Annotated in this window: 115 protein-coding genes, 1 tRNA gene, 1 pseudogene and 1 riboswitch (1 of these 118 running past the window's edge); of the genes and pseudogenes, 71 read left to right on the top strand and 46 right to left on the bottom strand. The window is 37.2% G+C overall.

The features are described 5' to 3' along the window. Positions 1–292, top strand: the final stretch of a protein-coding gene (locus QMN76_RS09490) for a 4-(cytidine 5'-diphospho)-2-C-methyl-D-erythritol kinase (protein WP_282024542.1). The gene continues 584 nt to the left of window position 1, outside the view; the window shows 292 of its 876 coding nt (coding positions 585–876); its start codon lies off the left edge, out of view; it ends in the stop codon at positions 290–292. 72 nt (positions 293–364) lie between these two features. After that, positions 365–739: a hypothetical protein gene (locus tag QMN76_RS09485; RefSeq protein ID WP_051462090.1), complete on the top strand. Its 375-nt coding sequence runs from the start codon at positions 365–367 to the stop codon at positions 737–739. 63 nt (positions 740–802) lie between these two features. Here QMN76_RS09485 and QMN76_RS09480 read toward each other — a convergent pair whose 3' ends face one another. The 3 genes from QMN76_RS09480 to QMN76_RS09470 form a co-directional block, all read right to left on the bottom strand. Then, entirely contained in the window at positions 803–1,381 is a 579-nt protein-coding gene (locus QMN76_RS09480) for a YqaA family protein (RefSeq protein WP_282024541.1), read from the bottom strand. Positions 1,382–1,469: 88 nt separating this feature from the next. Beyond that, positions 1,470–2,861: an ATP-binding protein gene (locus QMN76_RS09475; RefSeq protein WP_034340535.1), complete on the bottom strand. Its 1,392-nt coding sequence runs from the start codon at positions 2,859–2,861 to the stop codon at positions 1,470–1,472. After that, on the bottom strand, positions 2,854–3,573 hold the full coding sequence (locus QMN76_RS09470) for a response regulator (protein ID WP_034340531.1): 720 nt from the start codon (positions 3,571–3,573) through the stop codon (positions 2,854–2,856). Before QMN76_RS09470 ends, QMN76_RS09475 begins: the two co-directional genes overlap by 8 nt. 296 nt (positions 3,574–3,869) lie before the next feature. On the opposite strand from QMN76_RS09470, the gene QMN76_RS09465 reads away from it, so the two are divergent. After that, positions 3,870–4,283: a rhodanese-like domain-containing protein gene (locus QMN76_RS09465; RefSeq protein WP_282024540.1), complete on the top strand. Its 414-nt coding sequence runs from the start codon at positions 3,870–3,872 to the stop codon at positions 4,281–4,283. Between the two features lie 2 nt (positions 4,284–4,285). Here the strand turns inward: QMN76_RS09465 and QMN76_RS09460 are convergent, their stop codons facing one another. Then, on the bottom strand, positions 4,286–5,173 hold the full coding sequence (locus QMN76_RS09460; protein WP_034340525.1) for a DUF2272 domain-containing protein: 888 nt from the start codon (positions 5,171–5,173) through the stop codon (positions 4,286–4,288). 231 nt (positions 5,174–5,404) lie between these two features. Between QMN76_RS09460 and panC the strand changes: the two genes are divergently transcribed. Beyond that, positions 5,405–6,226, top strand: coding sequence for a pantoate--beta-alanine ligase (gene panC, locus QMN76_RS09455; protein ID WP_034340522.1), 822 nt, complete (start codon positions 5,405–5,407; stop codon positions 6,224–6,226). 59 nt (positions 6,227–6,285) lie between these two features. On the opposite strand, the gene dksA is transcribed toward panC, so the two are convergent. Next, positions 6,286–6,717 carry an RNA polymerase-binding protein DksA gene (gene dksA, locus QMN76_RS09450; RefSeq protein ID WP_034340519.1) on the bottom strand — a complete coding sequence of 144 codons (432 nt, stop codon included), beginning with the start codon at positions 6,715–6,717 and terminating at the stop codon, positions 6,286–6,288. Positions 6,718–7,152: 435 nt separating this feature from the next. On the opposite strand from dksA, the gene speD reads away from it, so the two are divergent. The 4 genes from speD to QMN76_RS09430 all read left to right on the top strand — a co-directional run bounded on the left by speD (position 7,153) and on the right by QMN76_RS09430 (position 9,848). Beyond that, entirely contained in the window at positions 7,153–7,617 is a 465-nt protein-coding gene (gene speD, locus QMN76_RS09445; RefSeq protein ID WP_034340517.1) for an adenosylmethionine decarboxylase, read from the top strand. Positions 7,618–7,719: 102 nt separating this feature from the next. Beyond that, positions 7,720–8,580: a polyamine aminopropyltransferase gene (speE, locus tag QMN76_RS09440; protein WP_282024539.1), complete on the top strand. Its 861-nt coding sequence runs from the start codon at positions 7,720–7,722 to the stop codon at positions 8,578–8,580. 530 nt (positions 8,581–9,110) lie between these two features. Then, on the top strand, positions 9,111–9,266 hold the full coding sequence (locus QMN76_RS09435) for a hypothetical protein (protein ID WP_161631862.1): 156 nt from the start codon (positions 9,111–9,113) through the stop codon (positions 9,264–9,266). 30 nt (positions 9,267–9,296) lie between these two features. After that, positions 9,297–9,848: a histidine phosphatase family protein gene (locus tag QMN76_RS09430; RefSeq protein ID WP_282024538.1), complete on the top strand. Its 552-nt coding sequence runs from the start codon at positions 9,297–9,299 to the stop codon at positions 9,846–9,848. On the opposite strand, the gene cobS is transcribed toward QMN76_RS09430, so the two are convergent. From cobS to QMN76_RS09415, 3 genes are read right to left on the bottom strand one after another with little or no spacing between them, the layout of a single operon-like run. Beyond that, complete coding sequence (cobS, locus tag QMN76_RS09425; RefSeq protein ID WP_282024537.1) at positions 9,838–10,614, bottom strand: adenosylcobinamide-GDP ribazoletransferase; 777 nt, start codon at positions 10,612–10,614, stop codon at positions 9,838–9,840. The genes QMN76_RS09430 and cobS overlap by 11 nt on opposite strands. Then, positions 10,611–11,630, bottom strand: coding sequence for a nicotinate-nucleotide--dimethylbenzimidazole phosphoribosyltransferase (locus QMN76_RS09420; RefSeq protein ID WP_282024535.1), 1,020 nt, complete (start codon positions 11,628–11,630; stop codon positions 10,611–10,613). Before QMN76_RS09420 ends, cobS begins: the two co-directional genes overlap by 4 nt. Further along, on the bottom strand, positions 11,627–12,943 hold the full coding sequence (locus tag QMN76_RS09415) for a cobyrinic acid a,c-diamide synthase CobB (protein WP_282024532.1): 1,317 nt from the start codon (positions 12,941–12,943) through the stop codon (positions 11,627–11,629). The genes QMN76_RS09420 and QMN76_RS09415 overlap by 4 nt, the downstream gene beginning before the upstream one ends. 22 nt (positions 12,944–12,965) lie before the next feature. On the opposite strand from QMN76_RS09415, the gene QMN76_RS09410 reads away from it, so the two are divergent. Further along, a complete protein-coding gene (locus tag QMN76_RS09410; RefSeq protein WP_282024531.1) occupies positions 12,966–14,054 on the top strand; it encodes a cobalt-precorrin-5B (C(1))-methyltransferase in 1,089 nt (362 codons plus the stop codon). A gap of 10 nt (positions 14,055–14,064) precedes the next feature. Here QMN76_RS09410 and QMN76_RS09405 read toward each other — a convergent pair whose 3' ends face one another. The 4 genes from QMN76_RS09405 to cbiE all read right to left on the bottom strand — a co-directional run bounded on the left by QMN76_RS09405 (position 14,065) and on the right by cbiE (position 17,008). After that, positions 14,065–14,361, bottom strand: a complete 297-nt coding sequence (locus tag QMN76_RS09405) for a hypothetical protein (protein WP_282024529.1) — start codon at positions 14,359–14,361, stop codon at positions 14,065–14,067. Positions 14,362–14,637: 276 nt separating this feature from the next. Continuing rightward, positions 14,638–15,393 carry a precorrin-4 C(11)-methyltransferase gene (gene cobM / locus QMN76_RS09400; protein ID WP_034340502.1) on the bottom strand — a complete coding sequence of 252 codons (756 nt, stop codon included), beginning with the start codon at positions 15,391–15,393 and terminating at the stop codon, positions 14,638–14,640. Next, positions 15,390–15,782, bottom strand: a complete 393-nt coding sequence (locus QMN76_RS09395) for a cobalamin biosynthesis protein (RefSeq protein WP_282024527.1) — start codon at positions 15,780–15,782, stop codon at positions 15,390–15,392. Before QMN76_RS09395 ends, cobM begins: the two co-directional genes overlap by 4 nt. Next, positions 15,779–17,008 carry a precorrin-6y C5,15-methyltransferase (decarboxylating) subunit CbiE gene (cbiE, locus tag QMN76_RS09390; protein WP_282024526.1) on the bottom strand — a complete coding sequence of 410 codons (1,230 nt, stop codon included), beginning with the start codon at positions 17,006–17,008 and terminating at the stop codon, positions 15,779–15,781. Before cbiE ends, QMN76_RS09395 begins: the two co-directional genes overlap by 4 nt. A 334-nt stretch (positions 17,009–17,342) precedes the next feature. On the opposite strand from cbiE, the gene QMN76_RS09385 reads away from it, so the two are divergent. Beyond that, positions 17,343–18,098, top strand: coding sequence for a cobalt-precorrin-6A reductase (locus QMN76_RS09385; RefSeq protein ID WP_282024525.1), 756 nt, complete (start codon positions 17,343–17,345; stop codon positions 18,096–18,098). On the opposite strand, the gene QMN76_RS09380 is transcribed toward QMN76_RS09385, so the two are convergent. Next, positions 18,099–18,587, bottom strand: a complete 489-nt coding sequence (locus QMN76_RS09380) for a nuclear transport factor 2 family protein (RefSeq protein ID WP_282065993.1) — start codon at positions 18,585–18,587, stop codon at positions 18,099–18,101. Then, positions 18,566–19,231 carry a nucleoside/nucleotide kinase family protein gene (locus QMN76_RS09375; protein ID WP_282065992.1) on the bottom strand — a complete coding sequence of 222 codons (666 nt, stop codon included), beginning with the start codon at positions 19,229–19,231 and terminating at the stop codon, positions 18,566–18,568. Before QMN76_RS09375 ends, QMN76_RS09380 begins: the two co-directional genes overlap by 22 nt. A 260-nt stretch (positions 19,232–19,491) precedes the next feature. Between QMN76_RS09375 and QMN76_RS09370 the strand changes: the two genes are divergently transcribed. Continuing rightward, on the top strand, positions 19,492–20,562 hold the full coding sequence (locus tag QMN76_RS09370) for a hypothetical protein (RefSeq protein WP_282065991.1): 1,071 nt from the start codon (positions 19,492–19,494) through the stop codon (positions 20,560–20,562). Positions 20,563–20,840: 278 nt separating this feature from the next. Here the strand turns inward: QMN76_RS09370 and QMN76_RS09365 are convergent, their stop codons facing one another. Then, positions 20,841–22,253 (bottom strand): carbohydrate porin, encoded by a 1,413-nt coding sequence (locus QMN76_RS09365; protein ID WP_034340482.1) that lies wholly within the window; start codon positions 22,251–22,253, stop codon positions 20,841–20,843. Between the two features lie 515 nt (positions 22,254–22,768). Between QMN76_RS09365 and QMN76_RS09360 the strand changes: the two genes are divergently transcribed. The 9 genes from QMN76_RS09360 (at position 22,769) to cobJ (ending at position 31,705) form a co-directional block, all read left to right on the top strand. Further along, positions 22,769–23,005: a hypothetical protein gene (locus QMN76_RS09360; protein ID WP_282024516.1), complete on the top strand. Its 237-nt coding sequence runs from the start codon at positions 22,769–22,771 to the stop codon at positions 23,003–23,005. Positions 23,006–23,032: 27 nt separating this feature from the next. After that, complete coding sequence (locus QMN76_RS09355; RefSeq protein WP_282024515.1) at positions 23,033–23,326, top strand: hypothetical protein; 294 nt, start codon at positions 23,033–23,035, stop codon at positions 23,324–23,326. A gap of 94 nt (positions 23,327–23,420) precedes the next feature. Continuing rightward, a complete protein-coding gene (cobW, locus tag QMN76_RS09350; protein ID WP_034340479.1) occupies positions 23,421–24,452 on the top strand; it encodes a cobalamin biosynthesis protein CobW in 1,032 nt (343 codons plus the stop codon). An 80-nt stretch (positions 24,453–24,532) separates the two neighbouring features. Further along, complete coding sequence (locus QMN76_RS09345; protein ID WP_034340477.1) at positions 24,533–24,742, top strand: hypothetical protein; 210 nt, start codon at positions 24,533–24,535, stop codon at positions 24,740–24,742. Between the two features lie 293 nt (positions 24,743–25,035). After that, the gene (gene cobN / locus QMN76_RS09340; RefSeq protein ID WP_282024512.1) at positions 25,036–28,389 is read left to right on the top strand and encodes a cobaltochelatase subunit CobN; all 3,354 of its coding nucleotides are present in this window, start codon (positions 25,036–25,038) and stop codon (positions 28,387–28,389) included. Beyond that, a complete protein-coding gene (cobG, locus tag QMN76_RS09335; RefSeq protein ID WP_282065989.1) occupies positions 28,382–29,587 on the top strand; it encodes a precorrin-3B synthase in 1,206 nt (401 codons plus the stop codon). Before cobN ends, cobG begins: the two co-directional genes overlap by 8 nt. Positions 29,588–29,600: 13 nt before the next feature. Then, positions 29,601–30,236 (top strand): precorrin-8X methylmutase, encoded by a 636-nt coding sequence (locus tag QMN76_RS09330; protein ID WP_282024510.1) that lies wholly within the window; start codon positions 29,601–29,603, stop codon positions 30,234–30,236. Between the two features lie 3 nt (positions 30,237–30,239). After that, on the top strand, positions 30,240–30,947 hold the full coding sequence (locus QMN76_RS09325) for a precorrin-2 C(20)-methyltransferase (protein ID WP_034340468.1): 708 nt from the start codon (positions 30,240–30,242) through the stop codon (positions 30,945–30,947). 5 nt (positions 30,948–30,952) lie between these two features. Further along, the gene (gene cobJ, locus QMN76_RS09320; RefSeq protein WP_282024508.1) at positions 30,953–31,705 is read left to right on the top strand and encodes a precorrin-3B C(17)-methyltransferase; all 753 of its coding nucleotides are present in this window, start codon (positions 30,953–30,955) and stop codon (positions 31,703–31,705) included. 38 nt (positions 31,706–31,743) lie between these two features. On the opposite strand, the gene QMN76_RS09315 is transcribed toward cobJ, so the two are convergent. Then, positions 31,744–32,778 (bottom strand): HoxN/HupN/NixA family nickel/cobalt transporter, encoded by a 1,035-nt coding sequence (locus QMN76_RS09315; protein WP_282024507.1) that lies wholly within the window; start codon positions 32,776–32,778, stop codon positions 31,744–31,746. A 98-nt stretch (positions 32,779–32,876) separates the two neighbouring features. Further along, positions 32,877–33,057, bottom strand: a riboswitch (cobalamin riboswitch). 51 nt (positions 33,058–33,108) lie between these two features. On the opposite strand from QMN76_RS09315, the gene QMN76_RS09310 reads away from it, so the two are divergent. Beyond that, a complete protein-coding gene (locus QMN76_RS09310; protein WP_282024505.1) occupies positions 33,109–33,510 on the top strand; it encodes a hypothetical protein in 402 nt (133 codons plus the stop codon). Between the two features lie 57 nt (positions 33,511–33,567). Then, positions 33,568–34,470, top strand: a complete 903-nt coding sequence (locus QMN76_RS09305) for an alpha/beta hydrolase family protein (protein ID WP_282024504.1) — start codon at positions 33,568–33,570, stop codon at positions 34,468–34,470. Between the two features lie 151 nt (positions 34,471–34,621). Here the strand turns inward: QMN76_RS09305 and QMN76_RS09300 are convergent, their stop codons facing one another. After that, entirely contained in the window at positions 34,622–35,554 is a 933-nt protein-coding gene (locus QMN76_RS09300) for a 2-hydroxyacid dehydrogenase (RefSeq protein ID WP_282024502.1), read from the bottom strand. A 116-nt stretch (positions 35,555–35,670) separates the two neighbouring features. Here QMN76_RS09300 and cobU point away from each other — a divergent pair, with 116 nt between their 5' ends. Genes cobU through QMN76_RS09285 form a run of 3 tightly spaced genes read left to right on the top strand, consistent with a single transcriptional unit; the run spans position 35,671 to position 38,249 of the window. Beyond that, complete coding sequence (gene cobU / locus QMN76_RS09295; protein ID WP_034340460.1) at positions 35,671–36,171, top strand: bifunctional adenosylcobinamide kinase/adenosylcobinamide-phosphate guanylyltransferase; 501 nt, start codon at positions 35,671–35,673, stop codon at positions 36,169–36,171. Between the two features lie 15 nt (positions 36,172–36,186). Next, entirely contained in the window at positions 36,187–36,795 is a 609-nt protein-coding gene (gene cobO, locus QMN76_RS09290; RefSeq protein WP_034340457.1) for a cob(I)yrinic acid a,c-diamide adenosyltransferase, read from the top strand. Then, positions 36,795–38,249: a cobyric acid synthase gene (locus tag QMN76_RS09285; protein ID WP_282024500.1), complete on the top strand. Its 1,455-nt coding sequence runs from the start codon at positions 36,795–36,797 to the stop codon at positions 38,247–38,249. Before cobO ends, QMN76_RS09285 begins: the two co-directional genes overlap by 1 nt. A gap of 415 nt (positions 38,250–38,664) precedes the next feature. Here QMN76_RS09285 and cbiB read toward each other — a convergent pair whose 3' ends face one another. Continuing rightward, positions 38,665–39,672 (bottom strand): adenosylcobinamide-phosphate synthase CbiB, encoded by a 1,008-nt coding sequence (cbiB, locus tag QMN76_RS09280; RefSeq protein ID WP_282024498.1) that lies wholly within the window; start codon positions 39,670–39,672, stop codon positions 38,665–38,667. 52 nt (positions 39,673–39,724) lie between these two features. On the opposite strand from cbiB, the gene QMN76_RS09275 reads away from it, so the two are divergent. Next, a complete protein-coding gene (locus tag QMN76_RS09275; protein WP_282024496.1) occupies positions 39,725–40,729 on the top strand; it encodes a threonine-phosphate decarboxylase in 1,005 nt (334 codons plus the stop codon). On the opposite strand, the gene QMN76_RS09270 is transcribed toward QMN76_RS09275, so the two are convergent. Then, positions 40,711–42,195 carry a S10 family peptidase gene (locus QMN76_RS09270; RefSeq protein ID WP_282024494.1) on the bottom strand — a complete coding sequence of 495 codons (1,485 nt, stop codon included), beginning with the start codon at positions 42,193–42,195 and terminating at the stop codon, positions 40,711–40,713. The genes QMN76_RS09275 and QMN76_RS09270 overlap by 19 nt on opposite strands. 300 nt (positions 42,196–42,495) lie before the next feature. On the opposite strand from QMN76_RS09270, the gene QMN76_RS09265 reads away from it, so the two are divergent. Next, complete coding sequence (locus QMN76_RS09265; RefSeq protein ID WP_034340443.1) at positions 42,496–42,987, top strand: hypothetical protein; 492 nt, start codon at positions 42,496–42,498, stop codon at positions 42,985–42,987. 199 nt (positions 42,988–43,186) lie between these two features. Continuing rightward, positions 43,187–43,675 (top strand): hypothetical protein, encoded by a 489-nt coding sequence (locus tag QMN76_RS09260; RefSeq protein WP_282024491.1) that lies wholly within the window; start codon positions 43,187–43,189, stop codon positions 43,673–43,675. Between the two features lie 115 nt (positions 43,676–43,790). Here QMN76_RS09260 and QMN76_RS09255 read toward each other — a convergent pair whose 3' ends face one another. Then, positions 43,791–45,770, bottom strand: a complete 1,980-nt coding sequence (locus QMN76_RS09255; RefSeq protein WP_282024490.1) for a DEAD/DEAH box helicase — start codon at positions 45,768–45,770, stop codon at positions 43,791–43,793. 290 nt (positions 45,771–46,060) lie between these two features. Between QMN76_RS09255 and QMN76_RS09250 the strand changes: the two genes are divergently transcribed. Further along, entirely contained in the window at positions 46,061–46,741 is a 681-nt protein-coding gene (locus tag QMN76_RS09250) for a D-lyxose/D-mannose family sugar isomerase (protein ID WP_282024489.1), read from the top strand. A 227-nt stretch (positions 46,742–46,968) separates the two neighbouring features. Then, positions 46,969–47,208 carry a hypothetical protein gene (locus QMN76_RS09245; RefSeq protein ID WP_282024487.1) on the top strand — a complete coding sequence of 80 codons (240 nt, stop codon included), beginning with the start codon at positions 46,969–46,971 and terminating at the stop codon, positions 47,206–47,208. Positions 47,209–47,396: 188 nt separating this feature from the next. Here QMN76_RS09245 and QMN76_RS09240 read toward each other — a convergent pair whose 3' ends face one another. From QMN76_RS09240 to QMN76_RS09225, 4 genes are all read right to left on the bottom strand, one after another. Next, the gene (locus QMN76_RS09240; RefSeq protein ID WP_282024486.1) at positions 47,397–47,834 is read right to left on the bottom strand and encodes a hypothetical protein; all 438 of its coding nucleotides are present in this window, start codon (positions 47,832–47,834) and stop codon (positions 47,397–47,399) included. 13 nt (positions 47,835–47,847) lie between these two features. Continuing rightward, positions 47,848–48,642, bottom strand: coding sequence for a DODA-type extradiol aromatic ring-opening family dioxygenase (locus tag QMN76_RS09235; RefSeq protein WP_282024485.1), 795 nt, complete (start codon positions 48,640–48,642; stop codon positions 47,848–47,850). Continuing rightward, positions 48,639–49,328, bottom strand: coding sequence for a DUF4145 domain-containing protein (locus QMN76_RS09230; protein WP_282024484.1), 690 nt, complete (start codon positions 49,326–49,328; stop codon positions 48,639–48,641). Before QMN76_RS09230 ends, QMN76_RS09235 begins: the two co-directional genes overlap by 4 nt. A 95-nt stretch (positions 49,329–49,423) precedes the next feature. Beyond that, entirely contained in the window at positions 49,424–50,059 is a 636-nt protein-coding gene (locus QMN76_RS09225) for a class I SAM-dependent methyltransferase (protein WP_282024483.1), read from the bottom strand. Positions 50,060–50,134: 75 nt separating this feature from the next. Here QMN76_RS09225 and dapF point away from each other — a divergent pair, with 75 nt between their 5' ends. Genes dapF through ftsY form a run of 3 tightly spaced genes read left to right on the top strand, consistent with a single transcriptional unit; the run spans position 50,135 to position 53,180 of the window. Beyond that, entirely contained in the window at positions 50,135–50,959 is an 825-nt protein-coding gene (dapF, locus tag QMN76_RS09220; protein ID WP_034340421.1) for a diaminopimelate epimerase, read from the top strand. Then, on the top strand, positions 50,956–52,215 hold the full coding sequence (mtaB, locus tag QMN76_RS09215; protein ID WP_282024481.1) for a tRNA (N(6)-L-threonylcarbamoyladenosine(37)-C(2))-methylthiotransferase MtaB: 1,260 nt from the start codon (positions 50,956–50,958) through the stop codon (positions 52,213–52,215). Before dapF ends, mtaB begins: the two co-directional genes overlap by 4 nt. Beyond that, positions 52,215–53,180, top strand: a complete 966-nt coding sequence (gene ftsY / locus QMN76_RS09210) for a signal recognition particle-docking protein FtsY (RefSeq protein WP_034340415.1) — start codon at positions 52,215–52,217, stop codon at positions 53,178–53,180. The genes mtaB and ftsY overlap by 1 nt, the downstream gene beginning before the upstream one ends. A gap of 116 nt (positions 53,181–53,296) precedes the next feature. On the opposite strand, the gene recA is transcribed toward ftsY, so the two are convergent. Further along, entirely contained in the window at positions 53,297–54,340 is a 1,044-nt protein-coding gene (gene recA, locus QMN76_RS09205; RefSeq protein WP_034340412.1) for a recombinase RecA, read from the bottom strand. Between the two features lie 130 nt (positions 54,341–54,470). Then, positions 54,471–55,982: a gamma-glutamyltransferase gene (locus tag QMN76_RS09200; protein WP_282024480.1), complete on the bottom strand. Its 1,512-nt coding sequence runs from the start codon at positions 55,980–55,982 to the stop codon at positions 54,471–54,473. A 173-nt stretch (positions 55,983–56,155) separates the two neighbouring features. Here QMN76_RS09200 and QMN76_RS09195 point away from each other — a divergent pair, with 173 nt between their 5' ends. After that, a complete protein-coding gene (locus QMN76_RS09195; protein ID WP_282024478.1) occupies positions 56,156–56,923 on the top strand; it encodes a DsbA family protein in 768 nt (255 codons plus the stop codon). Positions 56,924–57,003: 80 nt separating this feature from the next. Here QMN76_RS09195 and hemA read toward each other — a convergent pair whose 3' ends face one another. Both hemA and QMN76_RS09185 read right to left on the bottom strand, forming a co-directional pair. Continuing rightward, positions 57,004–58,206: a 5-aminolevulinate synthase gene (gene hemA / locus QMN76_RS09190; RefSeq protein ID WP_034340706.1), complete on the bottom strand. Its 1,203-nt coding sequence runs from the start codon at positions 58,204–58,206 to the stop codon at positions 57,004–57,006. Positions 58,207–58,306: 100 nt separating this feature from the next. Continuing rightward, positions 58,307–58,756: a hypothetical protein gene (locus QMN76_RS09185; protein ID WP_034340406.1), complete on the bottom strand. Its 450-nt coding sequence runs from the start codon at positions 58,754–58,756 to the stop codon at positions 58,307–58,309. 488 nt (positions 58,757–59,244) lie between these two features. Here QMN76_RS09185 and gap point away from each other — a divergent pair, with 488 nt between their 5' ends. The 7 genes from gap to QMN76_RS09150 all read left to right on the top strand — a co-directional run bounded on the left by gap (position 59,245) and on the right by QMN76_RS09150 (position 65,735). After that, on the top strand, positions 59,245–60,264 hold the full coding sequence (gene gap, locus QMN76_RS09180; protein WP_034340404.1) for a type I glyceraldehyde-3-phosphate dehydrogenase: 1,020 nt from the start codon (positions 59,245–59,247) through the stop codon (positions 60,262–60,264). Positions 60,265–60,266: 2 nt separating this feature from the next. Then, positions 60,267–61,496 (top strand): phosphoglycerate kinase, encoded by a 1,230-nt coding sequence (locus QMN76_RS09175; RefSeq protein ID WP_282024475.1) that lies wholly within the window; start codon positions 60,267–60,269, stop codon positions 61,494–61,496. Positions 61,497–61,826: 330 nt separating this feature from the next. Further along, a complete protein-coding gene (locus QMN76_RS09170; RefSeq protein WP_282024472.1) occupies positions 61,827–62,420 on the top strand; it encodes a GIY-YIG nuclease family protein in 594 nt (197 codons plus the stop codon). A 100-nt stretch (positions 62,421–62,520) separates the two neighbouring features. Continuing rightward, complete coding sequence (locus QMN76_RS09165; RefSeq protein WP_282024470.1) at positions 62,521–62,967, top strand: MarR family winged helix-turn-helix transcriptional regulator; 447 nt, start codon at positions 62,521–62,523, stop codon at positions 62,965–62,967. Next, a complete protein-coding gene (locus tag QMN76_RS09160) occupies positions 62,964–63,425 on the top strand; it encodes a hypothetical protein (protein ID WP_034340393.1) in 462 nt (153 codons plus the stop codon). Before QMN76_RS09165 ends, QMN76_RS09160 begins: the two co-directional genes overlap by 4 nt. A gap of 128 nt (positions 63,426–63,553) precedes the next feature. Then, the gene (locus QMN76_RS09155) at positions 63,554–64,372 is read left to right on the top strand and encodes a carbon-nitrogen hydrolase family protein (protein ID WP_282024468.1); all 819 of its coding nucleotides are present in this window, start codon (positions 63,554–63,556) and stop codon (positions 64,370–64,372) included. Between the two features lie 46 nt (positions 64,373–64,418). Continuing rightward, positions 64,419–65,735: an APC family permease gene (locus tag QMN76_RS09150; protein WP_282024467.1), complete on the top strand. Its 1,317-nt coding sequence runs from the start codon at positions 64,419–64,421 to the stop codon at positions 65,733–65,735. 80 nt (positions 65,736–65,815) lie between these two features. On the opposite strand, the gene QMN76_RS09145 is transcribed toward QMN76_RS09150, so the two are convergent. Both QMN76_RS09145 and QMN76_RS09140 read right to left on the bottom strand, forming a co-directional pair. After that, positions 65,816–66,277, bottom strand: coding sequence for a RidA family protein (locus tag QMN76_RS09145; protein ID WP_034340384.1), 462 nt, complete (start codon positions 66,275–66,277; stop codon positions 65,816–65,818). Between the two features lie 11 nt (positions 66,278–66,288). Further along, on the bottom strand, positions 66,289–67,836 hold the full coding sequence (locus QMN76_RS09140) for a TSCPD domain-containing protein (RefSeq protein WP_282024465.1): 1,548 nt from the start codon (positions 67,834–67,836) through the stop codon (positions 66,289–66,291). A 340-nt stretch (positions 67,837–68,176) separates the two neighbouring features. Here QMN76_RS09140 and QMN76_RS09135 point away from each other — a divergent pair, with 340 nt between their 5' ends. From QMN76_RS09135 to QMN76_RS09110, 6 genes are all read left to right on the top strand, one after another. Further along, on the top strand, positions 68,177–68,545 hold the full coding sequence (locus QMN76_RS09135) for an NADH-ubiquinone oxidoreductase subunit NDUFA12 family protein (RefSeq protein WP_034340378.1): 369 nt from the start codon (positions 68,177–68,179) through the stop codon (positions 68,543–68,545). Between the two features lie 18 nt (positions 68,546–68,563). Beyond that, positions 68,564–69,085, top strand: a complete 522-nt coding sequence (mlaD, locus tag QMN76_RS09130; protein WP_034340376.1) for an outer membrane lipid asymmetry maintenance protein MlaD — start codon at positions 68,564–68,566, stop codon at positions 69,083–69,085. 12 nt (positions 69,086–69,097) lie between these two features. Beyond that, the gene (locus tag QMN76_RS09125; RefSeq protein WP_034340373.1) at positions 69,098–69,304 is read left to right on the top strand and encodes a hypothetical protein; all 207 of its coding nucleotides are present in this window, start codon (positions 69,098–69,100) and stop codon (positions 69,302–69,304) included. Continuing rightward, complete coding sequence (locus QMN76_RS09120; protein ID WP_282024462.1) at positions 69,301–69,843, top strand: DUF2155 domain-containing protein; 543 nt, start codon at positions 69,301–69,303, stop codon at positions 69,841–69,843. The genes QMN76_RS09125 and QMN76_RS09120 overlap by 4 nt, the downstream gene beginning before the upstream one ends. A gap of 158 nt (positions 69,844–70,001) precedes the next feature. Further along, positions 70,002–70,523 (top strand): disulfide bond formation protein B, encoded by a 522-nt coding sequence (locus QMN76_RS09115; RefSeq protein WP_282024460.1) that lies wholly within the window; start codon positions 70,002–70,004, stop codon positions 70,521–70,523. 57 nt (positions 70,524–70,580) lie between these two features. Next, positions 70,581–72,617, top strand: a complete 2,037-nt coding sequence (locus QMN76_RS09110) for an NAD(+) synthase (protein ID WP_282024457.1) — start codon at positions 70,581–70,583, stop codon at positions 72,615–72,617. A 65-nt stretch (positions 72,618–72,682) separates the two neighbouring features. On the opposite strand, the gene QMN76_RS09105 is transcribed toward QMN76_RS09110, so the two are convergent. From QMN76_RS09105 to QMN76_RS09095, 3 genes are all read right to left on the bottom strand, one after another. Then, entirely contained in the window at positions 72,683–73,378 is a 696-nt protein-coding gene (locus QMN76_RS09105; protein ID WP_051462073.1) for a tetratricopeptide repeat protein, read from the bottom strand. Between the two features lie 349 nt (positions 73,379–73,727). Beyond that, on the bottom strand, positions 73,728–73,925 hold the full coding sequence (locus QMN76_RS09100; protein ID WP_034340364.1) for a hypothetical protein: 198 nt from the start codon (positions 73,923–73,925) through the stop codon (positions 73,728–73,730). Positions 73,926–74,002: 77 nt separating this feature from the next. Continuing rightward, a complete protein-coding gene (locus QMN76_RS09095) occupies positions 74,003–76,954 on the bottom strand; it encodes a glycosyltransferase (RefSeq protein ID WP_282024452.1) in 2,952 nt (983 codons plus the stop codon). Positions 76,955–77,430: 476 nt separating this feature from the next. Here QMN76_RS09095 and QMN76_RS09090 point away from each other — a divergent pair, with 476 nt between their 5' ends. The 4 genes from QMN76_RS09090 to QMN76_RS09075 all read left to right on the top strand — a co-directional run bounded on the left by QMN76_RS09090 (position 77,431) and on the right by QMN76_RS09075 (position 84,242). Further along, complete coding sequence (locus tag QMN76_RS09090; RefSeq protein WP_282024450.1) at positions 77,431–78,798, top strand: beta strand repeat-containing protein; 1,368 nt, start codon at positions 77,431–77,433, stop codon at positions 78,796–78,798. Positions 78,799–79,004: 206 nt separating this feature from the next. Further along, entirely contained in the window at positions 79,005–80,531 is a 1,527-nt protein-coding gene (locus QMN76_RS09085) for a calcium-binding protein (RefSeq protein ID WP_282024448.1), read from the top strand. A gap of 141 nt (positions 80,532–80,672) precedes the next feature. Next, complete coding sequence (locus tag QMN76_RS09080) at positions 80,673–83,507, top strand: glycosyltransferase (RefSeq protein ID WP_282024446.1); 2,835 nt, start codon at positions 80,673–80,675, stop codon at positions 83,505–83,507. A gap of 69 nt (positions 83,508–83,576) precedes the next feature. Then, complete coding sequence (locus QMN76_RS09075; RefSeq protein WP_282024444.1) at positions 83,577–84,242, top strand: type VI secretion system amidase effector protein Tae4; 666 nt, start codon at positions 83,577–83,579, stop codon at positions 84,240–84,242. A gap of 4 nt (positions 84,243–84,246) precedes the next feature. On the opposite strand, the gene QMN76_RS09070 is transcribed toward QMN76_RS09075, so the two are convergent. From QMN76_RS09070 to QMN76_RS09035, 8 genes are all read right to left on the bottom strand, one after another. After that, positions 84,247–85,155 (bottom strand): rhamnan synthesis F family protein, encoded by a 909-nt coding sequence (locus QMN76_RS09070; protein ID WP_282065986.1) that lies wholly within the window; start codon positions 85,153–85,155, stop codon positions 84,247–84,249. Beyond that, positions 85,148–86,878 (bottom strand): SulP family inorganic anion transporter, encoded by a 1,731-nt coding sequence (locus QMN76_RS09065; protein ID WP_282024440.1) that lies wholly within the window; start codon positions 86,876–86,878, stop codon positions 85,148–85,150. Before QMN76_RS09065 ends, QMN76_RS09070 begins: the two co-directional genes overlap by 8 nt. Before the next feature lie 34 nt (positions 86,879–86,912). Further along, complete coding sequence (locus tag QMN76_RS09060) at positions 86,913–87,644, bottom strand: M48 family metallopeptidase (protein ID WP_282024439.1); 732 nt, start codon at positions 87,642–87,644, stop codon at positions 86,913–86,915. A 179-nt stretch (positions 87,645–87,823) separates the two neighbouring features. Continuing rightward, positions 87,824–87,898, bottom strand: a tRNA-Gln gene (locus tag QMN76_RS09055). Between the two features lie 74 nt (positions 87,899–87,972). After that, complete coding sequence (locus QMN76_RS09050) at positions 87,973–88,605, bottom strand: hypothetical protein (protein ID WP_051462063.1); 633 nt, start codon at positions 88,603–88,605, stop codon at positions 87,973–87,975. Between the two features lie 58 nt (positions 88,606–88,663). Then, complete coding sequence (gene proC / locus QMN76_RS09045; protein ID WP_282024436.1) at positions 88,664–89,461, bottom strand: pyrroline-5-carboxylate reductase; 798 nt, start codon at positions 89,459–89,461, stop codon at positions 88,664–88,666. A 70-nt stretch (positions 89,462–89,531) separates the two neighbouring features. After that, on the bottom strand, positions 89,532–89,864 hold the full coding sequence (locus QMN76_RS09040; protein WP_282024434.1) for a tRNA-binding protein: 333 nt from the start codon (positions 89,862–89,864) through the stop codon (positions 89,532–89,534). 65 nt (positions 89,865–89,929) lie between these two features. Continuing rightward, positions 89,930–90,202: an accessory factor UbiK family protein gene (locus QMN76_RS09035; RefSeq protein ID WP_034340346.1), complete on the bottom strand. Its 273-nt coding sequence runs from the start codon at positions 90,200–90,202 to the stop codon at positions 89,930–89,932. A gap of 125 nt (positions 90,203–90,327) precedes the next feature. Here QMN76_RS09035 and rfaD point away from each other — a divergent pair, with 125 nt between their 5' ends. From rfaD to QMN76_RS09000, 7 genes are read left to right on the top strand one after another with little or no spacing between them, the layout of a single operon-like run. Continuing rightward, the gene (gene rfaD, locus QMN76_RS09030) at positions 90,328–91,311 is read left to right on the top strand and encodes an ADP-glyceromanno-heptose 6-epimerase (RefSeq protein WP_282024430.1); all 984 of its coding nucleotides are present in this window, start codon (positions 90,328–90,330) and stop codon (positions 91,309–91,311) included. 43 nt (positions 91,312–91,354) lie between these two features. Continuing rightward, the gene (gene lgt / locus QMN76_RS09025; RefSeq protein ID WP_282024429.1) at positions 91,355–92,182 is read left to right on the top strand and encodes a prolipoprotein diacylglyceryl transferase; all 828 of its coding nucleotides are present in this window, start codon (positions 91,355–91,357) and stop codon (positions 92,180–92,182) included. Next, the gene (locus tag QMN76_RS09020) at positions 92,175–93,212 is read left to right on the top strand and encodes a class I SAM-dependent methyltransferase (protein ID WP_282065985.1); all 1,038 of its coding nucleotides are present in this window, start codon (positions 92,175–92,177) and stop codon (positions 93,210–93,212) included. The genes lgt and QMN76_RS09020 overlap by 8 nt, the downstream gene beginning before the upstream one ends. Further along, entirely contained in the window at positions 93,213–93,986 is a 774-nt protein-coding gene (gene pgeF, locus QMN76_RS09015; RefSeq protein ID WP_282024425.1) for a peptidoglycan editing factor PgeF, read from the top strand. 8 nt (positions 93,987–93,994) lie between these two features. Further along, entirely contained in the window at positions 93,995–94,966 is a 972-nt protein-coding gene (locus QMN76_RS09010) for a hypothetical protein (RefSeq protein WP_282024424.1), read from the top strand. A gap of 52 nt (positions 94,967–95,018) precedes the next feature. Next, on the top strand, positions 95,019–95,954 hold the full coding sequence (locus tag QMN76_RS09005) for a ribose-phosphate pyrophosphokinase (RefSeq protein WP_034340332.1): 936 nt from the start codon (positions 95,019–95,021) through the stop codon (positions 95,952–95,954). A 29-nt stretch (positions 95,955–95,983) separates the two neighbouring features. Next, positions 95,984–96,595: a histidine phosphatase family protein gene (locus QMN76_RS09000; protein ID WP_034340330.1), complete on the top strand. Its 612-nt coding sequence runs from the start codon at positions 95,984–95,986 to the stop codon at positions 96,593–96,595. Between the two features lie 676 nt (positions 96,596–97,271). Here QMN76_RS09000 and QMN76_RS08995 read toward each other — a convergent pair. Then, positions 97,272–97,904: a response regulator transcription factor gene (locus QMN76_RS08995; protein ID WP_282024419.1), complete on the bottom strand. Its 633-nt coding sequence runs from the start codon at positions 97,902–97,904 to the stop codon at positions 97,272–97,274. Next, positions 97,894–98,871 carry a sensor histidine kinase gene (locus QMN76_RS08990; RefSeq protein ID WP_282024417.1) on the bottom strand — a complete coding sequence of 326 codons (978 nt, stop codon included), beginning with the start codon at positions 98,869–98,871 and terminating at the stop codon, positions 97,894–97,896. The genes QMN76_RS08995 and QMN76_RS08990 overlap by 11 nt, the downstream gene beginning before the upstream one ends. Positions 98,872–99,405: 534 nt before the next feature. Here QMN76_RS08990 and mgtA point away from each other — a divergent pair. The 10 genes and pseudogenes from mgtA to QMN76_RS08945 all read left to right on the top strand — a co-directional run bounded on the left by mgtA (position 99,406) and on the right by QMN76_RS08945 (position 109,413). Further along, positions 99,406–102,159 (top strand): magnesium-translocating P-type ATPase, encoded by a 2,754-nt coding sequence (mgtA, locus tag QMN76_RS08985; RefSeq protein ID WP_282024416.1) that lies wholly within the window; start codon positions 99,406–99,408, stop codon positions 102,157–102,159. A 244-nt stretch (positions 102,160–102,403) separates the two neighbouring features. Beyond that, positions 102,404–103,120 (top strand): MgtC/SapB family protein, encoded by a 717-nt coding sequence (locus tag QMN76_RS08980; protein ID WP_282024414.1) that lies wholly within the window; start codon positions 102,404–102,406, stop codon positions 103,118–103,120. Positions 103,121–103,198: 78 nt separating this feature from the next. Continuing rightward, a pseudogene (locus QMN76_RS11020) lies at positions 103,199–103,896 on the top strand (IS6 family transposase). Positions 103,897–104,168: 272 nt separating this feature from the next. Next, positions 104,169–104,831 carry a 50S ribosomal protein L25/general stress protein Ctc gene (locus tag QMN76_RS08975; RefSeq protein ID WP_084051590.1) on the top strand — a complete coding sequence of 221 codons (663 nt, stop codon included), beginning with the start codon at positions 104,169–104,171 and terminating at the stop codon, positions 104,829–104,831. Positions 104,832–104,860: 29 nt separating this feature from the next. After that, positions 104,861–105,433 (top strand): aminoacyl-tRNA hydrolase, encoded by a 573-nt coding sequence (pth, locus tag QMN76_RS08970; protein ID WP_034340319.1) that lies wholly within the window; start codon positions 104,861–104,863, stop codon positions 105,431–105,433. Between the two features lie 6 nt (positions 105,434–105,439). Then, a complete protein-coding gene (ychF, locus tag QMN76_RS08965) occupies positions 105,440–106,534 on the top strand; it encodes a redox-regulated ATPase YchF (RefSeq protein WP_034340316.1) in 1,095 nt (364 codons plus the stop codon). Between the two features lie 61 nt (positions 106,535–106,595). Continuing rightward, positions 106,596–107,858 (top strand): glutamate-5-semialdehyde dehydrogenase, encoded by a 1,263-nt coding sequence (locus tag QMN76_RS08960; protein WP_282024412.1) that lies wholly within the window; start codon positions 106,596–106,598, stop codon positions 107,856–107,858. Further along, positions 107,859–108,461 (top strand): nicotinate-nucleotide adenylyltransferase, encoded by a 603-nt coding sequence (locus QMN76_RS08955; protein ID WP_034340310.1) that lies wholly within the window; start codon positions 107,859–107,861, stop codon positions 108,459–108,461. Between the two features lie 44 nt (positions 108,462–108,505). Beyond that, entirely contained in the window at positions 108,506–108,955 is a 450-nt protein-coding gene (rsfS, locus tag QMN76_RS08950) for a ribosome silencing factor (RefSeq protein ID WP_282024410.1), read from the top strand. Continuing rightward, complete coding sequence (locus QMN76_RS08945; protein WP_282024408.1) at positions 108,955–109,413, top strand: 23S rRNA (pseudouridine(1915)-N(3))-methyltransferase RlmH; 459 nt, start codon at positions 108,955–108,957, stop codon at positions 109,411–109,413. Before rsfS ends, QMN76_RS08945 begins: the two co-directional genes overlap by 1 nt. 11 nt (positions 109,414–109,424) lie before the next feature. Here QMN76_RS08945 and QMN76_RS08940 read toward each other — a convergent pair whose 3' ends face one another. Next, the gene (locus QMN76_RS08940) at positions 109,425–110,162 is read right to left on the bottom strand and encodes a CHAP domain-containing protein (RefSeq protein WP_034340671.1); all 738 of its coding nucleotides are present in this window, start codon (positions 110,160–110,162) and stop codon (positions 109,425–109,427) included. A gap of 373 nt (positions 110,163–110,535) precedes the next feature. On the opposite strand from QMN76_RS08940, the gene QMN76_RS08935 reads away from it, so the two are divergent. After that, positions 110,536–111,210, top strand: coding sequence for an MBL fold metallo-hydrolase (locus QMN76_RS08935; RefSeq protein ID WP_235176853.1), 675 nt, complete (start codon positions 110,536–110,538; stop codon positions 111,208–111,210). 57 nt (positions 111,211–111,267) lie between these two features. Continuing rightward, entirely contained in the window at positions 111,268–111,780 is a 513-nt protein-coding gene (locus QMN76_RS08930) for a DUF192 domain-containing protein (RefSeq protein ID WP_084051600.1), read from the top strand. Positions 111,781–111,854: 74 nt separating this feature from the next. Here QMN76_RS08930 and dps read toward each other — a convergent pair whose 3' ends face one another. Then, complete coding sequence (gene dps, locus QMN76_RS08925; protein ID WP_371827981.1) at positions 111,855–112,349, bottom strand: DNA starvation/stationary phase protection protein Dps; 495 nt, start codon at positions 112,347–112,349, stop codon at positions 111,855–111,857. A gap of 515 nt (positions 112,350–112,864) precedes the next feature. Between dps and QMN76_RS08920 the strand changes: the two genes are divergently transcribed. Continuing rightward, the gene (locus tag QMN76_RS08920; protein WP_282024407.1) at positions 112,865–113,827 is read left to right on the top strand and encodes an SDR family NAD(P)-dependent oxidoreductase; all 963 of its coding nucleotides are present in this window, start codon (positions 112,865–112,867) and stop codon (positions 113,825–113,827) included. A 107-nt stretch (positions 113,828–113,934) separates the two neighbouring features. Here QMN76_RS08920 and QMN76_RS08915 read toward each other — a convergent pair whose 3' ends face one another. Then, complete coding sequence (locus QMN76_RS08915; protein ID WP_282024406.1) at positions 113,935–114,960, bottom strand: hypothetical protein; 1,026 nt, start codon at positions 114,958–114,960, stop codon at positions 113,935–113,937. Positions 114,961–115,343 lie beyond the last annotated feature (383 nt).

Below are 115,343 nucleotides of genomic sequence, written 5' to 3'. Positions count from 1 at the left end.
TTCAAAATATATAGATTCAACACAAAATTTAACTAGTTTTGATCAATTCATTCAAGAATTAATAAAATTAACCAATGATTTGCAACCGCCTGCATGTTTGTTGAATCCTGCAATTAATACAGTATTGCAAGCAATTGAAGAGCTTCCTTTTTGTCGTTTGTCTCGAATGAGTGGTTCTGGGGCTACATGTTTTGGGCTGTTTGAAACGGAACAGCAAGCCCAAGCCGCCGCTGCGATATTAACAAAGAAACATTCTTGGTGGATTTGGGGGGGGAAAGGCGTTGCAAAATAGGTCTATATTTTTGTTAATTAAATTGTACAAAGATGTTATTAGTTAAAGAAATAATTATAGTAAGAGGGCAAGATGAGCGTTGATATTAATATAAAATTGTCAGAGGATCGAGAAAAAACCACATTAACCTTTTCTGGTGGTGGTGATCCTGAAGCAAAAATTGATTTAACACAAAAAGAATTAGAAGACTTAATCCGTGTTTTAGGAATTGTACATTGGTCAATGGCTGATGGAAAACCTATTCCTGAAATTAAAGGTGCACAATTAAAGCCAGCTTATCAAACAAAATGGGCCATACAAAGAGATAAAGACACTCTTGGAACGTTACTTGCTTTTCAACATCCTGGTTACGGTGCAGTTGGCTTTGTTTTAGCAGATGATCAAGCAAAAGAATTTGCAAAGGCTTTACAAAAAAGCGTAAGACTTAAAAAACCAATAAAAAATTAAATTACAAAAAAACCTACTTTAATAAACTAAAGTAGGTTTTTTTATAAGAATTTAAGTTAGATTTTATATATATTTGAATGCTAATAAACCACCAAGTAGCAAAATACAAAAAGCTGTTGCTACCCAAATCATACGTTTTTCGACGAAATCTTGAATAGGAGGACCAAATTTATATAGTAATGCTGCTTCTGCAAAAAACCGCACACCACGTGTCACAAGGCTGGCGATCATAAAAGGCACAAGAGAGAAGTGCGCAGCTCCAGAAGCAATGGTAACGAATTTATAAGGAATAGGAGTTAATCCCTTAATAAGAATAATCCAAACACCATAGGCTTTAAATTTTTCCTGTAAATTAATTAGCTGTTGTTCCGCGTGATAAAAATGCACAATTGGCATGGCAAGATATTCTAATAAAAATGCTCCAATTACCCATCCCAAAAGGCCACCTAAGACACTAAAAATAGTACATATGGTTGCGTAATACCAGGCTTTCTCTCTTTTTGCCAAAATCATTGGGCATAATAAAATGTCAGGAGGAATGGGGAAGAAGCTAGCTTCTGCAAAAGCAATACAAGCCAGCCATATCGTTGCAAAACGACTGCCAGCAAGTTGAATGGCACGTTGATAAAGACGGTTTAGCATGAAAAATGTTTCCAGCAATTCAAATTAATGAGTATAGCTCTGCCACTTTTATTATGACACTGCAAGGTTTTATCATCCAATTAAAGATTTATGCAACCAATGTAACTTTTGCGCATAAGCCATGTGGTGAACGATTTTCAAGAGTAATATCTCCACCTTGTTCATGAATGATATTGCGCGTAATAGATAGCCCTAGCCCTGTTCCTCCTGTTTCCCGATTGCGGCTTTCTTCCATTCTGACAAAAGGTTCAAATACACGATCTAGGGATGCTTCATCAATTCCAGGGCCATCATCTTCGATTAAAATAATAACATGTTTATCATGAAGCGGATCAAGAGTGGTCGCAATATGCTCTGTCTTTAAAGTAATAAAAACACTGCCAGCATAATGAAGCGCATTTTCCATAAGATTTTGTAAGGCGCGTTTTAAACTAATAGGTCGTGCTTTTAGGGTAATTCTTGGCGTGGGTTCATTTAATAGGATATTTTCTTTTTTATCCGGATGCGTTTCTTGAAGCTCATGAACTAAGGTCTGTAATAATTTTGTTATATCTAATGAAACAATAGGTTCGTGACGCGTGCTGTCTTTACCAAACGCAAGTGTTGCTTTGATCATACTTTCCAATTCATCTAAATCAGCAATAAATTTTCTTTGTAGCGTTGGATCCTCAATAAATTCAGAACGTAATTTCAATCGAGTGATAGGAGTACGTAAGTCATGTCCAATAGCTAGCAAAAGTTGAGTTCTATCATTAACAAATCGGTTAATACGGCGTGCCATATTATTAAATGCACGTGCAGCTCTGGCAACTTCTAAAGGTCCTGTTTCAGGTAGGGGGGGTGCATTAACATCTTGCCCGAGCCTTTCTGCAGCAGCACCCAAGGTACCAACAGGGGCAATTAATCTGCGTACTCCCCATAAAGTTAATAGTCCCGTGGCAGTTGCCATCACGAAAAAAGCAATAGGGAAAGTTGCTGATGTAAAGGGGTTAGGGGAGGATAAAGTATAGCTGATATTAAGCCATTTATTATCATCAGGTAATTGAAAGGCAATCGCGCTACGATGTGTATCGCGATCAGAGGCAGCTATAATCTCTTTTGGTCGTAATTCAGGAGGGAAAAGGATAGTCGTCAAAAGATGGGTAATGGTTTGTTCTAGTTTTTGAGAACGTGGGGAGATTTTTTGTAAATCTGGTTTATCCGAAAGAAATACTTTGAAACCTGGCATAGGATCAAGATTATTGATTTCATCAGCACGCTCTTCACCACTATCTGTTTCAGAGATGTCGCGATAAACGGCTGTGGCACGATTAGCTGCTTCTTGCTCTTGGGTTAATCGATCAAAATCCAAACGATCTAATGTATGAATCATTAACCCGCATGCTTCAACCAGCCCTATACCGATAATAAGGAGTAAGCCCGTTCTGGCGGCTAGAGAAGATGGCCATAACCGCCATTTTTTGGACGTTTTTTTAGACATGACGAACAGGTACCGCGATCAAATAACCACCTCTGTGAACGGTTTTGATGATTTGAGATTGTCTGCCATCATCTTGTAATTTTCGTCTTAAACGGCTGAGAGTAACGTCTATGGTGCGGTCTGTTGGAGGAAGTTCATGCCCATAGAGAATATCTGATAATTGATCTCGGTTTACGATCTTAGGTGCATGTTCAAGCAAAGCCAGTAATAGATCATACTCTTTACCAGTTAAAGGAACGGCGGATTTATCAATATTTAAAAGTTGACGTGATATAGGGTTAAGAACCCATTCACCAAATTGAATGGATTTGTTTTGTTGGTTAAGTGTCGATTGTACCCGACGTCGAGATCGATGCAAAACGGAATGTATCCGTGCTAGTAATTCTCGGGGGTTAAAAGGTTTGGCTAGATAGTCATCAGCACCGAGCTCTAGGCCAATAATTCTGTCGGCTTCTTCGCCCATAGCGGTAAGCATGATAATAGGAATATCATCTTGTTGTCTTAACCAATGTGCAATTTCAAATCCACTTTCCCCAGGTAGCATTAAGTCTAAAATAACTAAATTATAAGTATTTTTTTTCCATACCTGGCGTGTTTGTTCACCATTATAGGCGTAGCTCACTTCGAAGTGATGACGTTTTAAAAATTGACATAGCAATTCAACAATTTCATGGTCATCATCAATAATTAATAAATGTGCCGGATGTTCCATATCATTTAGTCCTGTTTTTAGAATGTATACTCGTATGAATTGGGTTGGAAAGCAAGGGTAAAGCTTGTTTATTTATCTTTGGAATATTTTAAGGATATGATTTGTTTTTGACTATTTTGAGTAATTTGTGCTGCTTTGATCGTAAAATAACAATTTTTTGAAATATTGTGGTTATTTACAGGATTTATGTAACGAATAATGGTGGTTATTATAGTAGGTTTTTAAAGTCTTCTATTCGTAGTATATTATGATGAATATGATTTTAAATTCACTTATAGATATAAAGGTTCTGTTTAATGATTGATGAAAAAACACCCATGGAAACTTGGAAACAATTACAAGTTGATAAAGAAGCAGTGTTGATTGATGTGCGTACACCTCAAGAATGGGAACAAATTGGTTACCCTGATCTGTCAACTTTATCTCAGGAACTTTTAAAAATCAGTGTGCAAACTATTTTTGGTGAAAGGAACGATAATTTTGTTTCTGAACTTCGCCAGGCAGGTGTAAGGCCAGAACAAACAGTATATTTTATCTGTCGTTCAGGAAAGCGCAGTATGTTGGCAGCGAGTTTAGCTCAACATAGTGGTTTTAATCATGTGGTTAATGTCAAAGATGGATTTGAAGGCCCTGCTGATCCCAATGGTATTACAGGTAAAGTAGCAGGGTGGTTGGCTGAAAAACTACCTGTTCTTCAGCCAGTTCGGTAAGCTTATTTATGTGACGCTGTTTCAGCGTCATATAAAACTTCTAATACAACACACCAAGGATAACGAGAATCATAGCTGATTCCATCAGGCCCTGCTAATTTGCCTGTTGTATCCACAGGAACATGGGTCATTGCCACAGAATCGTCTACGTTTCCACCAATAATACTGATTTGACGACCAAAAGGTTGTCCATTTTCGTTTACAGCCACAACAATTCCGCAATGGGCTGGGAACATAGACCCTGTTGGTAAGCTTGAAAAACGAATACCATCTCTATTTTTACCTCGTGCAGTACAAATCATATCCCCAAGCTTAGGTGCATAGGTTGCTGGGTCTTGAGCATGAAGGATTGGAGATTCATTAGATGCGGCTGCATTAATATAGGTCGAATGATTAGGAGAGTATGGGAAACGATTATTTGCTCCTGCAATTCTCATAACATAAGAAATGAATGCTGCTGACCATGCGTAATGTCCATCATTACGAAAGTTAAAAGCAGTACCATTAGAATTGTGTTTACCTGTATAACTGCCCTCAGACATTCCAGGATCCATACCAATCCACCAATACTCTCCAACGCGTTGCCAAAGGCCTGGCATGCGTTCAGCTTTAAAATCTGGGACTTCTGGCTCTGGGTGTTGTAATGGGTCATAATCAGCAACAGGTTGTCCAAATAAACGCCATTCGCGCAGAGCAATTGCAACAGCCTCTTGTCTTGCAAAAGGTTCAAAATTATTGGTCGCAAAATCAGGAACACGATCATCATAAATAGATCTTTGTTGCTGTTGTGGATATGCCCCCCCTGGGGTTGGGCGAACTTGATTATTAGCAGGACCACCACAAGCAGTCAGGAACCCTAATAAAATAAAAGGGGAAAGTTTGCGTATCATGTTTATATTGAACCACCCGAGAGTAAGGAGTTAAAAAGAATTAAAGCAGTATATTACTGTATTGTTATGTAAAATAATTTTGTATTTTTTGAAATCATTTTTATTTGCATAGGAAGAGTATTCCAGAAGGGTTGTTGTTTTTTAGCACTTATGCTTTTTAAGAATATAGGATTGGGTTTATTCTTATAGTAAGATGCTGATTTATTATTTTATTCATTAAGGTTCATTTCAATGATAATTGCACGTAATTTACAAGAATTTTTACAAGCTAGGGCTAGTTTTAAAGACTATTCTGTGGCGTTAGTACCAACAATGGGCGCGTTACATGATGGTCATATGGCACTGGTAAAACGTGCTAAAGAACTGGCTCATTATTGTATTGTAACAATATTTGTGAACCAGCTGCAATTTGATCAAAAAGAAGATTTTAGTCGTTATCCTAAAACGGAAGAACATGATATTAAGTTATTAGAACAACATCAGGTTGATTTGGTGTGGTTGCCTAGAGTTGGAGATATTTATCCCAAAGGTTTTGCAACACAGATTGTTGTTGATGGCCCTTCTTTATTATGGGAAGGGGAAAAAAGACCAGGGCATTTTTCGGGTGTTGCGACGGTTGTTTATCGTCTATTTTCTTTGATCAAACCGCATGTTGCTTGTTTTGGTGAAAAAGATTGGCAGCAATTACAAGTGATTCGCAGAATGGTTGAGGATTTGAATATCCCTATTTCGATTTTTGGTGTGCCAATCGTACGTGAAGTGGATGGCTTAGCAAAATCTTCGCGTAATCGTTTTTTATCACAAGAAGAGCAACAAAAGTCAGCTTTATTATATCAAGTGTTAAATAAAAGTTACCAAAGGTTACAAAATGGTGAGGTGATATCTCAGGTTTTAGAGAGTGCTGTTGATGAATTATCCCAAAAAGGATTTGAAGTGGACTATTTTAATGCTGTGGATGGTAAATCTTTGTGTAAGATTTCTGAATGGTCCAGTAATAGCCGCTTGATTACAGCCGCTAAATTAGGGTCTGTGCGCTTATTAGATAATATGTAAATAATAAAAGCCTTGTTTTATAAAACAAGGCTTTTACAAATAAAGAATAGATAGATCATTTAATCTACAGGTAGATCATCTCGATATACTTTTTCTTTTCTTTCATGTTGTTCTTGGGCTTCAACAGACATTGTTGCAACAGGACGAGCTTCAAGGCGTTTTAAGCTGATAGGTTCTCCTGTTACTTCACAATAACCATAGCTGCCGTCGTCTATTTTGCGCAATGCTTGCTCAATTTTTGATAATAATTTTCTAGCACGATCGTGGGTTCTAAGCTCTAAAGCACGATCAGTTTCAGAGCTGGCACGGTCGTTAAGGTCAATATCCGCAGGGCGATCTTGAGATAAGTGGTTTAAGGCTTCGGTAGAGTTGTTAAGTATCGAATCACGCCAGGCTTCTAGTTTAGCTTTGAAATATGCTTGTTGACGAGGATTCATAAACTCCTCATCATCAGAAGGTTTGTAGTCATTGTTAAATGATAACGTGTTCATATATTATGCACCTATTTTTGGCATATAGAAAAATAATATGGTATAAAAAACTATCCTTACTATCTGATTTTTAAGGGTTATAATATTAACAGCTCTTTACGCCAAGGAAAAAATGTATTTTAAATGAAAAAAAAATTAATATACGCAAAAAAATGAGATAAATTCACAAGGTAAACTTTTCATTCATTTTAAAAAAAATGCAACAAAGCTAAAAAAAAGCTTGTGATTCCATAGATAAGGGGTCATATAGTAACGCAAGTATGACACTAGTCATTTTTTCCATGGAATATAGAGTAACTTTGAGAAATTTGATTAAGCTACGGTTTAAATTAAATGCTCTTTAAGTTATATCGGATTATATTCTAATTTCGAATTCTTTTGGCCCAAGGGGGCATTTATGCCCAACAGGCTATCTACTGGTTAAGGGGTACGTTGATGAACGCACTTGCTCAACTGGGGATGGTCTCGGAAACTCCGAGAAATAACCAGGTTTCGGGCGATCTTGCACATGATATGGAAGATCGTAAAGATTATTTTATTGTTAGAGACGGTATGCGTTTCGCGGGGACACATTTACTTGTGGATCTATGGGATGCCACGAATCTAGATTCTCCTGAAGAAATTGATCGCGTGTTACGTGAAGCTGCTATTGTTGCAGGCGCAACAATTTTGCACAGTCATTTTCATCATTTCTCCCCAAATGGTGGGGTTTCTGGGGTGGTTGTATTGGCTGAGAGTCATATTTCGATTCACACATGGCCAGAGCGTAACTTTGCTGCTTTGGATATTTTTATGTGTGGTTCGTGTGATCCATACACATCGATTCCTGTATTGCAACGTTTCTTTAAACCAGAACGTATCGTTTTGGATGAGCAAAGACGCGGCAAAGAAAATCTCTAAGAGTTGATTATTATCAACTATATTTACAGATGAACCAAGGCTGGGTAAGTTATGATTGCCCGGCTTTTTTATGCTTTAAATTATTTTATACGGAGCAATAAGATGTCTGAAAAATGGATAGATGAAACACTTTACAATACTTGGAAGCAAAGCTTTCGTGTTGATAAAGAGTTGGCTCGTAAGAAATCTGAATTTCAAGATATTCAAATTATTGAAAACGAATTTTATGGGCGTGTGTTGTTACTTGATGGGGCTACACAAATTACTGAAAAAGATGAATTCGTTTACCAAGAAATGTTAGCACATGTACCATTACTGACGCATGGAAATGCTAAAAATGTTTTGATTATTGGTGCTGGTGATGGTGGTGTTTTACGTCGCGTATTACAACATCCTGAGGTTGAAAAAGCCACAATGGTTGAAATTGATGGAGATGTTGTCGCGTTATCAAAAGAATTTTTACCCAAGATATCTGCGGGTTGTTGGGATAATCATAGAGCAGAAGTTATCATTGGTGATGGTATTCAATATGTTGCTGATGCGAAAGACGAAAGCTTTGACGTTATTATCGTAGATAGTACAGACCCTATTGGTGTTGGAGAGGTTCTTTTTACTGATGCTTTTTATCGTGACTGTGCACGTATTTTGACACCACAAGGGTTAATTGTTAATCAATGTGGTGTTCCGTTTATGCAAGCAGATGAGTTGCGTGAGACCAGTTTACGCCGTGCTCAATTTTTTGATTATGTTTCTGCTTATGTTGTTGCAGTACCAACTTACATCGGTGGATTTATGACCTTGGGCATTGCTGGTAAAGGGGATAATCATACGAAACAGCGGGTTTCTGTTATTGAGGAACGTGCGCAAAAAGCAAATATTTTAGGTCACACTCGATATTGGTCACCCGAAGTACATACAGCATCTTTTTGTTTACCTCCTTATATTCAAGAACAGTTACCTTAATTTAAGAATAGGGTAAAATCGGAAAGTTATAGATCGTTCGAGAATTCCCTATATAGAAATTGGTTAAGAAGGTTGTATAATTTTTTAATTTGATGAGCATATCGTTTGACTCATAGAAATTGCCTAAGCACACAATCTTCTTAATATACATGCAGATTATATAGTGTTTGATTTGAACAAACCTATAAAAACTATCATAATTCATAGGTTTAAAAACTGATATTATAACTTAAGATTACAAAATCTATTGCGATTCTGAGTCAAGTAATAAACATTCAAAATTTAATCTGCCGAATTCAAATTAATATATCCATTGTAGTTATTCCTTAATTTTAATTTTGTAATTTTACAGTTTATGTCATGGTAAATTCATTTTATTGAAAAATAGAGCATATTAGCTATAGTAAATTGTAAATTAGATTAAATATTTTATAATTTAATATTATGTTTTGAAATCGTTTGGTATTTATTGAATAATATAGATTGTCGTTTTTTTCATATTGTTTTTCAAAGGATAAAAGGAGAAAATAATGAGTCAGGTAATTATCCTGTTGTCCGCATGCATTATGATTTTAGTAATGATTTCTATTTTTTATTCTTTATGGGATATTTTACTAGGTCGTTGGTCAGAAAAGAAACGAATACAAAATCAGATAGATGATCAAAACGAGTTTGATAATAATTAAATTATGTGATTTTAATATATAATGACTGATATGAATATTAGAAAAAAACAAGTCTGTTATAAAATTGGGCTTATGCGTCATCCTCCTGTCGATGTTCCTGTGGGTTTATGTTATGGGCATATGGATGTTCCTTTGAAAGAACATTGGGAGCAATATGCTATTTTACCTGATAATTTTCAAAATATAACAATTTATGCTTCCCCTTTATCTCGATGCTTAAAATTGGCACAAAAAATAGCCGAAAAATATCAACTTTTTTGTAAAACAGATAACCGTTTACTTGAGTTTCATTTTGGCCATTGGGAAGGAAAACTATGGGATGATTTACCAAAAGAATTAATTGATGATTGGGCTCAAACACCTTGGGAATGGCAGGTTCCTGGCGGTGAAAGTGGACAAATTCTCTTTGATAGAGTGTTAGAGCTTTGGACAGAAATTCAACAAAAACAAGAAAATGTATTGATTGTCTCACATGCAGGCCCATTACGGTTATTACGACAAGTTGCTCTTGGTAAATCTGTAGAGTTGCTAGGAGAGTTACCCGAGTTTGGCAAATTAGAAATCTTTGATTTTAAACTGTAAAAATTGTGCTGGTAATTAAAATACCAGTAGCAACAAGCGTTTGTATCGCCCCCAAAATATCGCCTGTATAACCCTCAATATGTTTTTGTGTGTATAGCGTGATTCCAGCAGAGATAAGTGCTGATAGTATTATATAAACTATTGCTGCCATCCATGGAGTTAATGCGAAAATAAGGAGTAATGTTGATAAAATGGCGATGAGGATAGAGGAGCGAGGAATATTAACTAACGAACTGGCAAGTCCGTTATAACGCGCAGGTTGACTGCAACAAATTGGTAATAAGATTGAAATGCGCGAAAGAACGGCCGTAATGATTAAAACCATCGTAGCATATGTTGTATTATAGCGTGCTAGAAAAGATAATGCACTAACTTGCAAACCTAATATAATAAATAAAGTTAAAACTCCATAGCTGCCTAAACGGCTATCTCGCATAATTTCTAGTTTATGCTCCTTATTTTTGCCCCCGCCAAATCCATCGGCCATATCGGCCAAGCCATCTTCATGCAATCCACCAGTAAGCAAAAATTGAATCCCTAAAATCAGGAAAGCAATAATCCAAGCGGAAGGAATAAGATGGCAAGTAAGTTTAAAAATAATGCTGATAATTAAGCCAATAATTAAGCCTATCCACGGCCATGTCCAAATGGCACGACCAAAAGAGAATGGAAAGTCTGACCGATAAAGCCATTGGACGGGTAGGCGTGTAAAAAAAGATAGCCCACAATAAAGATCAGCGTGAATTTTTCTTAGAACTATTATCATACTTGAGGAGGGGGGAGACCAGCATCTTTGAAACTGTTCATGCCTGTATAACAAGCCAAAGCCCCTTTTAAAATCGGAATAATGGTTGCTGCACCTGTTCCTTCTCCCAGACGCATATTAAAGGCGATCAGAGGGTAAAGCCCCAGATTACCAGCCAGTAATAAATGCCCTTTTTCAGCAGAAAGGTGGCTAATTTTGGTATGTTCCAACCCTGTTTGATTTAATTTTTGCAATGCGGCAACGGCTGCTGTGCAAACAAATCCATCCAGTAAAACAGGGATGTTTAAATGACGGGCGGCCAACACTGCACCGAATAGCGCTGCATGCTCGTACCCACCCAAACGTCGACAAACTTCTAGAGGATCACCAAGAGCTGTCTCATGCAAAGCAAGAGCTTTATCAACAGCTTTTTGCTTGTTATCTGTATGTTCTGTTGCCGTGCTTGTACCTTTGCTGACCCATTGAGCCCCATCTCCACCATATAAAGCTGCACTGAGTGCTGCGGCAATAGTAGTATTCCCAATGCCGACTTCACCTAAACAAAGTAAGTCAATATTAGGGGTCACTGCGTTGTATCCAGCTTTAACGGCTTGTAAAAACTGTTTTTCTGTCATCGCTGGTGCTTGGCAAATATTCTCTGTAGGGTCTAAATTATTGACGGGAATAACGCGCAATTCTACGTTGGCATTTTTTGCAAGTTGATTAATAGCAGCCCCCCCTTGATTAATTTGGGCAATCATCATTTCAGTAATATTTGAATGATAAGGGGTAACGTTTTCCGCTGTAACACCGTGATTACCAGCGAAAATGATGATACAAATACGATCCAAGGTTGGTATAGACTTTTTTTGCCATGCAGCTAACCATCCAACAAGGTTTTCTAATTCGCCCAGACTTCCAGGGGGTTTCAATAAAGTTGCCTGACGTTTATAGGTCGCTTGTTCGCTAGCGTCATCCTTAGCAGGTAGCTCGGTACATGCTTGGCGTAATTGATCTAATGTTTCAAAATTTTTCATGGTTGTAATGCAATACTATGGAAAAAACAGCCTGTAATATGGTTTCGCCGTCCACCCTCTGCCCCAATAGGGTTTCCTGTGCCGTCGGTAAGCGTAGCATAAGCAAGATCATGCCCAGGGTCAATAACAGTGGCATAATGAAACTCATGCCCGTGGATCAATTCTTGTTTAGGTGTATTCAGGGTTGCCTTACGATAGCCCAGATGCATCTTACGTTTTTCATAGCTACATGAATGGCTTAATAGCCCCAGCATGTGATGAGAAACACCATCTTTATCAACTAACCTATTTCCCATCACCATATAGCCTCCGCATTCACCGTGTACAGGACGTGTAAGGGAAAAATGCTGCATACCTTGGATGAAGTGTGTTTGATTTGCAAGTTGCCCTGCATAAAGTTCAGGATAGCCTCCAGGAAGCCAGCAAACATCACAGTGCTCGGGTGGAGCTTCGTTATTCATAGGAGAAAAAAAGTGAATGTTTGCTCCTTGGTTTATCCATCCATCAAGAATATGTGGATAGATAAAACTAAAAGCGATATCTTTGGCAATGGCGATATGCTGTCCGAGTGGTAGTAAGGCAGTAACGGGTGAAGTTTTAGGAATAGTAATTGTCGTATCAAGATTGAGTAATGCGTTAATATTAATATGTTGTTCGGCAATATCAGCAAGGTGATTTAAATGTTGATCTAAATCATGATGTTCTTCGGCTTGAATTAACCCTAAATGTCGTGCAGGCAAATGCAAAGATGGATCGCGTGGAATTGATCCCAGCACAGGAATATGAATGCGTTTTAGTGCGGCCTCGGTGCTGGCAAGGTGGCGAGGAGAGGCAACATTATTTAAAATAACCCCTTTGACTTGAATATTTGGATTAATATTGGCAAACCCATAAGCAATAGCAGCAGCAGATTGAGCTTGTCCTGTAACGTCCATTACTAAAATAACAGGCAGTTTATAACGTTCTGCTAAATCTGCTCCACAACCGCGTTTGCCATTTTCAGTTTCAATACCGTCAAAAAACCCCATTGATGATTCTATGATGGTTATGTCAGTATCGTTAAGCGTAGAAGCAAAAAGATAATCCAGTAAATCAGGTGGCATTGCCCAGCTATCTAGATTAAAAGAGGTGGCTTGTGTTGCAACACTATGAAAGGCGGGATCAATATAATCTGGCCCTGATTTTGCCGCATGTACTTTGATATTTCTGCGTCGCAAGGCAGTCAGTAACCCCAAGGTGATTGTGGTTTTGCCACTGGCAGATTTCGGGGCAGCGATAATGAACCCCTTTGCGTTTTGTTCAGAATGCGTCATAGTTTGCTTTATAGGAAATTAAATGAACCAAGAGAATAAACAATTACGATATGGATGGACAACGGGAGCTTGTGCAACAGCTGCTGCCAAAGCTGCTTATCATGCCATACATAATGGTTTTTTCTTGGATTGTGTAGAGATTACCCTGCCACAAGGTAAAAAAGTTACTTTTTTTCTGTTAAAAAAAGAAATTATTAGTGCCAATTGTGCGATTGCATCGGTGATTAAGGATGCAGGTGATGATCCTGATGTCACACACGGCGCAGAAATTATAGTGCAAATTAAAAAGATAGCCAAAGGTGAAGGTATTGTTTTTAAAGCAGGTGAGGGTGTTGGTACGATTACTAAACCTGGATTACCTTTGGCTGTTGGTGAGCCTGCAATTAACCCTGTGCCCAGACAAATGATTTGCAATGCTTTGGCAGAAATTACAGCTGATCCCGATGCTGAGGTGACCATTGGAGTGACGAATGGTAAAGAAATTGCCCTAAAGACAATGAATCCGCGTTTGGGAATCTTGGGTGGGCTGTCTATTCTAGGGACGACAGGAATTGTTGTGCCGTTTTCTTGTGCGGCATGGATTGCCAGTATTCATCGTGGGATTGATGTAGCACGTGCAGAGGGAATAGATCATTTAATTGCTTCGACAGGCAATGTATCGGAAAGAGCTGCGCAAAAACTGTACGATGCTCCTGAAAGTGCTTTGATAGAAATGGGTGATTTTGCAGGTGGAGTTTTAAAATATATTAAAACCCATCCTGTGAAAAAGCTAACATTGGCTGGCGGGGTTGCGAAAATGACTAAACTCGCCCAAGGGCATTTGGATTTACACTCTAAACGTTCCTCTGTGGATCTGAACTTGCTAGTTGAATGGGTGGTACAGCTTGGTGCTGATGAAGATCTAGTATCTCAGATAAGAAAAGCCAATACAACGGCTGAGGTATTTTTCTTATGTCAAGGGAAAATACCTTTGGGGGATTTTGTTGCTGGGAAAGCGTTTAAAATAGCTCAGCAAGTGCTTGTTCCTGTCTCAATAAAGTTAGAAATACTTTTATTTGATCGGCAAGGACAATGCCATGGTATAGTGGCGAATGGTATTCATTTATCTTGATATTTTAGATTCAAACGGATGTTGGTATCTCTCGTTTTTTAAGGTTTTCCTCTACACGTTCATGCCACTCTTTTATGACTTTTGTAGTATCGGCATCACTATTAGCACCTTTTTCCAGAGTTCCTCTTGGTTGTGGTAATTTTTCTCCCCACAGCTCGCAATCTAGAACTCTAATTGGTCGTCTATGTACAATCCATTTTGTCTTCGAATCTTCATCTTCATGTAGCTCATATGCTCCACCGATGATTTGAACTAATGCTATTAATCTAGCATCATTTTTTATTGCTACTATATCGTTTATAGACATATCATTCTTGAATTGTGATATAGCAATTTCCCCTTTTTCCCTTTTCCCATTGGCCTAGAACTATAAATTTATTATGTTCGAGAATGCTACAAAGATATTTATCAGCATAGGATGTATCATCAGGGTGCATTTGCATGTGCCAGTAAGTAATCATTTTTGCTATCCTATTAATTTGAAAAAATAAAAACAGGTTACTTTGTTGTGTTGATTACAAAACAAGTAGTATATCCTAGTGTTTTTTCAAATTTATCAATAAAAACTTGCAACTTTTACTTTTTAAATAACTTTAAACCGTCGTTGATATTCGATACTATATAGCGCACTTTCGGTTACATGTTGATCATGTAAAGCACGCCCTACCATAATCAGAGCAGTGCGCTCGATAGGTTGTTGGTTGAACTGCTCAAGTATCGTGCCGAGGGTTCCCTTTAAAATCTGTTCATTTTCCCAAGTGACTCTGGCGGCAATTACAACAGGACAATCTGTTCCATAAAATGGGACTAAGCGTTCAACGATTTCCTCTAGACGATGAATTGCCAAGTGTAAAACCAAGGTGCAACCTGTTTTGGCAAAGTTTTCTAAAGTTTCAGATGCAGGCATGGTTGAAGCTCTGCCTGAAATGCGGGTTATTACCACAGATTGAGCGACTTCTGGTACTGTAAGTTCTTTTTCTATCAAAGCAGCAGCGGCGGCAAAAGCGGGAACACCAGGCGTTAAGGTATAGGGAATATTATGCTTTTGCAGACGGCGGATTTGCTCAGAAACGGCACTATAAACGGACAGATCTCCAGAATGAAGGCGAGCAATATCTTGGCCTGCTTTATGCGCTTTGATATATTCTGCTTCAATTTGATCAAGATTTAGTGGAGCTGTGTCAATCAAAGTGGCATCGGAAGGGCAGAAATCTAACATTTCCTTGGGGACAATAGATCCTGCATAGAGGCATATAGAACTTTCAGAAAGGATTTTATGCCCACGTAGGGTTAATAAATCCACAGCACCAGGGCCAGCACCAATGAAATGAACAGTCATGAAGGGTCTCCTTTAAGGGCTACGGAAAAACTAACTTTGTTATAAATGATTTTAGGGATCAGTAAATGATCATTTTGACCCATCATTGCTAAGACACAGGCTTCGGCAACAGCGCCTAGTCCAATATGTTGTGCTGCCATAGGGGAATAGCTTTGGCATTGAGGTTGCAAATTTTTTAAGGTTTCATAGGAAATATAATGCACAGGAGCATCTATTAGAGTTTGCAATTGAAGTGTATTCTGATCTTGCTGTTTAAACGCGGCAAGCGCCAAGGTTATTAATGTATATTGATGTTGTTTTAAAAAACAATCTAAAGTTTCTTTTAGATTAATCGCAGTGCTTTTTTTGGAGAACCCCATGCCGATGATAGCAGGTTGTAAGTGCGTCATAGTGTGTCTGCCGGTTTGACAACAACATATTGAGTAATGGCACGGGCAGGTTTAAAGCCGTGATATTGCCCCAATGGTTCGTAATGCTCTATATGGAGGCGAGTAATTTCGCCGCCCCATTCTTGTTGGGCTTTAAATAGTAAGCTATCACCTTCGATTGTTACAGAGTTGATGACTAACCTTCCCAATGGTTGTAGAGCGTCCCAAACGGTTTCTAGTAATTGTGGTGAGGTTAATCCTCCACCAATAAAAATAGCATTCGGCCTAGGTAAATTCTGTAATGCTTCAGGGGCTTTGTCTTCAATGATTTGTAAGGATGGCACGCCCAGTTCAACTGCATTTTCTTTTGCACGTTTGGCACGATCAGCGTGTGGTTCTATGGCGATTGCTTTACAAGTAGGATGGCTTAAGATCCATTCAATCGCAATAGAGCCAGACCCAGTGCCAATATCCCATAATAATGCACCTGGATAGGGTTGTAGTGCAGATAACGTATTGGAACGAATAGCTTGCTTTGTCAGTTGACCATCATTGTTAAACCAATGATCTTCTCGCCCATGTGTAAAAGGTAAGGGAATAAAATTATCTAATTCAAGCGCAACCATATTTAAAGGATAGATATTATTAGGGATGGGGGTGTTTTGAGAAAGATGATGGATATTTTCGTTAGGCCCACCAAGAGCTTCTAAAATATAAAAATTTTTATAGGATATGCTCCATTCTTGTAGCTTTTGATGTATTTGATAGGGTGTTTGCGAATCAGCGGATAAGATCAATAATCGTCGATAAGGAGTTAAGGCAGGACGTAATGTTTCTATGGGACGTCCACATAAAGAAACCGTTTGGATATGTTGTCCATGCCAACCAAGTGCATTGCAAGCTAATGTATAAGAGGAAATGGCAGGAAAGCTTTCCCATTCTTTATGGGTTAAATTATTTATAGCTAGAGGGCCGATACCATACCAGAAAGGATCTCCGGATGCTAAAATTACTACGGGGCTTGGTTTTACTTCTATCATAGCTTGTAAAGAGTGTTGAATTGGATTGGACCAGGTTTGTTTTTCCCCATTTATCAACCTATCAGCAAGGGTAAGGTGACGTTTTCCGCCGATAACTAGGCTAGCTTGTTGAATACGTTTTTTTGCGGTGTGGCAAATTTGATCGATACCATTTTCACTAATGCCAATAATACTTAAAAATGCTTTAACAAAGTCATTATTTTTCATTTCAAATAAAAACGCCTCTTATTGTAACGTAAAACATGTATGGTTTATATGATGTATTATTCTATTTATCTAATTTTTAATAAAATAGCTTAATAAAAATATTAACATGTTTTTTAATAGAATATGTTCATGTCTTTTGTGCCAAACTGGACTGTCAGCTAAAGGATAATCAAGATTTTTCCAGATTTTATAAAATATCACCAATTCGCTATTTAAGCAGCTTATATGGGGATAAATTCTTCTTAGAAAGCTTATATTCTTTATTTATACACTGGTATTCGTTTTGTATATAGCTTACTATAACGTATAGTTACCTAGATATGTTATTGAATAGATGTATAAAATTCAGAAAAAAATTTTATTATTAGGAGGAACCACAGAAGCCTCTAATTTTACTAAAAACGCTGTTAATCAAGATAAATTTAATATTATTTTTTCATTGGCTGGTGTGACTAAAAATCCAGTTTTACCACCACAGGTTCAAATAAGAATAGGTGGATTTGGTGGGATGATAAAAATGGCAGAATGGATTAAAAATCATCATATAGATGCAATTATCGATGCCACTCACCCTTTTGCACAACAAATTACCCGAAATGCTTATCACGCTGCACAAATAACAAATACTGCTTTTTTACGTTTAGAACGACCAGCTTGGGTTAAAGAAAACGGGGATATTTGGTGTGAAGTTAACAGCCCACAAGATGCAGTTACAGCATTAGGTCAGTATCCTAAAAATGTTTTTGTAACAATTGGGCGTAAAGAGCTACTTACTTTTAAAGAATGCAAGATACCGCATCATTATTGGATACGCAGTGTTGATAGGCCAGAAGACATATATATCCCTGATAATGCCCAGCTTATTCAGGCTAAAGGGCCATTTAGTGAAGCAGATGAAATCGCATTTTTAAAGCAATATCAAATTGATTATATTATCAGTAAGAATTCTGGTGGTAAAACAGTTTATGCAAAGATTAGTGCAGCTCGAAAATTACATATTCCTGTTATTCTAATTCGAAGACCAAGCATGGAGCCTATGCCATGTATGTATACATGGCAAGAGGCTTATCAATGGGCTTTGAATATATAATTATAAACCCAAAGATGACAAATTAGGATAATTATCAGGTCTGACCCCTGGTTGCCATAAAAATTGACGTTCAGTTTCTTTAATCGATAAATCGTTGATACAAGCAAATCTTTTGCTCATTAAACCATATTCATCAAACTCCCAGTTCTCATTTCCATAAGAGCGAAACCAATTTCCATGATTATTATGCCATTCATATGCGAAGCGAACGGCTATTTTATGATCTGTAAAAGCCCATAATTCCTTGATTAAGCGGTAACCCAGTTCAGATTGCCATTTTCGGGTAAGAAATTGAATAATTTCTTGACGACCTGTAATAAACTCCGAGCGATTGCGCCATTGACTATCTATTGTATACACTAAGGCTATCTTTTCTGGGTTTTGGTTATTCCAGCTATTCTCTGCCATTCTTACTTTTCGGGTGGCAGTTTCTAATGTAAAAGGAGGCAAAGGAGGGCGTTGTTCAATCATTTTGCTGGATTGTTCCATTCAATAACCAGATCAGTATTTTCACGATTTTTTTCAATCAGTTGTGCGTTGGGTTCATCAGTTTGTTCAACCCAAGCTTTGGCTTCCTCTATGGAGCGGCCAAAATAATGATGGCGTTCAACCAAACGTTGTTGTCGATCAGAAACTGGAGCTGTTACAAACCATTTCTCATCAAAAATTGGAGATAAAGTTTTCCATTCGCCTTGTGAAAGTAACAGATAGTTTCCTTCGGTAATAATTAAAGGAATATCAGAAAAAATCGGGATGGATCCAGCAATAGGCTCTTCGATAGTACGATAAAATTCAGGTGCATATATAATCTCACCAGCTTGTTGTTTTTTTAACCGTTCGATTAGAGATTTATATCCCCAAACATCAAAAGTATCGGGGGCACCTTTGCGTTCTTTGCGTTTTAGACGTTCAAGTTCTTTGTTTGAAAGATGATATCCATCCATTGGAACAATCATAGAGATATCTGCAAGCGCTTCGTGCAGTAATCTTGCAACCGTTGATTTGCCAGAACCTGGCGCCCCTGCAATAGCGAGTATTGTACGCTTTTTCTTTTGTGCCAAAGTTTTGGCACGATTAATATATTCTTGAGCTAGAGCAAGTCCTTCAACAGGGTTTTCACTGATACTTCCCATGATGGTATCCTTTTCAAACGTTCAATTTGTTTTAGAATAATACAAATTTGAAAAAGTAAAAGTTATTCTTATGAAAAGTTTTAATGAAGTTGTTTGACAAGAGCTTAAGTATTTATTGTATTAAATCATATCGCAAGCAACCTAATATTTGACGTTTATAGTGTAAAATAAGGTATAATAAAATTGGAGATTACTGCTAATGAAGTATGATTTTCTAAAATAACCTTTTTTCTATTTCGTTATCTATAACAGAGGTCAATATGAATATTACCAAAAAAGAGCAAAAAATTATTCAGCGAGCTCTTACAGAGTGGGAATCTCATGGCGATCTTTCTTCTGAAAAAAGACAGCAATTATCTGACAGCTTAAATATAGCAACGTTTGATTGGAAACGTCTTAGTCGTTATAGTTTTTGGGCCGCTTCTATTTGCATAGTGGTTTCAATGGGAAGCTTGTTTGCTGATTCGTTTTTAATGGAATATTTAGGTCGATTTATCAATTATTTGAATAATTTTGTTCTCTATGTAATTGATAACGTATTCGTAATACGTATTTTGTTTCCAACCCTAATTGCTTTGGGATGTTATGGTTGGGGTTTTTACAGACAACGATCTCAAGAGCAATGGCATTATAGTACAGAAGCCATTTTATTTTTTGGTGTTGTGTTTACAGCTTTAGCAATCTCACAATTAGGCGTGGCCTTAGATAATGGCAGTGGTCATATCGCACCACTCTTTTTAATTGGATGCATAATCTATGGTTTAATAGGGTTCGTTGCACGTTCAGGGATGATATGGTTATTTTTTCTTTTATCTCTTGGTAACTGGTTTGGTTTAGAAACAGGGTATATGTCAGATGGGGGAACTTATTGGCTAGGAATGGGATATCCTATTCGGTTTGTCTTATTTGGAAGTGTATTGTTATTCCTTTGTTTTGTTACGCAATCACTATTACAACAACGTCATTTATTAACGATCAGCAAAATAATGGGATTACTTTATTTATTTGTTGCCTTATGGATATTGTCGATCTTTGGAAACTACAGTTTGAATGAGTGGCATAGGTTACATCAAACAGCATTATTGCCGTGGGTTATATTATTCTTTTTAGCATCGTTGCTTTGTATTTATATTAGCCTTAAAACAGATGACGGTATGTTAAGAGGCTTTGGATTAACCTTTTTAGGAATTAATATATATACGCGTTTTTTCGAATATTTTTGGGATAATATGCATAAAGTTATATTTTTCTTAATTCTTGGGATATCACTAGCAATTATTGGCCGTTACGCTGAGAAAATTTGGCATACACAAAGTAAAAATTGTGAATAATTATTTGGAATAAATTGTGTATAATAGGGAGCAATATGATGGATTATATGGCGCCATGCGGATTGACAAAGTAAAATTTTATACTTTGATATACATAGACTTAATCATTTTATTGAAGATCCAGCAGTTACAATATGATAAAAATGAATATGTTTTTCTGATAGAAAATAGATACAAGAACATTTATCACCAACAGTGATTATTAGTGATAAATGTTTTTTTAATAGTAATTAATTTTTGTTTTTTAAAAATTTAATAAATATAAGTTTTCTTTGTTATTAAAAGACAACATTTGTATGCACACCGAATACAACAGCATCATTATAAAGATTTTTATATGCGCCAACTTTATGAAAATATTCGAAAACGGGCATAATTTTAATTCCTTTATAAGCTGCAATTCCATAGTTTAACTCGAATACCATGGCATTTGATTGCGCTGAGATGGCGTTATTGAGTAAGCTATAACTGCCATTTTCCATGAACATGTCCCCTTGTGACATCTGATATTTTTGTGCACCTCTCAGTGAGCGGGGAATGGTGTAATATGTCATCATAAAACCAATTTGATCATAGGGTCTGGCATGCCAAAATCCACGGTCGAGAAAACCGATATTATAATAATCTTTAAAACTGCTTGTTGATGGAGATTGATGCCCCCAATTGCCTAATATATATAAACCATGAGTTTCCATAGGATCATTACGATGGATCATTTGCCCAAACATTATCCAATATTGAGTGGCACTATCTTGTTTACCTGATTCTGTGACTTGTGAAGACCAAGTATCAAATTTACTGGTATCGTAACCTCCACCAATACGGTAATATCCATCTAACTGATTTTTTCCAAATTTGGGATTGTAACCAAATTCAACAGGGATAAATGCACCTGTTGCGTGCTTTGTTCCCCATGAAACTCCTGCGGGTCCCCCTTGACCTGTATCTCCAAAAGGGGAACTTTCATAGGCACCAACTTGGAAAGTAAATTGATCAGTAATATTATATAAAATCCGTCCTGCCCATACGTTATTTGGCCATGCAGAATATCCTTGTTGTGCACCCATGCTGGTCATCTGACTACAAGTCGCTGCCGTTACATATTCACAGGCAAACGGGCTGACCGCAAAGTCGCTTCCCACGTCATAGCGGCCTATTTTAATATTGATTTTATTATTCCATAATGCTTGTTCAGCATATAAATTATATAAACGTAAAAAACGACCATTACTGCTGCCATAGATTTCTTGAGTATTCATATATGGATCGCCAACATAATCTGCACTGGTATTACGTCCAGCTAAATTCATAGCGATTAAATGGGTAGAAAACCCTTTCCAACCAATAATTTTTTCCCAGTCAATATCTAGCGTAAATTCAACTTCATGCGCGTAATCAGCCCCCTTTTTTTTGCCACCTCGAACCACGCCTGTTGTTTCAGAAATCCAATTAAGGCCAAATTGAATACCATATTGTTCTAGATATTTATTAGCACCTTCAGAAAAAAGGGCTTCATCGGGATCATAAGCTGTATCAATATGATAAGGTGTTGCTTCTGTAGGTTCATTGTTTTTTACAACTGATGTTGAATCCTTAGATTCCTTAGTCGCACTTTTGTCTGCATCAGCTTTAGATTGTGCATATGCGCTGGGAAAACTGCAGCCTAATAAAAAGGCGGAATATATATACATAGTCTTAAAACAATATTTAGTAACCATACAGAACAACCTATGAAAAAACGTAATATTTATAAATAAAGTAGTATTGTTAATAGTATTAATATAAAAGTAACATTTTCGTAATTTTTTTCAAATTTATTTTATTAAAATTTCAAAAATTAATTGCTAATTGTAATATAATTGCAATATGGATTATTCGATTTATATCGTTACAAAATTTAACGGAATAAATTCAATTAAATATATCATGTACAAACAGATTATATCGTCTGCATTATATGATTTCATATCTCTAATTAAAATGGATTGATAATGAAGTATATTTTGAATTTAAATATGCATTACCCTTTGTAATTGTTGCTTTGGTTGGGTACAGCCTACATAATTCTGGCCCTGTTATAACTTCTGCTGCATCTGCTGGTATATCTGCTTCTAATGAGACATATCGATAAGCAGAAAAAGGACGTCTGGGAACCTAATGGGGTGAAAATGTTTCTTCTGCTGTGACAAATGTCAATACACAGCGTATGACTGCTCAACCAATCGCAATAGCCAGTATATATTACAGTGAAACAACACCAAAAGATTATTGGCAAAGAGTAGATATGGTCTATTTGCAGAAAGTGAATTTAGATATTGAAAAAGAAAATGGAGGTCGTTTTAAAATGGCTTATACAGCTCCCAATACTTATCAGTTAAAAGCAAAAGAAGGCCAACGTTATAAGCTGTATTTTTATAATAGTGATGACAAACAGTCTTATTAAATTATTGCGACAGTTGATGGTATTGATGTGCTTTCAGGACTAAAAGGCTCTGTTAAAAATGCAGGGTATATTATTTATCCCAATCAGTCTTTGACGATCGAGGGTTTTCGTAAAAGCAGTTCAGATGTTGCATCCTTTCGTTTCTCTAAGCCACAAGACAGTTATGCAGCGCATTCTGTAGCAGGAGATATCAATAATACAGGTATTATTGGGGTGGCTATATATCCAACAACACAAAATGTAGTGAAAGATTGTCGCCAACAAGCTTTCCCACAAGATAATGGATATGCACCAGGCCTTATCGTAAATAATTTTTTGTGATCTAAGAATTGCATTTTTTGAGCTCTTTCCTTCAGAGAATAAAAACAGTAAGCTGTGTAATCCACAAACTTACTGATAAAGACAGGACAAACAGATGCAATCCACTCGTGTTCCAGCAACCATCATTTCTGGTTTTTTAGGTGCAGGTAAAACCACATTACTGCGTTCGTTAATGGAACAAGCTTCTCATAAAAAAATTGCGATTATTGTCAATGAATTTGGTTCTTTGGGAATTGATGGGGATATTTTAAAAAATTGTGGTGTCCCTGGTTGTACCGAAGAAAATATCGTAGAGCTGGCCAATGGATGTATTTGTTGCACGGTTGCCGATGAATTTCTACCCACGATGGAGGCTCTGCTAGACCGTAAGGATCCTCCAGAACATATTATTATTGAAACCTCTGGATTGGCATTGCCAAAACCTTTGATCAAAGCGTTTAATTGGCCCAGTATTAAAACCAGAATGACGGTTGATGGGGTCGTAACTTTGGTGGACTCTCCCGCAGTATTGGCTGGGCAGTTTGCAGATGATCCTGATGCAGTGGCACAACAACGTGCTGCTGATCCTTCTTTGGACCATGATAATCCATTGCATGAAGTATTCGAAGATCAACTTTGTTCTGCTGATTTGGTTATTTTAAACAAAATTGATTTGATTACGCCTGAACAAGCACAACAACTCACCAAAGATATTCAAAAGGAACTCCCTAAAGCTGTGAAGATTATTCATGCGTCACACGGGAAAATTGATCCAGAAATTATTTTGGGAATTAATGCCGCTGCCGAAGATGATTTGCATTCTCGACCTTCTCATCATGACGCAGAAGGCGAAGATCATGAACATGATGATTTTACAAGTTTTGTGGTGACGATCCCAACGACAGATAACCCAGAAAAGTTGGTTCACAAGTTAATTCAATTAGCGAACACACATGATATTTTGCGCATTAAAGGTTACGTGAATATTGCGAACAAACCGATGCGTTTAGAAATCCACGGTGTAGGTCAACGGTTTAACTATCATTTTGATCGCGCATGGCGTGCAGATGAAAGTCGTGAGAGTAAATTGATTATCATTGGGGAAACAGGGATAGATCAAGAAGCTATTCGATTGGCGTTACAATAGTTTTTAATCAGCTTTTGCGATTATCAAACAAACATGAAATAGCTATAATGCTTAATTTATTTGATGAAAGATTGAAGATAATGGGTAATTATGTCACTTTAGTTGTAGCTATTTCAACTTGTTTAATTGGTATCATTACTTCCATTATTGCTTATTCTCAAATGAAAATAGCGAGTGCTAAAGTAAAACTTGATTTGTATGAGCGGCGCTTTAATGTTTATGTAGCTGCATTAAATAATTATAAAGCATTGTATAGCAACCAATTAAAGAAGAAACAATATGCAAACTAGAGCTTGTAAAGGCTTATAGAGAATCAAAATTTCTTTTTAATAAGGATGATGGTATTAGTAAAATTTTAGATACAATAATCAAATCTGGTGCACAAATTGCGCCATATGTTGATTATGCATAGACGAATGGATATTTAGATCCAAACAATTCTCATAAAGAAGCGCTTTATGCTCCAACAATTATTTACGAGAACCTTATAGAGCTAGAGAAAAAACTGTATATTCAATTTGAGAATGTAAAAGGTTGGACATTATTCTAAACGAATTGCTTAATATTTTAAAAGAGACACTTAATGCATTTACTGGTTCGTGAAATTAAAACTTTGGATGAGCAAGCTCCTGCCGAGGATTTGCAACATAAACCAGCGGATATTTTATTTTTGTCTTTTTCAGATAGCGACCTGAATATTATAGCGCAATGTTTGGAACAAAGTGAGTTTCAAACAACCTCTATTCGATTGGTTCCCTTACAACGTTTGCGTCACCCAATGTCGGTGGATTTGTATATTGAGGACACACTCAAGAAATCTAAATTTGTCATCTTGCGTCTTTTGGGTGGGATTGAATATTGGCGTTATGGAACAGAAGAAGTTGTAGCCTCCTGTAAAGCACATAATATTCCTTTACTGGTGATTTCTGGTGAAGGATATGATGACCCCAAATTGGATGAGCTTTGTGCAGTTCCAATGGAACTCTTAACGCAATTCAAAGCGTTCTTTTATGAGGGAGGTGCTCATAATTATGCACATATTTTGCGTTTAACGAACCATTATTTAACTCAAAAATCCTATCAGGCTAATCCTGAAAATTTGCCGATGGTTGGGGAGCATTTTTTTCCTTTTAAGCATTATGAAAATCAACCAACTATAGTTATCTTCTTTTATCGCACACATTTATTAGCGGACAATATTGCGCCCATTACTTTACTGGCTCAGCGTTTTTCTGAAAAAAACAACAATGTAAAAGCGGTTTATCTTTCTTCGTTAAAAGATCCAACAGTGTCTTATTGGGTTTCTGATTTTTTACAAAAAACTCGTCCACAACTTTTATTAAATGCAACCTATTTCTCTATTCAGCAAGATCCAGAATGTTCGCTTTTTAAACAAATAAATGTGCCTGTTTTACAAATGCTGCAACCTGGGAATAGCAAAGCACTATGGGAACAAAGTTTTCGGGGGTTATCGCAAACCGATCTTGCTATTCAAGTTGTCTTACCTGAGCTTGACGGGAAAATCCTCACCACAGCTATCGCGTTCAAAAAAGAAGAAAATGGTCGGCTTTGTTATGAGCCGTATTCTGAGGGTATAGATCTTGTTATTGATCGTGCGTTGGGTTGGATTAACCTGTCGAGTAAAGCAAATAAAGATAAAAAAATAGCTTTGTTTTTATCAAACTATCCCGGTGTTGGCGGACAAGAAGGCCATGCCGTTGGGTTGGATAGTTTTGCGAGTTTATATTATATTTTACAATGGCTGCATGATGAAGATTACACTGTTGCGCAACATATTCCATCAAGTGATGAATTAACTGCCATTTTATGTAAAAAAGAAGCTTACAAGATATTAAGCATCAATGAGTATAAAATACTTTTTTCAGAGCTCCCAATAGGGTTTCAACAAGCAGTTTTAAAAAACTGGCCTGATGTCGAACAAGATGAAACACTTCAAAACGGATTTTTTACTTTACGTTATCTAAAGCTGGATCATATTGTGATTGCCATTCAACCCGAAAGAGCGACAATTACCGATCATAAAACTTTATATCATGATCCAGATACCCCCCCTTCACATGGATATATTGCAACCTATTTATGGTTACGAAAAATACAAGAAATTGATGCGATGATTCATCTTGGCACCCATGGCACAACGGAGTGGTTGCCGGGTAAAGCCACCGCCTTATCTGATGAATGTGCACCTGCTGTTTTATTGCGAGGCCTACCTGTAATATATCCTTTTATTGTGAATAATCCAGGCGAGGCAGCATGTGCTAAACGCAGATTGGGGGCGGTAACGATTGGACATTTAACGCCACCTGTGAATAAAGCGATTTTAAGTGGATCTGCTGCAGAGTTAGAGCGCCTTATTGATGATTATGCCGAGGCTGATGGCTTGGATCGCAGGCGTAGTCAGTTACTATTAGGCGCAATTTTAGATAAAGCTGAATCTTGTGGCCTATTGGCTGAAACAGGAATTAATCGCCAAGAAAGCGGTGATGAAATTGCCTTAAGTCATCTTGATGCCTATTTGTGTGATGTCAAAGATTTACAAATCCGTGAAGGGTTGCATATTTTCGGCATGCCTCCAGTAAAAAAACAGCAAATTTTAGATAATATCCAAGCATATGCACCTGACAAAATCGCTGAGCTTAAGGAAAAATTGGATCAGTGCGCAGATCAAGAAAAATATGCTTTATTAAATGCACTTTCTGGAAAATTTATAGAGCCAGGCCCCGCAGGTGCGCCGACCCGTGGGCGTCTGGACGTGCTTCCGACAGGGCGTAATTTATATAGCGTTGATCCCAGAGCCATTCCCACTCAAACAGCTTATTTATTGGCACAAAAAGCAGCGGACCAATTATTGTTACGATACCTGCAGGAAAATGGGGATCATTTACGTCATTTGGTGATTGATTTATGGGGCAGTACAAATCTCAGAACAGGGGGAGAAGACCTTGCCTTGGCATATATCTTAATGGGGGCAAAACCTTTATGGGATCCAACCTCAGGCAGAGTGCATGCTATTGAGATTACGCCTTTGCCAGAAATGGATCGCCCTCGTGTTGATGTAACCTTGCGTATTTCTGGTTTTTTTCGTGACGCTTTTGAAGTCCAAATTAATAATTTTGATCAAACGATCAAAGCCATTGCTTTGCGAGATGAATCAGCTGAATGGAATCCTTTGGCAGGCCTATATCAAATAACACCTCCTGAAGCACGTCAGCAAGCATTAACGCGCATTTATGGCACTGCTCAAGGTAATTATGGTACAGGTATAGAGCACCCGCTTAGTACAGGGAGTTGGCAAGATCAAAAAGAGCTTGGCGAGTTATGGTTAAAGAATTCAGCCTATGGATATGGTCAGGATAAAAATGGCGAGTATGATCAGCAAGGTTTTGCCGATCGATTAAAAACAACACAAGCTTTTTTTCATAGCCAAGATCATGCTGAAATTGATTTATTAGACAGTCCTGATTATGCTGCTCATGAAGGTGGTTTTGCTGCTGCTGCCAAGCTTTTTGATAACTATCCTGTCTTATATCATGTGGATACATCCAAAGCTGAAACGCCCAAAATTCGGTTATTAGTTGAAGAAGTAAACCGTATTACAAGAGGGAGGGTTGCCAACCCTGTATGGATTAACTTCATGATGAAACACTCTTATCGAGGTGCTGCTGAAATTGCCAGATCAGTTGATGCTTTATTTGGATTTGCTGCTACCTTATCGCATCGTTTTGATCAGCAATTCAACTTGGTTTTTGAAGCAACTTTGGGTAATGATGAGGTTAAAGATTTTTTAATAAAAACCAATAATGAGGCAAAAAAAGCCATTCAAAATCGCTTTAAAGAAGCACAAGAACGTGGATTATGGCATCCTCGTTCCAATAGTGCTGCCATGATTTTGAACGAGGATGAAGAGGATGAATAATATTCGTAGAGGATGGTGTCCTTCATTATTTAAACCGATGGAAACAGGAGATGGTTTTTTATGTCGCATTAAACCTTTTTTTGGTTCGGTTACTTCTGATCAGGCGCAATTCGTTGCGGAAATATCCGAACAATATGGCAATGGCTATATTAATCTTTCTCAAAAAGGAAATTTACAATTACGAGGGTTTACTCGCGAAAATATAGATTTGGTCATCCCCCAAGTTATTAAAGCGCAATTAAGTTCTGATACGGCGAATATGGAAGAAAAGCGTAATATTATGATATCGCCTTTATGGGATATCGATTCATTAAGACACGCCGAAGTTTATGATATTGCCCAAGAGTTACAAATTGCATTACAAAATCATCCTGATATTCATCCTTTAACAGGAAAATTTAGTTTCCTGATCTCTGGGGGCGAACAATATGGGTTACAAAAAATTTATAATGATGTGAATATTCGTGCTTATAAAGATCAATGGATTGTTCAATTAGGAAAATTTGAACAAGTGATCCTATGTGAAAAACAACAGCTTGTTCCGCTTATTTTAGAAATTATGCAATTTTGTATTCATCATCAAATCAAGCGTTTATTAGAGTCTCAAAATGCCGAGCAATATTTAAAAGAATGTGTCTACCCAACTATTTATTATAAAAATGTAGAAGATCAACATTTACTACCTCTAGGTTTTGTAGAACTTTCGACTATATCTTTCGTCCATATTGGTGTTCCTTTTGGATTGATTAATGCAGGACAATTATCTGATCTTGCAAATTTTGCTGAGCAATACGGAAATGGCACTATGCGTTTTACACCATGGCGCAGTATTATTTTGCCAGATTGCGAACAAGAGGCTTTAGAAAAGCTTGGTGACTTTATTACAGACGATCATGACCCTAGATTGCATATTACTTTATGTCCTGGAAAACCTTCTTGTATACAAGGACAACAAGCAACGATGCAGGATGTCTTTGATTTAATTCCTATTTGGAAAAATCAAAAACAGATATTGCATCTTTCGGGTTGTGCCAAAGGATGTGCTTCCCCTGGAATTAATCCTGTTACGTTGAGTGCAACGGCTGATGGATATAATTTAATTTTAAATGGGAAAGCAGATCAAAAACCATCTTATCGAAATCTCAAATTGACAGAAATACTCAATTTGCTACAAACAGAATTCTGTAATTCTCATTAAGAAAAGCTGTTTGATGTCTTTATATGATTATATCCATGATGGCCAAGCAATTTATAAGCAATCTTTTGCAACGATTCGCCATGAGGCTGATCTATCAAGTTTTACCGAGGATCAAGCGAGAATTGCGGTGCGGATCATTCATGCTTGTGGTCGTATTGAGATAACCGAACAACTGGTCTTTCATCCTCAAGTTGTAAAGGTAGTAGAGAAAGCTTTACAGCAAGGTAAGCCTATTTTTTGTGATGCAGAAATGGTAGCACACGGGATTACGAAACGTAGGCTGCCACAAAATAACGACATCATTTGTACACTCAATCATCCTGACACACCCAAAATGGCGCAAATACTGCAAAATACACGCTCCGCAGCAGCAGTTCATTTATGGGGAGATGCACTTGAAGGTGCCGTGGTTGTTATTGGGAATGCCCCGACAACGTTGTTTCATTTGATTAATTTACTAGAGGATAAAAAAATTCCTTATCCAGCAGCAATTATTGGTGTTCCTGTTGGATTTGTTGGGGCAATGGAATCAAAAGAAGCTTTGGTAGAGTGGGGTAAAATTCCTTATCTTATTGTTAAGGGTCGTCAAGGTGGCAGTGCGATGGCGGTTGCAGCGATCAATGCTTTGGCTCAAAAACAGGAAATATAATTTATGAGTGGTCATTTATATATTCTTGGCATGGGGCCTGGTGATCCTGAGTTGGTAACTCGTAAAGCCGAACGAATTTTACGTTATATTTCTTTTTATGCTTATTTTGCCAAAAAAGGTGAAGTTGGTCATGCTCGTAAAATAGCTGACGATATGATAGTATCAACGCAGCAAGAGTTACGTTTTGAATATCCAATCACGACCGAAATTCCGCATAAAACTAATGAATACAAGCAGGCTTTATCTTTGTTTTACGATGAATGTGCTGATATAATAGAACAGCATTTAAAAAACAACCAAGATGTAGCGTTGCTATGTGAGGGTGATCCTCTTTTTTATGGGTCAGCTATGTATATTTTGGAGCGTTTGCAACCCAGTTATTCGACACATATTGTACCTGGTATTTCTGCGATGAGTGGGTGTTGGAGTAATGCGCAACTTCCTATTGTGAAATATGAGCAAACATTGACCGTGTTACCTGCGACATTATCCTCAGAAGAACTGGTTACCAAACTTTGTTATTGTAATGCTGTTGTTATTATGAAAATAGGGCGAAATTTATCCAAGGTTAAGCAAGCATTACAAGAAGCCAATATGTATGATAAAGCGATCTATATTGAGAGGGGAACCCAAGTTCAAGAGAAAATTATGCCACTATCTGAGTTCACAGGTATCGCCCCTTATTTCTCTTTAATTCTGATTGCGGGATAATAATCATGAGCGGACATGTGTATATTATTGGTTTGGGCCCTGGGGAACAGAATTTACAAACAATAGAAGTGGAGGCTTTATTGCCAACTTTGACGGATATTATTGGCTATGGTCCTTATGTTAATCGTGTGCAAGTGCCAGAACATATTCTTAAACATATTTCTGATAATCGTGAAGAATTAGATCGTGCACGTCATGCGTTATTATTGGCGCAACAAGGGCAAAGGGTTGGTGTGGTATCTTCTGGTGATGCTGGTGTTTTTGCTATGGCCAGTGCAGTATTTGAAGCCATTGAACATGGTGATCCTTCATTTAAAGATATTGAGGTTACCGTTTTACCTGGTATTTCAGCAATGTTTGCCGCAGCCTCTCGGTTGGGGGCACCTTTGGGGCATGACTTTTGTGCGATTTCTTTATCGGATAACTTAAAACCGTGGGAAATCATCTTAAAACGATTACGGCTGGCAGCTCAGGCGGATTTTGTTATTGCGTTATATAATGCGGTATCTAAGGCTAGACCTTGGCAATTGGATACTGCACTTGATCTTTTAAGAGAAGAGTTACCTTTAGATATTCCTGTTGCTTTTTGTCAGGCGATCTCGCGTGATAATGAGCATATTGAGCTTACGAATTTAAAAGATGCGTGTGCTTCTATGGGAAATATGCAAACTTTGATTTTGATTGGCAGCAGGTATAGTAAATTGATGCAAACCAACCAAAAGACTTGGTTTTATACGCCCAGATCAATCAAATTATAAAATAATGCAGGATAGTTTATTTTATCCTGCATATTCAATTATTCTATATTTTGTTGTTTATAAATTAAATAAGAAATCAGCCACGCGATAATAAATAATCCAATGATGGCATAACCTAAATCATTAAAATTACTTCCCAGTGCACTAATCCAATCCCAAAATGTTCCCGTAAGTTCCAGTTGATCTGCAATTAATCCTAAAGCTTCGATACCACCAATAAATAGCGCTACGATAATAGAAACCAAGGTAATCGACATATTATAAAATAATTTACGCATGGGTTTAACAAAGGCCCAGTCATAGGCTTTGAGCATTAAAATACCATCGGATGTATCGATCAAAGACATTCCTGCTGCAAATAAAACTGGGAAAACCAAGATGGATTCAATTGGCACTCCTTGAGTGGCCTGTGCTGCAGCAACGCCAAACATTGAGACTTCGGTGGCTGTATCAAAACTCAGGCCAAATAAAATCCCAAGGGGAAACATATGCCATCCCTTGGTTACTAGTTTAAACATAGGGCGGAATAGGCGTGATAAAAATCCTCGATTATTCAATAAAAGATCCAGATCTTCATCGATATAACTGCCTCCTGCTTTTACGCGTTTATATGATTTATAAATAGAAACAAAAATACAAATGTTCATAATCGCGATAATAAGCAAAAATGCCGAGGAAACCAATGTTCCAATCACGCCAGAAATTTTCTGAAAATTGCCAAAATTATTTAATGTGCTGGCAGCAATAGCAACCAACGCAGCGGCAATAAAAACAACTGTTGAATGCCCCATAGCAAAGAAAAAACCTACTGAAACAGGTCTTTGATTCATTTGCATTAATTTACGGGTAACGTTGTCGATAGCAGCGATATGATCAGCATCCACAGCATGGCGTAACCCCAAGCCATAAATAACCAAAGAAACCCCAAGTAAAGTAGGTTTGTCATAAAAGGCAATAAATGCCCAAATCCATGCGCCGATATTAATAACAGCAAGGATTATATAAATAGTAATGATACGCGCCTTTAAATTAGGCGAGCTTTCATCAAAAAGATGTTTAAGTGCAGTAAACATGAAAAGTTCCTTGCGGTAATATTCATGTCATTATGAAAGAAAAAGAACCATCAGTGACAGATCTTTGCTGCATTGAGGCACCCCGCCCAATGTTTTCATGTTGACGATTAATGATGGCAGGTCTCCTGACTTCATAGTATTGACATAACCTCAACCTTCCCAAAGTAAAAACTTCAGTGGTATGACAGAGGTTACTAACTATTAACAGTTGCGGGGGCAGCTATAGAATTACACTATATTCCCTATTATTCCAAAGGAACCATCAAGATTGTTATAGTCGTAAATTCTTTAAAAGACTATGATTAAAATTTGCTTTTTAAAGAGATATTTATGATGATTATAAAAAGATATAGCTGTATTTTATTACTCAGTATCTTCACAGGGCTTGGTACGAACCAAACCGCTTTTGCACAACCGCACCTAGAATGTTATGCGTATGTTACCGAGATGGTCAGAAGTAGTAACTTCCCAGTGCATGAAGTAGGGAAAGATAAGATCAATTTACTGATTGATGATGATCAACCGAGTATGATTAGCGCCCAAGTCGTTTATGATGTTATCTCTCAACCAGATAATCCTAATACATCAGTGGCTATTGGATGGATTCAATATGACGTTAACAAACATATTTTATGGAATAACTCTGCTGATTTGAATGAACATCGTGTGCAATTAACATATAATAAAAAATATGCAGTTGGCTTCGACCAGTGTCATAAAAAACATCGCTAATGATAGATTATCAATATTATTAACCTTTATTATAATTTTTTCAGGATTTTATTTACGATGAACTTACTAAAATATTCTTTTTACTCTGTTGTGCTTAGTAGTTGTATGATCACTTTTGGTTTGAACACGGTCAGTGCGAAAACAATACCCTCTGTCATTTATACTGATCCTGTTGTAACTGATAGAAACTATACAGCGAATGATCAAGTTGTTCATATCCCAACACAAAATGTAAAAATTAATGGGCTATTTATGCTGGCTGCTGGTAAAGGGCTTCATCCCACCATGGTTCTTTTACACGGTGTGCCAGGGAATGAAAAAAATCTTGATCTTGCCCAAGCCGTCCGAAGAAATGGGTGGAATGTATTAACCTTTAATTATCGTGGTTCTTGGGGCAGTCCTGGTAATTTTAGTTTTGCTGGGAATATAGAGGATGCCAAAGCAGTATTATCCTTTATTCAAAATCCTGAAAATCAAAAGAAATTTAATATTAATGAAAAACAAATTGTGTTGGCAGGACATAGTATGGGGGGATGGGTTGTTGCGATGACTGCTGCCCAAGAAAAAAATATTGCGGGTGTTGTGATGTTCTCTGCTGCCAATATGGGGGGAAATGCTGTTATTGCGCCTAAACGCGCTGATACAGTGGCTTGGATGGCAGATAATTTTGAAACATTGAACACAACGCCTGAAAAAATGGCTGATGAGGTTATTCAAAACCAACAAAAATTTGATATGAATAATGCCGCGCCAGGCCTTAAAAATACACCTTTATTGGTTATTTATTCTAATGATTCTTTTGCTAAAGGGGATCAAAAATTTGCTCAGACAGTCAAAGAAGAAGGAAATAAAAACCTATCCTTGGTTCATATTCCTACCAATCATGGCTATAATGATCATCGTATTGCTTTACAATCGACGATTATCAATTGGTTAGATCAGCTTCCAATATTAAAATAAACTCTTGTAAAATGCTGCTAGTAAGGTTTTAGATGAGCAGCATTTTTATGAATATTATATGGACAGTATAAAAAGATAATTATTAAAAATTCTTAGTATGAATTAGCGTATGAAAGTTACCTAACGGATTTAGCTAACGATATAGCGTTAATCATAATTTAACCTCATCAGGTAACGATCTTCCTGCAAAATAATCATTTAGAGAATTTAATATTTTAATTGAAATATTTTTGGAGGTTTCATAAGTTGCCCCTGCAGAATGGGGGGCCATAACGATATTTGATAGATCTTTTAAAGCTTGAGGGACGTGGGGTTCATCAGCAAAAACATCTAGGCCAGCACCAGCAATTTTTTTATTTTGTAAACATTCTATCAAAGCCTCTTCATCAACAGTGACGCCACGACCGATATTAATCAGGAACCCACGTTCTCCAATAGCTTCGATGATTTCTTGGTTGACGGCTTTACGTGAATTATCCCCACCACTAGCGGCAATAATAAATATATCTGATTGTTTAGCAAGATCCAGTAATGATGGTACAAAATTCCATTTTACATCCGTATGTTGATGACGTGCGGTGTAAGAGACTTCATTATCAAATGCGCTGATCCTTTGTGCAATGGCTCGGCCAATAGGACCCATTCCCATGATGCCGACTTTTTTGTTCGAAATAGAGGTTCCTTGGTAATGACAACGTTCTGTTTCCCATTTTCCCTCTCTAATAAACTGATCGCGTAGGTTAAGTTGGCGAGCAACGTTTAGTAATAAACCAATTGCCATATCGGCAACGTCTTGGGTAGGTACATTGGTTGCAATACTGAGTTTTATATTTCTTTTTTTTAAAAGGTCAGTATCAACATTATCATAACCAACGCCGTGAACCGTGATGAGTTTAACATTTGGTAGTGCGTTAAGCATCTCAGTTGGTGCACCAATGACCCCGTTAGTAATGACCGCTTCTACTTTGTTAAGAATATCAGTTGAGGGTAAACCATCCAGAACAATATGATTAATATAGTTTTGATTGACTTGTTCTTGGACAGATTGGTTCATAGGAACAAGTTGTAAAATTTCTGGTTTCATGAGGTTAATGCTTTCATTATTTAAAGAAGAATTAAATATTCACATTGAATGTTATTGAATTATAGGCATATTGTAGGGTGATTTTATAGAATTAAATTAGAAATAAGCTGAATGTGATGATTCATTTTATCTTGGGTGGGGCTAAATCTGGTAAAAGCCATTATGCAGAGACGCAACTTATACCCTATCCACAGCCATGGATTTACTTGGCTACAGGTAGGGCGTGGGACGACGAGATGAAGAAAAAAATTAAAGATCATCAATGTCGTCGAGGGAAGGGATGGGTTACAATTGAAGAACCAATCGAAATGGCTAATTATTTATCTAAAACTACTGAAACGCCTATACTTATCGATTGTTTGACTTTGTGGTTAACCAACTTAATGATGGATAATAGAAATATTCAAGATGAAATCCAAAAGTTGGTTGCGTGTTTACAATCTTATCAAGGGGATGTTTTTATTGTTAGTAATGAAGTTGGTCAGGGAATAGTTCCCGCAGATTTTATGGCCAGGAAATTTCGCAATCATGCGGGAAACCTTCATCAAGAAATTGCTAAAATTGCAGATAAATTTACATTTATTATCGCAGGCTATCCGGTGCAACTTAAAGGCTAAAACCAAGGAAAAAAAATGACTGAAAATGATGCTGAACACCATAAAAAGAAAATGCAAAAAAGAAAGGAACTGCAAACCGAGCTAGTTGCTTCCAAAACAGAAACTAAAGGTCTGGTTATGGTTCATACAGGCACGGGTAAGGGGAAATCCACAGCAGCTTTTGGTCTCCTTTTCAGAAATCTAGGGTATGGCCGTAAATGTGCAGTTATTCAATTTATTAAGGCTCCTGAATGGCAAACAGGAGAGCGAAAAATGGCTGAGCATTTTCCTGATTTATTACAATGGCATACGCTTGGAGATGGGTTTACTTGGGATACTCAGAATAAAGAAAAAGATATTGCCTCTTGTGCCAAAGCCTGGGAAGTTGCTTTACGTTTTTTACAAGATGAAGAGGTTTCTTTAGTTATTTTGGACGAGCTGAATATAGCGTTACGTTATGATTATATTGCAATGGAAACTGTATTAGAGGGATTACGTCAAAGACCCTCTATGCAACATGTTGTGATTACGGGACGTAATGCCAAAAAAGAGCTGATAGAGGTCGCGGATTTAGTAACAGATATGAATTTGGTCAAACATCATTTCGAAGCGGGTGTTAAAGCACAAAAAGGGGTTGAATTTTAATGGCGAATGCCTTGATGTTTCAAGGAACGGGTTCCAGTGTTGGTAAATCTGTTCTAGTTGCTGGTATCGCCAGGGCATTAAGGCACAGGGGCTTTAAAGTTCTTCCTTTTAAACCGCAAAACATGTCTAATAATGCGGCAGTAACGGCTGATGGTGGGGAAATAGGTCGTGCGCAAGCCTTACAAGCAATGGCTTGTGGGGTTGAACCAAGTGTGCATATGAACCCTGTTTTATTAAAACCGCAAAGTCAAGTTGGATCTCAGATTATAGTACAGGGTAAAATCTGGGGGCAAGCGAAGGCAAGAGAGTATCAAGAAATCAAGCCTCAGTTAATGCCTTATGTGTTGGAGAGTTTTGAGATTTTATCAAAACAGGCAGATATTGTTTTAATAGAAGGGGCAGGCTCTGCTTCAGAAATTAACTTACGTTCCCATGATATTGCCAATATGGGATTTGCACAGGCAGTCAAAGCCCCTGTTTTTTTAATTGGTGATATTGATAGGGGAGGTGTTATTGCTAGTCTTATTGGAACACATGCTGTTTTATCATCAGAAGATTTGGGATTAGTTAAAGGCTTTATCGTTAATAAAATGCGTGGAGATCCCTCTTTATTTACCGATGTTATGCACTGGATCAGTCAAAAAACACAATGGCAGAATATGGGGTTGTTGCCGTATTTTCCTGGGTTAAGTCAATTACCTGCCGAAGATGCTGCTGATTTAAAATCAGTTTATCATCAGCCACAGGGTAAGCTTGTGATTTCTGTTTTACTTTTACCGACCATTTCTAATTTTGATGATTTTGATCCTTTGAAATATGAAGAAAATGTTCAATTGAATTTTGTTAAAATAGGCGATTCTATCCCCAATAACTCAAACGTTATTATTATCCCAGGCTCTAAAACAACGATTGCTGACCTACAAGCTATATATGAAACTGGATGGGATATTGATATCAAAGCACACGTGAGACAGGGGGGGTTTGTGATGGGAATTTGTGGAGGGTATCAAATGCTTGGTTCCCAAATTAGTGATCCACATCATATCGAAGGCGATATTTCCCATATTAATGGATTAAATTTGGTTAATATCTCTACCCAATTAGAGCATTCTAAAACATTACAAAAAGTCACAGGTAGGCTTTTTATAGAAGATATAGAATGTTCTGGTTATGAAATGCACTTGGGGGTAACACAATATCATGGTGAGTATGAGCCTTTTGCAATACTGAACGATAAACAAGCTGATGGAATTGTAGCCAATAACCGTCAGGTCTTAGGGACTTATTTGCATGGTGTTTTTCAACATGATTTAACGCGCCAAGCTTTATTAAGTTATTTTGGGATAAAAGCAAATAATGTTAACTTTTTGTCTCAAGTTGAAAACAATTTAGATAAATGGGCAAACCATATAGAGCAGCATTTAGATGTGCTTGATTTATTAAATTATATTTAAATGACTTTTTTGAATGAGTTAAAAAAACCTCCCTAATAGGGAGGTAAGATTAAGTAGTTAATATAAAGAGATTAAGTTAAAAGACATAGTCGGTTATCTCAAGGTAGGTTTAAACTATTTCATAATATAAATAAAATAGCTTTGGTTGTTTATATAGTCTTATTTTAGCTAGTTTAGCAATATATTTTTATAATAAAAAAATTATAAAAGTTAATTCTATTAAAAAAACTATCGATCAATAGTTAAATTAATTATTAATTATTAATTATTATCTTATAATAACAATTGATTTTATCAAATAATACCACTTTTAACTTAATATAGTTTGTAAACTACTTGTAATTTATTCAATTAATATATGTAAAAAATATAAATAATATCTAGATTTAAAATGAAATATTATAAATATTGATTATTATTTAAATTTCTTTAAAATCAATGTGATGATTATTAAAAAAGTTAAAGATTTATTATAAGTAAATGAGAATGTATCTAAAGCGTTTTGAATATCTATTTGATTTAGCTTGCTTTTCCCTGTGCCTATCCAAGGGGAGTCAATCACATAATTTTGATATTGTCGTGGCCCTGCAAGTAAGATGGATAGACGGGTTGCCATTGCAGCTTCGGGCCATCCTGCATTAGGAGAGTTATGTTTTTTTGCCTCTTTAGCTACAAATTTTAAATCAGAGAATGGCTTTTTGCTGGTCGTTAAAATAATGAGTAAGGCCGATAACCGAGCCGCAGGATAATTGACATAATCATCTGATTTAGCAGCAGCAAAACCAAAAAATTTATATTTTTTTGTTTTGTGTCCGATCATACTGTCGGCGGTATTAATCGCTTTATAGGTGATAATACCTGGCAAACCACCGATACATCCCCAAAATATTGGCGCTATAACCCCATCAGAGAAATTTTCGGCAAGGCTTTCAATCGCTGCTCTGGCGATACCCGATGAATCAAGTTGATCTGTTTTTCGACCAACAATTTGACTAACTGCATAACGTGCGCTTTTTATGTCACCTAAGGTTAATGCTTTTTCTACTTCATGAACATGTTCATATAAAGAGCGTTTTGCTATAAAAATACTGGCTATTACTCCAGATAAAAAATAAGCAATTGGTTTAGGTAAAGATTTAAAAAGTATTTTTTGAAGAAAAATACCTACTAAGCAAGGAATAGCAATTGTTAAGCTTAAGGCTACAAATCCATTTTGCTTTTGTTGTTGTGCGGGATCGTTCGTGTGGTTAAGTTTTTTATCCAAATAATCAATAAGCTTACCAATCCAGATAATAGGATGAGGTATTTTATTATAAATATATTTTGGTTCGCCCCATAACGCATCAATTAGTGCTGCGATCAGGATCATTTGTAAATGACACAACAGAAAATGTTGTATAAGATGAGAAAAGAATTTTTTCATTTAATATTCGTATAAGCCATTATTGGGTTAATAAAGTATGGTGTAAAACAAGATGCTTCATGGTGGTCAATTACAACAGGCCAAATCACAATTCCCTCATGTTTTACAGAACTGGATTGATTTATCAACTGGAATTAATCCTTATGCTTATCCTTTTTCTCGGATTTCAATCGAGTATGCAGCGCAACTTCCCAGTATAAATGATGAATGGCGTCTAAGAGAACTGGCAGCACTCAGATATGGGGTTAAAGAGGTTAACTTGATTGCAGCAGCCCCTGGAACGCAAATTTTAATTTCGTTATTGCCTTATATTTTTGAGGCTAAACAAGTTTGTATATTATGCCCAACTTATATGGAACATATCAATAGTTGGCAGCAGGCAGGTATTCTTGTTCATCAAGTTCATTCTCTTGAAGAGTTTATGGGGTTTGCCAATCAAGATCAAATAATAGGCATTATTTGTAATCCTAATAATCCAGATGGGAGATTACTAAATATCAAGCAGATGCAAGAGATCATCTCGGGTTGGGATTGTTTTGACAATCATATCATTGTTGATGAAGCGTTTATGGATTTCGAAAAGCAGAGTATTGCGGCATTGTTACCGCATCCTGCATTGACGATTTTACGTTCTTTTGGCAAAACATATGGATTGGCTGGGGTGCGTTTAGGGTTTTTGTTATCGGACACAAGAATCATAGAAAAAGTGAAGGCAATGCTAGGGCCTTGGTCTCTAAGTGGACAGGCTTTGCAAATCGGTTTACAAGCTCTTCAGGATCAAGAATGGTTGCTACAAGCCAAAAATCAGTTGGCCAAGCAAGTGCAGCAACTTGATAAACTATTTATAAATAATAATTGTAAGATAGTTGGTGGAACGCATTTATTTCGTCTAGTCGAAATGAAGGACGCACGCATATTTTGGAAGCATCTAGCTAACCACGGAATTTGGGTGCGTCGTTTTGATTATAATCTTCAATGGTTACGTTTTGGTCTGTCCCAAGAACAAGATTGGAGCAGAATACAAAACGTAATAAAAGATTATTTTGGAGGTTGCTGATCTTTATCATAAAGTTGCTTTACATCGCGGCTAAGTGCTGTTCGACTATTGGGATTAGTATAGAGCATATGCCCACCTTTATAAAGTTTTAAGGTTATGCGGTCTTGCTTTATATGGGTTTGATTGATAATCCACTGTGAAGCAGAAAAAGGGCAAACTAAATCAAAATATCCATGTGCAATAAAAACATGCATAGACGGGTTTAAAGCCAACAATTTACGTAATACTGGCAAACCTCTAACAGTTGAAAAACCCTGATCTGTATAGTTCCATTGCTCATTTAATGACATGTTTAACAAGTTATAGGTTAAAGGTGTATTAAATCCCAGATCTTGTGCAGCGTAAGTTGCAAACATACTCCCATAGACTTTTCCGAAACCAGATAAAACTGGTTCAGGACTGTCTTCGTTATTGGTGCCATCAGGGTAAGGATCTTGGATCGTTAGCGTATAGTCGTATAAGCTGTGCAATTTTCCATCACGACTGCGAATATCGTGTGCAGAAGGATCTAATATGCCTTTATGTTGTGTGATAATTTCTACTGGAAGACCTGTTTTTTGGCTCAGTTCTTGGTAAAAAGCGGGTTGTTCAGTTGTGGGGACAGAATTTATCATTTTTTGTAGATATTGTCCCATGGCATATTGATAAGCTTCCTTAATTTTTTTATCAGAGAGTTGATGTGTTTTTTCAAGATGACTGGCAATATAAGAGGGTAAGATAAAGGCATTCGCCATAGGGTTATCTGATTGATCAAGTAAACTCAGTTCAATCGCAGGGGAGATCATAATAATACCCCTGACAAAGATATTTTGATTTTTAAGTAAATCATCTGCCACAAGGATTGATCTTAATCCGCCATAACTTTCCCCAACTAACCAAATAGCAGGATCTTTGCGTTTAGATTTGGATAAATAAAGTTGAATGGCTTTAGCAAAAGTTTTGGCGTCTTGTTTTGAAGTGTAAAATTCTTTCGAAGCTTTTTCAGGGGCGGCCGAAAGACTATATCCTGTATCAACGGCATCAATAAAAACCATATCGGTAAAAAGAAGCCAGCTATCAGGGTTACTTTCGCGAGTAGCATGCGCACCATCTGTTAGGTCACTTTTAGGAAAATTAATAACTTCAGGCCCCGCAATGCCCAAGTTTAAATAAGAGCTAGCGGCTCCTGGACCTCCATTAAAGAAAAATGAAATAGGGCGGTTCTTACTTTTTGATTGATCTGCAATATAAGCTACATAAAATATTTTGGCATTAATTTCACCTTTGTCGTTACGAATCAATAAAGTGCCAGCTTGTGCAACATAAGGAATATTTTGATGGGGCAGGGTTAATTGATGTTGTGTAATTTTATCCTGTGGTAACAAGGAAAAGCGCTTTTGAATAAAGTCGGTATCGGTATTGTCGATTCCTGTGTCCTTTTTAGAGGATTTATTTATAGGGTTATCAGACCAAGCAAGATTATTCATTGTGCATAAAAAAAACGACGAAGTAAAAATCAAAGAAAAAATAAAGTATTTATAGTTCATTTTTTACAAATTCAATTCTCAGTAAAAGATAAAAATATATTTATTATAATATCAATGAGTAAAAGAATAGTTTTAATATAAAAGTGATTTTATATTCAAGAATTTAAGTTAATAAATAAGATTTAAATTGAATTGTAAGAGAAAATTGCTTTTGAGAATTTGTTACAAGAATGCCTTATTATCGCCTAATTTATAGCCTTTCCTATGCTCAACGAAACTCAAGAACAAGGTAATTCAATTATGAGTAAAATGTATAAAGTTGCATTAACTGCTGGTTTATTTGGTGCTTTTATTGCTGTTGGTGCAGCCTCTCAGGCAAATGCACAATCACCCCTACAAGATCTACAACAAAGAGAAGATAACCTTCACAACAAAATCACTGAACATAACCAAAATGTTCAAAATCGTATTCAACAACAACAAGATCAAGTTGATCGTTATAAAAATCTAGGTAAAGATCAAAGAGAACGGTTAGAACAGCAAAAACAAGATTTTAAAAATAACCTTGCAGATCAGAAGAAACAAAGAGAAGAACAACTCGATCGTTATAAACACCCTCTAAAAGATCAAAAAAAGCAGTTTGAAGATAAAAAAGAACAGTTTAAAAAAGATATGGATGCAAGAAGAGATCAATCTTTGCAAAGACAAAAAGAACAACGCAAACAGTGGAAAGATTTAAAAAACAACACAAAACGCGATGCACGTGACTTAACGCATCCTTTTAATCGTTAATCAGATATTAAATATCAGTTTTGAAGGGAGTGTTATAGACACTCCCTTTTATGTTTATAGCGAGAAGTATAATATATCGTTTAGTTATTGGCTTTTTCAGGGATGCTGTCATAGTTAATTCATAATCTTAAATTATGTTGATTTTCTACAGAGTATTTATTGCTATTTAATTCTATTTTTATATAAAAGGTGATTGTTTATGAAATCTATATCAAAGCGTGTGATGTTATTAGCTAGTGTATTTAGTGCTGTTATGGCTGTTGGAACAGTTTCTCAAGTACAAGCACAAACAACTGCTAATTCTGCTACAACTCAAAACCAAGCGTTACAATTATCAACAGAACAACAACAAGCGTTAACAGTTGCTCAAGGAAAAGCTAAAGCTGAGATGGATCGTTTTAATAAAATGACTCCTGAAGAGCAAAAAGCTTATATGGAAAACGCTCAAAAGCAAGCTGATGCACAGTTTGATCGTATGTCCAAAAATTTAAATCCAGAACAAAAGAAAGCTTTAGAGGCAGCAAGAGTTAAAGCTAAGGCTGAAATGGAACGTTTTAATAAAATGACTCCTGAGCAGAAAAAAAACTATATGGAAAACGCTCAAAAGCAACTGGGTAATCAAATGAAGAATTTGACACCAGAACAACAAAAGCAAATCGAACAAATGCAAAAGAATATTAATAAATAAATATTGCTTCTTGTTTATATAAAAAGCCATCTATAATTTTTTATAGATGGCTTTTTTATTAAAGTTTTTAAGTAAATACCTTATTATTTCTATAAAAATAAAGCTTTACAAATATTTACTTGCTTCTTTTTCTAGAAGAGCTAGGAGTGCCACTTCTTGATGGTAGAGATGAAGCAGATCTTTTTTTACCAGAACGTTCTCCTTCTGATCTTACTCTTGGACCTCTCTCACTTCTTTCACTATCAGAAGTTCTGCGACCTTCACCGCTACGACCGTTTCCATCGCTGCCTTCTCTTCTGCTACGACCTTCACCGCCGCGACCGCTTCCACCGCCGCCCTCTCTTCTGCGACCTTCACCGCTGCGACCGCTTCCACCGCCACCTTCTCTTCTACGATCGCCACCGCCGCGACCTTTATAACCGCCCTCTCTTCTGCCCTCAGAAGGAGCTGCTGGCGTAGATGGAAAGATCTTAGTTTCATCATCTCTAATTTTAGAAATAGATTTATTAAAATCATCAACTTTATCAGCTGCAATTTCGAATTTTGTGCTTTGATCAGAAATACGAATAGAACCAATATCTTTTTTCTGGATATTCGCAATTTTGCAAAGCACTGGGATCAACCATTTTGGGTCTGCATTATCATTGCGTCCAACAGGCATCTCATACCAACTACCAGAATCAAAAGAGTGAGCACTTGATGAACGTTCACCTCTCTCACGTCCACGATCACGTCCCTTAGAACCATCTCTATCGAAACCAGATGAACGTTTGTTATCTAGATTAATAGGGGTAATTTCTTCTGGGTTAGGGATCGTAGAGCGATACAAAGAAATAGCAGCATTTGCTAAATCAGTGGCCGAGAATTGAGCGGTAAGTTGATCAATTAAGATTTGGTCTTCGCTCAAAATTTCTTTACTGCTCAATAAAGAAGGATGGTTTAAGAGGCGCTCATTATCTTTTTCACGAATAGATGGAATACTAGGAGGAAGTTCCCAAGAAGCTGCTACTTTGGCTTTGCGTAATAAATGTTCTGCACGGCTACGTTGACTGCTTGGAACAATTAATGCACAAACCCCTTTACGTCCAGCACGTCCTGTACGACCAGAACGATGCAGTAAAGTTGCATGATTCGTAGGTAGGCTTGCATGAATAACAAGATCCAACATCGGAAGATCCAAACCACGTGCAGCAACGTCGGTTGCAACGCAAACACGGACTTGACCTGTACGCAGACTTTTGATGGCTTGCGTACGTTCTTCTTGCCCCAAGTCCCCTGATAAAGCAGCACAGGAGAATCCTCGTTCAATCAACGCAGATTGCATATGACGAACAAGCTCACGTGTCGCACAGAATACCATTGCTGTTGGACTATCAATATAACGCAATAAATTGACAACAGCATTATCAACTTCTTTGGGGTGAGTTACGACAGCACGATACTCAATATCTACGTGTTGTGTATTGGAAACAGTGTTGATACGTAAAGCATTATTTTGATAGCGTCTTGCTAAAGATTCGATTTCTTTATCAATAGTTGCTGAGAAAAGCAATGTTCTACGATCTTCTGGACAAGCAGAAAGAAGGTCTTCTAATTCATCACGAAAGCCAAGATCTAGCATTTCATCAGCTTCATCCAAGATGATCACTTTTAAATCAGAGAGGTCTAAATGTCTTCTGCGCACATGGTCACACAATCTGCCTGGGGTTCCAACGACGATATGTGCACCATTATCGAGTGTTTGTGCTTCTTTGCGAACATTCATCCCACCAATACAGGTGATAATTCTAGCTTTTGTATCTGCAAATAACCAACATAACTCCTGATGAACTTGTAAAGCCAATTCACGTGTAGGGGCAATAATCAATGCTTGGGGTTTGTTTGCGCTTTGGAATGTATTTTTATTTTCTAAAAGGGTTGGCGCCATGGCGATACCATAGGCAACTGTCTTTCCTGATCCTGTTTGCGCTGAAACGAGTAAATCTTGATGAGGATTTTCATTTTCTAAAACTGCTTCTTGAACAGGGGTAAGTGATGCATACCCTTTGCGTTCCAAAGCTTGTGCAAGGGAAGGATTGATTTTCGTGAACGGCATATATAGGTCCGATAAAGTTTATTGATGTTAGTAATTAAGATAAAGAAAAGGTGGGGATGGAATCTGACCTACTGTGTAAAGTAATAAAAGCAAGATTGTTGTGCGAAAATATTCAAACGCTGCCACAATGCAGATAAGGAAATCAGATACATTTAAACCTAGATAATAGAGACAAAAGAAAATTTGTCTTAATGATTACATTATGAAACATCACTAAGATGTGTTCATCATTATTAATATATAAGTATTAATATATATTCAATTTAAAAAACGTCAAGGAGTATGAAAAAATGAAACGTTCCGAAATTAATAGAGCTATCAAAGAAATGCAGCAGATGATTGACAAGGTTGGATTCTCTTTACCGCCATTTTGTTCTTTTACTCCAATGGAATGGCAGAAAAAAAATAACGAATATGATGAAATTCGCGATAATTTGCTGGGTTGGGATGTAACAGATTATGGAAAAGGTGAATTTGAGAAGGTTGGATTTTCATTAATTACACTGCGCAATGGCAATTTAAAAAATAAAAAATATACAAAAACTTATGCTGAAAAACTTCTCTATATCAAAGATAGCCAATATGCCCCAATGCATTTTCATTGGAACAAAATGGAAGACATTATCAATCGTGGTGGTGGAAATGTTCTTATCCGAGTCTATAATTCAACCAAAGAAGGGGATTTGGATAAAATAAACCCTGTAAAAACGCATTGCGATGGACGAGAGCTTTTGGTTGAAGCGGGAACCCAAATTAAATTAACTCCAGGGGAGAGTATTACCGTTTACCCCTATATGTATCATGATTTTGAAGTCGAAGCAGGGACGGGAGGAGTTTTATTAGGAGAAGTTTCTATGTGTAATGATGATGAGCATGATAATCGCTTTTATGAAAAGATGGGACGTTTTCCTGAAATAGAAGAAGATGAAGCACCTTATCGCTTGTTATGCACAGAGTATCCCAGGGCATAGGGTAATCCTTTAATAGATTGGTAAATTGTATATTTAGAACCGGCAATTATAATTCATTAAGCTTGATCCCAAATGATTATTATAACGGCATCAAATGTATTTATTATACTATTTATTGTGTTGTAATTATTACAATCTTATTCATTATTTGATTAAGTAATAAAATGAAATTGCAATACTGATCTCTATATGTAGAAATATTTTTATTTATATATAGGGTTGTGGATATGATCTTTATTGCTGTCATTATTATTGTTGGTTTGTTAACTATTCCTCTTGCTAAGAAAAAAGCTGCCAAAAAAGGCGAAGAATTCAACGTGAAACTTCACCTTTTGAAACTTTCAGGATTAATCATTGGGGTAGTTGTAGCAAGTGTCGTTTATGAATCTTATTTTAAAAAGCCTCAACAATCCCCATCACCTAAAATTTTTCATCTCCCCTCTAATGTTCAGAATAATTTAAACTAAGATTATTTAAAGGGTAAGTTTCATTAAGTGTGAACATTGAAACTTATCTTTTTGGTTATTTTGAGATATTCACTAACAAAGACAATTAATTTTTTTTCTTATTATGTCGTATGGATTAGTAAATTTTAATAATTACTGAATATTATTAATCAATTTAATATAAGAATATAGTGTAGTTTACTGGCAATTTAATTGTTCTTTATATAATCCTCATCGTTCCACCGTAAAATAGATGAGGGGCCACAAAATATATCTTTCATGCCATTATGTATGGATTTCATAACACCTATGCTTGTACACACATAATTAATTTGTATTAAGGCTTTTGGCCCTTTAAGGAAAATATCAAAAGTTAATGTTGGTTGTGTTATCAACCTATTATTTTGAACAATACAATTTTCTTCGCTACATGCTGCCGGTGGAGTTGACGCATTATAAGCGTAATTAATGACATCCATTACATTATCATGATCAATATCTGAATCTATCTTACCATCTAGTATTATTTTATCAGGGTTTGCTTTTTTCAAAGCGGCGGCATCTATTAAAATTGTAGTATCTTTAGAGTCTGCAAAAGCAAAAGGAATATAAGAGAAAAATATAAGTAATGAAATTATAGCCTTCATTATTATCCTTTTTTTACCCAAACTGAAAGCCAGCAATAGGTTTATTAATAATTCTGTCTTTGAATATACAAATACCTTGATCTTTCCCTGCGGCACCAGCAACAACCATTAATGGTAGTAAATGCTCTTCACGAGGATGATTAGAACGTGCACCTGGGGCGTGTAACCAGTTGGTTAGGCCTTGATTACGTTGTGAAATATCTGGATTGGTAACGGTATCAGTTAACCAATCGTGAAATTGATCTGCATAAGCAGTCTCTTTGCCCGAAAATAAATAGGGAAGGTTATGATAGCTCATTCCACTGCCAATAATAAGAATATTCTCATTGCGTAAAGGAGATAAGATATCTCCCATTTTCATGTGAGTTTGCGGATCCAGTGAATGATGCAAAGAGACTTGCACAATTGGGATATTAGCGTCAGGGAAGATGACTTTTAAAGGAATAAACACCCCATGATCCCAACCACGTTCATACTCTAATTCGGCTTGTATATGCTGACTTTGAAATAATTGCTGGATTTTTTCTGCCAGCTGTGGATTGCCAGAGGCAGGATAAGTCAACTCATAAGTATGAGGCGGAAAATCATAATAATCATAAAATAAAGAAGGTTTATCGGCAGCGTGAATTTTAATGGGTGTGTTTTCCCAATGTCCAGAAATGATAACGATACTGTCTGGGGTTTGAGGTAGGCTATAGGGAATCTTATTTAAGAAATTCCCCATATTCGTCCAAATATCATGCGGATCATCCATAAAGAAACAAGGCCCTCCACCATGAGGGATATAAAAAGTAGATTGGCGTTTCATTTAGGGTTTCCTTGATTTTTGCGTTGGGCGCGTCTTTCTTGGGAAAGCTCAATTTTCTTGGGTTGAGTATAGACATCTTCTAAAAGAGCAATGGTGAAATCAAATAGATCTTGTAAATTTTCTTGATCCATTTTTCCTTCATGTGCAGCATAATTACCGTCAAATCTAATTTCATTAGCAAAATATTGTATTCTTTTAGAAATTAGATTTTTCTCAGAAAGATTTTTTATTCCATCAGATAAATATACTTTTTGCTTTTGTTCATTGTTTGTTTTTAATAAGTCCTTAATGACAGTTTCTAAACAAAGTCTGAGCATCATGCTACTAGCAACAATACAATCATTTGCATGACATTGTGCAGCCTCATCAAATTTTCCTTTAATATCCTCAGGAACATGTTCGGGGCATTGATATGATATATTTACTGGCGGACGAATGATTTTTTCTATTTGGAAGTTATCTAATAAATTACCATCTTCTTCTTGATTGATGTATACAGTCCACTTTGTTGTTTCTTTTGCTATGTCATCTTTATCGAGCCACCTTTCTGCAATATTTTCGTGAATAACAGCGTTTGTTATATTACGATATATTGAAAAAATAGTAGGTAGCTTACATTCTCTGCATTTTGAGAAAATATTAAAGTAAATTATGTAATTCATATTTTGTATTAATGCTCTTTGCAAATAAGTCCCTTTTATATCAAAAGGGATTCTAGTTTTGCAGTGTGGGCATGTAGAAGTTAGAAATATGATTAAATCTCCTTAATAAAGATATTGATTTAAGGTTTCCTCGCCACTACGCTATAAATTGGATCTTTCCAAACAGTTTGATCCTCTGGCGGATGTACCTCACCTTGGTCGAAATCAGCAAATCCTGCGCGGTTTAACAGCACCTTCACTAAACCTTGACGATCTTGATTTTCTAAAGCCTGCCACAAAGCGGTGGCACGTAATGGTAAAAACTGAGATGAGAAAGAAATAATAATCCGTCCACCTGGTTTTAATATCCGCAAACACTCGTCTAATGTTTCAAATGGGTTACGCAAATATTCAAAAACGCAACATAGACAAATGTAATCAACGCTACTATCTTTAAGATGAAGTTCTGTTTTCTCGTTAATATCTTGCGTAATTTTTCGTGTGAGTGCAGTATTTTCCTTTAATGCTTGTGGATTTAAATCAATGCCAATGAAATTTTGACAAGATAGGTCACTGGGCATATGACTATTTGCACCACACATCAGGTCAAGAATAGTATCGCTTTCTTGTATCAGAGTGTGATATAAGGCTTCAATTGCTTTATAACCACCTTGATCAAGCATAGGAGGAACAGAGTGAGTGGTATAATATTGAAGGTCACTTTCGTTACTTGCGATGTCGAAAGATCGGGGATGAAAGTCTTTTAAGTGGTTCATGATGTAAAAAGTTAGCGCTTTTTATGATTTGTTGGTAAATTAAATTTAAAGTTTATAACTGTATTTAGAAGAATAATGAACATTCCTTTTTATAAAATGCATGGTATTGGCAATGATTTTGTCATTATCGATAATTCTGTCAATAGTATTGAACTCAGCGAACGTCGCATTAAAACATTATGTGATCGCCGTTATGGCATTGGTTGTGATCAGTTAATTGTTCTTTCTCAACCCAAAGACAGCAATGCCGATATTTATGTTCGCTTTTTTAATGAAGGTGGAGATGAGGCTGGCGCATGTGGTAATGGTTCACGTTGTGTGGCGGCTTGGTTGCATCATAAATATCAAAGTAAAAAATTTATTATGCAAACAAATGCAGGTCTTTTACCAGCAGAGGTCATTGACAGCCATACAATGCGAGTAAACATGGGACAGCCAAAAACAAAATGGCAAGAAATCCCTTTATCTCGTGATGTCGATACACTTAACCTGCCTTTGGCGGGTGAACCAGCAGCTGTCTCTATGGGTAATCCTCATGCAACTTTTTTTGTTGAAGATTTATCAACGGTTGATCCTGTATTTTCTGGTAAAATGTTAGAAAAGGACCCTTTATTCTCTGAAGGTGCGAATATTGGTTTTGTGCAAATGTTGGATCGTCAAAGTATGCGCGTTCGTGTTTGGGAGCGTGGAGCTGGCTTAACTTTAGCCTGTGGTTCAGGGGCGTGTGCTTCTGTGGTGAATGCGGTGCGTCGTGGTTTGGCAGATCGTTATTGCGAAGTTAAAATGGATGGTGGCAACCTGATCATTGAATGGGATGAAGAAACCAACAATGTATTGATGACAGGTGCTGTGCATTTTTCTTTTTCAGGTCAATTTAGTCTGGAAAATTATCCTTTATGAGCAAGGATACGTCACAAAAACCTCAGATTCTGACATTTGGTTGCAGACTTAATCGCTACGAGAGCGAAGTTATGGGTCAATATGCTGATGGTTTGGGGGATGTTGTTGTTGTTAATACATGTGCGGTGACTGCGGAAGCTGAACGTCAAGCACGCCAAGCCATTCGTCGTTTGAATCGTAAAGACGATCAAAAACGCATTGTGGTTACAGGATGTGCCGCACAATTAAATCCTGAAAAATGGTCTTCATTACCCGGTGTGGTTCAAGTTTTGGGGAATGAAGATAAGTTACAAGCAGAAAACTGGACGAATGAAGCGATTGCTTCTGGAAATCAAGTTTCAGATATTATGTCTGTAAAAAAAACGGCCGCACAAGTTGTCACCGAATTTACAGGGCGTACCAGAGCTTTTGTTCAGGTACAACAAGGGTGTGATCATCGTTGTACTTTTTGTGTGATTCCTTTTGGTCGAGGTCCTTCTCGTTCTGTAACGATTGAAGGCGTGATTAATCAAGCCAGAACATTGGTCGAACAAGACTATAAAGAAGTTGTGTTAACAGGGGTTGATATTGCTTCTTGGGGTTCTGATTTTGAAGGCGATTTGGCTCTGGGGGATCTATGTAAAGCAGTTTTAAAGGCTGTGCCAGATCTGGAACGGTTACGTTTATCTTCGATTGATCCAATTGGATTTGATAATACGTTGTGGGAACTTTTAAAAACAGAGCCAAGACTGATGCCGCATTTGCATCTGTCTGTTCAAGCAGGTTCTGATATGATTTTAAAGCGGATGAAGCGTCGTCATTTGACTGAAGATGTTGATCAATTAGTACAACGATTACGTTCTATTCGTTCAGATATAGGGTTAAGTGTTGATATTATTGCAGGCTTTCCAACCGAAGATGATACTTATTTTCAAGAAACTTATGAGTTTTTAAAACAACAGGCTTTTCCTTATTTACATGTATTTCCTTATAGCGAACGCAAAGGAACTCCAGCAGCACAAATGCCAGCAGTATCTGTAGCAGTGCGTAAAGAACGTGCTGCAAAATTAAGGGAATTGGGTCAAGAATCTGCCCGTCTTTTTCATGAGTCTCTTATAGGGAAAGATGTTAATATATTGATGGAAACACCTGATCGAGGGCACTCGGAACAATTTGCTTTTGCTGTATTACAAGGTGAGGCGGCAAAACCTGGTGAAATGATTTGTGCTCGAGTAGTTTCGGGTGACGTTGATGGTATAATAGTGGAAAGAATATAATGGCTCTGGGTTTTTTCTCTCGTTTAAAAGAAGGTTTATCTCGTTCAACTCAAAAGCTGGGAACGAACTTAACTTCCGTATTTACCAAGCGTCGCCTTGATGAAGAATCTTTAGAGCAACTTGAAGAGATCTTGATTGCTGCGGATTTTGGTCCAGAAGTTGCCGAAAATGTAATTGAAACATTTCGCAAAACTCGTTTTGGTACAGAAGTAAGCGAAAAAGAAATTAAAGACGCGTTGGCCAAGGAAATTGCCAAAGTTCTTAGCCCTGTAACGGTTCCATTTAAACCGAATCTAGAGTTAAAACCACATGTGGTCTTGATGGTTGGGGTCAATGGAACAGGAAAAACAACGACCATTGGTAAAATGGCGCGTTTTTATGGCGATCAAGGATTAAAAACCATGATGGTGGCAGGGGATACGTTCCGTGCTGCAGCGGTAGAGCAACTGCAAATCTGGGGGGATCGTGTAGGAGCACCTGTGATTTCTGGGAAACCAGGCGCAGATGCTGCGGGTCTTGCTTTTGAAGCATTAAAACGTGCTAAGAATGAAGGTGCAGATTTGCTTTTTGTGGATACTGCGGGGCGATTACATAATAAATCAGCATTGATGGAAGAGCTTGCTAAAATTATTCGTGTGATGAAAAAATTCGATGAAACTGCACCCCATTCTGTATTGTTGGTGTTGGATGCCACAACAGGGCAAAATGCCATTGAACAAGTCCGTATTTTCAAAGAAATGGTTAGTGTTTCAGGTCTTGTTATTACGAAATTAGATGGTACTGCTCGCGGTGGTATCGTGATTGCTTTGGCCCAGCAATTTCAATTGCCAATCCACGCTGTAGGTGTTGGTGAAAAAGCGGAAGATTTACGTGATTTTTCTGCAGAAGAGTTTGCAGCAGGGCTGGTTGGCGATACAGATGTCGAGGTTCTAACGACAGAAGTTATTGAAGAAAAAGAGGGATAATTTTTCTTGATATAACTGTTTTACTTAAATTTTGATATTGCAAATTATATTATAAAGCCGACAATATTATTTGTCGGCTTTTTATTAAAATACAGTTCAATATAATTTAAAAATCATTAAGTTAGCAAATCACCTTCATCTGATGATTCTTCGATCTCATCTGTTAGCATTGCATCATTGACGATTCCAGACTGTTCTCGGATACGTTTTTCGATACTTTGTGCCATTTCTGGATTGTCACGAAGGAATTGTTTGACGTTCTCTCGTCCTTGACCAATACGTTGTCCATCACAAGAGAACCATGACCCAGCTTTTTCAACGATTCCTGCTTTGACGCCAAGATCAATAAGCTCACCCGTTTTACTGATTCCTTCACCATACATAATATCGAATTCGACTTGACGGAAGGGAGGTGCCATTTTGTTTTTAACGACTTTAACACGGGTTTGGTTACCAGAGATTTCTTCTTTATCTTTGACCTGACCAATACGACGAATATCCATACGCACAGACGCATAAAATTTAAGCGCATTTCCCCCTGTTGTGGTTTCAGGAGATCCAAACATTACCCCGATTTTTTGGCGAATCTGATTTAAGAAAACAAGGCAAGTATTTGAACGAGATACAGATCCTGTCAGCTTTCTAAGCGCTTGACTCATTAAACGAGCATGTAGGCCAACATGGCTATCACCCATTTCGCCTTCTAACTCTGCACGAGGAACCAAAGCCGCAACACTATCAACGACTAAGACATCAATAGCACCAGAGCGCACTAATGTATCAACAATTTCCAAAGCTTGTTCACCTGCATCAGGTTGCGAGATTAATAAATTATCAATATCGACCCCTAACTTACGAGCATACACAGGATCCAAAGCGTGTTCAGCATCAATAAATGCACATGTTCCGCCCAATTTTTGGGCTTCTGCAATAATGTGAAGTGCCATGGTTGTTTTACCAGAGCTTTCTGGACCATAAATTTCTACAACGCGTCCTCTGGGAACACCGCCAATTCCTAAACCGATATCCAGTCCAATTGATCCTGTAGAAATAACATCGACTTGAATAGATGGTTTTTCGCCCATTTTCATAATGGAGCCTTTACCAAAAGCGCGTTCTATTTGTGCTAATGCACCATCTAAGGCTTTATTTTTGTCCATTTATTTTCAGTTCTCTTTTGCTATAAAACTTAATGATATTGTTCAGTATTAGCCTATCATATAATCATAAAAAATGTCATTTTCAATTTATCGAAAATGACATTGAAATATATTATAAATTTTAAATTTTTTATCGACTGCTAAGTGCTAGGCCTGTGCCCTGAGGATCGGTATAAGCACGACATTTATTTGTGTTACCAGGTAAACCATCCTGACAATAAACAGCGTTTACGCGTCCCTGGGGTGTATTTGGGTGTGCAATAGCAGAGTTTTCTTTGTTTTCACCTGCATTGAGTAAGCTGTTTAGACTTTCTGCACCAGCAGCAGCTGCGTCATTTTGCCCAGATGCACTGATTGCAGCGAGGAAACGGTTTTTATAAGTGGTAATTGCAGCGGTCAATAAAGGTTGTGGTGCTGCATTCGGAGATGCGGCCATGACAATACCAGTTGTTCCAGCTACTCGTCCTGTTCCAAATAAATTATTCATGGTTAACGCACAAGATACAGCTTCACCGTTTCTGTCAACAACGGTATAAGATGTCGATGCTGGTAAAGAAGACAAAGTGCCGTTACCAGCTTGGCCATTATTTAATAAGGATTGAGCTTTTTCTTCTTGCGCCAAGATACTTTGCTTATCATAAGCAGCAGGATTGCTTGCGCGCCACGCAGCAACAGTTCCTTGAGACGTGGTTAAACTATTGCTTTGTGTTTTCCAAGCCATTCCCATGCCTAAACCACCATCTGCTGGTGGGGAAACAAGGTAAAGCGTTTCTTTGTTAGGAAGAGAGATAGACAAAGCTGGAGCTTCAACAGGTAAAGCATTTCTAAAGTCTGCTCCACTTAATCCACCACCTGCGGCTTGTGCGCCAAGCGTATAACTATGGGCCAAAGAACCAATATATAAATCTGAAATACCAGCAGTAGTAAGACGATCATAAATAATTTTAAGGCGAGGTTGATACAGCATGTCGCCCGCTTGTAAGGTCGCACCATCTCTGCGAGTGAATAGTTTTTGCATTGCAGGATCTTGGAATAAAGGCCCTTGAACGGCAGCTAGGTCACTGGCAAATATATCTGAAACAGTCACACCATTTCCAGCAAGGTTACTGGTGACTTGTAAAATATCGTTAATATCCGCTTTACCATTACTGGCTTGAAGCAAATATAATCCCCGTGCCATCATCGGGATAGCAGCGGGGCGACCAGCGGTTCCTTTGATATTTCCTGGTTGAGGTAGAAAAAGAAACGATTGAGCAGGTTGTCCAGGGCGATAGGCGACGCATGCACCACCCCCACCCAAAGAGGCACGAGAAGGTAAAGTTACCGTTAAAGCAAACCCAAGGGCAGTTGCTGCATCAGCTGCATTTCCCCCTCTGATTAAAATATCACGAGCAACCATTGCGGCCTGAGGTTCATCGGCGGCGATGCTGCCTACATACCCTGTCACTCGATCCTGCATTTCTTTGCTATTTAATGCTTTATGTCCAGTGCTGCCACCGCCGCAGGCAGTAACAGACAACGTAATTGCAGAGCTGAGGGCTAGGGTTCCAGCTTTTTTAATCCAGTCATTTTTGATATTAAAGCAATGAAGAGGCTGTTTTAAAAAAGTGCAGCTCTTTAAGAAATAATGACGCTTAGACACGCGGTTGCTCTCCGATGAATAACCAAATAAAAACAAGGTTTTCGCTTTACTGTTTTCAGTAACGACAATACCAACTTTATTAATAAGAAATTTTTTATAACATAACAATGACAATCCTGTATAATGTTATATAACTTTAAATAAATTTACTTTTTCATCTCAGGAGATTTTTAATGATTCAGTCGCCTTTAAAGCGCTATTTTCATTTGCCATTATCAGTTAGTTTATTAGCTGGTGCAGTTGGTATGCCACTATCAGGCTTTGCACAAACCACAAATCATTTTAGCTCAGAACAACGCAAAGAAATTGTTGAAGTTGTTCGTGATGCAATGAAAAAAGATCCTTCGATCCTTGAGGATGCTGTAATTGCTGCACAACAAGAAAGAACTAAACAAAAAGTAGAATCTGCTACTAAGACACTAGCAGACAAGAAAAATATATTGAATAATGTTTTACCAACCGATGGCTTTATTGGTAATCCAAATGCAAAAAATACAATTGTAGAATTTTTTGATCCTCGTTGTGGTTATTGTAAAAAAGTTTTGCCAGAATTGCTCCAATTAGTCAAAGAAGATAAAAACGTCAGGATTATTTTCAAAGTTGTTCCTATCCTTGGAGAAAATAGCGTTTTAGAATCCAAAGCAATTGCTGCTGCGGCTCGCCAAAATGGTTATGTTGTTATGATGAAAGCCATTATGGATTCTAAGGAAGAAATGACAGAAGACAGTATTAAAGAGCTTGCAAAACAACAAAAATTAGATGGAGATCGCTTAATTCAAGATATGAAAGCAGCCTCTATTACTCAAGCACTAGAAGATAATATTAAACTATTTCGTGATTTAGGAATTGATGGTACACCAGCATTGATTATTAATGGTTCAAAGATCATCCCTGGTGCAGTCAGCTATGAAACGTTGAAACAATTTATGCAGGATAAATAGATTTCATTCGTTTGTAACAAACCTAAGAAATATCTATAAAAAAAGCGATCATAATTTTTATATGATCGCTTTTTTGATTTTTATAGTAGAGCTTTTAAAGCTGTCACCATCTCGTCCATCATTTCATTGGTATGAAATGGATTGGGAGTTAGCCGTAATCTTTCTGCTCCTTTGGGAACGGTTGGATAATTAATTGGGGTCGCATATAAAAAATATTCTTCTAATAGGCGGCGACTAACTTCTTTACAACGTTCTGCACCTTCAATCATAACAGGCACGATATGGCTTTCGGTTTTTAAAAAAGGAATATCTGCATCTTTAAGCTTGTTTTGAAAAGTATGAACGCGTTCAAAGAGTTTTTCCCGACGCCAATTTTGTTGACGCACTAAACGAATACTGGCTAATGCAGGGGCAATGATTGATGGAGGGAGGGAAGTGGTAAAAATAAAACCAGAAGCTGCCAATCTTAAATACTCAATAATTTCCTTCTTGGCTGTCACGTATCCACCATGAACACCAAACCCTTTGGCCAAGGTGCCTTCGATAATATCAACTTGATCTGCCACATTGTCTCGTTCAGATACCCCACCACCTTGAGCACCATATAATCCCACAGCATGGACCTCATCAAGATAGGTTAAAGCATTATATTTACGTGCCAGCGCACAAATCGCACCAATATCAGCGATATCGCCGTCCATTGAATAAACGCTTTCAAAAGCGATTAATTTGGGTGCTGATGCTGGAGCTGCCGCCAGTTTTTCCTCTAGATCTTGTAAGTCATTATGTTTAAAAATAACACAATCAGAACCCTTGGCTCCTTTAATTCCGGCAATCATAGAGGCGTGGTTTTGTTGATCTGAAAAAGTAATCCACCCTCCAGACATACTGGTCAGGATTGTTTGTAAACTGGCTTGATTGGAAACATAGCCTGATACAAATAACAATCCTGCTTCTTTACCATGTAAATCAGCCAGTTCAGCCTCAAGAGCCACATGTAAAGGGTGTGTTCCTGCGATATTACGTGTTCCACCAGCCCCAGCGCCATATTCCTGCACAGCAGTAATCGCAGCATTCATGACCTCTGGATCAACACCCATTCCAAGATAGTCATTTGAAGACCAGACTATAACGGGTTTATCTTGTTGTGGTAAGTTTCCCTTATCATAAACAGGATAATGTGCAGATCGCCTGCTTAGCGAAGTAAATCTGCGATAACGACCCTGTTGTTCGATTTCTTGTAATGCGGTTTGACAATATGCGTAAAAAGGATGCACAGGCATCGCATGCTCTGTCACTGGAACTTACTCCTAAAATATAATAAAGTTATTTTTCTTAAGTGCATAACTTTATAAGTCTCTCTATTACTTTTAAAATAGTATTTTATTGTATATTGACTTGAACCACGTTCTTTTGCACGGAACCATCAGCTTTTGCCGTCATATGAATCTGTTGTGGTTTAGCTCCAGCTTTGACAATGGCCTGAGCAACATCTTGAGCATTTTGTTGAATGGTTTTTTGCATTTGCTCTTGTTGTGCATCAGGGGTCTGAGAAATCGGGGTTAGGATGGTTACAATAAACATCGCATCTGATTTTCTTTGTAATGCGTCTTTGACCAAGCCTGTTAACGGTTTGCCCCACTGTTCTGCAGGTGTCCCTTGAACAATTTCAATTGGCGGAGCCGGTGGAGGAGGTGCAGGAGGCGCAGGGGGAACATAAGGAATAGGTTTACGCCCAGCACTGGGGTTAAAGGTTCTTTGATCAATAAGTTGGCAACCGCCAAGTATTAAAAGGCAGCTGGTGCCCATAATGATTTGAGAATATTTGGTCATATTTTATACTATTTACAAACGATCTGTATTGATAGAGTTCATTTTAAAAAGAGTAGCTTAGTTAAGTAATGCACTTAGAGTTTTGCTTTTATCATATTCAAAAGAACATTGTCTGCAAAATAAGTATGAAATTGGAAATAAATTCAGAATAACAGGGTAAATTACACACAGATTTACCATCATAGGAAATTATAAAATTTAATACAATCTTATATTTGTAAAAAAAACGTGTAAGTATAGTGACGCTTTATAATTTTCGATTTTAATCAAAAAAATATTGACACGTCTAAGATAAAGTTTTCACACTAAATTATACTAAGAAAATCAAAAAAATTTTAAATGATATGAATATGTATATTTTCTATTAAAAGTCATTAAAAAACTGTGACGGATTTTTAAAATTTGAGTATGATGATGAAGGCTTAGCAGACTTATGGAACATGGCGTTAGTTCCGAGTAATTAATATATATTAGGAGATTTTATTATTATGGCTATTAAAGTTGCAATTAACGGTTTCGGTCGTATCGGTCGTTTAGTATTACGCAGTATTATTGAAAAAGGCCGTACAGACGTAGAAGTTGTATTAATCAACGATCTTGGTAGTGCAGAAGCAAATGCACATTTATTAAAATATGATACCGTTCATGGTCGTCTTCCTGCAGATATTACGGTTGAAAATAATACCATGACCATTAAGCATGCAGGTAAAACTTTTGGTCCAATTAAAATTACCGCTGAAAGAGATCCAAGCAAATTACCGCTTCAAGGTGTTGATGTTGCTATGGAATGTACAGGTTTGTTTACAAGCAAAGCTGCTGCGGGTGAACTTTTAAAAGCTGGTGCTCGTAAAGTATTAATTTCTGCTCCTGGTAAAGAAGTTGATGCAACCGTTGTTTACGGTGTGAACCAACAAGTTATCACAGGTGACATGACTGTCATTTCTAACGCATCTTGTACTACAAACTGTCTTGCACCTATTGCAAAAGTACTCGTGGAAACCGTTGGTATTGAATTCGGTAGCATGATTACCATTCACTCTTATACAGGTGACCAACGTACAGTCGATACATTGCACAAAGATTTACATCGTGCACGTGCTGCTGCTCAAAATATTATTCCAACAACAACTGGTGCAGCAAAAGCGGTGGCTCTTGTTATTCCTTCATTAAAAGGAAAACTAGACGGTATTGCCATTCGTGTGCCAACACCTAATGTTTCTTATGTTGCACTTGAATTCGTTCCAAGCAAAATTCCAGGTTCAATCGAAGAACTAAATGCATATTTCAAAAAAGCAGCTGAAGGCGAATTAAAAGGCATTCTGGCTTATAATGACGAACCATTGGTCAGCTCTGATTTCAACCACACATTTGTATCTTCTACATTTGATGCAACTCAAACAGGGTTTATTGAAGGTGGTAAAATGATCCGCGTTGCTGGTTGGTATGATAATGAATGGGGTTTCTCTACTCGTATGTCTGATACAGCAGTATTGTTAGGAAGCAAATAATCATGGTTGATCAAAAAGCGTTTAAAACGCTTGATGATCTTGTTGATTGTAAAGGTAAAAAAGTCTTATTGCGTGGGGATTTAAACGTTCCCACTCATGATGGCAAAATATCCGATACCACAAGATTAGAGCGTTTAGCACCTACCATCCAAGAACTTGTGAAAAAAGGTGCTAAGGTTATTATATGCAGCCATTTTGCTCGTCCAAAAGGCAAAGTGGTTCCAGAAATGTCTTTACGTCCAGTGGGCGAGGCATTGGCTTCTATTTTAAAGTTGCCAGTTGCTTTTGCAGATAACTGTGTTGGTCCAGATGCTCAAAAAGCTGTGGATGCAATGAAAGACGGAGATGTTCTTTTACTTGAAAATACTCGTTTCCATGCGGGTGAGGAAAAGAACGATCCTACATTATCTCAGGACTTGGCTGCATTGGCTGATGTCTATGTTGATGACGCATTTTCTGCGGCTCATCGTGCACATGCATCGACAGAAGGGGTAACACGTTATCTTCCTTCTTTTGCTGGTCGTTTGATGGAAACAGAACTAAATGCGCTTAGCCGTGCATTGGAAAATCCAAAACGTCCAGTCGGTGCGATTGTCGGTGGTTCAAAGATTTCGACGAAACTTGACCTTTTATCCAATATGATCAGCAAAGTTGACGTATTGGTAATTGGTGGGGCAATGGCGAATACATTCCTTGCTGCCCAAGGCGTTAAGGTTGGTAAGTCATTACAAGAAGCAGAAATGCATGATACAGCCCGTGACATTATGAAAAGTGCACAAGCTAAAGGTTGTAAAATCCTGCTTCCTGTGGATGTTGTTGTCGCTGGTGAGTTGAAAAATGACCCAGTAACGAAAATTGTTGATGTGAATGCTGTCCCTGATGACCAAATGATCTTGGACGTTGGGCCAAAGACTGTTGAATTGTTGAACAAAGCGCTGACCGAACTGAAAACTTTGGTTTGGAATGGGCCTTTGGGTGCGTTTGAATTTACACCGTTTGATAAAGCAACCAATGCTGTGGCTCAAGAAGCTGCAAAATTAACCAAAGCTGGCAAGCTGGAAAGTGTTGCTGGTGGTGGGGACACGGTTTCTGCATTGAAACATGCAGGCGTTATCCATGACATTTCTTATGTTTCCACCGCTGGTGGAGCATTCCTTGAATGGTTAGAGGGCAAAGCCCTTCCTGGTATTGTCGCCTTGACGACACTAGCACGAGAAAGCTTTCCTTTATAGGATATAAAAAAAGGGCTGAGTTTTCAGCCCTTTTTATTTGTTTATCTCATAAATGTTTATAGTTAGTCTTAATATAATTAAAGTGAGGATAGAAAAATGCTTGATATTTGTCATTTAATGTCTGCATACGATTCTCAATTTTTTAAACATAATTATAAAATTAAGTATGTTAGGCATAAAGATTCACGAAATCAGTACAAAACTATATTTCAAAATTATTTTAAAGAAACTGCATTGCTTGAATATTAAAAGTCTCAACCAAAGCCCGTTTTTAAAGGGTTAGATTATATTATAGTTTTTGTTGGAATAGAGGGAACTAAAGCATTATTTTTGAGTGTTTTTAAAGTTGGAAAAGTTATCCCACAAAGTGACTGTTTTTACTATGAGCTTGAAGAAATGAATACTTTTCAAGATCTGAAGTTTAGAGCAGTGATTGATTGGGGTAAAGCAACGCAAAGCTGGCATCAAAATGTTAATGAAACTAACAAAAAACAGGTGATTGAAATTTACCCATCTGGTTATGTTGGTAATTTTTCAGGTTATAATGATGTTCTTTTATCGTTTGTAGAATTAGAACGTTTAATTCGAAATCAAGATTCAAATAAAGATTGGTATTATCCTTTATCAACCATTAGTGCTGTATATTTAATTTATAATAGTTCAACAGGAAAACAATATGTTGGCTCTGCTTCTGGTGAAAGTGGTGGATTATGGGGAAGATGGTTGAATTATGTTCAGACAAAACATGGTGGAAATAAAAAACTTATAGAAATTTATAAAGAAAATAAGAATCAATATTTAAATTTTGTATTTTCAATTTTGCTTGTTTTACCCAAAGGCATGAGTAAAGAAGCAGTGATAAAATATGAAAATTTATATAAGAAAAAGCTTGGCAGTCGAGCTTATGGGTTAAACTCAAATTAATTGAATATATTTTATGTTTTATTCCGTTATTTTTATATAACATTATTGCTAATATAAATATATTGACAATATATTGTCATATTGTTAACTTATTGTCATTATGACAATACAAACTATATCTCAACAAAATAAAATTATTATCGGGCTTTTCAGAGCCTATCACGATATCAGCTTGATCGGCGACCAGTTGGCATCAGAGCATGGGTTGACGACATCAAAATGGAAAGTGTTGGGGGCGATTCGGTTAGAAAATACGGCATTAACAGTGCCACATATTGCGCGGCTGATGGGGTTAACGCGTCAGGCGGTGCAACGAACCATTGATGAGTTGTTGAAACTTGAATATATCCAACAGCTTCATAACCCTGCTCATAAAAAATCATCGCTGTTTCAATTGACTGAGATTGGTGAAAAGGCCTTTGATGCCATTAATAAAGAATGGGAAAAAATGGCAGTGAGTATTTTTAAAAATCTTAACAAGCAGGATATTGATATTACTGTAAAGAGCTTAACGGATATCATTGCCACAATTGAAAATATGAAATGACAAAAAAGCAAGTCCTGTCCCTTATCCATCGTATTACTGGGGTCATGGCCTTAGTGATTTTATTAATCTTTTGGCTTTCAACTGTTACGTCAGAATTAATAGGGAACATTGATTATATCAAAAGCGTAAAATTTTTAATTCCTTATGGTTTTTTCATTCTTATACCTGCATTAGTCGCAACAGGAGGAACAGGGTTTAATATTGCAGGAAAAATAAATAATAAGACTGCTTCTAATAAGAAAAAGCGCATGTCGTTAATTGCATTAAATGGTCTTTGTATCTTAATTCCCTGTGCTTTATATTTGCGTTATCTTGCTGTTCATGAACAGTTTAATTCCATATTTTTAATTGTACAAATGATTGAGCTCATTGCTGGTGGGGTGAATATTGTGATGTTGATACTCAACGTAAAGGCAGGAATAATTTTAACAAAAAATAAACCTATAAAAAAATCTTAATAATAAATCCATCACACTCTAAAGATTATTTTTAATAATAATATATTTTATTCTTAACATATAAAGATATTTTGTTATCATAAAATGAAGTTTTGAGTAATTTTAGTAAAGATAACGAGGTGAAAGTGATGGAAATTGAGCTGGTTCAGTTGGAATGTAAAGATGGTGATCTGGAATATAATTTAAATAAAGTTCGTCGTGCAATTAAGAATAGTTCAGATGCAACGGATATTATGGTGTTTCCAGAAACTTATTTAAGCGGCTTTCCTACGCAAGAAAATCTTAATATGGTTTCTCAAAGTTTGGATGGTTCCGGCATCCAGCAATTAAAATCCCTTTCCAAAGAAAAAAACATTGCTATTACCGTTGGTATGGCAGAGGCACATGAAGGTAAATTCTATAATACCACCGTGTTCATTACACCAGAAGACGGATTGTTGGCTTATTATCGTAAGACGCATTTATGGCTTACTGATCATGGTATATTTGATGCTGGGGATCGATATAGCTGTATTGAATGGCGAGGGGTTAAAATCGGTTTTCTGATTTGCTTTGATATTGAATATCCTGAATCTGCACGTGCTTTGGGTGAGTTAGGAACCGAGTTATTGATTGTTACCAATGGGAATATGGACCCTTATGGATTAACGCACAGAACTGCGATTATGGCCAGAGCACAAGAAAATCATATGTTTGCGGTGATGACTAATCGTGTTGGATTGGGAAATGATGGTTTGGTTTTTCATGGGGGCAGCTGTGTGGTGAATCCAATGGGACAGTTGTTATGTGAGGCGGGTCGTGAAGAATGTAGTATAAGAATGAACATAGACCCCAAACAAATGACTCAATTTCTAACTGAATTTAATTATTTAAAAGAACGTAGAATGAAGATAACGGGTCAGAAAATACAACATCATACCAAGCATTCAGATTGGATTATTTCTTAATAAATTCTTAGTTTTTTAATTATATATATTTATAGGGAATAAACCTATGCCTCATTTAACACGAACTCTTTCATTAGCAGCAGTGGTTTTATTCGGTGTTGCTTATATGGCCCCCATTATTGTTCTGGGAACGTTTGGGGAGTTGGCTAAAGAGACAAGGGGCAATGTCCCGATGGCTTATTTGGCTGCTGCTGTGGCAATGTTTTTTACTGCGTTAAGTTACAGCCATATGGCGAAAGCTTATCCAGTAGCAGGCTCTGCATATACTTATGTGCGTCGATCTATCAGTAATAAACTGGGATTTCTTGCAGGTTGGGTTATTTTATTAGATTATTTCTTTATACCGATGGTGATATGGTTGATCGGAGCATCCTTTTTACATGATGCGTTTCCGAGCGTTTCTTTGAGTCTTTGGTTAATTGCTTTTATTGTTGTGACAACGGTGATTAATGTGATTGGTTTGGAATTTGCGAAAAGTGTGAATAGCCTTTTAATGATTATTCAAATATTAATTATTGCGGCGTTTGTTACTTTGAGCATTCACTATGTAACTACGGATGGCACGACCCCTTTATTTTCGTTAAAACCTTTTTGGAATGAATATGCGCATTTATCCTATATCTTGGCAGGTGGAGCGGTTGCTTGTTACTCATTTCTTGGGTTTGATGCGGTAACAACGCTTGCCGATGAAACAAAAGATCCACAAAAAACAATCCCAAGAGCAATTATTTTGGTGACTTTGGCGGGAAGTGTTCTTTTTATTGTCACCTCTTATTTTGTGCAATTGGCGCATCCTTCATTTGTTTTTCAACATATTGATTCCGCAGCGATGGAAATTGCAAAAAAAATTGGTGGGGATGTGTTTGTTTCATTCTTTCTGATTGGTTTAGTGGTTGGGCAATTTGCTTCTGGTGTTTCTGCACAAACCAGTGCGTCACGGTTACTATATGCGATGGGGAAAGATAATGTCATTCCAAAGAATTTTTTTGGGAAATTAAATAATCGTTTTTCAACACCTACCAATAATATTTTTCTATGTGGAGTGATTGCGTTGATCGGCACTCAAATAGATGTGTTAACCGCCGCGTCTTTTATTAATTTTGGGGCATTCTTGGCGTTTATGTTTGTCAATTTATCGGTTATTAATCATTTTTGGGTCAGGGAAAAGCAACGTTCTGGTTGGCAAATTCTTTCTTATCTTATATTTCCAGTAATAGGCTTAGGAACGACTTTTTGGCTGTTTATTAGTTTAGATAAACTAGCATTTACACTGGGTATAATCTGGTTATGTCTTGGCATTATCTATTTAGCCTTTTTAACAAATATGTTTAAAAAAGATCCACCAGAAATGCAATTTGATTGATGTGACTATTATTAATAAAAAAAACCCTTTATCATGATGATAAAAGGGCTTTTTTAAAATATCAAAATAGCTTTATTAAACTATTTTAATTCAAACCATGCTTCGACTTCAACGCATGCATTCATAGGTAAACATGCAACTCCAAAAGCAGAGCGTGCATGTCGTCCAGCATCGCCCAGGATTTCTACAGCAAGGTCAGAGGCGCCATTCATAACAACGGCTTGTTGAGTAAAATCTGGGGTGCTGGCAACAAAGCCACCAAGGCGAACCAATCTTTTAATTTTTTCCAAATCAACTAAAGCAGCTTGAGCTTGTGCAAGGATATTGATCATACAAAAATGGGCTGCTTTGGCACCGGCTGCGACATCAACGTCTTTGCCTAATAATCCTGTTGCAAATAATTTGCCATCGACCAAAGGGAGTTGACCAGAGATAATCAAATTATTTCCGGTTTGCACGGTTGGTACGTAATTTGCTACGGGAGCAGCAGGGGTTGGCAGAATAATTTTTAATGCTTTCAAGCGTTCTTGTATGGTTGGCATACTGCTTTCCTTTAACTAACCAATTTAAATTTACGATTACGAGGATGGGGTGAAGAAGGAGGGGTTTCATCATCCTCTGGTAGTTCCAAAGGTAACATAGGAACCATATCCTCACCAACATGTAAATTATTGGGTGCATCAGCGAGGGGTTCATTTAAATAAACATCTGAAAGCACTCTGAAACTATAATCTAAGAATGATGTTGCATATAGAGCATTGGGATCACCCTCTACGGTGCCAGCAATTCCAAATCGACTATAGGCAAAGTGAGATACATAATCTTGTAAGGGGGCACCATATTGCAACCCAATACTGACGGCCTGACTTAAACTGTCGAGCAGACCTTTGACCATAGCACTTTCTTTGGTTGGGGTAATGGAAATTTCCCCAAGTGTTCCGTCTTCATATTCCCCAGTACGCAGAAATAATCCACGTCCCGCAATACTTGCTTTCTGGGTAATACCCTTGCGACGAGGTGGTAAAGGCCTTTTGGTTCCACGTGTCAGCATTGCTTTTTGAGATAAAGGATAAGTAATTTGATTTGGCCGTGCAGGCATATGGGTTACAAATCCAGCCAAAGCTTGATGCATAGCATAATGAGCTTGCTGTGATGGTGGCGTCAAGAGTTGCTCGCCTGCTAAAGAGGCTGCTAGAGCCGATTCTAATGTTAACCCCTTATGAGCTAATCTTGCCAGCGTGCTGAAATTTAATAAGCCATCTTCTCTTAAAGGCGAGAAAATAGGAGCAAGGCCGCATGCTTCTGACCCTAATAATAAATCAGTAGGATTGCCAGGCAAGGAAAAGCTGGTATCAATTCGCTCAAGGCGAGATGCTGGTTCTTCAGAAGCCAACGCCCATATATCTTTTGCTGTTGAAGTCAACTCTGGTAAAGCGTTCCAATCAGGAGATAAAGGAAGGAAATCAGCACCACATCCTGCGTTTGCTAATAATGTTGCAAAGCAAGCCAAGCAACACGCAATATCCCTACCGTCATGACTGTCATAATCAAAACCCAGTTGAGCCAAGCATGCATCTAGGTTAGACAAGTAAATAATGCCAGCACTTGGTTGAGGCGTTAAGTCAAATTGTTTATTTTGGCTTTGTTTATCAATCGATTCTGTAAGCTCTGTAAAAGGCAACTCGCCATTCACAAAGTTGGCTTGCTGTCTATATAAGATACGCAATGTGTGCCCAGCAATCTCTAATACATGGCGATAAGCACGGGCATCAAATCCTGCCTCAGCAGAAGCAAATGCGGCCAAATTAATGGTAATGCCCAGTTTTTGGCTGGTATCATTTTTCCAAATACTGGCATTTGGACAGGCTTGCCTATGTAATAGGATATGCTCCCAATCTTCCACTGTAAATTGATCTGTCTGTTCGCATAACGGGAACACCCAATTGGCAATTAAGATATCGGCCTTAATCGGGGATACATCCAACTGATGCTCGGGGCACAGTTCTAGTATCGCGGTTGCTGCGTTGTTTTCCCAATCTTCGGGAATGGTTACAGAGTATAAGGGGGCATCGGGATCAATCGCAGTTTGCAGATTGCGCATCCTGACGCTATTCCAGAAATGTTGTGCTTTCATAATAGATAAAGTGTAAGTGCTTTTTCATCATAATATAAGAGCTATATCGGCTTAAAAATTTATACAGCCCTATGGATATAGTGGATATTGTGGATAAAATTATCGATCGGTAAAAATATGCTTTTAAAGGGGCAAAATTACTTATTTACAAAGTTAGTATTATGCAGTTTAAAGAAAGGGCTGAAAAATTAATTGAAAAGAATTTTTGCTCTTTTTTAACGAAAAGGGTATATTTTTGTTTAAGAGAATTCTATACAAGAATTCAAAGTAACCGTTATTAATAGATTGAATATATTGAACTAAGATCATGACAACATTTGGAACACGCCTTCATACGATGTTTAAAGGACGTTTGGTCGGCAAAGATGCTGATGGACGCTCTTATTACGAATCTCGTAAGTTAACCCGCCTTGGCGGTGGTGAGCACCGTCATGAGCGTTGGGTTATTTATAAAAAAAATGAGGATCCTTCAGCGGTTCCTCCTGAATGGTGGGTATGGTTGCATCACGGTGCTGATGTTGCGGTCCCTGCCTCTAAACGCCATCCATGGCAAGCCCCTTATCATTCAAATTCAACAGGTAGTGCAAACGCATATCATCCACAAGGCAGCGATTATGCTGGTGGAAAACGTGCCAAAGCAACTGGGGATTATGAAAGCTGGTCCCCTGGGGAATAAGGAATAGAGTTTATCCATATGTTTGTTACGTCCTCAAAAAAAACACAGCAGATTATAGAGCTTATTACAGGATTAATTGTTATTGTTGTGTTTATCACAGCAGTTACTTTTGCAATTATTGGACATGGGCAACGCAATGATGGTGGATATTCATTAAAAGCTTCTTTTGAGCACATTGATGGGCTGGATGTTGGCTCTGATGTTAAATTAGCGGGGGTTACCGTTGGTCAAGTTACTGGTCAAAAGGTTAATCCAAAAGATTACAAAGCCACGGTTGTTTTTACTGTACGCCCCGATGTCAGTTTACCCACCGATACAGCTGCTGTGATTACGAGTGACAGTTTGTTGGGGGGGAAATACATTGATCTTTCCCCTGGCGGTGATGAAAAAGTTTTAAAACCCAATCAATTTTTAACCCATACGCAGGGTTCAATTAGTTTACAAGAATTACTTAGTAAATTTATTTTTTCTGTTACAGACAACATGTCAAAAACAGATAATAAAACAACAGGTGATAAACCTTCTGATAAATTACAATAAAGAGCAAAGCTGATGATAGAATACCCTGTATGGTTGCAATCAGATCAACAGCCTGTTCTTTGTAAAGAAAAAATTAAAATCCTGAATGAGAACTATGTCGAGTTAATACAAGTGATGCAAGATTCATTTGAAGATGCTTTGATCATGGGGGTTAATGAACAAGGTATGAGGGATTTATTAAAACAAATTGTGGATCAGTTACGGAGTCCTGTAGTGTGAAAAAGTTTTTGCTTGCTTTATCGATGTGTTCGTTTTTTTTGGTAGAGATGAATGCGTATGCAGATCCACCAGCGGCGAATACATCAGATCTGAATAAACAACCAGTAACACATGTAGATAATACTTGGTACAGTCAGCCTAAAGCAGAAATCCGTATTTTAAATAAACTAGAATCTAGCGTTACAAACTTAACTATTCCTGTTGGTGGATCTGCGCAATATAAAACGCTAACTGTTGCTGTTAAAAAATGTATTGTGCGTCCAATAACTGCTTCTCCAGACAGTGCAGCTTTTGTAACGGTAACCGACAGTCAATTGCCAACCAATCCTTTTGCAGCTTGGATCTTTGTAGCAGAGCCAGGGGCTTCAGTATTTGAACATCCTCTTTATAATGTGAGTATTGTTGGATGCACAGGTGAGATTGATAAAAATCCTATAGTAACGAAACCTTCTTCTGTTCCTGCTACAGAGCAAAAAGGGCAAGGTTCCCCTAATGATTTAGAACAATCTTTGGAACGCTCTATTCAATCTCAACACTAGAATTTATAAAAATAGATAACTTAAAAAGCCTTGAGTAGAAATACTCAAGGCTTTTTTCTATAAAACAAATTGAATATTTCATTTAATACGTGTTTGATTTATTATTTTATAGTAAAATACAAGACTTATATTTTTTATAGTTTTGAAGGCTTCTCATCGTGTCTTATCAACAGCGACAATATATCAAAAATCTTACGGGAATCTTTATCGTTCTGGCTGGAATATTCGCATTAGGATTTGCTTGGGTTGCCGAAAATATGTGGAATATGGCACCTTGTGGTTTATGTTTATTAGAGCGTTGGCCGTATCGAGTTTTAATCGCTGCAGGTGTTTGTTTATTGCTTGTAAGAGGAAGTTTTGTTGCTTGGGTCAAGGCAATTATTGTATTGACTTTATTGGTTTCTCTTGGGCTTTCTTTTGTACATATTGGTGTAGAAGAGGGGTGGTGGTCCAGTCCGTTACCTGAATGTTATGCTGTGGCCAGTCATGCTCAAGATTTAGCAACACGTTTTATGGATATGCCTGATCGTCCTCATAAACCTTGCGATTTACCTTCTTATTTATTTTCGTGGTTACCTATTTCTTTGACTATGATGAATGGTTTTTATTCTCTGGTATTATTATTTTGGATTGTAATAAGCAGTGAGATAGAAAAGAAACATTCTGGTAAATTTCGCTAATTTTAATATTGTTGTTGTATTTTTTGGCCTTTTAAATTATTTGCTGGAGCGTTTCTTTTGAAAAATTTCTATTCTATTTATGAACATAATTTATTAAGAGGAGCGACTTGTAACTTTGCTGTTAAATTGGCTGATCCTTTTGCCAATAGCCAACAAATTATCCAACTTGCTAACAATGTAGATAAGCAAGGGGGAGGTTTATGTGTGTTTCCAGAATTATGCCTAACAGGATACTCTATTGAGGATTTAAGATTACAACAAATTTTGTTAGAAACAACCGTCAAAACTCTCGGTAAGATTTGCCAGGATACGAAAGAACTATCCCCAGTTTTAGTGTTGGGTGCACCATTGGTTTTTAAAGGTGCATTATATAATTGTGGTATTGTTATGCATAAAGGAAAGATTTTAGGTATTGTACCAAAATCTTTTTTACCAAATTATCGTGAATTCTATGAGGCTCGTCAATTCATTAGTGGTCAATATATTCGTCAAGAAGAAATGAATCTGTTGGGGCAAACAGTCCCTTTTGGTATAGATTTACTTTTTACTGCCAAAGACTATCCAGACTTTGTTCTGGGAGTAGAAATTTGCGAAGATTTATGGGTGCCAGTTCCTCCAAGCAGTCATGCTTGCATGGCTGGGGCGACTGTCATTGCTAATTTATCAGCTAGTAATATTACGATTGGAAAGGCGGATAAACGAACTTTGTTGTGCCAAGCGCAATCAGCCCGAGGGATTTGTGCATATTTATATGCCGCAGCTGGACAAGGAGAGTCCTCAACGGATGTTGCGTGGGATGGGCAGTTATCTATTATAGAAAATGGTCAAGTGCTAGCACAAAGTGAACGTTTTCCCGAAGGGCAGCTTTGTTTAGTTGCTGATATAGATCTGGATATTTTACGACAAGAACGTTTACAAATGGGCAGTTTCCATCAAAATGAATCTGCGCGCTATCAATATCGCACTGTAGAGTTTACGCTCAATCCCTCATTGGAAGATATAGGATTAAAAAGACCGTTAGAGCGGTTTCCTTTTGTGCCTTCTGATGCCCACCGTTTGGAACAAGATTGCTATGAAGCATATATGATTCAAGTATCTGCGCTAAAACAGCGGATTCAAACTATTGGCGCCAAAAGGTTGGTGATTGGTATTTCTGGAGGGCTTGATTCGACTCAAGCATTATTGGTTGCTGTGCAAGTGGTTGATGAGCTGAAGATGGGAAGAGATTCCATCCTAGGTTTTACAATGCCAGGGTTTGGAACGAGCTCAGAGACAAAAAATAATGCTGAGGCCTTGATGGAAGCTTTGGGTATTCAGTGGCAATGTTTGGATATTCGCCCCGCAGCCGAACAAATGCTAAAAGATATGGACCATCCATATGCAAAAGGACAAGCAGTTTATGATATAACTTTTGAAAATGTACAAGCGGGGCTTAGAACGGATTATTTGTTCAGGCTGGCTAATCATCATAATGGTATTGTTATTGGAACAGGTGATTTATCTGAACTCGCACTTGGATGGTGTACGTATGGAGTTGGCGATCAAATGTCACATTATAATGTGAATGGGGGGCTTCCCAAAACGCTTATTCAACATCTTATTCGCTGGGTTATTCAATCAGAGCGTTTTTGTGATCAAGCAGGTGGAATTTTACAACGGATTATAGATACCGAGATTTCACCAGAGCTTATCCCTTCTCAGGATAACAAAACATTGCAAAGCACCGAGGAAAAAATTGGTCCATATGCGCTGCAAGATTTCAATTTATATTATATTTTACGATATGGGTTAAAGCCGTCCAAAGTTGCGTTTCTATCTTACTCTATTTGGTCAGATATTCAAAAAGGCACTTGGTTAGATGGTTTTCCAGAAGAGAAAAAGAAAGCCTATGCACTTGCTGAAATACGTCATTGGTTAGAAGTCTTTGTGAACCGCTTTTTTGCTTTTAGCCAATTTAAACGCTCTGCTATGCCTAATTCTCCTAAAGTCTCGGCAGGCGGAGGATTATCCCCTCGGGGAGATTGGCGCGCGCCATCTGATGGAAATGCAACGATTTGGGTGAATGAATTGCTGGAAAATGTGCCAGAGAAGTAAGGAACTGCTTGATATCTTGTAAAGTGTGTATGCTTTACAAGATATCAATATAATTTTTAATTTAATTATTTTTTATCGTGTAATCTTTTATAGTTTATACAGCCTTGCTTGCTGTTATTTTCACAAGCTTTTTGATAATTTTCTTCTGCAGCTTTTTTGCTTGAAGAAACATTTATACCATGCTCATAGATTGCACCAGTATTATTGTAAGCATCACCATAGCCTTGAGCAGCAGATTTGTTGTACCATTCGAGAGCTTTTTTACCATCTTTTTTAACACCTCTGCCATCTTGATACATGACACCAAGGTTATATTGGGCAACGGCATCCCCTTTAGCAGCAGCTTGTTCAAAGAGTTCTTTGGCTTTACTATAGCTTTTAGGAACGCCTAATCCTTTTTGATACATATCGCCTAGATTAATCATAGAAGCAACATTACCTTGAGCAGCAGCTTTTTCATACCAATCTCTGGCGGTAAAGTAATTCTTTTTTACACCATATTTTCCGTTTTGATAGACTTGCCCCAATAAGCTTTGGGCTACTACATCCCCTTGAGCAGCTCTTTGTTTCATTGTTTCAAGAAGTTGCGGCGTCATATTCGGCTGATTTACAAGATCCTTACTTGCAATTGCTTTTTCTTTTGCAACTTCAAGTTGTTGAGGCGTAAGGGGTTGTGTTTGAGGCACAGGTGTTTGTGCGAAAGCACCACTGGTAAAAAAGCTTAAACCAACTGCAGCAAGTAAAGTATATTTTAGTTTCATTGAAAATCTCCTTAATATATTATTTTTATTATATATTTTTATTATCTTATCGTCTTGATAGCTTTATTGCAATATTTAGTTACTTTTATTTTACATCTTTAAATAAGGCAATTTTAAGGAGAAACTTGGATTTTATTATGTTCTGTTCTTTTATCAGTGTGTATTTGATTCACAACTTTGTTTTTATGTTGGGTTATCGTATAGGTTGTTTTACCTGTGCTGAATTGTAAAATACTAATTTTTAAGCTGTGTTTAGATAACCATTCATAGTTAATACTCAGTCCATCGCCATCATTTTTGTTTACCAATCTTTGGTAAAGGATAGTGAAGAAGGTGTGAAGCATATGAGTTATTCAGGAGTTTGTCCTGCATAGTTCACCTTTTGATTTTCTAAAGCTTTTTGACGTTCAGGAAAAAAATCACCGAAACGGCCCTCATCAATTGCGGGATGATTTGCCCCTTGATAAATTTCTGGCACTAGATAATCAGAAAATTGTGGTGCATCAGCAAAGGCGGATAAAGGAATAAATAATACGAAAGCCGACAAAGATGTAATTTTGAATATGGGTTTTGTCTTGTAAAATAAAAGATCAATACGAAAGAGTATTGACCTTTTAAGAAGTGCTATTTGTTTTTATTAACCCAAGGAGACTCTTCTGGAAGAACAAGTTTAACCCAAGGATGCCGCTCGGCAAGATATGACGTTACTTTGGGTTTATGATAAGTTTGCTCAGTTACTGTGTTTGTCATAGAAGCAACATGTGCCCTATATTCAGCAATTGCATCTTTGACTTGTGTGCCTTGAATACCTAATTCTGCTAGGCGACACCAAATGTCATAATCTTCCCAGCCCATAGCATCGCGTTGGACATAGTAACCTCCAGCTGCCGCCCAAGCCCATTTAGCCAACATCACCATAGCATCAATATAATTGCCTACAGTTAAACGTAGTGGATGGTATGGTACGTGCCCACCGATGGCTTCGCCTGCACCAAAATGACGCAAGTGAGGATATGCATAACCAATAGCAGTCCCTTGAATCTTGGCTAAAAGTTTTTCACAACTATCAGGCAGTAACCGATTGTCAGCATCTAGCTGCATAGAATATAAAGTCTCACTGGCAGCAATACCGATATTACGAGCACCACCTAATCCAACATTTTTTAAAGAACGATGTAGTTGTAAGCGATTAAATCGGTTTTTATGTTCTTTGGCCCAAGTAATAATGAGTTCTACAGAATCGTCAGATGAGCCATCATCTACAACAATCAGATCTATATATTTTAATGTTTGTGCTCTAACTGATTCCATAGCCTCAATAATATAGTTACTATAATTATAAGAGGTAATTACAACCGTTACTTCGGATTCTTGCAAAGCGTCATGCTCAAAAAGAATTTCGCTTTCTGGAACAATTGGCATACCAAGGTTTTTATAGTCTTTGCGTGCAATGATAGTCTCCATTGCTTGTGCAGCACCTTTTTCTCCAGTCAAGCTTAACATCATTGTATCGCACAGATGAGACTGACGTTGTATACCAAAATTCCATAAAACATCATGATATGCATTTTGTGCCACTTGGCGACGCAGTGACGGATCATCAATTAACGTAAGTAAATATGTTTCCCATTCTTCAGTATTTTTAGCTAAAAAACCAGTAATACCATGTTGAATACAACGCGTTAAAGGCCCTGTAGGAGATACAACTGAGCAGACATTTGCCAAGGCTGCTTCAAAGAATTTAAGCTCACTTTTGGCATTGCAAAAAACATTTTCTGCTTCCAAAGGCGCAATTGAAATATCAAAGCGTGCTAGTTCTTGAGGAAGTTGTTTCAAAGGAACTGTATCTCGCCACTCAATGCGATCTTGGAAATCATTAAGTTCAGGAAACTCATTCATATGCAGAATGGGGCGATGATTTTCAGGCTCTCTGAATAAAACTAAACGGACATCTGGACGTTTTCTAAAAATTGTTAATAGCGCAGGTATGACTAAAGCAAAGTCGCGTTGGTGGGTGCGTGTTCCAGAAGCATAGCCAATTCTGATGTAATTATCATTTTTATTGGCTATTTTGATACGGCTAAAAAAGCGAGAAATACGCACGCAATCATCATCAAAGATATTAGGTAAAATAAAAACTAAAGGCCCTGCATGCTTTGGCATAAGCTCTTGAGCCATATGTTCGCGCATTTCTTGGGTAGTTGCAGTGGCAAAGTCTGTACGCATCAAGGTTTGCTTCATATTGCCAAAGGTACGGGATGTTTCGGCTTCTGTCGTGCCAATTGTACGAATACCATCAATGATTTCAATATAAGCAAAATGAGGTTTGAAAACGATATCGTCAGCGTCGAAAGCTGTTAGAGTCCCATATTCTTTTGCAAGCTCTACGATACCAAGGATATGACCACTAAATTCAACACGCCATAAAATCAATATATCTGCCCATTGAATATCATCAGGAGAAACATCTGCAGCATTAATTACTTTTGCTTCATGCCCAGCTATAGTACATGCTTCGGCATTGCGATAGCATCGATAAATAACGCCAGGAGTATTGGGTTCACCTGCAATAAAAATAATATGACGAGGATGCTTTATGAGAATATTTTTTTCATGATCCTGTTGTGAAATAGAAAGTTGATGGTAGGTGTTAGTATAAATTTCTAACTGTTGGGACAGACTATGGTTTTGCTGCGTCAGGTTATGATTTTGTTGGGACAGACTGTGGTTTTGCTGCGTTAGGTTATGATTTTGTGCACGCAAAGTTTCTATTTTTGTAGAAGTTGTTGTCTGAACATGTTCTAAAGAACTTTTATAAGCTTTTTCTCGATAATAAATATCTTGTTGCAATAAATATGTTTCTGTTTTTGCTTTTAAAATTTGTTCTTTATTATTTATTTCTTGGGCATTGTTTGTTTGTGTTTTTAACTGCCAATAATCATCCAATAAAGCACAGTGTGTTTTAAATACTTGTTCTAGTTTTGGTGTATTTTTTAAAGAGAAAAGCTCATTAAGAGCGCTGTTTTTCGGAATGCCTGTATATAAAGTAAGGAGACCATCTTGGTGTGACAACTCAAAATGAGGATAAGAATCTTTCCACTGATTAATTAGCTTGCGATTTTCTTTGGCAATTGAATTTTGGCTATACAGATTATTGAAAATAAATATTGTATCTGTAGGTACATTTGTTTGGATTGTCGATAAGTGGGGATTACTTTTGATCGTTTGATTACTAATATCTATATAGATCAAAGAGAAAGAAGAAAGCGGTATTTCTGAGGTCAGAGGAATTAGTATTTCGGATGGTAAGGAACTTTTAGGATTTGCAGCAATTCCATAACATTGACTAGAAATGCCCAAATTATATATTAATGTGCAAAGATTACCTTGAGTGTTGCGATCTGTAGTATCAAAAATTGCTATTTTTTTAGGTGTTGTATTTTTAGTTAACCATGCCAAAAAAGCTTGGTGTGGGAGTGGGTTTTGTTGGAAAATAGGCAAAGTAAACCAATCATCATAGTAGCTCAGTATGTCTTGCAATGAAATAATGCTTGAAGATGAAGGTTTGTAAGTCATGGTTAGGATCATTCCTGTTCAGTTATATTATAATTTGAGTGATACAGTTTATTTCTTGAAAAGCAAGAAGGGTAGTGAATTTAATATATAAATTTACATTTACATATATAAAAAACTATTTATGTTGTTTATTTACTATTTATAAGCTTTTGAATGTGGCTGATTTTAATAAGAGGTAGAAACAAAAGAATCTATACTAGTTTATTTAATTTAGATATCTTCAAAAGACGACAAAAAACGAATTTAAACTAAATTTAATGTGGTTTCTAAATAAATTAAGTCTATTTCATTTGCTGTTATGTACAATTTCGATATAATACGTTTCTGCTTAGCTAAAAAGTATTGTTGTAAATATTTTACATTTTATGGGCCAAAGTATTTCAATAGAATATTTTCGCCGCATTTTTTGTAATGTATTTATGAGTAATATTTGGAAACATTTAAATAATAAAAAAAATACTATGAGGTACAAATAAATGGCGATTACGATTACAGGTGCTAATGGAGAAGTTTATACTTTGGCTGCTGCAACAGGTCGAGGAAGAGCACCAGCATTACAGCTTCAATCAAAAATTAATACAGCTGTTGCACAAAACCCAGATTCTGTTGGGTTTTATTCAGAAGCAGGTGTATATCAAGCTTCAAGTGCATATGAATATTTAGTTGTGGCAGATGACACAGACACTTCAACTGGCGGCATTACATTAAATAATTCTGGTTTTTCAGCAAATCTTATCAATATCTTAGCTGGAAGAAAATCAGGAACAACTTATAATGCAAATAATGAATCAGGACAAATTGTAAATACTGCTGGTAGCTTGGATTTTAATGGTGCTGGAAAAACAGGTGCTTGGACCTTATTTACAGGTGATGGTGATTCTACAATCAAATCTACGGATGGTAATAATAGAATCAATACAGGGACTGGTAAAAATACAATTACGCTAGGGTTCGGGAATAACTCTGTTTATTCTGAAGGCCAAGATACGATTACCGGTGGTGGTACAGGATATCAATCTGTTACGTTGGTAGGTTCAAACTCTCAAGTGTCGATTGATGGTACTGCGTTAGTTGCTGATGCAAGCACAGGTGAAAAAAATACTATATCAGTTGGTAAAAACAGTACAGTTACTGGCGGTTCATCTACTACTGTTACTTATACCGATGGTGACAAAAATGAATTCTTAGCAGGTAATCAAAACACAGTGAGTGCATCAGCAAATGTGAATTCACTAAAGGTAATTCATGGTGGTGATAATACATTTAATGTTAATAACAAACTAGGTTTGTTTAACGCTAATGGAAATACTAATGTTACTGTGAACGGACAGTTTGTAGGTTTTGGTGCATCAGATTCTAATTATACAGTAAATGCAGGCGGCAGTGACTCTGGTTTGTTTGTAGCGAATATTGGTAATGAAACATTAAATGCATCAGGTTCGACAGCAGCAATTCAAATCTATGCGAATACAGTGTCTGGAGCACAAAGTAATTTTGTTGCATCAGGTGGCTCTGCTAATGATACTTTAGTTGCAGGAACTGGTAACTCAACATTTAGTGGTGGTGCTGGTGATAATTTATTCTTGTTCACTAAAGAAACTGGTCAAGGCGGAAATACAGTAATCACCGATTTTGCTAATAGTAGCCAAAATAAAATTGGTTTGCTTAACTTTGGTCTAGATGATAACAGCCTTGCACAGCTATTGAAAAATTCTCAAAATGACACAAGTGGTAATGCGGTTCTAAATATTGAAGGACGTAATATTACTGTTGAAAATGTAGCTGTATCTGATTTAAATGCAGATCGATTCGTGCTTATTAATACACCAACACATACTGCATAATTTTTTTTGCATGGTTGTTGTATAATAACTTAGTATTTTTTAAAATACTAAGTTATTATAATATAAATGTTAATAATTATAGGTAAAGTCATTGATTTTTATATAAAGTTATTATATTTATATATTGCGCACATACTTACAGTATTGTGCGTAATTAAGGATATCTAGTTTTAATAATTAAAAATAAAGATTAAGAGTGAAGTAGAATGGGTGAAAGAATAACGGTTGTCGGGGGTACCGATAGTACTATCGCTGTAACATTAGATGGTACTCAAGCTTTGAAATTAGCGAAGCAGTTTAGTCAAGAGTTGCAAAATTACTACTCTGTTGACCAGTTGAATTTTCTTGATGTAACAGCTGACGGAGCCGCTCCAGTTGAGCATAAAATTGGGTATGGTGTGATTACTCAAGGTGGCGCCGCTTATAGTGCTGGTAATGGTTACGATTATATCGTAGTTGGTGGAAAAAACGCTCAATCACCAAAAATGGGTATGACAGCTACAGAAATTAATAATTTAAGTCTGTTGAATGGTCCTGTTACTATTAATTCAGTAATGAATTCCAGTCAGTTTGTTCGTGTTCTATCAGGTAATATTCAAAGTTTTACCTATAATGCAGGGCAAGAAAGTGGTCAGCTTGCAGCAGGAGCTGAAAACAGTAATGTTGTTTTCAATGGTAACACTGTTAATGGTGGTAATTGGGATATAGCGGTTGGTACTGGTAATAATACAATTGTTGCTGGTAGCGGTAATAATAATATTTCAATTGGTAATCAAGCATTGACTGGCCAAGGGCAGAGTTCTATTGATCTTACTGCTGGTAAGATTAATAACGTAACTTCTTATGGCCAAGACACTATTACAGCTTCCAATGATAGTACTGCTCAAAATCGTGTCAGCTTGTTTGGTGGTCTTTCAGAAGATATTCATTCAACAGTTAATCTTAACGAAGGTGCTGCAGTTAACGACTTTAGTTTCTATAACGTTGTAACTGTTGGTGGTGGTAGCACAATCCAAGGTGGTACTTATGGTAACTACACCTTTAACGGTTCAAATGACTCTAACGCAGGTCAGTTGAATGGTGGTCAATCTAGTAGTATTACAGCAACTGGTGACTTACAAGTTGTTCAAGGTGACTCTAATACAATTAATGCAAGCCGATCTTTGTCATTCTTTAATGGTGTTGGTAACACAGAAGCCACTGCTCAAGGTCAATTTGTTGGCTTTGGTGCTGGTGGATTGAATTATACATTGAATGCATCTGGTAATGATAGCGGTTTATTTGTTGCCGATGTCGGAAATGAAACATTAAATGCATCAGGATCTACCTCAGCATTACAAATTTATGCAAATACTGTTGTTGGCGGTAGCTCTGATTTTGTTGCTTCTGGTGGTTCTGGTAATGATACCTTGGTTGCAGGAACTGGTAACGCTACCTTTAGTGGTGGTGCTGGTGATAACTTGTTCATGTTTAACAAAGCTATTACTGATAATGGTAATACAGTTATTACCGACTTCTCTAAAAATGGTAACGGCGATAAAATTGGCTTGTATAACTATGGTCTAGACAATGATAGTATTGCAAACTTGTTGAAAACCTCTGAAAATGATGCAAAGGGTAATGCAGTTCTTAAACTTGATGGACATACAATTACCATTGAAGGTGTTTCTGTAAGTGATCTTACTGTTAATCAGTTTGACGTTGCAAATCCTAATGGTGTAGTTAAGTCTTAGTAAAAAACTTCTACTAATTGAAAAGCCAGTTACAATAGTAACTGGCTTTTTTTATTTATATATAAATTTATTGAATATATTTTGAATAAGAAATATAAATAAATAAATAAAATTTAAAAATAAGATATATATTAGAACAAAATGACTAAGAAAATCAAAAAAAATCTATCAGAAAGCTATAGCAATAGTTTGAAGCTATCAAGCTTAAAAATTTCAAATTTACAGAGCGAAATTTCAAATTTAAAAGGTGAGGTTTCAAATCTACAAAGTAAGATTTCAAATATACAAAGTGAGATTAAAGAAAAAGAGACTTTAATTCAAAGAATTAAAACGCCTCTTTATTGTAAAGTAACATTACTTAATGGCATGGTAAGTTATTTTGTTAAAGGACAATTTTTTAAAGAATATCCTTTAAAAATAGTTAAAAAGCGTCTTTTTGAGGTTTATAAAGAAGAAGGCTATAGAGGTATTTATCGTAAATTAATACTTCGTTTTCCAAAATTACGTGCTATTTTTCAAAAGTTTGAATCGACGAAAAAGCAGTCAGAACATTCGCAACATAATGTTGTACCTGCGCAAAACACCTTTATTGATAATATAGATTTAATCTATAATTATCAATTTCCTAATAATAAATCTAATTCACAATACCCATTAATTTTAATTATAGCAGAAGTTACGCTTCCACAATGTTATAAATACCGTGTGCAACAAAAAGTTGAACATTTAGAGCGTTTAGGGTGGATTGTTAAAGTCAGTGATTGGCGCACGCAAAAACAAGTAATGTCACTATTACAAATATCTCAAGAAGTTATATTTTATCGCGTGCCTGCATTTCCAAATGTTTTAGAGCAGCTTCAAGAGGCAAAACGGTTGGGGTTAAAACCATGGTGGGAAGTTGATGATTTAATCATTAATCAAGAACGCTATGCGGAATGTGGTTTTATGCAATATTTATCAACTGAAGAAAAAAATCTTTTGTTTTTTGGTACTGGTCTATACCGTAAAACAATGTTTTCTTGTGAGCACGCAATTGCTTCGACACAAGCTTTGGCCAAAGTAATGCAACAAGAAGGTGTGCCTGAAGTTTATGTTATTGAGAATGCACTTGATCAAAATACTTTAAATATTGCGGAAAGATTAAACAGATCTAAAGTTAACAAAACGATAAAAGAAAAGAATTCTGATGAGGTAACTATTGTATACGGCTCAGGCTCGAATACGCATAACGCTGATTTCCTTGCTGCATCAATGGGTATATTATCTGCTTTGAAAAATGAGAAAAGACTTCGTTTATCGATCGTTGGAGAGCTGGATTTACCTATTGAGTTTCAAGATGTTATCAATCAAATAACTTATACGCCACCTCAATCATATGAACGATATTTAGAATTATTAGCCCAAGGAGATATTGCTATTGCTCCATTAGAGCCAATTCTTTTTAATGATGCTAAAAGTAATATTAAATATTTAGAGGCTTCAATTTTAGGGGTGCCATCAGTTTGTTCACCACGGCAAGCTTTCAGTGACGTTATTAGGGATTCTGAGAACGGATTTTTGGCAAATACTTCAGATGAATGGAAAGAAAAATTATTATTATTGGCCAGGGATAAAGAGTTAAGGTGCTCTATGGCCCAGCAAGCCTATCAATCTGTGATATCTCGTTATTCACCAAAGGTTATTACTGATCAGCAGGTCCAACCTGTTTTTGGCTTGCCTGTAAAACAAGTTGTAAAAAAGAATAGCTTAAAAATATTAGTAGTTAATGTTTATTATGATCCGTATTCTTTTGGTGGGGCTACATTTGTTGCCGAGGAAATGGCAAGAAGAATTCATCAACATGAAGATGTAGAGGTGACTATTTTCACTTCTAGACCAGTTAAAGGTCAAGAGCGTGGATTATGTAAATATAAAAATCATGGATCAATAGTTTATTCTGTCGACATTCCTTCTGCAATACATGCTTCGCAACAATTCGATAATGTAGAGATAATAGAACCTTTCGAAATGGTTTTGGATGCTGTAAAACCTGATATTGTGCATTTCCATTCAATTCAAAATATGGGATTACAGATGTTGTTTTCTTGTCAAAGCAAACAAATCCCTTATGTAATTACCTTACATGATTCATGGTGGCTATGTAATCGTCAATTTATGACCAGATCAAATGGAAATTATTGTTTTCAAACGAAAATTGATTTAAGAGTATGTCAAACCTGCGAAGCACATGCAGATTATATACCTTTGAGGTCAATGATGATGAAACAAGGATTACAAGCAGCTTCTTTGTTGTTAAGTCCAAGTGAAACGCACCGACAATTATATATTGCCAATGATATTGATGAAGCTTCGATTAAAGTAAATCGTAATGGGATTGTAAGACCCAAAAAGAAAAGACCATCTCGTCCAACAAATACGCCTTTACGCTTTGGTTTCGTTGCTGGAGATGAAGCGATTAAAGGTGCCCAAGTTATTCAAAAGGCATTTAAATCATTACGTCGTTCTGACTGGGAATTGAAAATTATTGACAGTAAGATCAATATGGGATTTGCGCCAATTGATGTTAGTAATTGGGGAGTTGAGGGTAAAGTTGTTACTATTCCTCCTTACGATGTTCAAGGTAAAGATGATTTCTTTTATGGAATTGATGTTCTACTTTTCCCTTCGCAATGGAAAGAAAGTTACGGCATGACCGTCAGAGAGGCATTATTACGTGATGTTTGGGTAATTTGTAGTAATCCAGGAGGTCAATCTGAAGATGTTGTGGATGGTGTGAATGGCACTTATGTTTCTTTGACAGGAGATTCTGAAGAACTCAAACGAGTTATAGAAGATTTACTCGATAAAGCATCTATGTTTGATAATTATGTAAACACTCATAAAGATCATATTGCGACTATGGAAGAACAAACAGAAGAGTTGCTCGGATATTATTATCAGATTAAAGAGGAAACTCAGCAGTTAAGCCTGACCTGATTGAATAATTAAAAATTAGTCTATTAGCTTTCCTGTTTATGATGAAAAAATATTGAGGAATGTAATAAGATGAAACAGCTTTATTTAGGTTTCTTTATGAGCTGTTTATATTTCCTTCATATGACACACAATGGTTTTGGAGTAGCAGAGGTTTATTCCAAAACCAGAAAATCCTGTGTTCAATTTTTTGATTTGTGGAGGCATGCTGAAACAGGAAACCCTTCACCTGAATATAAATATCAATGTGCCATAAGATTAAGTATTACTTTGCATAATGTGGGGGTTGATATGAAGTCTTTTTCACAAAAAGCAGTTAAACCAGCTTCGGGTCGTCAAACTTTGGGACGTATTATAATTGACGGCTTGCCTGTTGCAACCCGTGCTGACGAAATGGCTGTTTGGTTAAAGCAGAATCCGTTTTGTGGATTGGGGCAGGCTGAAGATATTACAGGTCAAAACTGGAAAGATAAAGTTTACGGCAGGACTGGGATTATTGCTTTTTCTAGCTATTGGGGGAAAAATCAAGATGGAGGTCATATTGATATTTGGAATAAATCGCGCTTTCCTTATCCAACACCTAGTTTTAGTATTGATGGAACGTTTGGAATTTTAGCTAACTTTTCTCGTTTTGCTTTTGGTGGATGGGGAATATATAATGGTGGTTACTATTATGGTGTCGGAATTATGCCAAACCTTGCCGATTCAAAGAAAATTATATTTTTTGAAGTAAAGTAGTTTTTCATTTAGGATAAATTATAGGGCAAGAAATTCCTTGCTTAAGGAAATATTGCCAGGCAATTTTCGTGTCATAAGTGCTGGCCAAATATAAAAAACGCTTCCATTTAGGTACAACAGGTAAAGGCCTATTGGGGTATTGTTTTAAATACTCATCTATATATTCTAGTGGAAAATAATGATTATTTTTTAATAATTTACGGTAATAATTTAGCCAAAAAAGTCCATAATAATTATCTCTTATAACTTCTTTTTTAATAAAAGGAACTTGACCAGAGGTGATTACACTAACCCAATCCAGATGCATAGGATTTGTTTGTTTTGGGTCTCTAAGCGGATATTTTTTTAATTTTGACCATTGCCCAGCATAACGAAATTCTGGAATTCCTTGTATGATTTGTCCCAAGCCAAGTTCACCTTTTTGAATTATTTCTGGTTTTGACATTTGGTGAAAAGGTAAATTTAATAATGTTTGAATCTTTGGATGGTGAAAAGCGTGATTGGTAAAGCATAAAAACCAGGATTGAAGGTGCCAGTTAATTTCCAAGGTTTCAACCATACCCCAAATATCAATGTTTGGTGTTAACATCTTATCAAAGATTGCATCCATTGAATATAGAGGGCCAAAAATACTATCATTCGTCAGTAAAATATAATCAGCATTTTTGGCAACTCCCTTGTGCATCAAATGTTGCCATGCACCGAAATCTAAGCCTGTATTAGAACGTAGGTGAGGGGTAATATGATGGTTTTTACAAAAATCATCTGTATCAGATGATAAAATTTGCTGTCCAGATAAAGCCAGATGCGTTTCCCACCCACAATGATATAATGCTTTTAAATAATGTTTGACGTCAAAAGGTAACTTATTCGATTGCGTATAATGTGCGAAAAGGCATATTTTTTTAGGCATGGTGAATAGGTTCCATTGGAGGTTGGGATAAACTGGATATTTCAGCTAGAGCAATTTCAACAGATTGATAAATTTTTTTACCTGCTATTTTGTCCATTATATCACTTTTTTGTACAATATTTCGGAAGTCGTAATGTCCATTAGCGATAATAAGATTAATATTTTTTGTCTGAAGTAAAATGTAAAGTTGATTAAGAGCATAAAGGGTGCTGGCATCTCCTCTGGTCATCACAGATGCATCTAAAATAAACCATTTAATCGATTGGTCTTCATGTTGTTCAAGAACGGTTGCACAACGGCTAGAGAAATAACCTTCATTAAAAAAAATAATAGAAGCCTCGAATAAATAGATAATACAATGAGGAACAGGGACAGCTGTGGGCTCTAAGTTAAGATTTACGAGCTCTTTGGTATTTGGGAACATTCCTAACAAAGAATCTCTGGGTCTGGCAGATAGTGCGAGGCCATGTAAAAGTGTAATAAAAACAGCCAAGATAATCCCTTGTAAAATTCCTACCCATAAAACACCTAGAATAGTGATAATTACAAAAATAGCTTCTTGCCTACTGACCTTTAAAAGAAACCGAAAAGTTTTAATGTCAATCAGATTAATTGCGGTTGAAATTAAAATCACGCTAAGAATTGCAGAAGGTAAAAAGCTGAGTGGTTGGGAAAGAAAGGTAATGATCAAAGCAATAGTTATAGCAGAGCTAATACCTACAAGTGCGGTTTTTCCTCCAGAGTTTATAGCAACAGCAGTTCTGGAATCAGCACCTGTTACGGTAAAACTTTGGAATAATCCTGAAATTATATTAGCAATACCAAAACTGACTAATTCTTTATTGCCATCAACTTGCTTGCCTATGGTGGCTGCAAAACTGCGTGCAGTAATAATTCCACTCGAAAAGCTGATTAGGGTTACTGCAACAACGGTTTCTATGAATTCTGTAAGAGGATAATTAAAAGAGGGAATTTCAAAGCTGGGAAGTCCAGATGGCAATTTCCCCAAAGTCATAATTCCATATTGATTTAGGCTAAATCCCCAAGAAAGCAAAATAGAAACGATTACGGTAATAACAGGTGCAGGAATAGAGGGTTTGTAGAAAATACAGGCTCTTATAAAAATAAAAAAAAACAGAGCCATTCCAAAGGTCATCCAGTGAATAGAAGATAAGTGGTGGATAAAAAACAGGGCTCGTTCAAAGAAATTTCCTGTAGGAGCATAAATCTTAGTGATAATAGAAAGTTGCGATAGGATTAGTTGAATACCTATTCCTGCTAAATAGCCTGTTAAAATTGGTCGAGACAAAAAATTCGCAATAAAACCTAGGCGTAATTTTCCGGCAAAAATACTCACTATACCAACGCCAATCGCGATGGCTGCTGCGCCTTGTATTCTAGCATCAGGGGTTGTTAATGCAAAAGCGGTCAAGCTGACACCAACGATATTACTGACAGCGGTATCGGGTCCTATAATTAAAAAGGGAGAAGAGCCAAAAATTGCATAAGCTAGAACAGGAATAATACAAGCATATAAACCAATAATCGCAGGAACACCCATTAAATTGGCATAGGCCAATCCAACTGGAATAGCGACACTAGAAACTAAAATGCCTGCTAATATATCATTTAGAGCGATGGGAACAGTAAGTCTTTTTAAAGAACGTGCTCCAGCAGGTAACTGGAATATTGCTTTAAAAAAGCTTTGTGCTTTAGCTTGCATTTACAGACCATGTAATCAAGAGTTGAAATATGTTTTAATTCTGTTCTTTTGGAATAGTATTGTAAAGCAATAAAGCACTTTTTTGTTGAAGTTGTGATTGCCATATTTTCCAATCTGGCATGATTTGCGAGACAAGAGAATAGAATTTCTTGCTGTGATTGGGTTGAACTTCATGGCACAACTCATGAATAATGACATAGTCAATACAGTTAAGTGGAGCTTTGATTAAATGTTGATTAAGGGTAATCACTCTTGGCGTATGATGAATATAGCTGCCCCATCGACTTGTCATTTTCTTGATACGCAATAAAGGGGGGTGTTTTTCCCAGTTAATCCATGAAATAGAGGGTTTTATGAGTAAAAGTCGTTTAGAAAATAGATCAATGGCTTGAAAACGATACCAACTATTTAATAAATAAGCGATTTTTTGCGGTGTGTTTTGGCGAATAGTAATTTTAAGCGATTGATCAACAACTTGGATGTTAGGTTTTAGAGCACTATTTTCTATAATATCCAAAGCATAATATTGTCCTAAAAAAAGATGCTTTTCTGATTGTATAAATTGAAGATGATGTGATTGCTCTTGTTTTGCATGTTGTTTATTGATTTGCTGAAGAATCCAATCGCCGTGTTTTTCTAAAATAGCTATAATTTGTTGATGTGTCGTTCTTTTTGGTGCTTTGATTTTAAGGATAAGTTCAGGGGTTAATGATAAAGAAATTTTGGGTTTTTTGGTTAACGGGTGCGGTGGGTATAACTCGCACATAACTTGATGTTGATGATATGTAAATTGGAATCTTTTTAAAGGGGATTTCACAATGAAGATTTTAATAAAAGTTTTTTACTAAAGATTAGATTATAAGAAGTTATATCTTTGTGGAAAAAAGACTAATCTATACTGAATAATATTATTTATAATTTTAAGGGAATTTAAAGTATGTTTAATGGCTGGGGAGGGAGGGATCGAACCTCCGAATGGCGGAATCAAAATCCGCTGCCTTACCGCTTGGCTACACCCCAACGTTGTTTATGAAACATCTTTTAGACAACTTCTTGGATTACGTAAAGAGAAAAATTAAAAAAAATAGATTTTTTTACGTTTCACTATTGGAACAATAAGATTCGTCTTTGTTTTCGGCCTCTTTTTTCGAAGCTGAATCGTTCTTGTGAACTACAAAATAGGATGCAAATTTGCCAGCTTTTTTAATGGTTTGATCCAAAGAGGCCATGGTTTGAGAGATATCTTGGGTATCATCTTTAATCCATACGCGCATATTAAGTGCCCATATTGCGGTTAAGCCTTTAACGCATGCGATTCCTCTGATGCCATAGGTGTTAATTTGTGCAGATTCGGCAATCCAACGCATGCTATTCTTCGTTGCGATAGCCATCATAAGAGCCAAAGGTGGATTAAAAGGCAGGGCATGTAATGCTGAAATAACGCCTTCTCTGTATTCTTGTAGAACATCAAAGCGGCTCATAAACAAATCAAATAAATAGTCAGCTACTGGTTGATTTTGATATTTTTGGGTTAATGCAGATTCGTCAGCCAAACGATTAAGATAAACTAGCAGAGATGCTTTGCATGGGAAAATTTGGCGCGCTGTTGGCACTGGAACATCTGCTTGTTGTGCAGCTTCGACAAGTGTCATTTTGTGCCACCCTTGTTCAGCGGCAAGCTTCATGGCGGTATTAAAAAGTTTTAAATTAATTTCTTCGTTGTTCATTATACATACCTGAAAAAAGGAAAAGGCTTAGTTTTAAAAATAAGCCTTTTTTCATTACTTAGGAAGACATTTCTTTAGATCTATCAGCTGCGGCTTGAATTGCTTTGGATAAAGATTCTGGCCAGGCCTTGGATTCAATTAAAATATTTATTGCTTGTTCGGTAATGCCTCCAGGGGTTGCTACTGCTTTGCGTAAATCTTCTGATTCTTTATCAGATTTTCCAAGTAAAGCAGCAGATCCAACAACGGTTTGCCTAGCCAGTAAGCGGGCCAGATCTTTGGAAAGGCCTTTTTCTTCACCGACTTTTTGTAATAATTCAGCGAGCAAGAAAATATATGCAGGACCTGAGCCTGCAATAGCGGTGGCAACGTCCATATCTTTTTCAGTTGGTAACCAGGCAACCTGACCAATAGCAAGCAACAGGGCATCGGTTAGTTGTTTTTGCTCTTTGGTAACCGTAGAGCCAGCAACGACTGAAGTCATTCCTAATCCAAGTTCAGAAGGCGTGTTAGGCATAACGCGGATTACTGCTTGAGTATCTCCGAACTGAGATTTTAACCAACTTAGATTACGTCCACCCAATACAGACAGGATAACAGCATTTTTTGTCCAAGGAGATAAAGAAGGAATGATTTCTGTAGCTTGATCGGGTTTCATGGCCAAAATGATGGCTTTGGGGTGGAAATCTTTGGAGATTTCATCAATAGATCGCACATGTTGATGAGGAGAAGGTAAATCTAGATCATGACGATGGACAATCACTGAGGGATCCAGTCCTTTTTTTAACCATCCATGCAGCATTGCATGGCCCATATGCCCACATCCAACCAGTAAAATAGGAGGTAAGTTCGCCATTATAATTTCCTTAGGTCTAAATAAAATATTTGGAATACTATAATTATCTTAACGTGAAACAGAGATGGCGTTAAGAGATTTTTGTCCCATTAGGCACGGGGCGTTCAATGGTAGAAATCACAATTCCTTGATCTGTTTCAAATCCTGTTAATAAAAATTGAGACCGAAATGGGCCAATTTGTTTTTCTGGGAAATTAATCACTCCGATGATTTGTTTGCCTATAAGTTCTTCTTTACTGTAGAGCCTGACGATCTGAGCACTCGTTTTGCGTTCACCATAAGCCCCGAAATCTACCCATACTTTATAGGCAGGTTTTCGAGCTTCTGGGAATGTTTCGACTTTTATAATCGTGCCAGCAACCATGATAATTTTTTCAAAATCCTTCCATTCAATGAAATTCATGAAATAGAATCCTTTCAAAATTGGAATAGTGCGACTGGCATTAAAAGGGTTTCAAACGACAGAGATCAGTCGTTATTTTGTTTGCTTTCCAGTCGTGCAATGCGTTTTTCTAGATTTTCAACTTGCTCTTCTAGTTTTTCTTGAGCAGAGCGAGTGCGACTGGCGATTTCGGTGACAATGTCAAACTCTTCACGACGGACAAGATGTAAACTTGATAAAACCTCATCAACACGTCCTTTGACAATGCCAGAGATTTCTTCTTTGATTCCACCTAAAACAGAAAAAGCACTGCCAGTAGCTTTAGAGGCATCACCAAATATTTTTTTAGGATCAGGCATGATTTTTACTCCTAGTTAAAAAAGCGAATATAGAGACTAGTATAATTGATTATAGCTAGGTATCATGATTTTTGTAAATTTGTCTTTGGTTTTTCACTTAATAAATCTCTGAATTTGAAAAAAATATGATTATTATTACAGGCGCGACTGGTTTTATTGGTTCTTGCTTACAAGCAAAATTGTGGGCGTTAAAAGAAGATACAGTCATTGTGGATTGGTTGGGTGATCAAGGCAAGTGGCGTAATATTGCTAAACATGCCCCTGATTATGTAATTGCACCAGAATATTTAGATGAATTCTTGGAAACAGCACAAAATGTTACTGCAGTGGTTCATCTAGGAGCAATCAGCGAAACGACAGCCAAGGATGGTGATTTAGTATGGCAAACCAATGTCGATTTATCGATGAAATTATGGCAATGGTGTGCTGAACGTGAGGTTAGATTTATTTACGCATCTTCTGCTGCGACATATGGTGGCGCTAACAAGGTTTCTGAGTTCAGAGATGATCATAATTTTGTTTATCAGTTAAAACCTTTAAATTTATACGGATGGTCTAAGCAAGTGTTCGACACACAAGTGTTGAAAATGATTAGAACCAATCAACCTTGTCCTCCGCAATGGGTAGGACTGAAGTTTTTTAATGTTTACGGCCCGAATGAATATCATAAAGGGAAAATGATTTCTGTTGTCAAAGTCAAATTTGACGATATTCAAAATGGCAAAGCTCCAAAACTCTTTAAATCTGATCAGCCTCATTTAGCTGACGGAGGTCAGGCGCGTGACTTTATTTGGGTTGGGGATGTGGTTGATATGATTTTATGGTTCCTTGAGAATCCAAAGGCTATTAGTGGTATTTATAATTGTGGAACGGGTCAGGCCAGAACGTATTTAGATCTTGCTTATGCGGTTTGTGATGCAATGAATGTCAGTAAAAAAGTTGATTTTGTTGAAATGCCAGATGCATTAAAAGGGCAATATCAATATTTTACTCAAGCCCATATGGAAAAAATTAGAAAAGCAGGCTATATCAAGCCTTTCACCTCGCTTGAGGATGGAATAGGACAATATATCCAAGACTACTTGCTTAAATCAGATTCTTACCTTTAAAGTGCTGGTTTTTTAATCATTTCGATGAAAGATAATTAATTTCATGTTTGGCCCTTTGTATTATCCCCATTTTGATCCTGTGATGTTACAAATTGGGCCGTTTGGCATTCGTTGGTATGCAATGGCCTACGTTACAGCCTTAATTCTGGGCTGGGTTTTGGTACGTGGTTTAGTGCGCAAAGATCCAATTGTTGCTACCAAAGTGCAAGTGGACGACTTTCTTACTTGGGCAACGCTTGGGGTTATATTTGGTGGCAGGCTTGGATATTGCTTGTTTTATCAACCAGGATATTATTTGCCACACCCTATAGAGATTTTGAAAGTTTGGCATGGCGGCATGTCGTTTCACGGTGGGGCGTTAGGTGTTATTATTGCTCTCATTTTATTCACTCGCAAATACCAGTTGAGCTTCCTTGGATTTTCAGACCGCGTGACAACGGTTGTGCCTTTGGGTCTTGGGCTAGGGCGATTGGCTAATTTTATTAATGGCGAGTTGATTGGCCGTCCAGCACCGGATTGGTTACCATGGCGTATGATATATCCAAACGTTGTAAGTGCCAGACATCCTTCAGAACTGTATGAAGCATTATTAGAAGGGTTTATTTTATTTACGATTATGATGATTTTGGTGCATCGCCGTTATATTCGTGAACATGCTGGATTTCTTTCTGGCATATTTTTGCTTGGTTATGGAATTGCACGTATTATATGTGAAATGTTCCGTGAACCCGATGATTTCCTAGGATTTATTTTTAGTGGGATTACCATGGGGCAAATTTTGAGTATTCCAATGTTGATCGCTGGGGCATATTTTATTTGGCAATCATATCGCTTGCCTAAACTCAAGGGATTAGTGGTTCAGAATGACTAAGGGTCAACCCGTTAGACTGGATCACTTTATGGCAGCTGCTAACGCTGCCTATTATGGACGAAAAAATCCTTTTGACGATTTTATTACTGCTCCTGAAATTTCTCAGATGTTCGGAGAGTTAATAGCTGCCTGGGAGATCGCGGTTATTCGTTCTATGCCAGCCTATGAACAGATCGCGTTAGTAGAGTTAGGTCCAGGTCGTGGCACGTTAATGGCGGATATGCTGCGCGTTATCCGTCGGGTGGCTCCTGATATTTATCAAAAATGCCATGTTATTTTTGTGGAAACGTCTCAACGGTTACGTCAAATCCAAAAAGAGGCGATTGCCGATCATACAGAGCTGTCGGTTGGTTGGTATAATACGATTGACGAAACACCTAACCAACCGATGATCATAGTAGCAAATGAGTTTTTAGACGCCTTACCCATTCGTCAATTTGTTAAAATAGGTAGTGATCAATGGGTGGAACGTTATGTTGATCAAGAACAGATCATCCAAATTCCAATAGAAACCTTACCAGAAGCACCCATATTCCAACGTCCTGTTCAAAATGGGGATGTTGTAGAAGTTTGTGAAGTCGGGCAGGATATTGTTAAAAATCTTGCCAAAAGATTGTGCCATGACGGTGGGGCTGCTTTGTTTATTGATTATGGTTATGCCAGTTCAGTTTGGGGAGATACAATGCAAGCCATTGCAAATGGAGAGAAAACGTCTCCATTTGTTCATCCAGGTGAGGCAGACCTTACCGCTCATATAGATTTTTTGGCATTAAAAGAAATCGTGATATCAACAGATGCGCAGGCTTTTGGTATTCAGACCCAAGGTGAATTTTTAAAACAACTTGGATTAATTATCAGAGCAAAAATGTTGGCGGCACATGCCAGTATGGAACAGCAACAGCAACTTTCTGAAGCTGTTTATCGTTTAAGTGACCCTAGTGAAATGGGGGATCTCTTTAAAGTGTTAGCAATTGCGCATCCTGATATACCTCCCCCTCCAGCGTTTGAATTAAAAAAGGAAGAACAATAAATGAGTGCTGAACTTTTGGTTATTCGCCATTCTTTGCTTAAAGACAAAGTTCGGCATGGTTTTTTTACACGATTGGGAGGCGTTTCCCAAGGGGGCTATGCGTCTTTAAATTGTGGGATTAAAACCGAGGATAATTCAGAATATATTACTGAAAACAGACATCGTGTTGCTCAGGATATGGGGGTTAAGGATAATTATTTGTGGGGTGGCATGCAGGTGCATAGCACCAAAGTTATTCATGTTACCAAAGATAATTGTGAACGTTGTGAAGTGGATGGTGGGGTTACTGACGATCCTGATGTTGCGGTCAGTGTCTTAACCGCCGATTGTGGGCCGGTTTTATTTAGTACGTTTGATGGTCGTATTGTTGGTGCTGCTCATGCAGGATGGCGGGGTGCTTCTGGTGGTATTTTAGAAGAGACCGTTACGCAAATGGAGGCTCTGGGTGCGAAAACAAATGAAATAATAGCGGTTATTGGACCCTGTATTGACGGATCACGTTATGAAGTCAAAGAGGATATGAAGCATCAAGTATTAGAGCAAGATCCTCATGGAGGGGTTTTTTTTAAACAGTTAACAGATGATCAGTACCTTTTTGATTTGGGACATTATTGTGTTGATCGCTTAAGAAGACGGCGCGTGGCAATTGCAGCTTTGCTTGGTCGGGACACGCTGGGGGATGAAACACATTTTTTTAGTCATCGTCGTCGGACTTTGGCGGGTGGTGGTCCTTTGGGGCATCAAATCTCAGCAATTGCTTGTAGTAAAAGGTAAGAATAAATATGCATATTCAAAGAACATCGCTTTTCAAAGTGGGATTAAGTTTGCTGGTATTAATTCCTTTGATTGGATGTGTCCAGGTTCCTCATCCTTTTGAAAAACAATCAGGGGTTGGTGGGAAATTAACGGCACCTCCACCGACAAGGCTGATTGTGCCAGTGCCTACAGAAGCTTTATTAACCGATAAAGATTCTGCAACTTTGGCACAAGATTTGGTCAAAGTGATGACAGATCAGACGTTACCGCCAGTTGTTGGTCCTGCTCAAAAAGGGGAATGGCTGTTATTGATGAAAGCAAATTCTAAAGATGGTATGGTAACACCACAATTTAGTATTATTGCTCCAGATGGTAAGGTTGCTGCAACGCGTCAGATGATGCCAGTATCGGCTCAGGATTGGTCTAGTGGGAATGAGGCTATTCTCGCTCAAGTTGCTGAGCAAACAGCTCCTATGGTTACAGACGTACTAAAAGGATTAGAGGCTCGCGTGATGGCAGCAGATCCTCATAGTTTAAAAAATCGTCCAGCACAGGTTTACTTTGAAGGTGTAACGGGAGCACCTGGTGATGGGAATAAAACCATTTCCAGACAGTTCGTGGCTTCTTTTGTGGATAAATCAAATGCTATTCAATTAAAAAAAGAAAAAGCAGATTATATTGTCAATTGCATTGTTAAATTGACCTCTGGAGCAGCTGGAACACGTGGAAATCCAGTTCAGCATGTTGAAATTGTATGGCGTATTGTTGATGCTAAGGGAAAAGAAGCAGGGAAAGCTTTTCAAATAAATGATGTTCCTGCACATAGTTTGGATGTATATTGGGGCGATGTTGGTGCAGCTGTTGGACAAGAAGCAGCAGGAGCCGTTCAACGTATTATTAACAATCATTCTGAACGAAATGTAAAACCGTTGCCTACAAATGGTGAAAAGACACAGGGTCCTTTATTGGCTCCACCAGATTTACAAAAAACAATGTAAAATGATAACTAGATTTAAAAATAAAGACCTTATGGATATTGGAGTTGCGTGAATGAAAATTATTTCTGGGAATAGTAATCGCCCACTAGCAGAAGCTGTGGCTGCTGAGTTAAAGATGCCGTTATGTGATGCATCTGTTCAGCGTTTTGCAGATAAAGAGGTGTTTGTAGAGATTTACGAGAATGTACGTGGTGAAGATATGTTTGCCGTACAAAGCACCAGCTATCCAACAAATGATAATTTAATGGAATTACTCATTATGCTGGATGCACTGCGACGCGGGTCAGCACGACGTATTACAGCGGTAATGCCTTATTTTGGTTACGCTCGGCAAGATCGCAAATCTGGTCCCAGAACTCCAATTAGTGCAAAATTAGTGGCTAATTTACTAGTTGAAGCAGGCGCTGGACGCATTTTAACGTTGGACTTACACGCTGGGCAAATCCAAGGGTTCTTCGATATTCCTGTTGATAATCTTTATGCAGCTCCTTTGTTTACTCAAGATATAAAGAAAAAATATGCAGGGAAAAGCAATTTGTTGGTTGTATCCCCTGATGTAGGTGGAGTGGTCAGAGCCCGTCAATTGGCAAAGCGTCTAGATGTTGATTTGGCAATTATTGATAAACGTCGTGAGCGTGCTGGTGTATCCGAAGTGATGAATGTGATTGGTAATGTTGAGGGACGTCATTGTATTTTAGTTGATGATATAATTGACAGTGGTGGGTCTCTTTGTAATGCTGCTCAAGCATTGATTAATTCAGGTGCCGAGGCAACGGATGCATATGTTACCCACGGTGTTCTCTCTGGAAGTGCATCTGAGAAAGTCCAAAATTCTGTTTTGGGTGAATTGGTTATTACGGACAGTATTATCAAAACAGATGCTGTTCGTAGAGCGACAAAAATTCGCCAAATTCCACTTAATAATTTATTGGGCAAAGCCATTCGTGCAGTTGCGGATGAAAGCTCTGTTTCTTCTTTGTTTGATTAATTCATTTAAATAGATAAAGGTATTTTGTAATGACAGCTTTACTTACTCGTCCCTATTGGTATTTACGCCATGGCCAAACAGATTGGAATGCGCGCAATTTATCTCAAGGTCGCACCGATATTCCGTTGAATACGGTTGGCTTATCTCAAGCGGTGGCTGCCGGCAGTGCGATTGCTAATCATTGGGATCATTTAGAGTTGCCAATTACTCAGATTGTAAGTTCTCCTTTGGGGCGTGCGCGTAAAACGGCTGAAATGACAGCGGATATTATTCATAAAAAAACAGGCATCAAGTTGCCGATTGAATTGGATGATGGTTTAAAAGAAGTGTGCTTTGGGGTTGAAGAGGCACAACCTATGGGGCCATGGTATGATGATTGGATTGCTGGGACGTTTACCCCTGAAAATGGAGAACCATTTGCGGTTTTAAGTAATCGTGTTGCTGAGGCGGTTAATCGTTCGATGTGCAAAGCACAAAATGGCACTGTTTTAATTGTTGCTCATGGGGGTATTTTTCGTGCATTGCGCCACTTAATGGGCTTAAAAGCCAATGTTCGATTAGCCAATGCCCAACCCATGTGTGCCCGCCCTCCTGAAAATGGAGGAAAGGCTTGGGAGTTACATGCGTTGCCTTTAGGGTAAAATTTTAGAGTAAGCTGCTTATAGAAATATAAGCAGCTTTTTTATAAGTTGTAGTTATTCTGTTGATTATATTTGTTGTATTATAAGAGGTAAGATTTTTAGATGGATGAAAAATATCACAAGGTATATTAGACGGAATGTCTCTTATAATAAATACAATACACGAGTATAAAAAACATTATGATGAACATTATGAATGTTCCAATCCACTTAGTCAGGATTTTCGATAGCCCCAAAAAGGTCATTTTAGATTAAAGATTGTTAAAGCAAGGAATGGGTGTTTTTAGTCTATGTGCACAGCTAGAAATACACTCAAAGGATATGAAGTCATTCTCTGGGTAAAAAAAGACTTGGATTCAAAGGAAAATGGATGATCAAAGACTAAATTAACTTCATTTAAAAGCTCTTTGAATTAAATAATCTGCCTCCTCACTAATTCATCAATTCTATACCAAAATATAATCTGGTCTCAAAATTGCGACAAGACCAAAAATCAAACTACTTGTATAATTTTTGATTGTTAGTAACAAATAAATTGAAGTTTCTTTTTTTATCCATAGCTCTGCATAAATATTTTTATTGGTCTTTTATTTTAGTATAAATTTAGTAAATTCCAACCATTCAAGGTAATATAACCAACACGAACATCTTGTTCTAAAATAATCATATTAGAATATTAAATTTGCAACGATCCCTCTAAAAGCATCTTTTCTATTTCTATTCCCATACGTATAAGATCAGCAAACGATTTAACTTGCATTTTTTGCATAATATTAGCACGACGTACTTTAACCGTTATTTCACTGACATTGAGTTCTGCTGCTATTTGTTTATTCAGATGCCCTTTGATTAAGAATGAAACTACTGCCTTTTCACCAGCATTGAGTGAATTATATATTTTCTCAATATGGTTGCGTTCTTCGTGTTGTTTTATTTTTTCACGGCTGACTTCGAAACCGCGATAGATAGCTTCAAGTATATCTTGTTCGCGAAAGGGTTTACTCAAAAAATCTATTGCACCACGTTTAATTGCCGTGACCGACATTGGAATATCACCATGACCACTAATAAATATAACGGGTATGTCTAAACCATTTTTTTGCATTTTATGTTGGAAATCCATACCGCTTTGTCCTGGCATACGCACATCCAGTATAAGACAGGATAAAATAGGATTTTTTTCAGATTGTAAGAAACTTTCAACGCTGTCAAAACTGCGTGTCTCAATATCGACAGAAGCTAGTAAGTCATCAAGAGCGTCACGCACGGACATATCATCATCGATTATATAAACCAGTTTAGGCTCCACTATTGTTACTTTCTTTGTTTATTTTACACGGTAATATGATCTCAAATATAGCACCACCATGGGAATTTTGTCTTGCGGAAATAATCCCTTTATGTGCTTCAACTATAGCCCTGCATAACGTCAATCCAAGTCCAGTACCTCCATCACGTTTAGTCCAAAATGCATCAAAAATATGTTTTATATCCTCTTCACTTAGTCCAACACCTGTATCAGTCATCCTGAAACAAGCTTGAGCATTCATAGTAAAAGTTTTTACTGTTATAAAACGTTCTGTAACAAGGCGTGGTTGCAATGCCTCAATAGCATTAAGAAATAGGTTTCCTATAACTTGCATCATTTGTACTTTATCTACGTGAACTATAAGGGGAGCATCATATCGGTTCCAAGTTAACTCAATATCGTGATGTTCAATAAGTGCGTTTGAAAGCGCTAGCGTATCAGATACAATATCGTTTAGATCACATATTTCTTTTTGCGTTATCTCATTCTTTGAAAGACGACGAATTCTTTCAACGACTTCAGAAGCCCTGCGCGTTTCGCGCCTAATTCGTTCCAATGCCTGAATAGCGCGGTTAATATCTGGTTTATCACGCATTAACCAATTTCGACAGGCATCTGCACTAGCAGTTGTTGCTGCTAGTGGTTGATTAATTTCATGAGCAATTGATGCAGTTAGTTCTCCTAGACTCTGGATACGCGCTATGCGCGTCATTTGATATGTTGCATTAATTGCATTGTTTTCTGCCACTTGTGTACGTAAAATAATGTAGGTCGTCAAATATAATGCTGACAGAGCGATAATACAATTAATCAGTCCAGTCTCAAACAGTCCTTTTGTCGTTAAAAAGAACGAAACAACCGTTAGTAAAGTACAGATAGAGCACAAAACTATAACGCCTTTTGCCGAAGTAAAACGTGCCCCGACCAGTATCACAGCAATATAGAATACTGCAGCTGCTATTTCCAATCTCGATAATGTATCAAAAATGAAAATAGTCGTTAAAATTAAAATAAGTATAACACTCTTTATTATGATGTGTAACTTCAGTTGAATATTCCTTAACTTAGTGTGGATTACGTTTGATTTATTACCAATAATTTTTTTCGATTATAAACATAAAACAGCACCCACGCATTCGTATTATGAGCATGGATATTATAAAACAAAAGAGAATATCAGCGTAAATAAGATTGTTTTTATTCAGAATTTTTTCAATTGCCAATGAATGGCAACTGTATGTTGCATAGGAAAATATATACCAAAGTATATATTTTATATCAAAATAGATAATTGTTTTTATATCTCCCTAGTGCGAAATAAGCAGTGTCTTGTAGACATAATTTTAAGAGTTTCATTTTGAACAAGGGGGGCAATATGGACGATCCTTACAGTACGAAGGCTGATACCACGTATTTGTGTTGTCAGCCGTTGAAAACAGATAACATGATAATGAATTTAGTCGAAATAAACAGCACAAACATAACGATCATAGTATAAATATTGATCGTCGTTCTTGTTGCTGTTTATGCAACAGGAAAGAATATTGCCATGAGCGATATCAATGATAATAAACAAATAACGCCCCCGAAAAAGAACTCCCTTTCCATGCGTGTTGTTCGTGAGGCACAAAACAAATTAGAAACAAGTTTATTAAACGTCAATGCGAGTTTGGACGGATTAACAACCTTGGAAGCTGCGTCAAGATTAACCAATGATGGTGCAAACGAAGTCGCTCATGATCGACCACCCCATGCTATAATACAGCTTATATTGGCTTTCAAAAACCCTTTTATAGGCGTTTTGATGATGCTTGCAGCGATACAGTTTTACACTGACTTTTGGCTGCCATTTCGTGCAGGTGAGGAAACTGACCTGACTGGTGTTATCATCGTTGTCACGATGGTATTGATTAGTGGTATTTTACGTTTCTGGCAAGAATATCGCTCTAACAAAGCGGCCGAAACGTTAAAAGCGATGGTGCGCACAACTGCTACAGTGTTGCGTCGTGATAATAATAGTTCCGAACCTGTAATGCATGAAATTCCAATGCGTGAGCTCGTTGCAGGTGACATTGTACATTTATCTGCTGGTGATATGATTCCTGCTGATATCAGGTTGATTGATTCACGTGATCTTTTTGTCTCTCAAGCTGTATTAACTGGTGAATCTTTGCCTGTTGAAAAATATGATACTTTGGGCGCCGTGGCTGAAAAAAATGCAGGAAAAGTCGTAAAAGATCAAATGGACCTGCTAGATTTGCCGAATATCTGTTTAATGGGAACAAATGTAGTAAGCGGTACAGCGCGCGCATTAGTTGTCTCTACTGGACCTAGGACATATTTTGGATCACTGGCTAAGTCTATTGTTGGTTCACGTGCACAAACTGCTTTTGACCGAGGTGTTAATTCCGTCAGTTGGCTGCTTATTCGTTTTATGCTGGTAATGGTTCCGATTGTTTTCTTTATCAACGGATTGACAAAAGGCGACTGGCTTGAAGCGTTTTTGTTTGCTGTAGCTGTGGCAGTCGGTTTGACACCAGAAATGTTGCCTTTAATTGTATCCTCTAATCTTGCAAAAGGTGCAGTTTCCATGGCACGACGCAAGGTAGTGGTCAAAAGGCTGAACTCCATTCAAAATCTTGGTGCTATGGATATTCTTTGTACCGATAAAACGGGAACATTGACGCAGGATAAAATTATTCTTGAACATCACCTCGACTTTGAAGGTAAAACAAATAATCGTGTGTTTGAGCTTGCATGGTTGAACTCTGTCCATCAGAGCGGTATGCGTAACCTTATGGATCAGGCTGTTGTATATTTTGGTAAAAAATTCAACCACAACACTGTAATTCGTGCCTATCGTAAGATTGATGAGGTTCCTTTTGATTTCCAACGTCGCCGCCTTTCTATTATATTAGAAGATACCGATAATCAGCATCTTCTTGTATGTAAGGGTGCTGTTGAAGAGATGCTCGCTGTATCCGTAAGCGTAAGAGAAGGCGATCGGTTACAACAACTTGACGAGGCAACAAAAGCGAAACTTCTGTCGCTCTCTCAGAGCTATAACGAAGACGGTTTTCGCGTTCTGATTGTTGCATCAAGAATTTTTGCGGAAAATGAGAAAGCGGAACTTTATAGTGCTGCTTTTGAAAAAGACCTTATTATTGAAGGATTTCTTACTTTTCTTGATCCACCAAAAGAAACTGCCCGACCAGCAATTGCCGCTCTGCGTGCAAACGGTGTTGGTGTAAAAGTATTGACTGGTGATAACGCTATTGTAACCGCAAAAGTATGTCGTGAAGTTGGTCTAGAGCCCGGAGAAGTGCTTTTGGGGCGTGATGTAGAGACAATGACTGAACAGCAATTACAGCAAGAAGTCGAACAACGTACGGTCTTTGCAAAACTATCACCTTTGCAAAAATCAAAAGTTCTTAAGGCATTGCAAGCTAATGGGCATACGGTTGGGTTTCTTGGGGATGGTATAAATGATGCACCTGCACTACGAGATGCGGACGTGGGTATATCAGTGGATAGCGGTACCGATATTGCAAAAGAATCTGCCGATATTATTTTATTGGAAAAAAGCCTTATGGTGTTGGAAGAAGGCGTTATCAAGGGGCGTGAAACTTTTGGTAACATCATGAAATATCTTAATATGACGGCAAGCTCAAATTTTGGCAATGTGTTCTCCGTTTTGGTTGCAAGTGCCTTTATCCCATTCCTACCTATGTTATCTATTCATCTGCTTTTGCAAAATTTACTTTATGATATTTCGCAATTATCTCTTCCTTGGGATAAAATGGATAAAGAGTTTTTAGCAAAACCACGAAAATGGAGTGCACGAAATATTGGTCGGTTTATGTTGTTCATCGGGCCAACATCCTCAATCTTTGATATTACCACCTTTGCATTGATGTGGTTTGTTTTTGGTGCCAATACGTCTGCAATGCAATCATTATTTCAATCTGGATGGTTTATCGAAGGGCTTTTGTCACAAACACTTGTTGTTCATATGTTACGGACGCAAAAGATCCCCTTCTTTCAAAGCACAGCGGCTTTACCAGTGCTATTAATGACGGGATCAGTGATGATACTTGGCATTTATATTCCGTTTTCACCACTTGGTCATTTCATAGGCTTACAACCACTTCCTTGGTCTTATTTCCCTTGGCTTGTTGCTACATTATTTGCCTATTGCTGTGTTGCACAGGGTATGAAAACATTATATATCCGTAAATTTGGTCAATGGTTCTAATAAACAAAATTATAATTCTTGCAAGAGAGGGTATGATGTTAAAGCGATCATACTCTCGCTTTGAACCATTTAGATATTTTACAGTTTTCTTTCTTGTACATAAGTTTATAAAAACTTAATAATTTGATAGTATCTATTGATTTTATAAAACTGTAAAATTATCTTCTTGCGGTTTTATCTTTTGTCGTTTCATTGAAAAAATAAAAATTTAGTCATTAAAGTTTATAGAAAAGGCAATGTCACAATGCAATTCATACAAAATTTTTCCTTTGTAGCTTTTTATGATACGACGTTGTCGCTGCTGATTGCTTTTGTTCTAGGAACTTTAATAGGCGCTGAACGTCAATATCGTCAAAGAACTGCGGGGTTACGTACAAATGTGCTGGTTGCAATTGGTGCAGCTACTTTTGTTGATCTTGGTCAGCGTATGGGGGGAAATGTTGAGGCGGTTCGTGTTATAGCTTATGTCGTTTCTGGGATAGGTTTTCTTGGTGCTGGTGTCATCATGAAAGAGGGCATGAATGTACGTGGTTTAAATACTGCCGCGACATTATGGTGTTCTGCTGCTGTCGGTTGCTGCGCAGGTGGGAATATGGTAACTGAAGCAGTAACACTCACTTTTTTTGTTATTTTTGGGAATACATTTTTACGCCGCTTAGCAAATGCCATCAATCGTATCCCTCTTAACGAGGAAACGGGTGAATCAACATTTGAAATACGCTTAAGTGTTGATCGGAAGGCAGCTCCAATATTGCGTGAATTGGTGGTGGATCTATTGGAAAAAGCACAATATCCTGTAAGTGATGTCGAATTTTTTGATCTTTCTGACGATCGTGTGGAACTCGTGGCTACTTTAATTAGTACAGCAATTGATAAAGAAGAAATTGAGGAAGTCGTAAAAGCATTGAGCAAACGAAAAGATGTATATCATGCCAATTGGGAAAGTAGTACTAAAGAATAAATGTCTTGTCTCAAATTTAGAGTGTAGTGCATTATCTGCTATAAGTATGAATGTAGTGTTGATATTTAAGAACGGACGATGCTTATTAAATTACGAAAGAAATTTATTTTAAGATCCAAAGATGATTTTAAAGATCGTCACTTTAATGGATTGATGATTACTCAAGCGATCAATTGGAATTTGCGCTATTCCTTAAGCTATGGAGATATTGTAGAACTCTCCTTAGAACGGGGGTGTAAGTGTTGATTATAGCACGTTAAATCGTTTGCTCTTTACAGTTATTATGCTCTCCTATTAGAAAAACGCTTGAGAGGTTTTAGAAAGCAGTATTGTGGTGCGATCAGAGTGGATAAACCTATAGCAAAGTCAAAGGTAATTGGAAATATCTATATAGAGCTATAGATAAGGATGGCACTTTGATTGATTTCTAGCTTACAGCAAGGCGTAATATACAGGCAGCTCAACGCTTCTTTGGAAAAGCATTCAAAGAAGGTACGCTTTTTGCACCAACCCATGTAGGCACTGATGCTTTTCCTTTTCCAAAAATCATACAGACCATGAAGAAAGAGGCTATACTCCCTAATCATTGTCTTCATGAGACAAAGAAATCCTTACAACAGCGCATAGAAAAAGATCATTTCAGATTAAAGAAGGTTATACCAAGGAATTGTGATTGCGTCTTTTTTACACAGCTAAAAAACACTCAAAGGATATGAAGCCATTCTCTGAATGAAAAAGGAATTGGATTCAAAGGAAAATGGATGATCAAAGACTAAATTAATTTCATTCAAATTCTCTTCGGATTAAATAATCCGCTTCTTTGTTAATTCGCCAATTCTGTACCAAAAAATAACCCAGTCTCAAATCCGCGACAAGACCTCATAAACTCCTTCCTCCACCGAATGAAAACGAAGAAGACGATAAAAAAGAAATCTTATATAAAGATATTTGCTTTTTCTTTATTTTTTCGTTAAAGGATAATTTGCACGAACACCCCTGGAGGTTGGTGCTTATTGTTTTGCCTTTTATATTCAAGGAGCTTTTTAAAGTGGCAGCGAAAAAATTTGTAGAGTTAAATGTTGAAATGCGTGCGAAGGCTGGTAAGGGGGCAGCGCGCGCAACACGTCGTGAAGGTCTTGTCCCTGGCGTGGTTTATGGTGGTAAATCTGAACCTGTAATGATTGCAATCGACCCACGCTTAATTATGCGTGAATTACACGGTTCTTGGCGTTCTCAATTGTACCAAATCCTTGTTGATGGTAAAAAAACATCAGTTGCATTAATGCGCTCTGTGCAAATGCATCCAGTAACAGACCGCCCATTACACGTTGATTTCCAACGTATGGTTGCTGGTCAACATATCCGTGTTGAAATTCCTGTTCACTTTATTGGTGAAGATGAATGCCCAGGTTTCAAACGTGATGGCGTTTTAAATACTGTATATCACTCTGTTGAAATTAACTGTGACGTTGATCATATTCCAGAAGCATTTGTTGCTGATCTTACTGGTTTAGATATTCATGATACCATCAGTTGGTCACAATTAAAGGGAACAGAAAATGTTACCCATACCAATCAAAATGAAGAAGATTTCGTGATTGCTAGCATTTCTGCTCCAACAATTGCTGTTGAAGTTGAAGATGAAGCAGCTGAAGGTGCAGAAGGCGAAACAGCTGAAGCAGCAACAGAAGCAGCAGCTTCTGAAGAGTAATCTTCTTTTAATTAATGAAAGAATAGATCATGTTACTGTTGACTGGGCTTGGTAATCCCGAGTCTGGAATGCAGGCAAATCGCCATAATATTGGTTTTATGGCGATCGATCGAATTGCGCAACGCCATGGTTTTTCCCCATGGCGTAAGCGTTTTCGTGGGGAAATTGCCGAAGGCACCATAGAAGGTGAAAAAATCCTTTTGTTAAAACCAATGACTTATATGAATCTTTCGGGGGAAAGTGTTCAACCAGCAATTGCTTTTTATAAAATCCCGTTGGATAATTTAATTGTTTTTCATGATGAACTTGATCTTCAACCTGGGCGTATACGCATTAAAAAAGGTGGGGGGGCTGCTGGTCATAATGGCTTGCGTTCTATTGATAAAATGATGGGTAATCAAGATTATTGGCGTGTTCGTTTGGGTATAGGTCACCCTGGGGACAAAGCGCGAGTAGCTGGTTATGTATTAAGTAATTTTTCCAAACAAGATCAGGAATGGCTTGAGCCATTCATTGATGCCGCCGCACAAGCATCTCCATTACTGGTTGCTAAAAACTGGGATGCTTATATGTCTAAAATTGCGTTGTTAACCAAGGAGTAAAACAACATGGGGTTTAATTGTGGTATTGTTGGATTGCCAAATGTTGGAAAATCCACTCTTTTTAATGCATTAACCGCAACTGCTGCAGCACAATCAGCAAATTATCCATTTTGCACAATTGAGCCTAATGTTGGTCGTGTGGCGGTGCCAGATACACGGTTGAATATTTTGTCACAAATTACGAATTCTAAACAAATTATTCCAACCAGTTTAGAATTTGTAGATATCGCTGGATTGGTTAAAGGGGCTTCCAAAGGGGAAGGTCTTGGTAATCAGTTTCTAGCGAATATTCGTGAAGTCGATGCAATTATCCATGTATTACGTTGCTTTGATAATGATGATATTACCCATGTAGAGGGCTCTGTTGATCCTATTCGGGATGCAGAAATCATTGAAACCGAATTGATGATTGCGGATTTAGAAAGCCTTGAGAAACGCATGATTGCGTTGCAAAAAAGAGCCCGTGGAAATGATAAAGAAGCTCAAGCAACTTTGGTTTTGGTAGAACCTTTAATCAAAGCTTTGCAAGATGGCACACCCGTGCGTGATGTCATTCCAGCAGGTGAAGAAACAGCTATTTCGCGTTTACAGCTTTTAACCAGCAAGCCAGTTTTATATGTATGTAATGTTGAGGAAGAATCCGCAGCGACTGGTAATGCATATTCAGCCAAGGTGCTGGAAATGGCCAAAGCACAAGGTGCCGAGGCTGTGATTGTTTCTGCTGATATTGAAGCCGAAGTAAGCCAGTTGGGTAAAGAAGATCAAATGGAATTCCTTTCTGGATTAGGATTGGAAAATAGCGGTCTGGATCGTGTGATCGCAGCGGGCTACCATTTGTTAAATCTAATTACCTATTTTACTTGTGGTCCCAAAGAAACCAGAGCTTGGACGATTTCTAAGGGCACCAAAGCACCACAAGCTGCGGCTGTGATTCATAATGACTTTGAACGTGGCTTTATTGCTTGTGAAACGATTGCTTATGATGATTTCGTTCAGTATAAAGGTGAAACTGGTGCAAAAGAAGCTGGTAAAGCACGTATCGAAGGTAAAGAATACATTGTCAAAGACGGTGACGTTTTACTCTTCCGTTTCAATGTATAATTTGCTTTACTAGTAAAATAATCGATTTTAGATGTATGGCTTGCCAAGGAAAGATATAACGATGGTCTCTGTCAGTTCAAATTCGGTGCAAACAATTACAGAGCTTGCACAAAAAGTCAGAGATGCTGCTTATCAATTGGCGCGTACCGATATTCAGCAGCGTAACCAAGCGTTACGCTGTGCAGCCAAAGCATTACGTGCTGCTGAAATAGAGATTTTGATGGTGAATGCTCACGAGGTCGCAAAAGCTGATGTGTCAGCGGCATTCAAAGATCGTATGACTCTAACTCATGAACGTTTAGAAGCGATGGCTAAGGGTTTAGAGAACATCGCCGAGCTACCAGACCCTTTAGGTAAAGAATTGGCCAGTTGGGATAGGCCGAACGGGTTGCATTTTAAACGCGTTTCTGTGCCTTTAGGTGTCGTTGGGATGATTTACGAAAGTCGTCCAAATGTCGGTGCCGATGCTGTTGGCATTTGTATTAAATCAGGCAATGGGATTGTTCTGCGTGGTGGGTCAGAAACGCATTTAACCTCTATGGCGATTCACAAAGCAATGCAACAAGGATTGATTGATGCGGGGTTAAATCCTGATTCCGTTGCGATGCCTCCTGACAGTAACCGTCAACATGTTATGGATATGTTGCATGCGGTTGGTGTTATTGATGTGATTATTCCCAGAGGGGGATACTCGCTGATTAAATTTGTCCAACAAGAAGCAAGAGTTCCTGTGTTGGCACATGCTGCGGGTTTATGCCACACGTATATCCATGAAAAAGCTGATTTTGACAAAGCACGTAGCGTGTTAGTAAATGCTAAAATGCGTCGCACTGGGATTTGTGGCGCAACAGAAACGCTTTTGATTGATCAAGCAATAGCAGGGGAATTATTGCCGATCCTAGTATCTGATTTGCAAAAACTTGGCTGTCGTTTTGTAGGTAATCAAGCTGCATGTAAGATATCTCAAAAAATCGAACGTGCTTCTGATGAGGATTTTGCTACGGAATGGTTGGATGCCGTATTATCCGTTGCTGTTGTCAAAGATATTGATGAAGCCATCCACCATATCGTGAAGTATGGCAGTGGTCATACCGAAGCAATCCTGTCCGAAGACGATAAATCAGTTCGATATTTTATGGATTCTGTCCCTAGTGCTGTGGTCATGCGCAATACGTCGACGCAGTTTTGTGATGGTGGAGAGTTCGGGTTTGGGGCAGAAATTGGGATTGCAACAGGCAGACTTCATGCCAGAGGCCCTGTTGGAATCGAACAATTAACCAGCTATCGTTATGAAGTGTATGGTGATGGTCAGGTGCGCGCCTAGATGATATCAATACCGACTTGGGGGGATCGCAGGAATATACGCGTTGGGTTGTTTGGTGGATCGTTTAATCCAATCCATGAAGGACATTTACAGCTTGCTAATCGTGCATTAAAATTTCTTCAACTTGACCAAGTGTGGTTAATGGTATCGCCTGGGAACCCTTTGAAAGTCGGAAAAGAGATGGCACCATTTAAAGAACGCTTTCAAATGGCTAAAGAACGCGTAACAGGTAGAAAAATCATTCCCACCGATATCGAATGCAGATTACATACACGGTATAGCTGTGATACGATTCGTTTATTAAAACAACGTTTCCCTTGCTGCAACTTTGTATGGTTGATGGGCGCAGATGGTTTGGCCCAAATGGCTTTATGGTCGCATTGGAAAGAAATATTAAAGATTGTGCCTATGGCAGTTTTCCCAAGACCATCTTATATATATAGTGCATTAAATGGACAGGCAGCACAATGGGCTCGAAGAGCTAGGTTGCCGTCTCGTTGTGCGACAATGTTGGCTGATTTGCAATCACCAGCATGGGTTTTTGTTCCAGCACCAGAGAACAGTATTTCAGCAACCGCGTTAAGACAACAACGCCAACAATGATTAAAACGCCTAAGTTAAGTAAGATTAAAAAGGAATAAACTTATATGAATGAACAGATTTCACGTAAAGAAGTCGTGCAAACAGGTCCAGAGCAAGCTGTTAAAAGAGTGTCTGTTTTAGATGAAGCCAAATTAAATCAAGTCGTTGCATTGATGGTAGAGTCTTTGGAAGATGACAAAGCCGATAACGTCATTGTTATTGATTTGGTTGGCAAGGCTTCTTTTGCAGATCGTATGATTATCGCAACAGGTCAAGTAGACCGTCAAATCCTTGCAATGGCAACCCATTTGGATAAATTATTATTTGAAAATGGTATTAAAAAAGTAACGATGGAGAAAAGTGCGGATTGGGTTTTATTGGATGCCGGCGATATTATTGTCCATTTATTCCGTGGAGAAGCACGTGAATATTATAATATTGAGAAAATCTGGAATGTAGAAATTACAGATGCACCACAATCTGCGGAAAAATTAAGCGAAGAACCTCAAGAATAATGTTTTCGATTATTGCCGTAGGTAAAATGCGGCAGAAAGCTGAACTTGAACTTGTGGATCGTTATTCTAAACGGATTCGCCCTAAACTTTCGATTATAGAAGTTGGTGAAGCAAAAGGCGGTCCAGAAGAAACCAAATATAAAGAAACACAAGCCTTGTTAAGTGCTGTGCCTAATCGTTCGGTTGTCATCAGCCTTGATGAGGGTGGGAAAAATTACAGTAGTCTTGTTTTTGCGAATATCATGCAAAAATGGATTGATGAATCCAGACCTATTTCTTTTTTAATCGGAGGGGCTGAAGGGTTGCATCATGCTGCCATTCAACGTTCTGATTTGGTTTTATCCTTGGGAAGCTTAACTTGGCCCCATATGCTTGTTCGTATTTTACTTGCTGAACAAATTTATAGGGCACAAAGCATTTTACAAGGGCATCCTTATCATCGACAAGGACGTCCTTAAATGTATGGATATTATTTGATTGAACGATCTGGTGCGTCAGCAAAGAAATCATCAGATACATTTGGGTTTAAAGCCACTTGGGTTTGAACTTTAGAGTATCCTTTGGTTGTTGCTGCATCAGCTGACCATGTTTTGATATTTTTGTTTGGCGCTTTACGTTTAGCAGTAACATTTTGTACACGACCACTATTTGGATAAATAAATCCATGTGTTGGATAGATACTTCCAAAATTACTTTTATCGCCATTCGTAGCAACACGAACTGCAGTCCAGTCATTGTTAGGAGATACGTCAATTACAGGAGTATCTCGGCTTATACCTCTTTGTGCCCAATGTGATTGATCGATAATGACTGTTCTAGAATCAATTACTTTTGTAACAACAGCAACATGTCCATAAGGCATCTTGCGTGTTGAGCGGAAACTTAGAACGCTGTTTGGTTCTGGAGCATTTCCACGATCGTAGACGCCTGCTGCATTAGACCACCAATTTCCTGCATTACCAGATAATTGCACATCAGAGGCAGAGCGTGCAAACGCTACACATTGGATAACATTACCACCATGTCTGCCACTTCTATGTCTATAGCTTACTTTACGGGTTTTAAAATGGCTTTTTTTTGCGCTGTGGCTACTTTTACTTTTTAAAGAAACTTTTTGTGCATGAGCGCTTTTGCTTGCATGATGAGAAGTTTTTTTAGTTATATGATGTGTAGTTTTAGCTTGTGCATAAGAGGTTGAAACAACCATACATGAGAACATTAAAAGAAATGAGGAAAATTTCGTTTTAGTATTACGATGCACATAGACGTTTTTCATTCGGCAACCCTATAAAGTCTTAAATCTTAATTGTTGTGGAAATGTATATCCTTCATACGGACAGGGTTTGTTTAGGTCAAGATAAAATGTAGATAATTCTAATTTTTTTAGATTTTTGAAGGTGTTGTGTCGTTTTTTGATGTAACACTGCAACAAAATAAACATAAGAAAATAGACTAAATAAACCTAAAAATTCATTATTATTGGATAGATAAGGGAAATACTTTATTCTTTTTATGAAGATTACAGTATTGTTTATGCTAAAAGTAAAATTATAATTTTTTAAAATAATATGGAGCGTTTTTTGTTTCTTTCAATTGCATCTTTAAGAATAGAGATTATGCCTGTAACAATGTTACGTCAAAATTGTATGTTGATATGGGATCAAGGTCTGAAAAAAGGTATTGTCAGCGATCCTGGTGGGGATTTGCCTTTGATTATTCAGGCTATTGAAGCGGATGATATAGAGATACAAGCAATTTTATTAACACATGGTCATTTTGATCATGTCGGCGTTACCACAGCCTTACAACATTATTTACAAGATAAATACCAAAAAGAAATCCCTATCTTAGGTCCTTCTCAAGAAGACCAGTTTTTACTTGATAAAGTTCAGCAAGATGTACTTAATTTTGGTACTAAGATAGATAATGCTCAAAATGTAAAACCTACACGTTTTTTAAATGATAAAGAAAAACTTTCTTTTGATGGCATTAATTTGGAAGTTCTGCACGTTCCTGGTCATACACCTGGTCACATAGTTTTTTATGAGCCTAAGGCGCGTTTTATGATCACAGGGGATGTATTATTTAAAGGAACAATCGGCCGAGCTGATTTTGCTTATGGTAACGAAGGGTTACTTATAAAAACAATCAAAGAAAAATTACTTCCCCTAGGCGATGATATATATGTATTACCAGGGCATGGGATTGGTAGTACTATTGGTTTTGAAAGATTAAATAACCCGTTTTTAATTTAAAGGAATATATTTAAAGTGAAAAAGCATTTTATTCATTTAGCGCTAGCGTCAGTATTGATGGTAGGTTTTGGATATGGCTCACTGGCTATAGCTGAAAATATCGAGCATGATATTATGAAAGCTCAACCTGAGTTAGCAAAGCAACCTTTGACGATTATAACTAAAGATGCTCAAAAGCACGAATTTTCGGTTGAAATTGCAAAAACCCCTCAAGAGCAGGAAGTTGGCGAAATGTTTAGAACCAATATTCCTGATAATGGCGGAATGTTGTTTATTTGGCCAGCCCCGCAAGGTAGTAGCATGTGGATGAAAAATACGGTAGTACCTCTAGATATGGTATTTATTGATGCAAATCATCGTATTCAAGCTATTGCTGAAAATACGATTCCATATAGCTTGGCGCCGATTAGTAGTCATGGTGCAGTGATCGCAACTTTAGAGCTTAAAGGTGGGATAACTGAAAAGTTAGGTATCAAGGTAGGAGATACGATTGAAAGTCCTGCACTTGAGGCTGACAAGGCAGAATTAATGAATAAACATGTTGTTAAGCAAGAAACTAAAAAGAAATAAGCTCTAAAACAAAAAAGAATCTTTATAGTTACTATAAAGATTCTTTTGATATCAAGTGAAATAAACTTGTTATATTATACAGGTTTATGAGCTTCTAAAAACCATAATTGTTTATCTAGTGCTCTAGAAATCCCTGTAAATAAATCAGCTGTATTGGCATCACCTGCTTCATCAGATTCATCAATCGCTTTACGAACAGCATTAGCAAATACACCATAACGTTCGATAAGTGCATGAATGTGATCTTCTACTTTATAGATATCAGTAGGATAGGGATTAATTTTTGATGTTTTGGTAATATTTTGTGATGTACCATAAGCTGTTCCGCCAAGGGCTGTGATACGTTCAGCCATTTCATCATTAAAAGTATCTAATTCACCACGGAATCCATCAACCATTTCATGAACGCCGATGAATTGAGGCCCTTTCATATTCCAGTGTGCTTGCTTAGTCAAAAGTGCCAAGTCCAAACCATCAGCCAGGCGTTCATTTAATAATTGAACAATAACTGTTTTGGTATTAGAGGGTAAATTATTTAAAGTAGGGTGTAATTTATTTTTAGGCATAATAAGAACTCCTTATAAAAAATTATATTAAAGTATAAGTGTAACTTAGCTACTTTGACAATAAACTATTCAAGATATTTGTATATTAATTAATATTCATAACGCTAATCGATAATATTAATTGATTGAATATTTTGAATGTTACGCTTTAAAAAATTAGAGATAAAAACCTAATAATTAACATTTTAGTTTTTTATTAAAAGTTTATAGTTTTTTAATTAAGATATTATTTGTGTCGATACCATTTTAAAAATAGAAAAGAGAAGGTAAGATTAGTATCTAAATATTTAAAATAAGATGCTTTTCCTAATATTTAAGTGATTCAATTTAAACTTTATATATTGGATGATTTTCAAATCGAAATATAATAACTATATGTACGATTTTTATGTATGGATAATAATAATCTTGCTATTAAATAATTTTACAGTGACAATTAATTATATTTTGTTAAAACAAGATAACCTCATATAAGGGCATATATTTATATTCGTTTATTATTATACTAGGATGTTAATGTGGTTTTTTTAATAACAGGGGCCAGTGGTTTTATAGGTTTTCATCTTGCAAAAGCATTACTGGCACGTGGAAATACCGTGATTGGTATAGATAATCTTAATGATTACTATTCACCTTTATTAAAACAAGCCCGTTGTGATCAATTAAAACAATTCCAAAATTTTTATTTCTATCAAATGGATATTGCTGATCAACCTGCAATGGAGAGTATCCTCAAACAACATCATGATATTAAGATTATCTTTAACCTCGCGGCTCAAGCTGGAGTGAGATATTCTCTAGAAAATCCGTTTGCTTATATTCAAACAAATATCACAGGCCATTTAACTATTCTTGAATTGGCACGTCACTTGCCAAAATTGCAGAGAATTTTCTATGCATCATCGTCATCTGTGTATGGATTAAATAAACGCCTTCCTTTCAGTGAGCAAGATCGTGTCGATCGTCCAAGCTCTGTGTATGCGGCATCAAAACAATCTGCCGAGCTTTTATCTTTTACGTATCACCATTTATACGGACTAAAACAAACAGGTTTGCGTTTTTTTACGGTTTATGGCCCATGGGGTAGACCTGATATGGCATATTATCTTTTTGCCAAAGCTATTGCTGAAAATAAACCGATTACTCTATATGAAGGTGAGAATCTGTCACGCGACTTTACCTATATAAGTGATGTTATTGATGGGTTAATCAGTTTGCTGGAATGTCCTGATTTAGATGGGTATGAAATTTATAATATTGGAAATAGTCGTCAAGAACAGGTAGAAAATCTCATTACTTGCCTTGAGAAGAGTATGCAAAAAAAAGCAAAGATAAACCGTATTACTCGTCCAAATACAGATATAGAAGCTACCTTATCTGATATTACGGCGATTTATAAAAAAACTGGTTGGTCACCAAAAACTAGATTAGACGAAGGCATTCGATATTTCACTGATTGGTTTCAAAATTTTAATAATTAAAAATAATTATGAATCTGTAATAATAAATAATTAACTGGTTAAATTTATAAAAGGGAAATAATTTAGTCATTTCCCTTTTATCACTATAAGTCTATATAAAATATATTTTAAGATTGTGAGATTGTATCTCTGCGTGTTCTTGTGCCCCATAATCCAAATAATGCACTTACAATAGCACCAATTACAAGATTAATAAAGCCCCATAAAGCCATACTAGACATTACTTTTGCAGCTTGATCTGCTTTCTCTTTGGCTTCTTTTTTAAAGGTAATATAGCTTTGCTTAGCATGCTGCAAATTGTCTTCTAGGCTATTAATTCTTTGTTGAACTTCGTCCATCGTATTATTGTATAAATTAATATAATTATCGACGGCTTTATGCACTTCTTTGTTGTTTAATTCAGAATTACTAGCAATAGTTTGTTCAATTTGCTCACGATTAATTGGTTGTGCGATGGCTTGACCCCGTTTTTTTAATTTTTCTACTAGTTGAGAAATTAAAGTATCGGCTTGATTTGGATTCATTCCAATATCTTTGATGGTTTGTGTTAAATCATTTTTAGTATCATTAAGTTGTTTCTTAAGATAATTAGGTTGTAATGTTGGAATATTAGTTTTTTCTAAAACATCTCTGACATTTTGATCCACATTATTGGTATTAATATTAGTGTTAATATTCATTTCACCAAAAATCTTTTTTCCAATATCAGCAGTTTTATCAATCCCACCTCCTGTTGCAGACGCAAGACCACCAATTACATTTCCTGTTGTAGAAACAGTTGATCCAACAACTGATCCAACAGTTTGAATAACTCCACCAATAATAACAGAGCTTAAAATTGCACTGATAACAAAAGAAGTGGCCCAGACTAAAAAGCCATGAATAACACCATCACTTCCTGCTAAACGTCCTGCAATAAAGGCACCTAAGCCAAGGCTGACTAATGTAATAATAATCGTCCAGACAAGAAAACTAGTGCCAATGTGACTAGCCGTATCTGAAGTGCGAGGGGAAATGACAGCGGCCCCCAGCATCATTAATGCTAGATAAACAGCAATAACAGCAAACACGCCAGCAATGATGCTGCCCCATGAAATACGTTTTTGCAAAGTTGTAATATTATGATCGTTCATAGTGATTCCTAAAATAGAGCTGAAGATAAATATTCTTGAAATAATATTAATTGTAAATATATGTTTAAAACAAATAAAATACTATATTTATAGCTATTAATTAATAAATGTGATTTTTAATCAACAATTTTGTTAATATAATTTTATATTTGTTAATTATTTATTAATAATATTAATATTTTATTAATGTTTCTTTTAAAATGGCGTTGAGGTATGGATTCCTTAATAGGGCCAAGAATGGGATGTAATTCATAACTTATTGTAAATGTGTTGTTTTACAGAAAGTTTAAGAAACTTTAACAAAATATTAAGAATCTTATTGACGTTGCTGGTGAGTTTATGTAGAAGTGTTTTTACCGAAGCGGTGTTGATTAAAACTTCTT

Source organism: Commensalibacter papalotli (ex Botero et al. 2024), assembly GCF_947179115.1.
GTDB classification, from domain to species: Bacteria; Pseudomonadota; Alphaproteobacteria; order Acetobacterales; family Acetobacteraceae; genus Commensalibacter; species Commensalibacter papalotli.
This window is presented reverse-complemented; position numbering and strand designations above follow the sequence as displayed.

What these genes read in the sequence shown, in the direction of transcription:
- QMN76_RS09485 (WP_051462090.1), top strand. Translation starts at nt 365, where the DNA reads ATGAGCGTTGATATTAATATAAAATTGTCAGAGGATCGAGAAAAAACC.
- QMN76_RS09480 (WP_282024541.1), bottom strand. Translation starts at nt 1,381, where the DNA reads ATGCTAAACCGTCTTTATCAACGTGCCATTCAACTTGCTGGCAGTCGT.
- QMN76_RS09475 (WP_034340535.1), bottom strand. Translation starts at nt 2,861, where the DNA reads ATGTCTAAAAAAACGTCCAAAAAATGGCGGTTATGGCCATCTTCTCTA.
- QMN76_RS09470 (WP_034340531.1), bottom strand. Translation starts at nt 3,573, where the DNA reads ATGGAACATCCGGCACATTTATTAATTATTGATGATGACCATGAAATT.
- QMN76_RS09465 (WP_282024540.1), top strand. Translation starts at nt 3,870, where the DNA reads ATGATTGATGAAAAAACACCCATGGAAACTTGGAAACAATTACAAGTT.
- QMN76_RS09460 (WP_034340525.1), bottom strand. Translation starts at nt 5,173, where the DNA reads ATGATACGCAAACTTTCCCCTTTTATTTTATTAGGGTTCCTGACTGCT.
- panC (WP_034340522.1), top strand. Translation starts at nt 5,405, where the DNA reads ATGATAATTGCACGTAATTTACAAGAATTTTTACAAGCTAGGGCTAGT.
- dksA (WP_034340519.1), bottom strand. Translation starts at nt 6,717, where the DNA reads ATGAACACGTTATCATTTAACAATGACTACAAACCTTCTGATGATGAG.
- speD (WP_034340517.1), top strand. Translation starts at nt 7,153, where the DNA reads ATGAACGCACTTGCTCAACTGGGGATGGTCTCGGAAACTCCGAGAAAT.
- speE (WP_282024539.1), top strand. Translation starts at nt 7,720, where the DNA reads ATGTCTGAAAAATGGATAGATGAAACACTTTACAATACTTGGAAGCAA.
- QMN76_RS09435 (WP_161631862.1), top strand. Translation starts at nt 9,111, where the DNA reads ATGAGTCAGGTAATTATCCTGTTGTCCGCATGCATTATGATTTTAGTA.
- QMN76_RS09430 (WP_282024538.1), top strand. Translation starts at nt 9,297, where the DNA reads ATGAATATTAGAAAAAAACAAGTCTGTTATAAAATTGGGCTTATGCGT.
- cobS (WP_282024537.1), bottom strand. Translation starts at nt 10,614, where the DNA reads ATGATAATAGTTCTAAGAAAAATTCACGCTGATCTTTATTGTGGGCTA.
- QMN76_RS09420 (WP_282024535.1), bottom strand. Translation starts at nt 11,630, where the DNA reads ATGAAAAATTTTGAAACATTAGATCAATTACGCCAAGCATGTACCGAG.
- QMN76_RS09415 (WP_282024532.1), bottom strand. Translation starts at nt 12,943, where the DNA reads ATGACGCATTCTGAACAAAACGCAAAGGGGTTCATTATCGCTGCCCCG.
- QMN76_RS09410 (WP_282024531.1), top strand. Translation starts at nt 12,966, where the DNA reads ATGAACCAAGAGAATAAACAATTACGATATGGATGGACAACGGGAGCT.
- QMN76_RS09405 (WP_282024529.1), bottom strand. Translation starts at nt 14,361, where the DNA reads ATGTCTATAAACGATATAGTAGCAATAAAAAATGATGCTAGATTAATA.
- cobM (WP_034340502.1), bottom strand. Translation starts at nt 15,393, where the DNA reads ATGACTGTTCATTTCATTGGTGCTGGCCCTGGTGCTGTGGATTTATTA.
- QMN76_RS09395 (WP_282024527.1), bottom strand. Translation starts at nt 15,782, where the DNA reads ATGACGCACTTACAACCTGCTATCATCGGCATGGGGTTCTCCAAAAAA.
- cbiE (WP_282024526.1), bottom strand. Translation starts at nt 17,008, where the DNA reads ATGAAAAATAATGACTTTGTTAAAGCATTTTTAAGTATTATTGGCATT.
- QMN76_RS09385 (WP_282024525.1), top strand. Translation starts at nt 17,343, where the DNA reads ATGTATAAAATTCAGAAAAAAATTTTATTATTAGGAGGAACCACAGAA.
- QMN76_RS09380 (WP_282065993.1), bottom strand. Translation starts at nt 18,587, where the DNA reads ATGGAACAATCCAGCAAAATGATTGAACAACGCCCTCCTTTGCCTCCT.
- QMN76_RS09375 (WP_282065992.1), bottom strand. Translation starts at nt 19,231, where the DNA reads ATGGGAAGTATCAGTGAAAACCCTGTTGAAGGACTTGCTCTAGCTCAA.
- QMN76_RS09370 (WP_282065991.1), top strand. Translation starts at nt 19,492, where the DNA reads ATGAATATTACCAAAAAAGAGCAAAAAATTATTCAGCGAGCTCTTACA.
- QMN76_RS09365 (WP_034340482.1), bottom strand. Translation starts at nt 22,253, where the DNA reads ATGTATATATATTCCGCCTTTTTATTAGGCTGCAGTTTTCCCAGCGCA.
- QMN76_RS09360 (WP_282024516.1), top strand. Translation starts at nt 22,769, where the DNA reads ATGACTGCTCAACCAATCGCAATAGCCAGTATATATTACAGTGAAACA.
- cobW (WP_034340479.1), top strand. Translation starts at nt 23,421, where the DNA reads ATGCAATCCACTCGTGTTCCAGCAACCATCATTTCTGGTTTTTTAGGT.
- QMN76_RS09345 (WP_034340477.1), top strand. Translation starts at nt 24,533, where the DNA reads ATGGGTAATTATGTCACTTTAGTTGTAGCTATTTCAACTTGTTTAATT.
- cobN (WP_282024512.1), top strand. Translation starts at nt 25,036, where the DNA reads ATGCATTTACTGGTTCGTGAAATTAAAACTTTGGATGAGCAAGCTCCT.
- cobG (WP_282065989.1), top strand. Translation starts at nt 28,382, where the DNA reads ATGAATAATATTCGTAGAGGATGGTGTCCTTCATTATTTAAACCGATG.
- QMN76_RS09330 (WP_282024510.1), top strand. Translation starts at nt 29,601, where the DNA reads ATGTCTTTATATGATTATATCCATGATGGCCAAGCAATTTATAAGCAA.
- QMN76_RS09325 (WP_034340468.1), top strand. Translation starts at nt 30,240, where the DNA reads ATGAGTGGTCATTTATATATTCTTGGCATGGGGCCTGGTGATCCTGAG.
- cobJ (WP_282024508.1), top strand. Translation starts at nt 30,953, where the DNA reads ATGAGCGGACATGTGTATATTATTGGTTTGGGCCCTGGGGAACAGAAT.
- QMN76_RS09315 (WP_282024507.1), bottom strand. Translation starts at nt 32,778, where the DNA reads ATGTTTACTGCACTTAAACATCTTTTTGATGAAAGCTCGCCTAATTTA.
- QMN76_RS09310 (WP_282024505.1), top strand. Translation starts at nt 33,109, where the DNA reads ATGATGATTATAAAAAGATATAGCTGTATTTTATTACTCAGTATCTTC.
- QMN76_RS09305 (WP_282024504.1), top strand. Translation starts at nt 33,568, where the DNA reads ATGAACTTACTAAAATATTCTTTTTACTCTGTTGTGCTTAGTAGTTGT.
- QMN76_RS09300 (WP_282024502.1), bottom strand. Translation starts at nt 35,554, where the DNA reads ATGAAACCAGAAATTTTACAACTTGTTCCTATGAACCAATCTGTCCAA.
- cobU (WP_034340460.1), top strand. Translation starts at nt 35,671, where the DNA reads ATGATTCATTTTATCTTGGGTGGGGCTAAATCTGGTAAAAGCCATTAT.
- cobO (WP_034340457.1), top strand. Translation starts at nt 36,187, where the DNA reads ATGACTGAAAATGATGCTGAACACCATAAAAAGAAAATGCAAAAAAGA.
- QMN76_RS09285 (WP_282024500.1), top strand. Translation starts at nt 36,795, where the DNA reads ATGGCGAATGCCTTGATGTTTCAAGGAACGGGTTCCAGTGTTGGTAAA.
- cbiB (WP_282024498.1), bottom strand. Translation starts at nt 39,672, where the DNA reads ATGAAAAAATTCTTTTCTCATCTTATACAACATTTTCTGTTGTGTCAT.
- QMN76_RS09275 (WP_282024496.1), top strand. Translation starts at nt 39,725, where the DNA reads ATGCTTCATGGTGGTCAATTACAACAGGCCAAATCACAATTCCCTCAT.
- QMN76_RS09270 (WP_282024494.1), bottom strand. Translation starts at nt 42,195, where the DNA reads ATGAATAATCTTGCTTGGTCTGATAACCCTATAAATAAATCCTCTAAA.
- QMN76_RS09265 (WP_034340443.1), top strand. Translation starts at nt 42,496, where the DNA reads ATGAGTAAAATGTATAAAGTTGCATTAACTGCTGGTTTATTTGGTGCT.
- QMN76_RS09260 (WP_282024491.1), top strand. Translation starts at nt 43,187, where the DNA reads ATGAAATCTATATCAAAGCGTGTGATGTTATTAGCTAGTGTATTTAGT.
- QMN76_RS09255 (WP_282024490.1), bottom strand. Translation starts at nt 45,770, where the DNA reads ATGCCGTTCACGAAAATCAATCCTTCCCTTGCACAAGCTTTGGAACGC.
- QMN76_RS09250 (WP_282024489.1), top strand. Translation starts at nt 46,061, where the DNA reads ATGAAACGTTCCGAAATTAATAGAGCTATCAAAGAAATGCAGCAGATG.
- QMN76_RS09245 (WP_282024487.1), top strand. Translation starts at nt 46,969, where the DNA reads ATGATCTTTATTGCTGTCATTATTATTGTTGGTTTGTTAACTATTCCT.
- QMN76_RS09240 (WP_282024486.1), bottom strand. Translation starts at nt 47,834, where the DNA reads ATGAAGGCTATAATTTCATTACTTATATTTTTCTCTTATATTCCTTTT.
- QMN76_RS09235 (WP_282024485.1), bottom strand. Translation starts at nt 48,642, where the DNA reads ATGAAACGCCAATCTACTTTTTATATCCCTCATGGTGGAGGGCCTTGT.
- QMN76_RS09225 (WP_282024483.1), bottom strand. Translation starts at nt 50,059, where the DNA reads ATGAACCACTTAAAAGACTTTCATCCCCGATCTTTCGACATCGCAAGT.
- dapF (WP_034340421.1), top strand. Translation starts at nt 50,135, where the DNA reads ATGAACATTCCTTTTTATAAAATGCATGGTATTGGCAATGATTTTGTC.
- mtaB (WP_282024481.1), top strand. Translation starts at nt 50,956, where the DNA reads ATGAGCAAGGATACGTCACAAAAACCTCAGATTCTGACATTTGGTTGC.
- ftsY (WP_034340415.1), top strand. Translation starts at nt 52,215, where the DNA reads ATGGCTCTGGGTTTTTTCTCTCGTTTAAAAGAAGGTTTATCTCGTTCA.
- recA (WP_034340412.1), bottom strand. Translation starts at nt 54,340, where the DNA reads ATGGACAAAAATAAAGCCTTAGATGGTGCATTAGCACAAATAGAACGC.
- QMN76_RS09195 (WP_282024478.1), top strand. Translation starts at nt 56,156, where the DNA reads ATGATTCAGTCGCCTTTAAAGCGCTATTTTCATTTGCCATTATCAGTT.
- hemA (WP_034340706.1), bottom strand. Translation starts at nt 58,206, where the DNA reads ATGCCTGTGCATCCTTTTTACGCATATTGTCAAACCGCATTACAAGAA.
- QMN76_RS09185 (WP_034340406.1), bottom strand. Translation starts at nt 58,756, where the DNA reads ATGACCAAATATTCTCAAATCATTATGGGCACCAGCTGCCTTTTAATA.
- gap (WP_034340404.1), top strand. Translation starts at nt 59,245, where the DNA reads ATGGCTATTAAAGTTGCAATTAACGGTTTCGGTCGTATCGGTCGTTTA.
- QMN76_RS09175 (WP_282024475.1), top strand. Translation starts at nt 60,267, where the DNA reads ATGGTTGATCAAAAAGCGTTTAAAACGCTTGATGATCTTGTTGATTGT.
- QMN76_RS09165 (WP_282024470.1), top strand. Translation starts at nt 62,521, where the DNA reads ATGACAATACAAACTATATCTCAACAAAATAAAATTATTATCGGGCTT.
- QMN76_RS09160 (WP_034340393.1), top strand. Translation starts at nt 62,964, where the DNA reads ATGACAAAAAAGCAAGTCCTGTCCCTTATCCATCGTATTACTGGGGTC.
- QMN76_RS09155 (WP_282024468.1), top strand. Translation starts at nt 63,554, where the DNA reads ATGGAAATTGAGCTGGTTCAGTTGGAATGTAAAGATGGTGATCTGGAA.
- QMN76_RS09150 (WP_282024467.1), top strand. Translation starts at nt 64,419, where the DNA reads ATGCCTCATTTAACACGAACTCTTTCATTAGCAGCAGTGGTTTTATTC.
- QMN76_RS09145 (WP_034340384.1), bottom strand. Translation starts at nt 66,277, where the DNA reads ATGCCAACCATACAAGAACGCTTGAAAGCATTAAAAATTATTCTGCCA.
- QMN76_RS09140 (WP_282024465.1), bottom strand. Translation starts at nt 67,836, where the DNA reads ATGCGCAATCTGCAAACTGCGATTGATCCCGATGCCCCCTTATACTCT.
- QMN76_RS09135 (WP_034340378.1), top strand. Translation starts at nt 68,177, where the DNA reads ATGACAACATTTGGAACACGCCTTCATACGATGTTTAAAGGACGTTTG.
- mlaD (WP_034340376.1), top strand. Translation starts at nt 68,564, where the DNA reads ATGTTTGTTACGTCCTCAAAAAAAACACAGCAGATTATAGAGCTTATT.
- QMN76_RS09125 (WP_034340373.1), top strand. Translation starts at nt 69,098, where the DNA reads ATGATAGAATACCCTGTATGGTTGCAATCAGATCAACAGCCTGTTCTT.
- QMN76_RS09105 (WP_051462073.1), bottom strand. Translation starts at nt 73,378, where the DNA reads ATGAAACTAAAATATACTTTACTTGCTGCAGTTGGTTTAAGCTTTTTT.
- QMN76_RS09095 (WP_282024452.1), bottom strand. Translation starts at nt 76,954, where the DNA reads ATGACTTACAAACCTTCATCTTCAAGCATTATTTCATTGCAAGACATA.
- QMN76_RS09090 (WP_282024450.1), top strand. Translation starts at nt 77,431, where the DNA reads ATGGCGATTACGATTACAGGTGCTAATGGAGAAGTTTATACTTTGGCT.
- QMN76_RS09085 (WP_282024448.1), top strand. Translation starts at nt 79,005, where the DNA reads ATGGGTGAAAGAATAACGGTTGTCGGGGGTACCGATAGTACTATCGCT.
- QMN76_RS09080 (WP_282024446.1), top strand. Translation starts at nt 80,673, where the DNA reads ATGACTAAGAAAATCAAAAAAAATCTATCAGAAAGCTATAGCAATAGT.
- QMN76_RS09075 (WP_282024444.1), top strand. Translation starts at nt 83,577, where the DNA reads ATGAAACAGCTTTATTTAGGTTTCTTTATGAGCTGTTTATATTTCCTT.
- QMN76_RS09070 (WP_282065986.1), bottom strand. Translation starts at nt 85,155, where the DNA reads ATGCCTAAAAAAATATGCCTTTTCGCACATTATACGCAATCGAATAAG.
- QMN76_RS09065 (WP_282024440.1), bottom strand. Translation starts at nt 86,878, where the DNA reads ATGCAAGCTAAAGCACAAAGCTTTTTTAAAGCAATATTCCAGTTACCT.
- QMN76_RS09060 (WP_282024439.1), bottom strand. Translation starts at nt 87,644, where the DNA reads ATGTGCGAGTTATACCCACCGCACCCGTTAACCAAAAAACCCAAAATT.
- QMN76_RS09050 (WP_051462063.1), bottom strand. Translation starts at nt 88,605, where the DNA reads ATGAACAACGAAGAAATTAATTTAAAACTTTTTAATACCGCCATGAAG.
- proC (WP_282024436.1), bottom strand. Translation starts at nt 89,461, where the DNA reads ATGGCGAACTTACCTCCTATTTTACTGGTTGGATGTGGGCATATGGGC.
- QMN76_RS09040 (WP_282024434.1), bottom strand. Translation starts at nt 89,864, where the DNA reads ATGAATTTCATTGAATGGAAGGATTTTGAAAAAATTATCATGGTTGCT.
- QMN76_RS09035 (WP_034340346.1), bottom strand. Translation starts at nt 90,202, where the DNA reads ATGCCTGATCCTAAAAAAATATTTGGTGATGCCTCTAAAGCTACTGGC.
- rfaD (WP_282024430.1), top strand. Translation starts at nt 90,328, where the DNA reads ATGATTATTATTACAGGCGCGACTGGTTTTATTGGTTCTTGCTTACAA.
- lgt (WP_282024429.1), top strand. Translation starts at nt 91,355, where the DNA reads ATGTTTGGCCCTTTGTATTATCCCCATTTTGATCCTGTGATGTTACAA.
- QMN76_RS09020 (WP_282065985.1), top strand. Translation starts at nt 92,175, where the DNA reads ATGACTAAGGGTCAACCCGTTAGACTGGATCACTTTATGGCAGCTGCT.
- pgeF (WP_282024425.1), top strand. Translation starts at nt 93,213, where the DNA reads ATGAGTGCTGAACTTTTGGTTATTCGCCATTCTTTGCTTAAAGACAAA.
- QMN76_RS09010 (WP_282024424.1), top strand. Translation starts at nt 93,995, where the DNA reads ATGCATATTCAAAGAACATCGCTTTTCAAAGTGGGATTAAGTTTGCTG.
- QMN76_RS09005 (WP_034340332.1), top strand. Translation starts at nt 95,019, where the DNA reads ATGAAAATTATTTCTGGGAATAGTAATCGCCCACTAGCAGAAGCTGTG.
- QMN76_RS09000 (WP_034340330.1), top strand. Translation starts at nt 95,984, where the DNA reads ATGACAGCTTTACTTACTCGTCCCTATTGGTATTTACGCCATGGCCAA.
- QMN76_RS08980 (WP_282024414.1), top strand. Translation starts at nt 102,404, where the DNA reads ATGCAATTCATACAAAATTTTTCCTTTGTAGCTTTTTATGATACGACG.
- pth (WP_034340319.1), top strand. Translation starts at nt 104,861, where the DNA reads ATGTTACTGTTGACTGGGCTTGGTAATCCCGAGTCTGGAATGCAGGCA.
- ychF (WP_034340316.1), top strand. Translation starts at nt 105,440, where the DNA reads ATGGGGTTTAATTGTGGTATTGTTGGATTGCCAAATGTTGGAAAATCC.
- QMN76_RS08960 (WP_282024412.1), top strand. Translation starts at nt 106,596, where the DNA reads ATGGTCTCTGTCAGTTCAAATTCGGTGCAAACAATTACAGAGCTTGCA.
- QMN76_RS08955 (WP_034340310.1), top strand. Translation starts at nt 107,859, where the DNA reads ATGATATCAATACCGACTTGGGGGGATCGCAGGAATATACGCGTTGGG.
- rsfS (WP_282024410.1), top strand. Translation starts at nt 108,506, where the DNA reads ATGAATGAACAGATTTCACGTAAAGAAGTCGTGCAAACAGGTCCAGAG.
- QMN76_RS08945 (WP_282024408.1), top strand. Translation starts at nt 108,955, where the DNA reads ATGTTTTCGATTATTGCCGTAGGTAAAATGCGGCAGAAAGCTGAACTT.
- QMN76_RS08940 (WP_034340671.1), bottom strand. Translation starts at nt 110,162, where the DNA reads ATGGTTGTTTCAACCTCTTATGCACAAGCTAAAACTACACATCATATA.
- QMN76_RS08930 (WP_084051600.1), top strand. Translation starts at nt 111,268, where the DNA reads ATGGTAGGTTTTGGATATGGCTCACTGGCTATAGCTGAAAATATCGAG.
- QMN76_RS08915 (WP_282024406.1), bottom strand. Translation starts at nt 114,960, where the DNA reads ATGAACGATCATAATATTACAACTTTGCAAAAACGTATTTCATGGGGC.